At 50.0% G+C, this 115,343-nt stretch carries 101 protein-coding genes and 1 tRNA gene (1 of these 102 running past the window's edge); 75 read left to right on the forward strand and 27 right to left on the reverse strand.

What is annotated here, in order from left to right:
- Nucleotides 1-254: hypothetical protein (locus VIS48_12365; GenBank protein ID HEY9166942.1), on the reverse strand; the 254-nt coding region annotated here is incomplete at its 3' end.
- Between the two features lie 199 nt (nucleotides 255-453).
- Here VIS48_12365 and VIS48_12370 point away from each other — a divergent pair.
- From VIS48_12370 to VIS48_12410, 9 genes are all read left to right on the forward strand, one after another.
- The gene (locus VIS48_12370) at nucleotides 454-1,014 is read left to right on the forward strand and encodes a DUF1697 domain-containing protein (protein ID HEY9166943.1); all 561 of its coding nucleotides are present in this window, start codon (nucleotides 454-456) and stop codon (nucleotides 1,012-1,014) included.
- A gap of 31 nt (nucleotides 1,015-1,045) precedes the next feature.
- Nucleotides 1,046-1,618 (forward strand): J domain-containing protein, encoded by a 573-nt coding sequence (locus VIS48_12375; protein ID HEY9166944.1) that lies wholly within the window; start codon nucleotides 1,046-1,048, stop codon nucleotides 1,616-1,618.
- A 51-nt stretch (nucleotides 1,619-1,669) separates the two neighbouring features.
- Entirely contained in the window at nucleotides 1,670-2,587 is a 918-nt protein-coding gene (locus VIS48_12380) for a hypothetical protein (GenBank protein ID HEY9166945.1), read from the forward strand.
- A 44-nt stretch (nucleotides 2,588-2,631) separates the two neighbouring features.
- Nucleotides 2,632-2,829 carry a YwbE family protein gene (locus VIS48_12385; protein ID HEY9166946.1) on the forward strand — a complete coding sequence of 66 codons (198 nt, stop codon included), beginning with the start codon at nucleotides 2,632-2,634 and terminating at the stop codon, nucleotides 2,827-2,829.
- 224 nt (nucleotides 2,830-3,053) lie between these two features.
- Nucleotides 3,054-4,514, forward strand: coding sequence for an aminoacyl-histidine dipeptidase (locus VIS48_12390; GenBank protein ID HEY9166947.1), 1,461 nt, complete (start codon nucleotides 3,054-3,056; stop codon nucleotides 4,512-4,514).
- A gap of 130 nt (nucleotides 4,515-4,644) precedes the next feature.
- A complete protein-coding gene (locus VIS48_12395) occupies nucleotides 4,645-5,007 on the forward strand; it encodes a hypothetical protein (GenBank protein HEY9166948.1) in 363 nt (120 codons plus the stop codon).
- A gap of 178 nt (nucleotides 5,008-5,185) precedes the next feature.
- Nucleotides 5,186-7,123 (forward strand): peptidase M49, encoded by a 1,938-nt coding sequence (locus VIS48_12400; protein ID HEY9166949.1) that lies wholly within the window; start codon nucleotides 5,186-5,188, stop codon nucleotides 7,121-7,123.
- Between the two features lie 76 nt (nucleotides 7,124-7,199).
- A complete protein-coding gene (locus VIS48_12405) occupies nucleotides 7,200-7,652 on the forward strand; it encodes a hypothetical protein (GenBank protein HEY9166950.1) in 453 nt (150 codons plus the stop codon).
- A gap of 737 nt (nucleotides 7,653-8,389) precedes the next feature.
- Nucleotides 8,390-9,769 carry a dipeptidase gene (locus VIS48_12410; protein HEY9166951.1) on the forward strand — a complete coding sequence of 460 codons (1,380 nt, stop codon included), beginning with the start codon at nucleotides 8,390-8,392 and terminating at the stop codon, nucleotides 9,767-9,769.
- 51 nt (nucleotides 9,770-9,820) lie between these two features.
- Here the strand turns inward: VIS48_12410 and VIS48_12415 are convergent, their stop codons facing one another.
- Nucleotides 9,821-11,998 (reverse strand): S46 family peptidase, encoded by a 2,178-nt coding sequence (locus VIS48_12415; GenBank protein ID HEY9166952.1) that lies wholly within the window; start codon nucleotides 11,996-11,998, stop codon nucleotides 9,821-9,823.
- A gap of 263 nt (nucleotides 11,999-12,261) precedes the next feature.
- On the opposite strand from VIS48_12415, the gene VIS48_12420 reads away from it, so the two are divergent.
- Together VIS48_12420 and VIS48_12425 are read left to right on the forward strand one after the other, a co-directional pair.
- Entirely contained in the window at nucleotides 12,262-13,278 is a 1,017-nt protein-coding gene (locus tag VIS48_12420) for a PsbP-related protein (GenBank protein ID HEY9166953.1), read from the forward strand.
- Nucleotides 13,279-13,367: 89 nt separating this feature from the next.
- A complete protein-coding gene (locus tag VIS48_12425; GenBank protein ID HEY9166954.1) occupies nucleotides 13,368-14,138 on the forward strand; it encodes a glycerophosphodiester phosphodiesterase family protein in 771 nt (256 codons plus the stop codon).
- On the opposite strand, the gene thiL is transcribed toward VIS48_12425, so the two are convergent.
- The gene (gene thiL / locus VIS48_12430; GenBank protein HEY9166955.1) at nucleotides 14,135-15,193 is read right to left on the reverse strand and encodes a thiamine-phosphate kinase; all 1,059 of its coding nucleotides are present in this window, start codon (nucleotides 15,191-15,193) and stop codon (nucleotides 14,135-14,137) included. The genes VIS48_12425 and thiL overlap by 4 nt on opposite strands.
- A 507-nt stretch (nucleotides 15,194-15,700) precedes the next feature.
- On the opposite strand from thiL, the gene VIS48_12435 reads away from it, so the two are divergent.
- The 8 genes from VIS48_12435 to clpX all read left to right on the forward strand — a co-directional run bounded on the left by VIS48_12435 (nucleotide 15,701) and on the right by clpX (nucleotide 24,430).
- Nucleotides 15,701-16,411: a hypothetical protein gene (locus VIS48_12435; GenBank protein ID HEY9166956.1), complete on the forward strand. Its 711-nt coding sequence runs from the start codon at nucleotides 15,701-15,703 to the stop codon at nucleotides 16,409-16,411.
- Nucleotides 16,412-17,071: 660 nt separating this feature from the next.
- The gene (locus VIS48_12440) at nucleotides 17,072-18,022 is read left to right on the forward strand and encodes a hypothetical protein (GenBank protein HEY9166957.1); all 951 of its coding nucleotides are present in this window, start codon (nucleotides 17,072-17,074) and stop codon (nucleotides 18,020-18,022) included.
- Nucleotide 18,023: 1 nt separating this feature from the next.
- Nucleotides 18,024-20,309 (forward strand): TonB-dependent receptor, encoded by a 2,286-nt coding sequence (locus tag VIS48_12445; protein HEY9166958.1) that lies wholly within the window; start codon nucleotides 18,024-18,026, stop codon nucleotides 20,307-20,309.
- A gap of 630 nt (nucleotides 20,310-20,939) precedes the next feature.
- A tRNA-Leu gene (locus VIS48_12450) sits at nucleotides 20,940-21,022 on the forward strand.
- 66 nt (nucleotides 21,023-21,088) lie between these two features.
- Nucleotides 21,089-22,375 carry a trigger factor gene (gene tig, locus VIS48_12455; protein ID HEY9166959.1) on the forward strand — a complete coding sequence of 429 codons (1,287 nt, stop codon included), beginning with the start codon at nucleotides 21,089-21,091 and terminating at the stop codon, nucleotides 22,373-22,375.
- Nucleotides 22,376-22,379: 4 nt separating this feature from the next.
- Nucleotides 22,380-22,991 (forward strand): ATP-dependent Clp endopeptidase proteolytic subunit ClpP, encoded by a 612-nt coding sequence (gene clpP, locus VIS48_12460; protein HEY9166960.1) that lies wholly within the window; start codon nucleotides 22,380-22,382, stop codon nucleotides 22,989-22,991.
- A 27-nt stretch (nucleotides 22,992-23,018) separates the two neighbouring features.
- A complete protein-coding gene (locus VIS48_12465; protein HEY9166961.1) occupies nucleotides 23,019-23,162 on the forward strand; it encodes a hypothetical protein in 144 nt (47 codons plus the stop codon).
- Between the two features lie 2 nt (nucleotides 23,163-23,164).
- On the forward strand, nucleotides 23,165-24,430 hold the full coding sequence (clpX, locus tag VIS48_12470; GenBank protein ID HEY9166962.1) for an ATP-dependent Clp protease ATP-binding subunit ClpX: 1,266 nt from the start codon (nucleotides 23,165-23,167) through the stop codon (nucleotides 24,428-24,430).
- A gap of 10 nt (nucleotides 24,431-24,440) precedes the next feature.
- Here clpX and VIS48_12475 read toward each other — a convergent pair whose 3' ends face one another.
- Both VIS48_12475 and VIS48_12480 read right to left on the reverse strand, forming a co-directional pair.
- On the reverse strand, nucleotides 24,441-25,121 hold the full coding sequence (locus VIS48_12475) for a DUF1573 domain-containing protein (GenBank protein HEY9166963.1): 681 nt from the start codon (nucleotides 25,119-25,121) through the stop codon (nucleotides 24,441-24,443).
- Between the two features lie 3 nt (nucleotides 25,122-25,124).
- A complete protein-coding gene (locus tag VIS48_12480) occupies nucleotides 25,125-25,607 on the reverse strand; it encodes an NYN domain-containing protein (protein ID HEY9166964.1) in 483 nt (160 codons plus the stop codon).
- 533 nt (nucleotides 25,608-26,140) lie between these two features.
- Between VIS48_12480 and VIS48_12485 the strand changes: the two genes are divergently transcribed.
- The 8 genes from VIS48_12485 (at nucleotide 26,141) to VIS48_12520 (ending at nucleotide 35,342) form a co-directional block, all read left to right on the forward strand.
- The gene (locus VIS48_12485; GenBank protein ID HEY9166965.1) at nucleotides 26,141-26,461 is read left to right on the forward strand and encodes a hypothetical protein; all 321 of its coding nucleotides are present in this window, start codon (nucleotides 26,141-26,143) and stop codon (nucleotides 26,459-26,461) included.
- Between the two features lie 205 nt (nucleotides 26,462-26,666).
- Nucleotides 26,667-27,605: a M23 family metallopeptidase gene (locus VIS48_12490; GenBank protein HEY9166966.1), complete on the forward strand. Its 939-nt coding sequence runs from the start codon at nucleotides 26,667-26,669 to the stop codon at nucleotides 27,603-27,605.
- Nucleotides 27,606-27,664: 59 nt separating this feature from the next.
- On the forward strand, nucleotides 27,665-27,889 hold the full coding sequence (locus tag VIS48_12495) for a DUF2795 domain-containing protein (protein ID HEY9166967.1): 225 nt from the start codon (nucleotides 27,665-27,667) through the stop codon (nucleotides 27,887-27,889).
- A gap of 72 nt (nucleotides 27,890-27,961) precedes the next feature.
- A complete protein-coding gene (locus tag VIS48_12500; GenBank protein ID HEY9166968.1) occupies nucleotides 27,962-29,965 on the forward strand; it encodes a BamA/TamA family outer membrane protein in 2,004 nt (667 codons plus the stop codon).
- The gene (locus VIS48_12505; GenBank protein HEY9166969.1) at nucleotides 29,965-31,104 is read left to right on the forward strand and encodes a DNA polymerase III subunit delta' C-terminal domain-containing protein; all 1,140 of its coding nucleotides are present in this window, start codon (nucleotides 29,965-29,967) and stop codon (nucleotides 31,102-31,104) included. The genes VIS48_12500 and VIS48_12505 overlap by 1 nt, the downstream gene beginning before the upstream one ends.
- A complete protein-coding gene (ricT, locus tag VIS48_12510) occupies nucleotides 31,097-32,128 on the forward strand; it encodes a regulatory iron-sulfur-containing complex subunit RicT (protein HEY9166970.1) in 1,032 nt (343 codons plus the stop codon). The genes VIS48_12505 and ricT overlap by 8 nt, the downstream gene beginning before the upstream one ends.
- 10 nt (nucleotides 32,129-32,138) lie before the next feature.
- Complete coding sequence (gene metG / locus VIS48_12515) at nucleotides 32,139-34,208, forward strand: methionine--tRNA ligase (GenBank protein ID HEY9166971.1); 2,070 nt, start codon at nucleotides 32,139-32,141, stop codon at nucleotides 34,206-34,208.
- 147 nt (nucleotides 34,209-34,355) lie between these two features.
- Complete coding sequence (locus tag VIS48_12520) at nucleotides 34,356-35,342, forward strand: D-glycerate dehydrogenase (GenBank protein ID HEY9166972.1); 987 nt, start codon at nucleotides 34,356-34,358, stop codon at nucleotides 35,340-35,342.
- Between the two features lie 107 nt (nucleotides 35,343-35,449).
- Here VIS48_12520 and VIS48_12525 read toward each other — a convergent pair whose 3' ends face one another.
- Genes VIS48_12525 through lexA form a run of 3 tightly spaced genes read right to left on the reverse strand, consistent with a single transcriptional unit; the run spans nucleotide 35,450 to nucleotide 38,377 of the window.
- Nucleotides 35,450-36,370, reverse strand: coding sequence for an NHL repeat-containing protein (locus VIS48_12525; protein HEY9166973.1), 921 nt, complete (start codon nucleotides 36,368-36,370; stop codon nucleotides 35,450-35,452).
- A gap of 35 nt (nucleotides 36,371-36,405) precedes the next feature.
- Nucleotides 36,406-37,734, reverse strand: a complete 1,329-nt coding sequence (locus VIS48_12530; GenBank protein HEY9166974.1) for a DNA polymerase IV — start codon at nucleotides 37,732-37,734, stop codon at nucleotides 36,406-36,408.
- A gap of 13 nt (nucleotides 37,735-37,747) precedes the next feature.
- Nucleotides 37,748-38,377, reverse strand: coding sequence for a transcriptional repressor LexA (gene lexA / locus VIS48_12535; protein ID HEY9166975.1), 630 nt, complete (start codon nucleotides 38,375-38,377; stop codon nucleotides 37,748-37,750).
- Between the two features lie 183 nt (nucleotides 38,378-38,560).
- On the opposite strand from lexA, the gene VIS48_12540 reads away from it, so the two are divergent.
- The 10 genes from VIS48_12540 to VIS48_12585 all read left to right on the forward strand — a co-directional run bounded on the left by VIS48_12540 (nucleotide 38,561) and on the right by VIS48_12585 (nucleotide 49,132).
- The gene (locus tag VIS48_12540) at nucleotides 38,561-39,310 is read left to right on the forward strand and encodes a RodZ domain-containing protein (GenBank protein ID HEY9166976.1); all 750 of its coding nucleotides are present in this window, start codon (nucleotides 38,561-38,563) and stop codon (nucleotides 39,308-39,310) included.
- Nucleotides 39,307-41,703, forward strand: coding sequence for an NAD-dependent DNA ligase LigA (gene ligA / locus VIS48_12545; GenBank protein ID HEY9166977.1), 2,397 nt, complete (start codon nucleotides 39,307-39,309; stop codon nucleotides 41,701-41,703). Before VIS48_12540 ends, ligA begins: the two co-directional genes overlap by 4 nt.
- Complete coding sequence (locus tag VIS48_12550; protein HEY9166978.1) at nucleotides 41,700-42,227, forward strand: hypothetical protein; 528 nt, start codon at nucleotides 41,700-41,702, stop codon at nucleotides 42,225-42,227. The genes ligA and VIS48_12550 overlap by 4 nt, the downstream gene beginning before the upstream one ends.
- Nucleotides 42,224-42,559, forward strand: a complete 336-nt coding sequence (locus VIS48_12555) for an STAS domain-containing protein (GenBank protein ID HEY9166979.1) — start codon at nucleotides 42,224-42,226, stop codon at nucleotides 42,557-42,559. The genes VIS48_12550 and VIS48_12555 overlap by 4 nt, the downstream gene beginning before the upstream one ends.
- 28 nt (nucleotides 42,560-42,587) lie before the next feature.
- Nucleotides 42,588-44,084 (forward strand): sodium:solute symporter, encoded by a 1,497-nt coding sequence (locus VIS48_12560; protein HEY9166980.1) that lies wholly within the window; start codon nucleotides 42,588-42,590, stop codon nucleotides 44,082-44,084.
- A 128-nt stretch (nucleotides 44,085-44,212) separates the two neighbouring features.
- Nucleotides 44,213-45,229, forward strand: coding sequence for a PQQ-binding-like beta-propeller repeat protein (locus VIS48_12565; GenBank protein ID HEY9166981.1), 1,017 nt, complete (start codon nucleotides 44,213-44,215; stop codon nucleotides 45,227-45,229).
- A gap of 32 nt (nucleotides 45,230-45,261) precedes the next feature.
- A complete protein-coding gene (locus tag VIS48_12570) occupies nucleotides 45,262-46,185 on the forward strand; it encodes a lysophospholipid acyltransferase family protein (protein ID HEY9166982.1) in 924 nt (307 codons plus the stop codon).
- Complete coding sequence (locus VIS48_12575) at nucleotides 46,182-47,204, forward strand: glycosyltransferase family 9 protein (GenBank protein ID HEY9166983.1); 1,023 nt, start codon at nucleotides 46,182-46,184, stop codon at nucleotides 47,202-47,204. Before VIS48_12570 ends, VIS48_12575 begins: the two co-directional genes overlap by 4 nt.
- The gene (locus tag VIS48_12580; protein ID HEY9166984.1) at nucleotides 47,197-47,814 is read left to right on the forward strand and encodes an L-threonylcarbamoyladenylate synthase; all 618 of its coding nucleotides are present in this window, start codon (nucleotides 47,197-47,199) and stop codon (nucleotides 47,812-47,814) included. The genes VIS48_12575 and VIS48_12580 overlap by 8 nt, the downstream gene beginning before the upstream one ends.
- 229 nt (nucleotides 47,815-48,043) lie before the next feature.
- Entirely contained in the window at nucleotides 48,044-49,132 is a 1,089-nt protein-coding gene (locus VIS48_12585; GenBank protein HEY9166985.1) for a hypothetical protein, read from the forward strand.
- A 547-nt stretch (nucleotides 49,133-49,679) separates the two neighbouring features.
- Here VIS48_12585 and VIS48_12590 read toward each other — a convergent pair.
- From VIS48_12590 to VIS48_12620, 7 genes are all read right to left on the reverse strand, one after another.
- Entirely contained in the window at nucleotides 49,680-49,985 is a 306-nt protein-coding gene (locus VIS48_12590) for a GIY-YIG nuclease family protein (protein ID HEY9166986.1), read from the reverse strand.
- 202 nt (nucleotides 49,986-50,187) lie between these two features.
- Nucleotides 50,188-51,243 carry a hypothetical protein gene (locus VIS48_12595; GenBank protein ID HEY9166987.1) on the reverse strand — a complete coding sequence of 352 codons (1,056 nt, stop codon included), beginning with the start codon at nucleotides 51,241-51,243 and terminating at the stop codon, nucleotides 50,188-50,190.
- A gap of 112 nt (nucleotides 51,244-51,355) precedes the next feature.
- Nucleotides 51,356-51,754 (reverse strand): cobalamin B12-binding domain-containing protein, encoded by a 399-nt coding sequence (locus VIS48_12600; protein ID HEY9166988.1) that lies wholly within the window; start codon nucleotides 51,752-51,754, stop codon nucleotides 51,356-51,358.
- Nucleotides 51,755-51,844: 90 nt separating this feature from the next.
- The gene (locus tag VIS48_12605) at nucleotides 51,845-52,813 is read right to left on the reverse strand and encodes a lysylphosphatidylglycerol synthase transmembrane domain-containing protein (protein ID HEY9166989.1); all 969 of its coding nucleotides are present in this window, start codon (nucleotides 52,811-52,813) and stop codon (nucleotides 51,845-51,847) included.
- Nucleotides 52,797-53,384, reverse strand: coding sequence for a Maf family protein (locus tag VIS48_12610; GenBank protein HEY9166990.1), 588 nt, complete (start codon nucleotides 53,382-53,384; stop codon nucleotides 52,797-52,799). The genes VIS48_12605 and VIS48_12610 overlap by 17 nt, the downstream gene beginning before the upstream one ends.
- A gap of 55 nt (nucleotides 53,385-53,439) precedes the next feature.
- Nucleotides 53,440-54,750: a SpoIID/LytB domain-containing protein gene (locus VIS48_12615; protein ID HEY9166991.1), complete on the reverse strand. Its 1,311-nt coding sequence runs from the start codon at nucleotides 54,748-54,750 to the stop codon at nucleotides 53,440-53,442.
- Entirely contained in the window at nucleotides 54,747-55,163 is a 417-nt protein-coding gene (locus tag VIS48_12620; GenBank protein ID HEY9166992.1) for a hypothetical protein, read from the reverse strand. Before VIS48_12620 ends, VIS48_12615 begins: the two co-directional genes overlap by 4 nt.
- A 316-nt stretch (nucleotides 55,164-55,479) precedes the next feature.
- On the opposite strand from VIS48_12620, the gene ccsA reads away from it, so the two are divergent.
- The 10 genes from ccsA to hemL all read left to right on the forward strand — a co-directional run bounded on the left by ccsA (nucleotide 55,480) and on the right by hemL (nucleotide 66,525).
- Nucleotides 55,480-56,307, forward strand: a complete 828-nt coding sequence (gene ccsA, locus VIS48_12625; protein HEY9166993.1) for a cytochrome c biogenesis protein CcsA — start codon at nucleotides 55,480-55,482, stop codon at nucleotides 56,305-56,307.
- A gap of 67 nt (nucleotides 56,308-56,374) precedes the next feature.
- Nucleotides 56,375-57,661: a glutamyl-tRNA reductase gene (gene hemA / locus VIS48_12630; protein ID HEY9166994.1), complete on the forward strand. Its 1,287-nt coding sequence runs from the start codon at nucleotides 56,375-56,377 to the stop codon at nucleotides 57,659-57,661.
- Entirely contained in the window at nucleotides 57,648-58,610 is a 963-nt protein-coding gene (gene hemC / locus VIS48_12635; GenBank protein HEY9166995.1) for a hydroxymethylbilane synthase, read from the forward strand. Before hemA ends, hemC begins: the two co-directional genes overlap by 14 nt.
- 12 nt (nucleotides 58,611-58,622) lie before the next feature.
- The gene (locus VIS48_12640; protein ID HEY9166996.1) at nucleotides 58,623-59,387 is read left to right on the forward strand and encodes a uroporphyrinogen-III synthase; all 765 of its coding nucleotides are present in this window, start codon (nucleotides 58,623-58,625) and stop codon (nucleotides 59,385-59,387) included.
- Nucleotides 59,374-60,402 carry a uroporphyrinogen decarboxylase gene (gene hemE / locus VIS48_12645; GenBank protein ID HEY9166997.1) on the forward strand — a complete coding sequence of 343 codons (1,029 nt, stop codon included), beginning with the start codon at nucleotides 59,374-59,376 and terminating at the stop codon, nucleotides 60,400-60,402. The genes VIS48_12640 and hemE overlap by 14 nt, the downstream gene beginning before the upstream one ends.
- Before the next feature lie 72 nt (nucleotides 60,403-60,474).
- On the forward strand, nucleotides 60,475-61,452 hold the full coding sequence (hemH, locus tag VIS48_12650; GenBank protein HEY9166998.1) for a ferrochelatase: 978 nt from the start codon (nucleotides 60,475-60,477) through the stop codon (nucleotides 61,450-61,452).
- A complete protein-coding gene (hemG, locus tag VIS48_12655; GenBank protein ID HEY9166999.1) occupies nucleotides 61,449-62,801 on the forward strand; it encodes a protoporphyrinogen oxidase in 1,353 nt (450 codons plus the stop codon). Before hemH ends, hemG begins: the two co-directional genes overlap by 4 nt.
- A 114-nt stretch (nucleotides 62,802-62,915) precedes the next feature.
- On the forward strand, nucleotides 62,916-63,929 hold the full coding sequence (gene hemB, locus VIS48_12660; GenBank protein HEY9167000.1) for a porphobilinogen synthase: 1,014 nt from the start codon (nucleotides 62,916-62,918) through the stop codon (nucleotides 63,927-63,929).
- Nucleotides 63,930-64,009: 80 nt separating this feature from the next.
- Nucleotides 64,010-65,029 carry an NAD-dependent epimerase/dehydratase family protein gene (locus tag VIS48_12665; GenBank protein ID HEY9167001.1) on the forward strand — a complete coding sequence of 340 codons (1,020 nt, stop codon included), beginning with the start codon at nucleotides 64,010-64,012 and terminating at the stop codon, nucleotides 65,027-65,029.
- A gap of 197 nt (nucleotides 65,030-65,226) precedes the next feature.
- Nucleotides 65,227-66,525 carry a glutamate-1-semialdehyde 2,1-aminomutase gene (gene hemL / locus VIS48_12670; protein ID HEY9167002.1) on the forward strand — a complete coding sequence of 433 codons (1,299 nt, stop codon included), beginning with the start codon at nucleotides 65,227-65,229 and terminating at the stop codon, nucleotides 66,523-66,525.
- Between the two features lie 57 nt (nucleotides 66,526-66,582).
- Here the strand turns inward: hemL and VIS48_12675 are convergent, their stop codons facing one another.
- Nucleotides 66,583-66,888, reverse strand: a complete 306-nt coding sequence (locus tag VIS48_12675) for a hypothetical protein (protein ID HEY9167003.1) — start codon at nucleotides 66,886-66,888, stop codon at nucleotides 66,583-66,585.
- Between the two features lie 421 nt (nucleotides 66,889-67,309).
- Here VIS48_12675 and VIS48_12680 point away from each other — a divergent pair, with 421 nt between their 5' ends.
- From VIS48_12680 to VIS48_12690, 3 genes are read left to right on the forward strand one after another with little or no spacing between them, the layout of a single operon-like run.
- Nucleotides 67,310-69,016 carry an ATP-binding protein gene (locus VIS48_12680; protein HEY9167004.1) on the forward strand — a complete coding sequence of 569 codons (1,707 nt, stop codon included), beginning with the start codon at nucleotides 67,310-67,312 and terminating at the stop codon, nucleotides 69,014-69,016.
- A gap of 6 nt (nucleotides 69,017-69,022) precedes the next feature.
- The gene (locus tag VIS48_12685) at nucleotides 69,023-69,625 is read left to right on the forward strand and encodes an archaemetzincin family Zn-dependent metalloprotease (GenBank protein HEY9167005.1); all 603 of its coding nucleotides are present in this window, start codon (nucleotides 69,023-69,025) and stop codon (nucleotides 69,623-69,625) included.
- Nucleotide 69,626: 1 nt separating this feature from the next.
- Complete coding sequence (locus tag VIS48_12690) at nucleotides 69,627-70,985, forward strand: sigma-54 dependent transcriptional regulator (protein ID HEY9167006.1); 1,359 nt, start codon at nucleotides 69,627-69,629, stop codon at nucleotides 70,983-70,985.
- A gap of 19 nt (nucleotides 70,986-71,004) precedes the next feature.
- Here the strand turns inward: VIS48_12690 and VIS48_12695 are convergent, their stop codons facing one another.
- The 7 genes from VIS48_12695 to VIS48_12725 all read right to left on the reverse strand — a co-directional run bounded on the left by VIS48_12695 (nucleotide 71,005) and on the right by VIS48_12725 (nucleotide 78,164).
- Nucleotides 71,005-71,847: a glycine cleavage system protein H gene (locus VIS48_12695; GenBank protein HEY9167007.1), complete on the reverse strand. Its 843-nt coding sequence runs from the start codon at nucleotides 71,845-71,847 to the stop codon at nucleotides 71,005-71,007.
- A gap of 119 nt (nucleotides 71,848-71,966) precedes the next feature.
- Complete coding sequence (gene nrfD / locus VIS48_12700; GenBank protein HEY9167008.1) at nucleotides 71,967-73,193, reverse strand: NrfD/PsrC family molybdoenzyme membrane anchor subunit; 1,227 nt, start codon at nucleotides 73,191-73,193, stop codon at nucleotides 71,967-71,969.
- Entirely contained in the window at nucleotides 73,186-73,917 is a 732-nt protein-coding gene (locus VIS48_12705) for a 4Fe-4S dicluster domain-containing protein (GenBank protein ID HEY9167009.1), read from the reverse strand. Before VIS48_12705 ends, nrfD begins: the two co-directional genes overlap by 8 nt.
- 59 nt (nucleotides 73,918-73,976) lie before the next feature.
- Complete coding sequence (locus VIS48_12710; GenBank protein HEY9167010.1) at nucleotides 73,977-76,190, reverse strand: hypothetical protein; 2,214 nt, start codon at nucleotides 76,188-76,190, stop codon at nucleotides 73,977-73,979.
- A 9-nt stretch (nucleotides 76,191-76,199) separates the two neighbouring features.
- Entirely contained in the window at nucleotides 76,200-76,844 is a 645-nt protein-coding gene (qrcA, locus tag VIS48_12715; protein ID HEY9167011.1) for a menaquinone reductase multiheme cytochrome c subunit QrcA, read from the reverse strand.
- Nucleotides 76,844-77,818, reverse strand: a complete 975-nt coding sequence (locus VIS48_12720) for a hypothetical protein (protein ID HEY9167012.1) — start codon at nucleotides 77,816-77,818, stop codon at nucleotides 76,844-76,846. The genes qrcA and VIS48_12720 overlap by 1 nt, the downstream gene beginning before the upstream one ends.
- A 49-nt stretch (nucleotides 77,819-77,867) precedes the next feature.
- Nucleotides 77,868-78,164 (reverse strand): hypothetical protein, encoded by a 297-nt coding sequence (locus VIS48_12725; GenBank protein HEY9167013.1) that lies wholly within the window; start codon nucleotides 78,162-78,164, stop codon nucleotides 77,868-77,870.
- 375 nt (nucleotides 78,165-78,539) lie between these two features.
- Between VIS48_12725 and VIS48_12730 the strand changes: the two genes are divergently transcribed.
- From VIS48_12730 to VIS48_12840, 23 genes are all read left to right on the forward strand, one after another.
- Nucleotides 78,540-79,652 carry an aminomethyltransferase family protein gene (locus VIS48_12730; GenBank protein HEY9167014.1) on the forward strand — a complete coding sequence of 371 codons (1,113 nt, stop codon included), beginning with the start codon at nucleotides 78,540-78,542 and terminating at the stop codon, nucleotides 79,650-79,652.
- 125 nt (nucleotides 79,653-79,777) lie between these two features.
- Entirely contained in the window at nucleotides 79,778-80,269 is a 492-nt protein-coding gene (locus VIS48_12735) for a GAF domain-containing protein (protein HEY9167015.1), read from the forward strand.
- Nucleotides 80,259-81,008, forward strand: coding sequence for an SDR family oxidoreductase (locus VIS48_12740; protein HEY9167016.1), 750 nt, complete (start codon nucleotides 80,259-80,261; stop codon nucleotides 81,006-81,008). Before VIS48_12735 ends, VIS48_12740 begins: the two co-directional genes overlap by 11 nt.
- Before the next feature lie 227 nt (nucleotides 81,009-81,235).
- Nucleotides 81,236-81,916 carry a TIGR00730 family Rossman fold protein gene (locus VIS48_12745; GenBank protein ID HEY9167017.1) on the forward strand — a complete coding sequence of 227 codons (681 nt, stop codon included), beginning with the start codon at nucleotides 81,236-81,238 and terminating at the stop codon, nucleotides 81,914-81,916.
- 13 nt (nucleotides 81,917-81,929) lie between these two features.
- Complete coding sequence (locus VIS48_12750) at nucleotides 81,930-82,790, forward strand: transglutaminase-like domain-containing protein (protein HEY9167018.1); 861 nt, start codon at nucleotides 81,930-81,932, stop codon at nucleotides 82,788-82,790.
- The gene (locus VIS48_12755; protein ID HEY9167019.1) at nucleotides 82,787-83,353 is read left to right on the forward strand and encodes a cob(I)yrinic acid a,c-diamide adenosyltransferase; all 567 of its coding nucleotides are present in this window, start codon (nucleotides 82,787-82,789) and stop codon (nucleotides 83,351-83,353) included. The genes VIS48_12750 and VIS48_12755 overlap by 4 nt, the downstream gene beginning before the upstream one ends.
- Entirely contained in the window at nucleotides 83,350-85,425 is a 2,076-nt protein-coding gene (locus VIS48_12760; GenBank protein ID HEY9167020.1) for a BatA domain-containing protein, read from the forward strand. The genes VIS48_12755 and VIS48_12760 overlap by 4 nt, the downstream gene beginning before the upstream one ends.
- Nucleotides 85,426-85,480: 55 nt before the next feature.
- A complete protein-coding gene (gene hflX, locus VIS48_12765) occupies nucleotides 85,481-86,797 on the forward strand; it encodes a GTPase HflX (GenBank protein HEY9167021.1) in 1,317 nt (438 codons plus the stop codon).
- Between the two features lie 3 nt (nucleotides 86,798-86,800).
- A complete protein-coding gene (locus VIS48_12770; GenBank protein ID HEY9167022.1) occupies nucleotides 86,801-87,208 on the forward strand; it encodes a hypothetical protein in 408 nt (135 codons plus the stop codon).
- A gap of 403 nt (nucleotides 87,209-87,611) precedes the next feature.
- Nucleotides 87,612-89,774, forward strand: a complete 2,163-nt coding sequence (locus VIS48_12775) for an alpha-glucuronidase family glycosyl hydrolase (GenBank protein ID HEY9167023.1) — start codon at nucleotides 87,612-87,614, stop codon at nucleotides 89,772-89,774.
- 217 nt (nucleotides 89,775-89,991) lie between these two features.
- Nucleotides 89,992-91,065, forward strand: a complete 1,074-nt coding sequence (locus VIS48_12780) for a beta galactosidase jelly roll domain-containing protein (protein ID HEY9167024.1) — start codon at nucleotides 89,992-89,994, stop codon at nucleotides 91,063-91,065.
- 479 nt (nucleotides 91,066-91,544) lie between these two features.
- Nucleotides 91,545-92,933 (forward strand): aminotransferase class V-fold PLP-dependent enzyme, encoded by a 1,389-nt coding sequence (locus tag VIS48_12785; protein HEY9167025.1) that lies wholly within the window; start codon nucleotides 91,545-91,547, stop codon nucleotides 92,931-92,933.
- Between the two features lie 132 nt (nucleotides 92,934-93,065).
- Complete coding sequence (locus tag VIS48_12790; protein HEY9167026.1) at nucleotides 93,066-93,977, forward strand: carbon-nitrogen hydrolase; 912 nt, start codon at nucleotides 93,066-93,068, stop codon at nucleotides 93,975-93,977.
- Between the two features lie 107 nt (nucleotides 93,978-94,084).
- A complete protein-coding gene (locus VIS48_12795) occupies nucleotides 94,085-95,155 on the forward strand; it encodes an agmatine deiminase family protein (protein HEY9167027.1) in 1,071 nt (356 codons plus the stop codon).
- A gap of 1,001 nt (nucleotides 95,156-96,156) precedes the next feature.
- Nucleotides 96,157-97,416 (forward strand): radical SAM protein, encoded by a 1,260-nt coding sequence (locus VIS48_12800; protein ID HEY9167028.1) that lies wholly within the window; start codon nucleotides 96,157-96,159, stop codon nucleotides 97,414-97,416.
- Nucleotides 97,413-97,817, forward strand: coding sequence for a hypothetical protein (locus VIS48_12805; protein ID HEY9167029.1), 405 nt, complete (start codon nucleotides 97,413-97,415; stop codon nucleotides 97,815-97,817). Before VIS48_12800 ends, VIS48_12805 begins: the two co-directional genes overlap by 4 nt.
- The gene (locus VIS48_12810) at nucleotides 97,814-98,359 is read left to right on the forward strand and encodes a hypothetical protein (GenBank protein ID HEY9167030.1); all 546 of its coding nucleotides are present in this window, start codon (nucleotides 97,814-97,816) and stop codon (nucleotides 98,357-98,359) included. Before VIS48_12805 ends, VIS48_12810 begins: the two co-directional genes overlap by 4 nt.
- Entirely contained in the window at nucleotides 98,356-99,642 is a 1,287-nt protein-coding gene (locus VIS48_12815) for a GMC family oxidoreductase N-terminal domain-containing protein (GenBank protein HEY9167031.1), read from the forward strand. The genes VIS48_12810 and VIS48_12815 overlap by 4 nt, the downstream gene beginning before the upstream one ends.
- A 307-nt stretch (nucleotides 99,643-99,949) precedes the next feature.
- A complete protein-coding gene (locus tag VIS48_12820; protein ID HEY9167032.1) occupies nucleotides 99,950-100,972 on the forward strand; it encodes a hypothetical protein in 1,023 nt (340 codons plus the stop codon).
- Nucleotides 100,973-101,174: 202 nt separating this feature from the next.
- Nucleotides 101,175-102,059 (forward strand): DUF5677 domain-containing protein, encoded by an 885-nt coding sequence (locus tag VIS48_12825; protein HEY9167033.1) that lies wholly within the window; start codon nucleotides 101,175-101,177, stop codon nucleotides 102,057-102,059.
- A 33-nt stretch (nucleotides 102,060-102,092) separates the two neighbouring features.
- On the forward strand, nucleotides 102,093-102,602 hold the full coding sequence (locus VIS48_12830; GenBank protein HEY9167034.1) for a nuclear transport factor 2 family protein: 510 nt from the start codon (nucleotides 102,093-102,095) through the stop codon (nucleotides 102,600-102,602).
- Between the two features lie 26 nt (nucleotides 102,603-102,628).
- Entirely contained in the window at nucleotides 102,629-102,808 is a 180-nt protein-coding gene (locus VIS48_12835) for a hypothetical protein (protein HEY9167035.1), read from the forward strand.
- A gap of 1,274 nt (nucleotides 102,809-104,082) precedes the next feature.
- Nucleotides 104,083-105,618 carry a hypothetical protein gene (locus tag VIS48_12840; GenBank protein ID HEY9167036.1) on the forward strand — a complete coding sequence of 512 codons (1,536 nt, stop codon included), beginning with the start codon at nucleotides 104,083-104,085 and terminating at the stop codon, nucleotides 105,616-105,618.
- Between the two features lie 55 nt (nucleotides 105,619-105,673).
- On the opposite strand, the gene VIS48_12845 is transcribed toward VIS48_12840, so the two are convergent.
- A complete protein-coding gene (locus VIS48_12845) occupies nucleotides 105,674-106,000 on the reverse strand; it encodes a hypothetical protein (protein ID HEY9167037.1) in 327 nt (108 codons plus the stop codon).
- 248 nt (nucleotides 106,001-106,248) lie between these two features.
- The gene (locus tag VIS48_12850; GenBank protein HEY9167038.1) at nucleotides 106,249-107,217 is read right to left on the reverse strand and encodes a phosphatase PAP2 family protein; all 969 of its coding nucleotides are present in this window, start codon (nucleotides 107,215-107,217) and stop codon (nucleotides 106,249-106,251) included.
- Between the two features lie 801 nt (nucleotides 107,218-108,018).
- Here VIS48_12850 and VIS48_12855 point away from each other — a divergent pair.
- Nucleotides 108,019-110,169, forward strand: coding sequence for an alpha-N-acetylglucosaminidase (locus VIS48_12855; GenBank protein ID HEY9167039.1), 2,151 nt, complete (start codon nucleotides 108,019-108,021; stop codon nucleotides 110,167-110,169).
- Nucleotides 110,170-110,314: 145 nt separating this feature from the next.
- On the opposite strand, the gene VIS48_12860 is transcribed toward VIS48_12855, so the two are convergent.
- On the reverse strand, nucleotides 110,315-113,248 hold the full coding sequence (locus VIS48_12860; protein ID HEY9167040.1) for a TonB-dependent receptor: 2,934 nt from the start codon (nucleotides 113,246-113,248) through the stop codon (nucleotides 110,315-110,317).
- 636 nt (nucleotides 113,249-113,884) lie between these two features.
- A complete protein-coding gene (gene queC, locus VIS48_12865; protein HEY9167041.1) occupies nucleotides 113,885-114,571 on the reverse strand; it encodes a 7-cyano-7-deazaguanine synthase QueC in 687 nt (228 codons plus the stop codon).
- 431 nt (nucleotides 114,572-115,002) lie between these two features.
- Between queC and VIS48_12870 the strand changes: the two genes are divergently transcribed.
- Nucleotides 115,003-115,343, forward strand: the 5' portion of a protein-coding gene (locus VIS48_12870) for a hypothetical protein (GenBank protein ID HEY9167042.1). The gene runs 652 nt beyond the window's last position; 341 of the gene's 993 nt are visible here — the first part of the coding sequence; its start codon is at nucleotides 115,003-115,005; its stop codon lies beyond the right edge, outside the window.

The raw sequence follows: 115,343 nt of genomic DNA on the forward strand, positions 1-115,343 counted from the left end.
TCTTTATTGTTCACTTTCTTTTGTCCCGAAGGGATCCCTTCGGGACTCACCCAAAAGTCCCGCTCTTTGGGATCCCGTTCATCGTATGGTTGTTTCTGAACGGGAAAAGTGAACCGAAAGTCCGCCTTCTGCGGATGCGCCACATACAATAATCGAGGCGCAAAAAGGGTGCCCTGCGGAAATGGTCCCGACTTGCGTCGGGATCGTCCCGTACTCAGGTATATGCGATTTTTTGAATAGCTATTCCAATTCATTCACCTAACAAAAAATCGCTATAACCACGTGTTGAGTCTTAAAACGCACTTCCTACCCAACGGGACTCTCCCGAAGGGATCCCTTCGGGACATTTTCGCAAGGGACATATTCGCAGTTGAACTTGAGACACCACCAAAGTTTGCACTTCATTCAGTCACGGAATAAATTCACTGAATCTCACAAACCAACCTGGGTTATATGGCTGTCTACATTTCACTTCTACGCGGAATAAATGTCGGTGGAAACAAGATCGTACCGATGAGCGACCTCGAGGGAATGTTCGGACAACTCGGATTCTCCGACGTTACAACCTATATCCAAAGTGGCAACATTGTTTTCAAAAGCGGCAAGAAGTCCGTTCTTGAGCTTGAAAAGAAAATATCGGCCGCAATCAAAACCCGATTCGGATTTCAAGTAGACGTATTGGTCCTTTCTCTTGACGATTTGAAGAAGATGATGGAGAAGAATCCGTTCACGGATAACAAGTTGAAAACCGGCGAACGTATATATTTTACAATAATGTCGGATAAGGTGAAGAGCGAGACCGTCGCATCATTGAATCATCCGAAAGGAGCTGGTGATGATTTCAAGGTGATAGGCCGGGTCGCTTATCTTTTATGCCGAACCGGGTACTCGAAGACTGTTTTCAACAACAACTATATTGAGAAGATCCTGAAGGTGACTGCGACCACGAGGAATCTTGAAACACTCTCAAAACTGGTCGAGATTGGAAATGACCTTGCCGGTAAGCCCGATTGATAATTAAACATTCAGAATTGAGAATTAATTTATGACATGGCAGGAGGCTTTTGATATTCTTGAGTTGTCGAATCCTAAAACTCTTGAAGAACTTCGAGAAGCTTACAGCATACAGGTGAAGGCCTGGCATCCGGACCGCTTCGAAAGCGACGCCAAAATGCAGCGAATCGGAACCGCGAGGATGAAGCTCATAAACGAGGCGTTCAGATACCTCAGGGAGAATTGGTCGAAGCGTGAGGACTATCTAATAAGACAAAAGGTCCACAAGGCACCCATTCCGGTCGGCGAACGTAGGACGGGTCCCAGGGAAATAGTGACGGTCCTGGAACACGCACGTTCGGTTGCGAGGAAAACGGGAATAACTTTTGCCGCGAAGAGAATACACGAGTACCTTGGCGACGCGACGATCTCAGCGATCTTCTCAGATCACCGCAGTCGCGAACTGAGACTCAAGGTAGGAGAAGCAGTAACGATCGAGTTTGGAAAATCAGCTCGGTACGAAATACGCTTGCTTCAGGTCAGGCAGGTGTACAAGTCGCGTCGTGGGATGCCGTTTCCACTGTTCTATCCAGCCGCCGACCTGGCAGTAACGAGACTCGCTTGAGTCTTTATTATTCAAACCGGAAGCTCATTCAAAGACAACGGTAGTGACAGAATGAGAGACGAAACGCTAGTTGTCTTAAATCAACTTAAGAACCTTGATTTGTCAACTTATCCTTATGAAAGAGCCAAAGAGTTAATTGGCAAACTTGGCTGGTACTATGCCGAGCTTCCACTGCGTTCAGGAGCAACCATCATAAGATCTCGCCTTAACGAGAATAAAAAAGCATTTACTTCCAAAGAGGAGTTGACCTATGTGTCTAAGGAGAAAAATAAGACCTATAGACGGGCAAGTACTCCCCACTCAACGATGTTCTACGCGGCCCTGGAACCTGGGTCGCTAGAACGGGATAGGTTCTATTCAGCACAAGTCACATGTGCCTGCGAACTGTTGAAAGAATGGATGGGGGACAAATATGTAATGGGTAGAAAAGTAATAACCTTAGGTTACTGGCGCGTCACAAAAGATTTGCATTTGTGTGCCGTGGTTCAAAACGAGGATTTTTCTAGTTCAAATCCAACGGTCAAATTGATTATGGACCGTCTTACAAAGTGCATTGCAGATCTCGAAGACAAAAAAGATGATGTTCTATTGGTATCTACGTTCTTCGCGAATGAGTTTGCCAAAAAGGAACGAAACAATTACGATTATTTACTCTCGTCAGTGTTCACAGAGCGAATGGTTAATAAGGGAATGGACGGAGTCTTCTACCCAAGCGTTTGTTTGGATGGCCGTGGATTCAATATTGCCATAAGCCCCCTGGTGGCTGATTCGAAGCTTGAATTGATGGCTGTAAAAGAAGCGTCAGTATACAAATACTACGGTGATTTCCTTATTGATTACGACAAGGTGATTGAGCTTGTATCAAATCAAACCACTTTTGAGTTAGTGCCAAAATTAGAAAACGACCATCACGAACGTGACAAGTGGCTCCGTGATCTTGGACTGAAAAGCATTGACGATCTTAAGTAGAGTCAAACCATTCTGTTCCATCACAGAATGCTGAGGAGAAAAGTGTGATTGGCACAAAACGATCTGACATAGAGCCGGGGCTCAAGGTCTCGATCGTCCTGAAGCAGGATCAACGAACCGGCAAACTTACGGAGGGAATCGTTAAGGATATACTCACGAGTTCTCCAACCCATCCGCATGGTATCAAGGTGCGCTTGGAAACGGGAGAAGTCGGAAGGGTAAAGAAAATTCAGAACTCGTGAACTGATCCGACTGCTGACTCCGATCATTACTGATACGCGGTCTTTTAATAGGGCCGGAGGTCGGCTGGATTTTATTTAACTGTGGTCCGTGTTTTGGCTTTGTTTCTCTCGCCAGTATAGCCTAGATTCACTCTGCATGATGGGACAGGAATCTTCGAGTTCTAAGTCCGCGATTCAAAATTCACGATTAACAAATTAAAATCCTCCAAATGGGAGATGATATCATGAACGAAACAGCTATCCAGGGTCTGAAACCAGAAGCAGTCTGGAAGTACTTCCTCGAAATCAGCGCGATACCACGCGGGTCTAAGAACGAAAAGCAGGTATTGGAGTATATCAAGAAGACGGCGGCGTCGATGGGACTGAAATATAAACAGGACAAGGTCGGGAATGTCCTGATTACAAAACCCGCGAGCCCGGGTAAGGAAAAGTCGCCGGTGGTAATCCTCCAGGCGCATACAGACATGGTCTGTGAAAAGAACCGGGACGTGCAGCACGATTTTCTTAAAGATGGCATTAAGTTTCACAAGGAGGGCAACTACATCAAAGCGGACGGCACGACGCTTGGCTCGGACGACGGAATTGGCGTCGCGTCTCTTCTTGCAGTGCTCGCCGACAAGTCTCTCGTTCACGGCCCGATCGAAGGCCTTTTTACGATAGACGAAGAAACGGGACTGACCGGAGCGAACCACATTGAGAAGGGCTTCCTGTCCGGATTCGTGATGATGAATCTCGATTCTGAAGATGAGGGCATCATCTATATCGGGTGCGCAGGCGGACTTGATACTTCTATTACAGTCCCTGTGAAAAGAAAAGCAGTTACAGGGAAAGTGGAATTTCTTAACGTGATGATTCGCGGCTTGAAGGGCGGACATTCCGGCGTTGACATTCATGTCGGCCGGGCAAACGCACTGAAACTTCTGACCCGCACATTAATGGCCATCGATGCGCGGACAAAAATGAAACTCGTCTCTTTGGAAGGCGGAAGCAAGCATAATGCTATCCCGCGCGAGGCCGAAGCGAGTATCGCGGTGCCGGCTTCGGATGCGGGAAGGGTAAGCAAGCTCGCGGCGGAATGTGAGAAGACGTTTAAGAATGCATTCTCTTCAGTCGATCCCGAAGTGAAGGTGCTTGTGGAAAAAGGAAAGAAGTCGAAACAGGCGTTCGACGACGCTTCGAAGCTCAAAGTTCTCGGGACGCTTGCCGGATTGCCCCACGGGGTCATCAGGATGAGCAACGATATCCCCGATCTCGTTGAAACATCCACCAACGTGGCGGTTATGCGGACCGAAAAAGCCGGCGTAACTATTGTCACGAGCCAAAGAAGTTCGATCGAATCGGAAAAGGATATGATTGCAGCCCAGGTTGCCTCTGTCGGCCAGTTGGCAGGCGCGAAGGTGAAAGTGAGCGACGGATATCCCGGCTGGCAGCCGAATGTCAATTCTCGCGCACTGAATATCGGGAAAGAGACTTACAAGCGCACATTCGGCAAAGACCCCGCCGTGAAAGCTATCCACGCAGGACTTGAATGCGGTATCATAAACGACCGGGCCGGCGGAACGATCGACACCATTTCTTTCGGACCCACGATCATCGGGCCGCATTCGCCAGATGAACGAGTGGAGATCGGGAGCGTCGAAAAATTTTACAGGTTCCTTGTCGAACAGCTTAGAGCAATAGCATAACGGATATTTCCGTCGTCGCGTCCCCCTCTCTTTTTCGGGAGGGGGAACACAATCAGGCGGGTTAGTGTTAACATGATTGATTAAGTTGTCGTAGCACTCATGTAGAGATTAATTGAAGGGAGGAGGAGGGATGAAGTTTGCGGGCTGGTATGCAACCGTGGCAGGTGTTCTGATCTTTATCCACTGGGGGTTCTTTCTATTCACTGCGAACGTGCCGGAATTGGAAACTATGCCGTTTCAAATCTCAGCCCATCTGGCGGCCGAGTTCGCCACGGCCATAGTCCTTATCGGCAGCGGGCTTGCAGTCCTGAAAAACAGAGTATGGGCCCCGAAAGCGTACTTCGTTGCATCGGGGATGCTCATCTATACCGTGATAAACAGCGGCGGTCATTTCGCACAACTTGGCAAGTGGACTTTCGTGGTGGTGTTCGGTGTCCTGCTCATACTCACGGTGATTGGACTCGGCAAGATGGTACGCACTACAAGTGCGTGAATGAATCTCCCGGCGGACATCGAGCTTTAGGCATTTTAGTCCCACCGTCGGCATCTTCGGTGATTCGTCGAGTTGAAGCTAATCATTATTCCACTGGCAAATATCCGGGTAGAGCATTCGCCCCTCGTGGGTCTCTATCTCTCACGCCTTCAGATAAATCAAGCGTAATGTAATGGCAATGCCTCGATCAAGACCAAAAAGAATATACGAGCTCGAGCGGATTGGAAACGCGAGAACAGTCCAGCTGTATGCAGACGGGTTCAGTGCGTTGACAAATCGCGAGAAGATCTTCGCGTACTTCATGGTACAGGCGGCAATCGCCGGCCGCAATATCGCCATCGACCAGGCGAACAAGTACGCCGTCCGGATCATGAAATTATGCGAGCATATCATCTCTAGCCCGAAGGGAATCCCGGTTAAGAACATTGACGCGATCCGGAACTATGTCAAGTTATTCTGGATCAATAACGGGATGTATGACCACGGGACTAACAGGAAATTTGTGCCGGCATGCAGCGAACATGAATTCCGGAAAGCACTTCAAACCGCCTGTAAGAATCATCCCGAAAATAGCGGACCATTCCTGCGAACATTTGCCGATGTAAAAAGGGCGATGTTTGATCCGGACTTCATGCCCGTCGTTACCGATAAGACACCCGGTCATGATTTCATTTCCGAAAGCGCGAACAATTTTTACGAGGGACTAAATACATCCCGGCTGAACGAATGGGTAGGCGGCGGAAATGAAAAGAACCCGCTTAATTCGAAGGTCATCGCGAGGAACGGGATGATTGAAGAGCTCATCTGGAGATGTGGAGGCGACGGGTGTGCACCGGGAATGTACACGCATGAGCTGAACCGCGTGGTGGAGAATCTTGAGAATGCAAAAGGATATGCGGCCAACAGACGTCAGGCTGAATCCGTAGAATTGCTGATAAGATTTTTTCGTTCCGGTGCGATCCCGGATTGGGAGAAATTCAATATAAACTGGGTCAAGGACTCATCGAATGTCGATTTCATATTGGGATTCATCGAAGTCTATATGGACCCGCGGGGACAAAAGGGAAGGTTTGAATCGGCAGTCTACTTCACAGATAAAAAGCAGACCAGGTTAATGCGGAAGCTCGCCGCAAGCGCGCAATATTTCGAGGACGGGGCTCCCTGGACAGACGAGTATAAGAAAAGGGACGTCGTTGCGCCTGTGGCCAATGTTGTGAACGTCATCGTCGAAACGGGCGACGCGGGACCGATCAGCGCCATCGGAATAAATCTTCCGAACGAGCAAGCTATCCGCCAGAAGTACGGTTCAAAAAGTATACTTCTTCACAATGTTGTTGCCGCCTATAAAGCGTCAGAGCCTAAAGGACTACTCGAAGAATTTTGCTTCGACAAGGCTGAAATCAGACGCGCGAAAAAATACGGAGCGATTTCAGATGATCTGCATACCGCGATGCACGAAGTCCTCGGCCACGCCTCGGGCAAAATTAGCGACAGCTTGAAGGGTGATCCCGCCGATTATCTTCCCGGCTATTACTCGACGCTCGAAGAAGCACGCGCGGACCTCGTCGCACTTTGGAACGCGTTCGATCCGATGTTGAAAAAATTAAAACTGGCCGATTCAGATGAAATTGGAAAAGCGATGTACGATGCTTATGTGCGAAATGTTTTTCTTCAACTCAGAAGGATCCCGAGCGGTGACCAGCTCGAGGAAGACCATATGAAGAACAGGCAGCTGGTCGTCAATTACGTAATCAAGAACTCGGAGGCGATAAGAACTGAGCACCGAAAAGGGAAAACATTTTTTCATGTAATCGACTATCCCCTTATGCGCGAAGCCGTGGGGAGACTTCTTGCTGAAGTAATGAGAATAAAAGCCGAAGGCGATTTGACTGCCGGGAAGAATCTTGTCGACGCGTACGGTCTCAAGATTAATACCGCGTGGCGGGACGAAGTCATGAAGCGAGTGAAGAAATTAAACGTTTCATCCTATACCGGTTTCGTCATGCCGGCTCTTCGACCCATAAAAAACAAATCCGGAAAAATCACCGACGTTAAGATTTCATACCCAAAGGATTTGACCAAGCAGATGCTTGAATTTTCAAGCATGGCACATTAGTTTTCTTCATACGCATTCAGAGAAAGCCTTCCGAAGCACCTTAACAGATGATCTTTTGGTAAGGAGGTGTTTCTGTATGAGACGGATTTTAAGCTTCGCTTTGTTGCTTGTATCGGCTGGACTCCTGGTTACGTGCAACGACAAGTCTTCTAATCCGGTAGATCAAACCGTCGTCGGGTCGTTCCACCAGATCGGCGGGTGCGGGTACAGCACTACAGCAAGGGTATTCGCCTACGATTCATGCTTCGCATATGAATTCAAGGACACACTTATAACCGACTTCTGTCTCCCGGGGAATTGTTGTCCTGATTCGAACCGATTCGTTCTGTCGTACGAAGTGCGAAATGATACGATCTTTGTCGCGGCTTCCGACACGGCCGAGAACCTTTGCAGGTGCACCTGCAATTACATTTTCCGCGCGGAGTTCGCCAATCTGCCACTCAACCACTATGTATTTCACTGCATGGCAGGTGAGTATCCGGACCTGGAGTTGCTGTATGAGATGCAGGTTTACAAGCCTGGAACTTGAGATGACAGTCACCTCAAAGGTGTAGTACCTCAAAGGTGACGGTCAAATAACACTTTTCACATGTCAACCAAAACGACATTTCTCAACTCTTCAGACGAGTACTTTCACGTGTACAACCGCGGAGTTAATCGGGATCCGATTTTTCTGGAAGGACGCAACTATACTTATTTTCTCAAAAAGCTCTGGCGATATCTTCCGTCATCGGGCCTGGAATTGTTGGCTTACTGTCTCATGCCAAATCACTTCCATTTCTTGGTGAGGCAGGAACGTCCATATGCCTTGTCAGTAGTAGTCGGAAACTTATGCAACGGGTATGCGAAGGGAATGAATAGGGCCTTGAAACGATCGGGGCACTTGTTCGAGTCTAAGTATAAATTGAAATTGGTTGACGAAACCCGGTATTTGTCCTATCTGACCGGATATATCCATTTGAACCCGGTACGTGCTGGTCTTGTTAGACTTCCAGAAGAGTGGGATTACAGCAGTTGCCAGGATTACCTTGGAATGAGACCGGACAGCCAGGTTAACTCGACGATTGTGCTGGAGTCGTTTCGGGATCGGAAGGATTATTTTGAATTTATGTGTGGACCCGCGAGTGTTCCAAAGGAATTAGAAGTTTATCTTTTTGACGAGCCAAGCTGATAAGATGACCGTCACCTTAAAGGTGACGGTCATCTAGTACCTCAAAGGTGACGGTCAACTTAGTCAAATAATCACCCAAACATAGGAACTGCAATTTGGATCGCGAGAAATTATGGGGCTATGTAGATTCGAATAGAAAGATATTCCTGGATGAACTCGGAGCTCTCCTTAGAATTGAGAGTATATCCGCCGATCCGCTGAAAAAACCTGAGATGCACCGATGCGCGGAGATGGTTTCGCAGGCGATGCAGAATGTCGGCATAGAGAACATCTCCATCATTCAGACGGAGGGAAATCCGCTCGTCTACGGAGAGTACATGCGCCCTTCGAATAACACCACCATTCTTATTTACGGACATTACGATGTCCAGCCTGTCGATCCTGTCAATGAATGGAACACTCCTCCGTTCGAGCCGACCGTAAAAGGCGACGACTTATTCGGACGAGGCACCACCGACGACAAGGGTCAACTTTTCGTTCACCTAAAGGCGTTTGAGGCGTACAGGAAGATCGTCGGCGATCCGCCAGTGAATTTGAAATTCATATTTGAGGGTGAAGAGGAAATAGGAAGCATTCATCTTGAACCGTTCATCAGATCGAACAGTAAGCTTCTCAAATCGGACATCGTACTGATTTCTGATACGGCCATGTACGGACGGGATCTTCCGTCTATCTGCTACGGGCTGAGAGGTATGGCGTATTGCGAAGTCAGCGTCGAAAATTCTGCCATCGACCTACACTCGGGCTCGTTCGGCGGCGCGGTCGAAAATCCCGTACATGTTCTGTCAAGTATCATTTCATCTCTTCATGACGATAACGGGCGGGTCTCAATCCCTCATTTTTACGACGATGTTCTCGAGGTGAGTAAAGAGGAGAGGCGCGAAATTGCCCGGCTTCCTTACTCAGACTCAGAATTCCTGCGACAATCCGGCGCGATGGCTCCGCATGGTGAGAGAGGATTCACCACCAACGAGCGTCTCTGGATAAGGCCCACTCTCGACGTGAACGGGATATTCGGAGGGTTCACAGGCGAAGGCGCGAAGACAATTATCCCTGCGAAGGCCGTCGCGAAGATCAGCATGAGGTTGGTTCCTAATCAGAAATCAGCTGTCGTGCTGAGGTTGCTCGAGGATTACGTCCGGGAAATTTCGCCGTCTACTGTCAGAGTTGCTGTCAGGAAAATGCACAGCGGCGAACCGGCGTTGACACCCATCGATCATCCCGCGGTAAAGGGTGTAGCTGCCGCACTTGAGGAGGTTTTCGGTAAAAAGCCCTACTATATCCGTGAGGGAGGCTCAATACCGGAGGTAATCACATTTCAGGATGTGCTGGGAGCTCCGGTCGTTCTCCTGGGCTTCGGACTTCCTGATGAAAACAGCCACGCTCCGAACGAGCACCTCTACCTGAATCATTTCTTCGGCGGAATCAAAACCGTCGCTATCCTTTATGACAAGCTTGCAGACCTGATGACATAAAGAAGATAATTGACCGTCACCTTCAAGGTGACGGTCAATTTCCAATTAGACTTACGGTTGTATTTTTCCCGATTTGATTTCATTCACAAGCCGGTCGGCGTGGTAAATGTACTTCAACGCCTCAGGAATGGCATCAGAATGTACTGCCACAGAGCGGTTGTAAGTGTCTACATAAATGTACTCACCCGGAAGGCTCTCAATGTTCCCGTCGAATATCAATCCGACAATTTGGAGATCCTTATTCAGCACAGGGCTTCCCGAATTTCCGCCGATGATGTCGTTCGTCGCAACGAAGTCCAGAGGCGTGCTCAGGTTGAAATCAGCCGGAGGATTGGGCCAGTTGCCCGGAAGAGAGAACGGATATCTTTTTCCGAACGAATAGTATCTGTCGTACATTCCATAGTAGGTGGTATTCGTAGGAGCAATCGTCCCGTTATATTCGTATCCCTTCACCACTCCGTCTGCAATTCGCAGTGTGAATGTCGCGTCGGGTGGGATCGAGGTGCCGTATACGTCGAACACTGCTCTGCCGAGCAATTGTCCTTCTGCACCTTCCTGCGCTGCTAGTTTCTCATACTGCGATCTCATGGACGACATTTCCTGTTGCGTTTCGACGACAAATTGTATGAAAGGATCTGTAGAAGTCAGGATGGCATCCGGAGTGCCGTTTAGCAGGTCGGCAACCCTCGCGCTGTCTCCGAGTGAGGTAGAGCCTGTCAAATAATCCGCCGCATCCGCGGGCGTTCTGCCGCCGAGTAGTTTATTGAATGATTCGTTGCTTACTCCGAGTCCAGCCTGCATCTGCATAAGTTGATGGGCCAGAACCAGCTTCTCGAGATCCGCGTTGAAATCCGCGGGGAAGAATTTCGCCTTCATTTTGTCGAGTGCTGCACCCCGATACATCTTAGGACGGCTGGAGTCGGGCATCTTCATGTTGTTGGCGTATTGCACCAGACGATTTGCGATGGAGAAATACGATGACCTGCCGAAGCCGGCCGGGCTGAGCGCGTTAAGCTTTTCAAAAAGTTTTGCTTTCCCGTCCTGAACTGCGGCTATGTTGTCCCAGACCGTTCCGTATTTCTCTTCGAGAGACGGATTTGCGGTTACAGCATCACGGAATTTCTTTTCGAACGCTTTCTTCCTTGCCATGAGATAAGGATCTCTCAACCCGCCCAGATATCCCGTGTAAGCCTTGAAGGAGTTGGAAATTCCAAAGAGTCGCGTCTGGTAGTCCAGCTTCTTTTCCGGATGTTGTTCGATCATCTTTGTGTATGTGTCCATTCCTGCCTGCAACAGGTCGACAATATACGGATACTGGTAATCCCTGTTGAACTCGAGCTGTGAAACAGTCAGGAGTCTGCTGGTCCTTCCGGGATTCCCGATGACGAAGACAGGGTCTCCTTCTTTTGCGCCGTCCTCGCTCCACTTGAAATAATGGTCAGACTTGAATGGCTTGTCGTTATCATAGATTCTAAAGAGTGAGAAATCGACATCGTAGCGCGGATAAGTGAAGTTGTCGTAGTCGCCCCCGAAATACGCAACGATTAGTTGCGGCGCGAATACGAGTCTCACATCTGTATAACGCTTATATCCGTATAGCGAATATTTTCCACCGTTATAGAACGTAACCACCTGGAAGACCATTGAATCCGCAGGCGAATCTTTCTTGTATTGTTCCCAATACTGGTTCTGCAGCTTTTCGATTTCAGCATTTCGGTTTGCAACTTTTTCTTCGTCCGTGGTACCGCTCTCGAACGCCTGCTGGACCTCTGACGTGACATCCTTGATAACGACCAGCTGGTCGGCGTACATCCCGTCGACCTTCCGTTCGTCGGCAAGTGTCGGTGCGTAGAAACCGCTGTCCGGCAAGTCCTCACCTGGCTTGTTTACTTTGTCAAGTGCGCCGCGTGCGCAATGATGGTTTGTCAGGAACAGGCCGTCGTCAGATATAAATGACGCCGAACAGCCGGCGAGTCTCAACGCTCCCAATCGTGCGTCATCGAACCAGCCCTTGTCGGGAGTGAAACCATAGGCTTCCTTGAAATATTGTGTCGGTGGATAATCGAATGTCCACATTTTTCCGTTGTCGTACTGCCCCGCCTTTACAGTGTCGGGGTTAAGAAAATTTTGCGACGTCGGTTTGGTGGCCTGATAACTCGTGCAGCCCCCGAGCGCCAGCAACGCCGTGAATAGAAATGCGGATGCGTACCGTGAGTGGGAATTTCGCATGATTGTCCTCTTTAGAATTTGTTAGACTGTTCGAAATTTAAGACAAACCCGGAGTAATTTCCATTTGAACTGAGATCATCCTACGAAGAACCGGTAATTTGTTTCAACGACAAGTCCACGAAAGGCGGCCACTTATTCCTAAGCTTCACTTTCCATATGATATGACTTTAAATGTTGTTATTTCTGCAGAAGCTTGATATATTTTCGCGTCCGAAGGACCTCTTCGGGATTTGAGTTTGGCATACCAAATAGAGGAGCGCATTATGTATTTAAGAATTACGGAAAGGGTCTTGGTCTTTCTATCGTTATCCATCGCGTTTGTTGCGTGCCAGAAGAGCGGTCCTGTCGCACTGCCACCTCTCACGGATTACAGGGACGGCTCTAATCTCTTCGCCATTAAAATCCCCGCGGCATGGCAGCAATCGAGCGAGCCGGGCAACCTGAACCTCTATAACACACAAGATGCGTGGAATAGATTTGCCGACCCGACCACGAATTCCAAGACGGCCGTTAGGATACACGTGTATGCCGAGCCTGCGGGCGCCAAGAAACTCGATGAAGTTGCAGAAAGCTTTAAGTCAGAACTTCGACAGGAGCAAGCTCAGATTGATCCTGACGTCCCGACCACCATCAGCGGCGTTCCTGCTGTGAAAATTCCGTACCAGCTGAAGCTTGACGACAAGAACACCATCTATTCATATCGCGTGCTCGCGGTGTCGGACAGCAATACGTACGGGTATGAATGCGACGGATTCAACCAGGACTTCAAGAATTACTCCGATGTGTTCGACAGCATCATGCTGACCTACCGGATCATACCGAAGGCCGTGCAGACCCAGCAGCTTCCCGAGGACCTGATCCCCTCGCAGGTATTCTCGACTTATCAGAACGACGTGTTTGCTATCCAATACCCCGATAACTTCAAGGCGGCGTCGCTGCCGGCGTCCGGCGATATACAATCATCGGAGAAATTCTCGGGCTATAGAAGCGACTGCACGATCCAGGTCGACGTCCTTGATGCGAAGAAGCTGACCGTCCAGAAGGTTTTCGACCAGAATAAGGGCAAGTACCCGAATGTTGCGGATACGAAAAAGATCCAGATGGACGGGCTCGACGCGTATCAGATCAGCTATTCTCCAGTCAGAGGAATTCAAAGCCGCGCATACTTCGTTGTCAAGAACAATAAGTGGATCAGGGTCACCTTCAATCTTGCCACCGAAATGGCGAAGGATTTCCTCCCGGCTTTTGAGAAATCAGTGACAAGTCTGAAACTCAAGTAGGAAAGACGTGATTCTTTGTGTGCAGGCTCGAATTTTGTTTGAGCCTGCACAAACTTGTTACCCACCTGCATCTCTTCCGGAGAACTGTCGTGACTAACACGTTGTTTGGAGACGGGGTAGAATTCTACAACGTGGCGCACAGGGGCTTTTCAATGGCGGCGCCTGAAAATACAATGTCGTCTTTCCAAAAGGCAATAGAGGCCGGCGCGAACATGCTCGAAATGGACGTCATGCTCACCGGCGATAACCACGTGATAGTTTTCCATGACTTCAGTGTGGGAAGAACAACAAACGGGACCGGGCTCGTCAAGAAGCTTAATCTCAGCCACATAAGGTCGCTCGATGCCGGGATGTGGTTCTCCCATAAGTACGTGTCGGAACAGGTCCCGCTCCTCGATGAGGTCCTCGAGCTGGCGAGAGGGAAAGTCCGGCTCAATGTCGAAATGAAACACAGGCGGCGAAATGGAGCGGCGGCGCTCGTGGATAGATGTCTGAAAATAGTCGACCGTCATCGAATGAATGACGATGTCCTTTTCTCCTCGTTCAACCTCGAAGCGCTGAGACATCTGCACGACAGGTCACCGCACCTGAGGATTGCTCCTCTCTACAGGCATAATCTGAATCCGACGCGCCGATCATTCCCGCTTCGATACGGTGCGCAAGGTGTAGTACTCAACCATTTATTCCTGAATCGGGCAACCGTGGATCAGTTTCACAGACTCGGCATACATGTTTTCGTGTACACCGTAAATAATCTGCGCAGGATAGAAAAAATGTTCCGGATAGGTGTGGATGGGATAGTTTCCGATAATCCTGCCGCTGTAAATTCTACAACCAGGAAATTCCTAGTTAGATTCTAGTTCGTGCGGGAGAAATGTTGGTAGCCGGGAAAATCCTTATGCTCATCAACCTTGCCGTCGATCCTCTTGATGCGGACGGCCGGCGAACCCTCCGTCACTCTGCCGATAACTCTTATGTTACCCTCGAGTGAGAAAAGTTTCTGAAAGTCACCTTCCGCGATTGTGAAAAGCAGTTCGTAATCTTCACCGCCCGACAGCGCGTAAGATAATGGGTCCTCTTTGAAATCGTCCGCGATTTTTCTCGTGATCGGATCTATCGGAATGAACTCTTCGTCGAGTTCGGCAGATGTACCGCTCTCTTTGCAGATGTGAAGCATATCCGCTGCGAGTCCGTCGCTGATGTCGATCATAGAATGAATTCTGATTTTGTCGCTGATCGATCTGGACAACTCAATTCTCGCTTCGGGCAGGAGATGCTTCTGCAGCGCGTCGTCTACTCCCTCGAAGTCCGGCTTGAAGTCGGACGGCTGGCCCAGCTCGAGGTACCTGTTTTTTTCTCTTTGGAGAATCTTCATACCGGCGTGCGATCTGCCGAGGTCGCCGGTGACGCAGATGACATCGCCCACCTTCGCTCCATTCCTGAGTACCTGCCGATCCGGCTCGACTTCTCCGGTGATCGTCATGCTCACAACGAACCCGACAGGGGATGCCGACGTGTCTCCTCCCGCCACTGCGCAGCCGTACTTGCCGAGCTCATCGACCATTGCCTCGTAAAACTCTTCGATCATCTCGACGCTCAGATTGGAATGGATGCCCAGCGACACCAACGCCGCGACGGGCGTGCCCGACATCGCGGCAATATCGCTGAGATTCGCGGCCGCAGCCTTTCTCCCAAGATGTTTCATCGAAGTATAGGACAGATCGAAGTGTACGCCCTGGATCAGCAAATCTGTCGTGATTATTCCGAGCTTTCCTTCGGAAGGTTTGATCAGAGCAGCATCGTCTCCGATCGACTGCACGATAGCTGGATTTTTAAACTTTGATGCGATGGAAGCGAATTTTTCGACGAGCCCGAACTCGCCCACGTTCGAAACCGGCGTGAATGTAATGTCCACATGTCCTCCGCCAAAAAATACTGAAATGGAAACTGAAATCAAATCTCGGGGTAGCGTCTCCCCGTCTGAGATTAGGAAGGCAGACGTAATTTGCGAGCGTGACACGACCGAGACATTTTGAAATTATGTGAGCGCTTTTTGGACATCTTGTTTGACATTTGATCACATGTTTGTTATCTATTTGCCGGTTAGGTGAGGCGACTTGTATATGGTTAGAGACGAATGAAATTGGCGTCGTATGCACTCCAATGGGAAAAGTCAATTCTGAGTCCTCGTAGAAGAGCGACATTTTGCCGATGCACCAGCCTATCCAGTAGCTCGATCGACTCGCGAGGGGACATTCGCTAGCCATTCAGGTATTTCTGGTGCCAGGTTGTTTCGTGCCAGGAGGTCAGGAAAAGGTGATACATCAAGACCTTAGAATGCAAATCAGGGTAAGACAGGGTCAGATTTGAAAGACCACTTTAAAGTGTCAAGTCTTCGGCGAAGTCGGACCTAGGAGTCGTCATGACAAGTATCCGCATTGGAAGTTTTGTTTTTAGACTGTTGCTGTTTGGATTGGTGCTTCTCGTGTTTGAGTCAATATCTCACTGCGGCAGCAATCCGGTCGATTCGGGAAACAGCAAGAACGAAATTCTCCCCCTCGCGGTGGGTAACAAGTGGGTTTACTTTGCCTTGTCCACGTACGGAGCAATTGACACTGTCACCACGGAAGTATTAAGTAGTACCGTCATTGACACGGGAAAGGGTAGGGTGAAAGCCTATGGCGTGAACTATCGTTTCAACGAAGAACCGATACCCGATTTTCAATGGATTTACTGGAATTGTCCTGACGGACTTGTGGGGGCCGGTGGAATCTCCAGTAGAGATACTTTGATCGTGAAAAGTCTGATGCTGAAATATCCTGGTGTGGTTGGTGATTCGCTGCTTGTGCCTAATGTGAGTTATTCGGACGGACAGTTCTACGTGAAAGACACACTCACTCACTTCCTTGTGTCAACGGACGATTCAATAACTACGCCTTTCGGGACGTTCACGGGATGCTATGTATACAATTACAAAGAGAGCCAGGGTGAGGACGTCGCCGGTTTTGACGATATCTTCGATTACTATGTTCCTGGCATCGGACTGGTCGGTGAAATTGTGCGCACATTAATCTGGAACGTGCCTCGGGATACAACATATCGTCTTCTACTTTCCAGCTACTCAATTAGGTGAAGCGACGGTTGATTCGATTAACATAACGCCAATCGATCATGGAGGAAAAAGACGAAGAAGTAAACTCTCGATTCCGGATGTTATCATGGTACAGGGCTGAAATCTCATCTCTCATCATAATGAATGATTTAACATCTCCACGATCCATCTAGTATTCGAGATAGCAATTTTTGGTTGCTGGATCAAGTGTGACGACCCAGACCAAGTGGGTGGTTTGGTTCTCACTTTCAATTATCATTTATTTGAATACAGCAAGTAATCGAAGAAAACGCGCCGGCGTAATTATTGCGCCTTACTGAATTGAACAAATTGACGCCCGCTAGATTTCTAAGTCGATACCGCATCTCGACACAAGGAGGTGTGGGTGAAAGTTGCATCAGAGTGTTAACATATCCCGAGGGTGTATCCTGATGCATACGAAGCCGCGGAACGAATAAGAAAGAGGTAACTTCAATCGAGCATTGCGTTCTTACTCGCCAGCTTTGTTTGATGTTTTGCGCAATTTAGGTCAATTCAGATTCAATACTATAATTGACCTGAAGATCGCGGTCGTGAGCATGTGCGAAGGTAAGTTGTTTTTCTGGCTCTTGAGACTCACATTAAGGAAGTAGACTTGCTAAGGCGGCTGGCGAGATATCAGGGAGTCTGCGAACGAAGATCATGACAAGGATTTTGTTTGGAGGGGATGAGTTCCACCCGCTCTTCAAAGTAAGCACGACGTCGCTCAAGCTCGCTTTCCTGCTCTTGTTATGCTCCCTTGTGATGCAAAGCTGTAGTTCTCCGTTTCAAGTGAAGGAGGATTATTCACCACGGCTTGTAATTTACGGTATCGCGTTCAGGGGAGATTCGGCGCTGACACTTAGGGTTCAAACAAATAGCAAAAATCCGATTGCTGATCCCAATCATTCGGAGAAGGTAGATTCTTTGACCGGATCAGTAGTAAATGGGGCGACGGGGGAAGAATTTCAGCTACGCGGATCTTATGCCGACACAATGAACTGGCTACAAACGTCAATTCCAATCGTTGCCGGATCGAATCTCTTACTCGCTGCAAGCGCCAGCAGGTATGCTACAATTACATCGAGTCTGACAGTACTTGATAGCGCCACAATTTATGTCGCAGATGCTGAAACGGATGCAAAACTTAGAAATCGATTTTCGGGTTCTGATACGACTGATTTAAAGTTCTTGGTTTACCCATCTCATCTGACAAAAGCAATTCGAGCAACACTAGACGTTGTGTATGATGGCATTGACGGATTTGGAAGTCATGTTTCCGGAGAGATCGTAGTTAATCCAGTGTACCAGCAGGATACGACAACATATCTCATGCGAGTAAATGGTCAGTTAGCTGATATAACATTTAATCTGCGCAATTGTATGGATGCATTGTCACTGGCACTGAATAGCATTCGGAGTGGTACGATTTATGCCGTTGTCAAGGTCACCCAAGTCGATGCGGCACTGTATGATTTCTACAGCATTTCGCATGGTTTTAACCAACCATTTACGTTCAGAACTGAGAGGCCAGTTTACTCGAACATAGTGGGTGGACTTGGTTTCTTCGGAAGTGCTTCGAATGATTCGTTAGCTATAAAAGTCTATCCGTAAAATGAGAGACAGTGTTACTAAGAAAACAAATCTAATAATTTATTCGGTCCTCCTTTTTGGATTGGCATTTGTCGTGTCTCCTGCGGAGAGTCAACCAAGAACATATACTCTACGTGGCACCGTTGTAGACTCGTCGACGGGCGAAAGAATTCCTTACGCTACAGTCAGGGTTGACAGCACCACTATAGGAACAGCGTCTAATGCCGCAGGCTACTTCATTCTTCCTCTGATCCCTTATCATTCGAGACACTTTGTGGTGAGCGCAGTGGGATTCAAACGAAAGAATTTTGAAGTTGAAAGTTCGTTAAGTGTAGTGGAAGTGACTTTCCGCCTCCCCGAAGAGCCGCCTACGATGAATCCTGTTTTGGTAACAGCTGAAGCCGTGAGTCAGATGAAGCCTGCCTCACCTAGCACTTTCGTTTTATCTCCAAGAGAGCTCCAAAAAGCTTCAGGTCTCCTCAACAACGATCTGCTCCAGGCCGTGACACAGCTTCCCGGTGTGGTAACTATCGGCGGGATATCAAGTCAATACTATGTCCGTGGAGGCGCTGCAGATCAGAATCTTGTGACTATAGATGGTATGCGAATTTATAATCTCTTTCATGCATTTGGATTGTTCAGTTTCGTCGATCCCTTGATAGTCAAGGTTGCCGATGTGAGCACTGGTGGTTTCCAGGCAGAATACGGTGGAAGACTCTCATCAGTCCTGAGCATCGAGACTAGGGACGGCGACAAGTATAATTACGGAGCGGCAGGTTCGTTTGACCTCCTTTCGTCGGACATCGCGCTGTACGGTCCGTTACCTTTCAACTTGTTCCAAGGTCACACGAGTTTTATCGGCTTCTTTCGTACATCGCTGAATAGGAATACGCTCAATAACTTCTTCAATCTCAATTTACCATTTCAGTTTTATGACGGCTTTGGGAAATTCACGACCGATTTTTATTCGTCCGGTCACGTTTCTCTGGAATATTTTTCCACGGGTGATCAGATTGTGAGCAGCAACAACATGGACCCGGATTACCACTGGCGCAACAGCGGATATGCGTTAACGGGTAATTACTTCTTCGGGGACGACTACAATATTCAATTTTCCATATCGAAATCAGTTTACAGAGCTGAACAGCTTCCAAAATCCTCGAGCTATCTGTACCATCAATTAAGCCAGATAAGCGATCCGGGGGTTTACGGAAACCTGACCTATTATCCTAGCCCAACTGCCCAACTTGACTTTGGCCTCCTATTCAACTTCCCAACGTATGAATTCACATTCACTAACGCCTTCGGTTTGCCTTTGGCGATCGATCAGACTGAAGCCGAGCCAAATTTCTGGCTAAAATACAAGTGGGAGTTCATAAGGAAGCTTTCGATTGAATTGGGAATGAGGATCGATATGGCGCGGAACTTCAGTTATGTGATGGGAGGGAACCATGGATATCTCGGTGACCCTCGAGCGACGCTTACATACAAATTAGATCCCGCTTCGGAAGTTTATTTAGCAACCGGCTTATACCACCAGCGAGTCATGAATCTTAATAACGAGAACGATATTTACACACCATTCAATCTTATCATCCCGATTTCTGATGCGACTACTCACACAGATGACGAGGAGGCATACCATTTTATACTAGGAGGTAAAGGTTTGCTATTAGATTTTCTGGATGTCGGCACAGAAGTTTACTACAAAGACTTCACTAAACTTGTATTGATCAATCGAAATAAGGTGGACGAAAGTGATCCTGACTTCATTCTTGGGACAGGAGAATCTTACGGGATTGAACTGAGTGCCAAATACGACATAGGAATCTTCTACACGATGGGAAATTATTCGCTTGCTAAGGTCACAAACACTTCGGAAGGATTCACCTTTGCCCCTACTTATGACAGGCGTCATCAGTTTAACTTCTCCTTGGGTTGGGAACCACTGGAAAGACTGTGGCTGCGTACCCACTGGGAATATGGCTCCGGACTTCCTTACACACCACTTGCCGGCTATTATCCAGAGATGCGTATAAATCCTGCGGATTGGGTAGCCTATTTGCTCAGCAACGCTTCAAGTCAAGTAGCCTTTGGAGCGACCAACAGCGAACGAATATCAGCTTACCATAGACTTGATGCAAGCGGGTCTTACGAATTTCACTTGATCGGACTAGACCTCACTTCTGAGCTCATGTTAATAAATATTTACAACCGTAAAAACGTCTTCTATATCAACAACATAAATGGCAGCGTCGAGTATTCACTGCCTTTCATGGTAAATGTTTCGCTAAAGTGGAAAATCTGATGCAAGGTCTGGCCTCTTTCCCGAACGATCAAAAGAATCTAGTTAGCAGCCTAGTGGTTGCGTACTAATGCCGGGTTAGATATTTGGTCAACCATCGGCGAACTGAGAGGACGAGCACCTTCCACTGTCGAGGGTCTTTGTATTAGGGGACTGTGAGGTCTCGCCGCGTTGCATTATACTCTAGCCTTCCTTCCAGAAGCGTACTAAATATTTGTCTATGGAGAGCCTGCATTTGGAGGGGGACGGTGGTGACGGAAACTGTCTGTTGACTCTCAGCGGAACAACCTGGGAATCTCGTCATCATCATGGGTGGCGGGACATTTCTTAATGTGGAGAGAGAGGAATCATATATATAATGCGGGGCCGCATGATTGTGCTCAGTCACCATATCATCACCGAAGCGTATATAAACCGATACAACCAAGCGCAGACAGTAACCAAATGGTAACCATCGGTTGAAGAAAATGGCAAATACCTACTGCCAATGAAAGTAAAATGCTCAAGGCGCAAGCATGTCTTGAGCACCCTTTGGCGTAGAAACCGAGCAGAAAGCTTGTAATTTTCGATGCTTTTGAAGATTTGAAGATCGTGAGTTATATTTATGTTCCTGCGAGAGCAGTGAACCCGGTCGGGTAGATGGCGAAATTGGCAGACGCGCTAGCCTTAGGAGCTAGTCCCGCACAGGGATGGGGGTTCGAGTCCCCCTCTACCCACGAAAATGCGGAAGACGGGGGTCACATTGCCTCTCGCGCGGAAAGTTTTCTTTAATAAGGAGCATGATGGATTACAAGATCACTGAACTCGGCGGCCTGAAGAAGCAGCTCGAAGTGACGGCCGCCGTCGAGGACGAACCAGTCAAGGGAAAGCTGGAAAATGCTTACTCGGAATTCCAGCGGAATGCTGCAGTACCAGGTTTCAGAAAGGGCAAGACTCCCATTGAAATCGTGAAGAAGAGATACGGAGACGAAATAGAATCTGAATCGATTCCCGATATTGTAAACGACATTGTCAAGGACATTTTCGAAAAAGAAAAAACAAAAGTTGCCGGAGTCGTCGATTATAATTTCGACACACGGAAATCCGGTGACCCTCTTCATTTCCGTCTGACTTACGAAGTGGTCCCGGAAATTGAGCCGAAGGACTACAAAGGGATGAAACTGGAACGGGCGATGTATAGGATCGCTCCTGAAAATGTTGACCACGAGCTCTCGCATATACGTGAAGCGAACGCTGAAAAGCAGGAAGTAGACGCCATCGAGGACGAAAACGCTATTGTCACTGTCGATCTTCAGGTCGTCGACGTGAATGGCGTCCCTCTGATCGGCCAGAGGCGCGAAAATTATAAGATCGATCTTCGAAGCAAGGCGCCGGAGCTCGCCGACATGAGAGGAAGACTTCTCAAGAGCAAGATTGGCGACGAGTTCAACATTGAGCTCGATACTTTTGACAAGAGCGGTAAATCGGTCGGCAAGAAACCGTTCAAAGTGCTTGTGAAGAAGATGGAAAAGTTCGTGATGCCGGAGCTCACGGACGATTTCGCAAAGAAAGTCTCCGGCGGTAAGATGGAAACACTCAGCGCACTCAAAGCCGATATCGAAAGGGAGCTCGAACATTATTACGAGGAGAAAGCGGAGGAGGAACTGCGCGACCGGATCGCCGAGGAGCTCCTTAAGGTAAATGAGTTCGAAGTGCCTGACAGCATGGTCGAGGACTATCTCAGCGACCTGTTGGAAGAACTAAAGAAGCAGTCCGGCAATCAGGAAGTGGACGAGAACTTCGTGAAGGAGAAGTACAGGCCGGCGGCCGTGCGCGCCGTGAAGTGGAATATCCTCGCCGCTTCAATCATACAGAAAGAAGCGATCAGCGTGGAGAATTCGGTGCTTGAGCGGACCGCCGATGATGAAGCGGCAAAATACCGGCTCGACAAGGGCAGACTTCTCGACTTTTATAAGAATTCAAACGACGTGAAGAACAAGCTTCTTTTTAACGAAATGTTTAATTTTATAGTCGATAATTCGGACGTGAAAGTTGTCGATAAAACTCCCGGACACGAACACGAGGACTGAGGAAATGGAAATTTATAATCAGCTGACTATCCCATATGTAATCGAGCAGACCGGACGTGGTGAACGCGCATACGACATATTTTCCAGGCTGCTAAAGGAAAGAATCATTTTTATTGGAACGGCAATCGACGACACGGTGGCGAGCCTCGTTATAGCTCAGCTTCTGTTTCTCGAGAGCGAAGATCCGAACAAGGATATCAACCTCTATGTCAACAGCCCGGGCGGAAGCGTCTCTGCGGGACTCGCGGTCTACGATACGATGCAGTATATCAAACCGGATATCGCAACGACATGCGTCGGGCTCGCGGCGAGCATGGGTGCCGTTCTTCTTACCGGAGGCGCGCGAGGAAAGCGGACTGCTCTTCCGAACGCGCGCATAATGATCCATCAGCCGTGGGGCGGATTTCAAGGTTCGGCGGCAGATATCAGTATCCAGGCGGAAGAAGTGCTGAAGACCAAGAAAAGGCTGAACGAGATCATCTCCCACCATACCGGAAAACCGATAGATCAAATTGAAAAAGATACAGACAGAGACTATTTTATGTCGGCCGATGACGCTGTGAAGTATGGACTGATCGACAACGTGCTGGCAAAGAGAGACGGTAAAAAGAAGTGAAACTAATTCGGAGTAGCCAAGATTTTCATGGGCAGTTTGATACTGTTGGTTATAATTGTTTTCGCAATACTTTTTGCGATAGCGGTCCCGACTGTCATCGCAGATGTGTCGAGATGGATCCCTTCTGCAAAAGTACAGAGCGAAGAGGAAGTAAAAGAAGAAGCTGATTAAGTATGAGTAAACAACACCAGGAAGAGATGCGCTGTTCTTTCTGTGGACGCGACGCGAAGGAAGTCAGGAGCCTCGTGGCGGGTCCGGGCGAGGTTTACATCTGTGACGTTTGCGTCGAACATTCCGTAGAGATCCTCAGGAGTAACATCCCTGCATACAGGCAGCACCAGGATGAATCTCCCGAGAAAGGCGCGCTTACTCCTGTCGAGATCAAAGCGGCTCTCGACGAATACGTCATCGGCCAGGATCACGCGAAAAAAACTCTTTCTGTTGCGGTTTACAACCACTACAAGCGAATTTCGATGCCGCACGATCTTGTTGGGGAGGACGACACTGAGATCGAGAAGAGCAATATTCTTCTGGTGGGTCCCACCGGAACCGGCAAGACTCTTCTAGCCCAGACACTTGCGAGGGTGCTTAATGTGCCTTTCGCGATCGCGGACGCGACTACGCTGACGGAAGCGGGCTACGTCGGCGACGATGTCGAGACGATACTCGTCCATCTTCTCCAGAACACGGACTATGACGTAACGCGCGCCGAGCGGGGAATTGTTTATGTTGACGAGATTGACAAGATCGCGAGGAAAAGCGAGACCCCCTCGATAACGAGAGATGTTTCCGGAGAGGGAGTCCAGCAGGCTCTCTTGAAAATTCTCGAAGGGACGACCGCCGGAGTTCCGCCGCGGGGCGGCAGGAAACATCCCGAGCAGCCTCTTATAAATGTTAACACCAGGAATATTCTCTTCATCTGCGGAGGCGCCTTTGAGGGGCTCGAGAAGATCATCGCGCGAAGAGTCAGCCGCAACCCGATCGGGTTCGGTGCCGAAATACACACTGTCCATGACGACCAAGTAAATGAACTTCTCCCGCTGGTTCAGCCCGATGATCTCCTGAAGTTCGGGCTAATCCCCGAATTCATAGGTCGCTTGCCGGTCGTGGCATCGTTGCACACTCTGAGCAGGGAAGCCATGCGCGACATTTTGACTCTCCCGAAAAATGCGCTCGTGAAGCAATACAAGAAACTCTTCAGGCTTGAGGATGTTGATCTTGAATTTGAAAATGAAGCGCTCATTGCGATCGTCGAGAAGGCGATCGAGCGGGGAACCGGCGCGAGAGGCTTGCGGTCGATAATCGAAGACAAGATGCTGGATATCATGTATAACCTTCCATCGATGTCCGACGTCGGAAAATGTATAATCACAAAAGACGTAATTACTTCCGCCGCGGAACCTCTCTTCCTCGCGGCCAGGAAACAAGCTTCCGCTTAGTCCCTGCGACCTAACCTGCACCAAATCCGTGAAACACCCTTATCTGTAGAACAGGCTGGAGTTTGCTTGTGGTCATGACGCGGATGTAGCCGCTCATCTTGCTGCCCCGTTGCAATTGGCGGCGCAAGATGAGAGTCGTAGATTCCCCTTTTCCTAGTTTGTCCTTGCCGAGGGTGATCTTAATGTCACCATATTCTGATACCGCCTTCAGAATACGGACCGGTGCGCTCGTAACATTTGTGAGCAATAACCTGACAGTGTCCGGTGCTCCAAAACTTGAACCCCTGAACGAAATATACGGAGGCGAGGACTGTAGAACAGTTGCAATCGTTCCGGTCAGTCTGATCGTAATCGTTGGGTTTAACGGATCGGTTGTAAAAACGTGAATGAATTTACTGACCTTTCCGAGGTAGCCTTCCGGATTGAATGTGACATGGATGATAGTGTGTCTTCCGCGCGCGAGCAGGCTGTCGGATATCTTCGCCACGGTACAGCCGCAGCTCGTTCGCACACCCTTTATCACGAGCGTTGATTTGCCGGTGTTCTTGAGGATGACAGATTTCGATATGAGCCTAGATGTATTATAGATCGTGCCGAAGTTGATCTCGGTTCCGTCCGAAATTTTTATCTGGCCTGCGGCATATGATGCGAAAAGAAAAATAAGAATTATCTGCGGGCGTGCTAACAACATGACTCAGTTCTTCTTTTTGTTTTCCGTGAACAGCCGGAGGAGTTCCGCGTCGACACTTCCGCTGGGTTCTGGTTTCTCCGATCGCTTCTCAAATGAGACTTTCCGTTTCTTCTCGCTAAGGTAAGACAGAAATTCCCTGCTCCCGAGCACCCCTGCCCCACATTCTCTTGCGAAATTTCTGATCGACCTGTCGTCACTCACTACAACCGTCGAGCGTCTGCTTGAGCTCATTCCTACTTTTTTCTTTATCACATCATCCGCGGTTTCGGGAAGCGAAGAGAATATGATCTCAAGATTTTTTGCGGGCGTTTGTATGGAGCCGGAATGCTTCCCATCGAAGACGATCGTTACGGACTCTCTCGCAATTCCGGAATTTAGTACGGTCCGAATCAACTCATCTCTTGCCGATTCCGGATTCTGCCTCATGAGCTTTGCTAGTTTCTCATTTGAGAGAATGACATTATATCCGTCTATCAACCATCTCATGGAATAATATAATCATGCTCGCGAGCGGTTTAAATCGCCACAAAAATCGATAGTGAGATTCCTCTTTTGCAACTTGCCACTCCATTTCTCAACTTGCGACTCTTCCATCTAGCCGAACAGGTTTTCCGGCGATTCTCGCGGCAAATTTCCGGCACGGAATTAGCTAAATAACAAGAAGAGAGTTTGAGATTGATTGTTCATTATAAAAACTTGATTTGTAATCAGGGAACTGAATGGAGTTTTAGTTTTAAGAGTTGCATACCCGCAAACAGCCCCCTGACATGGGAAGAAGGTCTTGCCGCTCAGTTATCCCACGCTGCCACAAATCGCGAAGCACGACTCGCATGCCCTAATGCAGCCTCCTAATTTAGCGGTCAAACCCCAAGTAAAGATTCTTCTTCCCGCTGCGGAAAACAGGCACTCCTGCCCGGGAGTGCCTCGTTTTTATATACCCTTTGGGAAATCAACGAATAAATGTGGTATTTCATAGAATTGGAAGATTCTCGTCTGGAAAACCAAGGAATTCGTTTCGAGTGACAGCAGTAGAACATTCCAAAAGACTCTTCTCCTCAAGAGAACAACGCGACTTGCTCTTTGGCAGTATGATAGGTGCTACAGTTATCGCAGTGATAGCTACCTCAGCCGCTCATTTCATAAAGGCGGAGCCAATTGGGATTGAAAGATGGATCGTAGGTGCTATTTCCGGAGGATTTGGAGGTGTAGCCGGAATTTTCATTATTAGCGAAATGGCCGGTCAAAAGCTGTTTCCAGCTTTGCTCCTATCTATCGCGGTAGGAATTGTGGATGGGACATTAGTCGGGGTTGCCGTCGCACTTTTCCCATCCATTTTTTGATCAGACTCACATTACGTGATGCCTAAGTACCTCTTTTTCCATTAATTTGTCTTCATCCCAACTTTTTTCTTGACAAAGACTTAAAGCCTTTTTAACTTCCACAGGTCGTTTTTGACTGACAGCTCTGTCAAAAATCGGCCTATTTTTGCCTATTGGCTGTTTTGCTTTTGGGCTTAATTGTGTCTCTAGAAAAGAGGAAGCGCCAATGCGAAAACTGTATTACTACTCTAAGTCCGATCTGAGTTTCAAGTCGGTGGGAGCGGCGAAGCTGGCAATTGTTGTCGCTTCGCTGATGTTCGCATCGTCTGCTCTTACATTGGTGGCCGGATATTTCGGATTGGATGTATTTGGGTTGAAGAGTTTACGCGCAGACAGCATAGCAAGAGAGAATACGGTTTTGAAAGCACAACTTGCCTCGCTCGACAGAAGGCTTGATGCGTTTGAGTCGGTTATGAGCACACTTGGCAAGAGCGATGCACAGTTGAGATCAGCGACTAATTTACCCCAGTTGTCCGAAGACGTGCGAAAAGTTTCCGTAGGTGGCGTTGAAGTGAACCAAGACTACGGAGTTTCTTCGGATGCGAACGAGTTGATCGGTCGTGCGACCGGGACACTCGATGCGCTGGAACGCGAGGCCAGTTTCCAGTCGCAGAGTTATTTGACCATACTCGACAGATACCAGACTAATCAGAAATTGTTTGCGCACATCCCGGCTATTGATCCGATTCGCGGCGGAGTTGAAACAGACGGCTTCGGCTACCGGTTTCATCCTATTCTCAGGATGAGAATCATGCATGAAGGAATCGATCTTGTTGCCGATATCGGGACTCCTGTGCACGTTACGGGAGATGGCGTCGTTTCTTATATCGGCCAGCGCGGCGGATACGGATCCGTTATCGAAATCGATCATGGATTTGGATATTCCACTCTTTACGGTCACCTCTCTAAGCCACTGGTTCGCGACGGACAGAAAGTGAAAAGAGGCCAGGTCATCGCGCTGAGCGGTAACTCCGGGCTGTCGACAGGACCACATCTCCATTACGAGGTTTTGAAGAACGGGGTCCACGTCGATCCGAACTCATACTTTTTCAATGACCGGGATTACAATGTTTCAGGCATTTACAGTGATGCAGCGAAGAATTGAAATAGAAACGATAAGAGATGCTAGCTACCTATGGTAATGAAAGAAAGGAGGTCAGTGATATGATATGGACGCCAGAGCTCGCGACATACCTTGAAGATGCTCCCTGGCCCGCTACGAAGGACGAGCTGATCGACTACGCTGTCAGAACAGGTGCGCCTATCGAGGTGGTTGAAAATCTCCGGGAACTCGAGGATACCGATGAGCCTTACGAGAGTATAGAAGAAATTTGGCCCGATTATCCGAGCGACGAAGATTTCTTTTACGAAGACGAAAGCGAATATTAAAAACTAGATATCCCTAAACGGCCCAGTTGGATTTTCGGATTCAACTGGGCTTTTTTGTATCTTAAATGTTCGATGAAACCCCTTTACACACTTTTCCTCCTAGTCGTCCTTTCCTCCGCCGCGACTGCTCAGAGTAAATTCATGATTCATTCGATTTCTTTTTCGGGAAATGAAGCGTTCTCGGATGCCGATCTTCGAGCGATAATGCTAACCAGAGAGTCCGGATCCGGATTCTCCCGCTTCTTGTACAAGCTGGGTCACATAATTGGGGATAGCGCGAGATACCTTGACCCGATTGTCCTTCGAGCCGATCTGTTCAGGCTCAAATATTTTTATAAGGACAACGGCTTTCCGTTTGTGAGTGTAGATAGCAGTCTCGATTATGACAACGCCGATGACATTGTCGATGTCCACGTAATGATTAATGAAGGACCTGCTTCTTATGTGCATTCGATCGGCCTTCACGGGATAAGGGACAGTTCGGAGAATTTCTCTGAGCTGCTGAATGAAAAACCAGCCTTGAAAATCGGCCTGCGCTATTCTGCTTCCAGCGTGGTCGGTGAAGCTAACCGCATTCTCGGTCTCCTCCAGAACGACGGCTACGCGTACGCAAAGCGAGACAGCCTCGTTGTCTCACCGGTGCGGGTCGATTCAGACAGCGTGCAGGTCAAGGTCGATCTATATTTTAGCGCAGGTAGACGATATCTGTGGGGAGATTTGTCAGTGATATCACTTGACAGCGGAAACGTCTCATACGAGCGTCATGTGGTCCTGCGTGAGATGCTCTTCAAGGGCGGAGACGTTTACAGTTACACGGCAGACAGCTTGAGCGAGCAACGGCTATATGAGCTCAATCTTTTCGAACTGGCGAAGATAGTCATCCCGAACAAACCCCCACCGACCGATACTTTACCCGTGGTTATCTCTCTGAGGTCCCGGCCGACGCACGAAATCACGCCGGAACTCCTGATAAGCGATGAGAATAACGCATTTAACTACGGCGGCGGACTCGGCTATCTTCATCGCAACTTTCTTGGAGACGCCAGGCTGCTCAGTTTGAACGCAAGCATTCAACTCGAGAGTTTCAGTCTTGTGACATTCAGCTCGAAAGCCTTGCAGGACACTGTCACGGTGGGGAGAATCGAGGCGACGGCAGAAATGATACAGCCGTATCTATTCTCTAACGCGACCAGTCTTACCTGGGACGTCTCGTTCCTGGTCGATAAGCAGGAGCCATACGTCCAACTCGTGGCTAGGAATAAGTTCAGGATTAGCGAAAGGTTTGCGCAGTTCACAACCGGATACCTGGACTGGGACATAGAGCGTGCAAAAGTGGATTCCTTGAAAGCGATACCGCTCCCGCTGGGACTTGAGACTCCTCAATTCAATTCGATCATTACATTCGGGATACAGCGCGACAAAACTGATAATAAACTTTTTCCTACAAGAGGTTTCTTCAATTCGGCTACGATCGAGGAAGCCGGAGTAATACCGAAACTGATAAGTTCTGTCTTTCCTCATTCTGATTTCCCCTTTGCTCAGTACTGGAAGTTTACTGTTAATGGACGGTGGTACATCCCGTTGAACGACGCAGCCACAAATATCCTGGCGCTCCGCGCAAATGCGGGCTATGCGCAGGAATACGGAACGTATGAACAAAACCTCAACGGCCCCATTCCTCTTAACCATCGTTTCTTCGCGGGAGGGTCGGGGAGTATACGTGGCTGGAGGACCCGCGAGTTGGGTGACGTGCAGTTCCCTGAATACGGAGGCAACGCACTTATCGAGACAAATGTTGAGGAGAGGTTTCATATTGCAGGAGATATTGGCGGCGTTCTATTCGTCGACGCGGGCAACTTGTGGGATTCCTACAATCAGATAACGCCCAGTTCCGTGGCCGTGGCAGTCGGTTTCGGGTTGAGGTACAATTTATTCTTCGGACCACTAAGGGTCGACCTCGGCTTCAGATTCTATGACCCGAAGGCTCCGGCAGGTCGGCAATTTCTCTTTCAGCAGAGCGGGAGTATGATCGCGCGTCAGTTCGTGCTCAGCTTTGGAATTGAGCAGGCATTCTGATGAGCTGGGATAAAGTCATAGGGCAGGAAAGAGTCAAGGGGCTTCTGAAGCAATTAATCTCATCGGCCAGAATTCCGGGCGCCCTGCTATTCGATGGGCCCGAGGGAATCGGCAAAGATGCCACCGCGATAGAGCTTGCAAAGACTTTGAACTGTGAGCGAGGCGCCAACGAGGCGTGTGAGGAATGTACTTCGTGCAAACAGGCGGCCGCGCTGCAGCATCCGAATATCCATCTGGTATTCCCGCTCCCAAGGGGAGAGGGTGAAACGAAAGACGACGGTCCGCTGGACAAGCTCGACGAGAAGGCAATAAAGAAAATCAGGGAAGAGCTTGCGCAGAAAGCCCGCGATCCGTACCATGCGATGTCTGTTCCGAAGGCACAAATAATAAAGATCAGCAGCATCAGGGAAGTGATACGAGAGGATGCGTTGTCCCTTTTCCAGCGAGGCAGGAGAGTCGTAATCGTAATGCAGGCGCATGAAGTGGGAACGGAATCTGCTAACGCCTTGCTGAAAGTACTGGAAGAGCCAAGCCCGGGGACACTCTTCATACTTACGACGAGCAAGAGAAGTGCCCTCCTCCCGACAATTGTCTCGAGATGTCAGACAATGCGATTCGATCTCCTTTCGGAAAAAGAGATTGCGGAAGCTCTCGTCGAGAGGCACTCAACTGACCGCGCGGATGCGAAGCTTAAGGCAAGACTATCGGGCGGTTCCTACAGTAAAGCGGTAGAGCTCCTCGAGACGGAAACGCTGGAGATAAGGGACGAGGCGCTCGACATCTTGAGGGACATCGCAGTCAGCAACTATTCACTAATGGCCTCACGCGCTCTTAAGGCACTTGAGACCAAAGATGCCGTTCGCACTGAGACTCTCCTCAAGATGGTCCAGATATGGCTGCGCGACGCGGCTGTAATGCACTTCGATCTCCCGGAGGAGATCATTAACCAGGACCGTATCGACGTACTGACGAGAATGTCAAAGAGCTTCGACGACACTCGCTTGGTTGAAGCCGCGAATATCATAGATACGGCAATAGCTCAGATAGACGGGAATGTGAATTTAGGACTCCTTTTTGTAAATTTGATGTTGAACCTTAGCGGGTTGCTGAACAAGAATAGAGAGGCTGAAAATGCCTGATGATCTTGGCGAATTTGAAGGGTTAGAAGGGCTAGAAGATAGAGAGTACGAACTTGGAGTCGAGGAGATCGAAGCTACTGCGCTCTCCGAGTTCGTTGGACCTTGTGGAGGATGCACGGAGTGTGCATCGGGGTCGCCGCCTGTCGGAGCAGACCTGGAAAACAAGGAAGCCGCACTTGATGTGGTTGAGATCCGTTTTAAGTCGAGTCGCAGCTGCTTTTGCGTGAATAACTCGGGCGGCGAGATCAAAGCTGGATCTATGGTCATTCTTGATGCAGAGCGCGGGACCGATATGGGGATGGTCGTTTCTGTCGGCGAAGCCGCGCATGAGAAGCGCCGCTCCAGAGGACTTGTAGGTCAACCAATGAGAAACGTTCTCCGACTTGCCGGAGAAGAGGACGTCAGACAACTGGAGGAGAACCGCCAGACGGAAGAGAAGGCGGTTGCGATTTTCAACGCGAGGAGTCAGAAATATCACCTCGATATGAAACTGGCGCTTGTGGAATACCAGTTCGACCGGTCGCGGATAACTTTCTATTTCACCGCTGAAGGGCGTGTCGACTTCAGGCTGCTGGTGCGCGATCTTGCGAGTGTATACAGGACCAGGATTGAGCTCAGGCAGATCGGCGCGCGTGACGAGGCGCGAAAGATAGGAGCACTCGGAATTTGCGGCAGGGAGATCTGTTGTTTGGGATGGATGTCGCAAATCAAGCGTGTCAATCTCGATCACGCAAGATTCCAGAATCTCTCTCTCAATCCTCAGAGGCTTGCGGGCTCTTGTGGAAGGCTGAAGTGCTGCATTCTTTTTGAACTGGAAAGCTACGCTGATGCCTTGAGAAGATTTCCACCTTTAACGGCGAAGATCGTCACTTCGAAGGGCGAGGGGGTCATAGATAAATTGGACATATTCAGAGACTTCATTTATATACGTTATCAGAACACGGATGTAGTGGAGGCAGTTAACCTGGCCGACGTTAAATCCTTCCAGAACACATACCACGTAAACCAGATTCATAACCATTAACGGTAATTAATTGTCTTCGCAATTCTCACGTACGCTCGTCACTGCTGCGCTTCCCTATGCAAACGGGCCGATTCATCTTGGCCACCTGGCCGGTGCGTATTTACCCGCCGACATTTACGTGCGCTACCTGCGCCTGAAAGGCGAAGACGTGATATTTATCTGCGGTTCGGACGAACACGGCGTTCCTATCACTATCACTGCCGAAAAAGAGCATGTCGGACCTCAGGAAATTGTCGATCGATATCATTCGATGAACAAATCGAGCTTCGAAAAATTCGGAATGAGCTTCGACAACTATTCCAGGACGAGTCTCCCTGTCCATCACCAGACCGGACAGGAATTCTTTCTTGAGTTCTATCGCCAGAAACTTCTGGTCGAAAAGAGTGAGAAGCAGCTTTACTGTGAAACCGATCGGATGTTTCTTGCTGACAGGTATGTCGAAGGCACTTGTCCTGTCTGTGGGAATCCGGAGGCACGAGGAGACCAGTGCGAAAGGTGCGGTACGTGGCTTGAGCAAACACAGCTGATAAATCCGAAATGCAAAATCTGCGGATCAACTCCTGTCGTCCGTGAAACTAAGCACTGGTATTTTCCACTCGGTCGTTTCCAGAAAAGACTGGAGGAATATGTCCGGTCACGGTCCTGGAAGGATAACGTCCGCGCATATATCGACAGTTGGTTGTTGGAGGGTCTGCAGGATCGCGCTGTAACCAGGGATCTTCATTGGGGAATCCCGGTGCCGCTTCATGGCTACGAGAACAAAGTGTTATATGTCTGGTTCGAAGCGGTCCTCGGATATATTTCTTCCACGCGCGAACTCTCTCAGCTGAGGGGAGACCCCGATCTCTGGAAAAGATACTGGCAGGATGAAGGAACCCGGTATATCGCGTTCATAGGAAAAGACAATATCGTATTTCACACATTGATCTTTCCCGCATTCCTCATGGCATGGAACGACGGCGGAAAATCACGATATATACTTCCCGATGCGGTTCCCGCCAACGAGTTCCTGAATTTCGAAGGAAAGAAATTTTCGAAGAGCAGAGGATGGGGCATAGACCTCGGTGATTTTATTTCAGTGTTTCCGCCGGACACATTGAGATACGCGTTGGCATTAAATCTGCCGGAATCACGCGACAGCGATTTCTATTGGAAGGATTTCCAGGCGCGCGTAAACAACGAGCTTGCCGACACACTCGGGAATTTTGTGAACAGGACACTCCAATTTGTCCAAAGGTATTACGTCGGAAAAGTGCCGGCAAGAGGAAAACTAAGCGATCTTGATCGGTGGGCGATAAGCCAGATAGAGGATGCACCTGCCAAAGTGGGGAAATTGTTCGATGAGTTCAAATTCCGTGACGGAGTCGTCGAAGCGATGTCGCTTGCCCGTTCTGCCAACAAGTATTTCAATGACTCGCAGCCATGGAAAACGAGGATCGAAGATCCGGAGCAATGCGGGACGACGATTAACATTTGCGTCCAGATGACGCGTTCGCTTGCCATAATTCTCTCTCCTGTGATCCCATTCGCATCCGAGGAAATCTGGAGAATGTTGCGGCTCGACGGAAAGGCCGCGTCCGCCCGATGGGACTCCACAGGGTCGCTCGAAATTCCGGATGGGAAGGAACTGGGCGAACTCCGTATATTGTTTGCCAAGATTGAGGACTCCGTGATTGATGACGAGATAAGCAAGACGACCGGCAACGATGCGAACATCTCCGTGTCTCCCAAGTCTCCTTTCGCGCCGCTGAAACCGAAGATTACGATCGATGATTTCAGAAAGGTCGACTTGCGTGTTGGAAAAATAACCGCATGCGAAAAGGTTCCTAAGTCGGAAAAGCTCCTTCGGATCGAAGTTGAGGTGGGTCCAGACAAGCGCCAGGTAATTGCCGGAATCGCGAAGCATTATAAACCGGAACAGCTGTTGGGAAGGAACATCATCATTGTCGCGAATCTCGAACCGGCCAAACTGATGGGACTGGAATCGAACGGTATGCTCCTTGCGGCTTCCACTGAAGACGGCAAGCTTGCCATCCTCTCGATTGACGTCGACCTCGAGAGCGGCAGCATCGTTAAATAAAATCCTGTCATAAGAGAGAATTCAGGTTCTCGTGCGAGTTCTGACCACAGGCGGAGCGGACCCGCAGACTTGAGAGAGAAATTGTATACCGACAATCATTGCCTGTTCTTATTCTCTTAACTTAGATCATCAACATTTCCCATTAGCATGAAATCAGTCCAAGCAAATCAAAGAGTTGTAGTTACCCGCCGTATTCCTGAAAACGGAGTATTGCTCCTGAAGAGACACTTTACGGTCGATATGAACATGATTAACAAGGACCTGACTCCCACGGAGCTCCTGAGGAAGCTCGATGGTGCTTTCGGGGTTGTCGCGATGCTGAGTAATAGGTTCGACAAAGATGTCATTTCCAGGCTCTCGAGTATAAAGGTGATATCCGACTTTGCAGTTGGCTACAACAACATTGATGTCCCTGCTGCCACAAGGAAGGGAATTGTCGTAACAAACACGCCCGGCGTTCTTACGGATGCGACTGCCGATATGGCGATAGGGTTGCTCCTTGCGACCGCGAGGCGAATTGCGGAAGGTGATCGGCTGGTGCGTTCGGGAAAATTCACAGGCTGGACGCCGCTACTGATGCTCGGTCATGAGGTGAACGGCAAAACAATAGGAATCATCGGAGCTGGAAGAATCGGGACGGCGGTCGCGCGGAGATCTCTCGGGTTCCGGATGGTAATCAAGTACTTTTCACATAAAAGGAACAGTGAGATAGAATCGATTGGAGGTGAATTCCTCCAACTCGAAGACCTCCTGAGCGTCGCCGATTTCGTAAGTGTGAATGTCCCGCTCACGGACGATACCCGCGGGATGATCGGGCCGCGCGAGTTGAAACTCATGAACCCCGATTCTATCATCATCAATACTGCACGCGGGGAGATAATTGACGAAGACGCTTTGATCAGCTCCTTGAAGAATCGGAAGATTGCCGGCGCGGGACTCGACGTTTATGTCAACGAGCCGAAAATAAACAAGGCCTTGATGCGACTCGACAATGTCGTGCTAGCTCCGCATCTCGGCAGCGCAACTGTGGAGACGCGCGCGAAGATGTCCGAGCTTGCCGCTGCCAACGTCATCGCGGTCTATAAAGGTGAACGTCCCCCCGCGATCGTGAACCCCGAAGTCCTTGCCGTCTGATCTCTTCTTGAGAATTGATGGAAGAAACCGAAGATATGTTCCGCCGTTTTTGAAGTCTTGCTGATGATATATCGGTGTTAGTCTTTCGCGCGCGCATTAAGCAAAAATTAGAAGTTCGATCTTGTGACGACGACCTTTCTGTCTGTCAGGATATAGATCTTATTTGCCTCTATCGACACATCCTCGAAGTGAGCCACATTTTCCCCCACCACATCTGCCGGTGAAAACCTGGCAAGGAGCTCGCCTCCGAGAGCGAAAAAGTACAATGTATCCGAGTCACAAACACCGACCTTGTCATTCCCTACTCCTATGCCGGTGGGATTGTGAAGCAGCCCGGCGCCTATTGACCTGACGAAGTTTCCAAAATTATCGTAGACCGCGATTCGTCCTTTATCGGAAACGTAAATTTCGTCGTGGGATCCGATTGCCACCTGACCAGGCATGGAGAGTGCTCCCGCGCCCTCTCCATAATTTCCGAATGTTCGTTCAACAGTTGAGAAAGTGTTGACCTTCACCATCCTGATATCTTCGTCGTCGCAAATGAACAAATCGCCAAGCCTCGAAACGGCGACTCCGGAAGGATATCCGAATCGGTCAGACTCGTCCGCCGCGTCGTGCGTGTCTAATGTCGCGACGTTCGCAAGAGTCCTGTCAAACCGCTGGATCCTCTGGTTGTTGTAGTCGGCAACGTAGATTTCGACTCCGTTTGTCGCGCAGACATCGTAAGGCTTGTCGAATTGATAATCTCCCCAGCCATAGCCTCCGACTCCTCCCGTGGAATCACCTTTGGTGTCGTATCGCAAAAGCAAGTCCCTCCCTGTGTCAACCACGTAGACGGTCCCCGCCGCATCAATACTTATTCCCCTTGGGTCCCTGAAATTGCCGAACGAGTAATCTGCAACAAGGGAGGGAAGTTCGTGGAATGAAGTCAAAAAAAGAATCAGTGCCGGTGCGAGAAGTAAAGCAAATTGATCCGAAATTGTCGACAGAAATGACCTGATGAGATCCATCTTTAGAAATATTCTCATAGTGCCGGACTCTTTCAAGGTTTTGCGTGGAATAATTATCTGCGGCGTGAATGCGGCACAAATCCGACTACCCGGTGCGCCGCGGCGCGTCTGTTATCGGCAAGTTTAGCTATCCCGAAGTAAACGGAATCGTAACCGAATTTTCCACGGATCTTGTCTATATCAAAAAGCAAGTCTCGTCGCTTGTCGTGATCCGCCCGAAAAATGTCGAGCTGGCTTTTTTCCTCTCTGATATTTGAAACGCGTACACCGACATATCTGACCTTTTTGCCAGGAAGCCAGAGCGATTTGAAGAGTTCGAAAGCAACCGAAGTGATTTCGAATTCTGAATTCGTGGGCTCTCTCACCGTGAAATCCTTCTGGTAAGTTACGAATTGCCGATCAGTGAATCTGCGCTTTTCACTAAAGCCCAAGATCGGAGTACCGTGAGAATAGCGCATCTTAACATTAATAGTTGTTGCCGCCAGACGTCCGTCCCTGAGTTCCGACGCAACACTTTCGGAGAGAGTGAATATCGTGGATAATATGAAGTCTTCATCATCCGAATCTTCGCCGAATGTCGTGCTCCTGGAAATTGACTTCGCGTGCCCGGCTTCCGATGAGATAATCCTATCCCCGAGACCATTGGCTGCTCGGTAGAGGAATTCGCCGACGAGGCCGAAGATTTCGTGAAGTGATTTCTTGTCGTACCCGGCTAGCGCGCCAACGGTTGTAATTCCGATATCGTTCAGCACCTCGGTTGTGCGTCTACCTATTCCAGGAATCGAAGAGACGGGAAGGGGTGCAAGAAAATCTTTTTCACTTCCCAGGTCGACGATATAAAGGCCATCCGGTGGTCCGGACTTTGAAGCAGTGTCACGCGTCTTCTTTGAATAGTCGGAAGCTACCTTCGCGCATAATTTATTGGAAGCGACTCCTATCGAGACGGTTATTTTCAGTTCGTCCGATATCGCCCTCTTGATCTCAGAAGCGAGGAGTCGAGGTTGAAAATCCCAGAAATGAAGACACCCGTTCGCGTCGAGATATGCTTCGTCGAGACTGGCGGCGCGGACGTCGGGAGAAAAATCTTCGAGAATCTTTATGAACCGGCGTGAATAGTTCTCATATGTTCGATAGCTTCCTCTTATGAAAACTGCATCGGGCGCGAGGGAGTACGCCGCGGATATTGGCATCGCAGTTTTCACACCGAGTTTCCTCGCCTCGTAGTTCGGGCAGGCGACCACTCCCCGGTCAGTCGAGAGACCTCCGACGATTACAGCCTTGCCCGCAAGATCAGGATTGAGTGCCACCTCGACGGATGCGAAGAACGCATCGACGTCGATGTGAAATATGGTAGGATACCTGTCTCTCTCTGAGGCAGACACGCAGGTGGTTTCCTTAGGGAAGTTTCTTCACTGTGAGCTGATTATCGAGAAGCCTGAGTACTGCGAGCACCTTCCCAATTATTTTCACCGAGGAAGAGTCTACTACGATGGGAGCAAATTCAGGATTCTCCGGTTCAAGAAAAATCTGGTCGCCATCTTGTCTGAATCTTTTTACGGTTGCTTCCTCGTCGTGCAGCAGCGCGGCAACAATATCGCCGGGTTCCGCAGTCGATTGCTGACGCACCAACACCAGGTCGCCGTCGAGAATACCGGCGTCCTTCATGCTCAACCCTTCTACCATCAGCAGAAAGTTGCTGTCGCCGCGAACGAATGAAGGATCGAGGACAACACGCTCCTCTATATTTTCCACGGCGAGAATGGGCTTGCCGGCGGTGATTCGTCCGACTATCGGCACTTCCGTTCCTGTGGTCTTGTAAGCGAGCTGGATGCCTCTGCTTTTGTCACGCGAGCGCTTTATGTACCCCTTTTTCTCAAGCGCATCAAGATGTCTTTCTATTCCGTGATTCCATTTCACACCTATGTGATGACCGATCTCCCTGATCGTCGGAGGAAAACCGTTCTTCTTGTAGTGCGCCTGAATAAATTTAAAAACCCTCTGTTGCCTGTCAGTCAGCTCTTCCATAACTCCTCCAGCGTATAGTAGATATATTTCTACTAAATATGTGGGAGGGCGATGCGAATGTCAAGCGGCATTGCGACGGACCTTCTGCAAAATCGGTATTTTTGTTATTCATTGGGAGTTTTACTCGTTGTTATAGTTACCTAACTTAATTAGATTCAAAACGTTACAGATTTAAACAATTTCATGGAAAACTTTTCGGAATACCTGAGAAAACAGAGGCAGGAACGGAAGATCCGGCTGTCCGATGTCGCAATTCAGACTCGCATCAGCATGAAGTTTCTGGAAGCGATTGAGGCGGGGAACCTCGAGATTCTTCCGGAGACATACATCCGTGCGTTCATCAGAGATTATGCGAAGGCGGTCGGATTAGATCCCGACGACGCGATAAAGAAGTACGACCTCCACGTCGAATCGCTCAAGGCAGTTACCCAACAGAGAGAAATTCAGCCTCCGAAGCAAAGTGGCGGAAAACAGGTTAGTCTCACCCAAGCCCAGAAGATTGCCGCGGGCGGAATCGGTGTAGTGATACTGGCAATACTCTCTTACCTCGCTTTTTCTCCGAACAAGAAACCTCCCGTCGATCTGAGCACGACGTATGACAACACAGAAGTAATTAATCAAAAGAAATTCGATTCGGCTTATACTGCCGCCACGACGCCGAAGATTGAAAAAGTCGACAGCTCAAGACTTGTGCTCAGTGCCGACGATACCGTCTGGGTGAATCTTGTCGTTGACGAAGGGCGGACATACGATCTCTTAATGAGACCGGGCAACCGTTTCACTTTCTGGGGAAAACGGAAGTTCAACATGACGATCGGGAACGCTGGCGGATTAACAATCGTGCTGAACGGCCATCAATATCCACCGCTGGGTGGATCAGGCGTCGTCATCAGAAACGTAACGATACTAAAAGACGGTACCATTAAGAAGTGAAGAGTACCGCGGGCGATCCAGGGGCGGAAATAGAAAAACTGCGGCGGGAAATCCGCGATCACGATTATAGGTACTATGTGCTCGCAGAGCCTTCAATCAGCGACTATGAATACGATCAGCTGATGAAGAGACTCACAGAGCTCGAGCGGGTGCATCCTGAGCTAATCACCCCCGATTCACCTACACAGCGGGTCGGCGGAGAACCCATCAAGGGTTTCAAGCGAGTCAAACATGTCCAACCGATGCTGTCGCTGGAGAAGATCGACGCATCGGATCTCCCTACCAAGGAGACCGAACCTGATCGCGAGAAGCGGCACAGACTTCAAGACCAGAACACGCTGCCCAAACTGATGGACTTCGACGCGAACATAAAGAAATATCTGAAGACTGCTGTTGTGGAATATGTTCTTGAACCTAAAGTGGACGGAGTCTCAATCGGTGTACACTATCGCAGAGGTAAACTCGCATTAGGTGTAACTCGTGGAGATGGGCAATACGGCGATGACATCACGGTGAATTTGCGGACAGTCCGCGCAATTCCGCTTGAATTAAAAATGAAAGATCCGCCTGCGCTTCTCGAGGTGCGGGGTGAAGCGTACATGTCGACAAAGGATTTCGAAAAACTCAACGAACGGATGGAAGCGTCCGGAGAAAAGAGTTATCCGAATGCGCGCAATGCTACGGCCGGGGCCCTGAAACAGTTAGATCCTCATCTCGTGTCCGAGCGACCCATAAGCGCGGTATTTTACGGAGTCGGCGCTGCTGAAGGGATAAGTTTTGAAACGCACTCTGAAATGCTCGAATCACTGAAACGGTTCGGCCTTTCCACGCAAAGAAAATGGTGGCTCTGCAAAGGTATGGAGGAAGTAATAAGACGGTACAATGAATCTGTGGTTTGCCGTTATGATGAGAAGCATGATCTGAGAGGTGAGCTCCCTTACGAAATCGACGGAATTGTGATTAAAGTGAACCGCATGTCTGCTTGGAAAGCAATACCCTCGAAGACACGGGCGCCGGGCTACGCTATTGTACACAAACCTGTCCCGTGGATCACCCCCGCTGAAACTCTCCTCAAAGGAATCACTGTGCAAGTCGGACGGACAGGAGTTCTCACTCCCGTTGCTGAATTGGAGCCGGTTTTCCTGCAGGGGTCAACAATTTCCCGGGCGACTCTGCACAATGAGGATGAAGTGCGGCGCAAAGACATTCGCATCGGGGACACGGTCGTCATACGTAAGGCTGGGATGGTGATCCCGGAGGTTGTGGAGGTAATTAAGTCGAAGCGTCCAAAGGGCGCCAGGGAATTCGACCTTTACAAATTTGTCGACGGGAAGTGTCCGGCCTGCGGCGGCACGATCGCGAAAGAAAGAATTGCCGCCGGAGACAAGAAAGAAGTAGCGTGGCGGTGTCAGAATGTCGCCGGCTGCCCGGCCCAGAAGACGAGGCGCGTGGAGTATTTCGCACAGCGCAAGGCTCTCGATATCGAATCGCTCGGCGGTATCGTTGCAGAAAAACTTGTGGAAAGAAAACTCGTGGATGAGCCGCTGGACCTGTTCGATCTGAAGGTAAACCAGCTCGCCGGACTCAACTTGGGTAGCGACGAAGAACCCAGAGTTTTCGGCGAGAAGAATGCGATCAAGGTTGTCAACGCCCTCCAGCGTGCGCGGACTCTTCCGCTTGAACGGTGGATACAAGCGCTCGCGATTCCAGATGTAGGAGAGGCAACAGCGAGACAACTCGCGCTAGTCCACGATTCACTTGATGAACTTGCCGGCTCAGAAATATTGAAGGACCTAAGGGATCTCGGATCTAAAAGATCTGAAATTAAGACCGTGTCGCCGAAGTCGCGTGCCAATCCGGCCAGGACCGCATCCGAATTAAATGCAAGGAAAAAAAGGTACGATATTCTATCCCGGGAAATTTCGGAGATCGAAAACCGGTTGGCAAAAGTAAAGAAGAGTCTTGCCGAAGTGGGGCCGGTGGCGGCGGGATCGGTTCTCGACTACTTCAGTTCGCCGGGGGGCAGGAAAATAATCCGCCGGCTTCACGAACTCCGTATCAAACCGTCTGGCGCGGTGAAAGCAGGAACCGGATCTCTTGAAGGGAAAACCTTTGTTCTGACCGGAACACTTTCATCGATGTCGCGCGAGGAGGCTTCCGAGCTCATAAGGAATGCCGGAGGAAATGTCACCGGGTCGGTAAGTAAGAACACCGATTATGTCGTTGCCGGTGAAAACCCGGGTTCGAAGTACGATAGCGCAAAAAGACTTGGTGTTCGTATATTGGATGAGAAGGAGTTTTTGAAGCTCGCCGGTGCTGATACAGGCGCGGCTGCCGGGGACGACCTCTTCGCCGGATCCCGCGAAAGGACTTCTTCAGAGAAAGCAAAATGAGTTTAAAGGAAAGATTTGCCAATACCGTTGTAAGGAGACGCACCAGGCGCAATAAGAAAGCTCTCACTTTCAACGACATGATAAAGTCTTCCAACTCCGCAATATTTTTGATGCCGAGATTAAGTCTGGAATTCTACCTCGCGCGAAGCGTCGTGGAATCATTCATGAAATATTTCCGGCGGGCGGTCCTCCTCGTGAGCGATAACATGCGCGAACTCGCAACTTACCGAAACGAAATCATTGTTTTTTCGCAATCAGATACGACCTGGCTCAAGCTCCCGAAACGCGATCTGATCTCGAGACTCCATCGGGAGAATTTTGATATCGCCTTCGACATGAGTCATTCGGAGGATCTGTTCATGTCCTACCTGTGTTACAAATCGGACGCCAAGATGACGGTGGGGTTCACAAAGAACGACAGCGACAGGTATTATGATTTGCAGATAAGGACGCAGCGCAGTGACGACATGAAGAAAGCTTATGAACTTCTTGCAAACACGATAAAAATGTTTAAGGAAAAATGAAAAAGAAAACTTTCGAAACCGAAACCCACAAAGGGTACACTCTCCTCAGAGTGAATGTTGACAAGCTGGACGCACAGGTCTCTCCTCAATTGAAGGCCGAGTTTCTGGTTATCTGTCAGCCGCCGTTGAAGAAGTTCATCGTGGACATGAGCTCCGTAAAATCCTGCGACTCAACAGGCTTGAGCGCGCTCCTGGTTGCTGAAAGACAGATGAGAGAGCTGAAAGGTGAAATCCATCTGGTCGTGCCGAATCAGGATGTTCGTAACCTTTTCAGGATAACGCAGCTCGAGAGCATTTTTACTATCCATCAGTCGGTCGAATCGTTGGACTAATCAAGGCAGGCGGCTCTGCAGGGGAAACATGGGATTTACTTCAATCGATTATGTCATTGTCATAGCGTATCTGGTTGGCGTCGCAGCGTTCGGAGTCATCACCGGAGGGAAACAGAAAAGCACGAAAGACTATTTCGTCGGGGGAAGAAATATACCATGGCTGGCGGTCTCATTTGCGGTTGTCGCCACCGAGACCAGCGCGATAACTTTTATTTCGATACCCGGCCTGGCGTACCTGACGAATTTAAACTTCCTCCAAATTGCTATCGGCTATATCATCGGAAGAATAGCGATTGCGTTTCTCTTCCTCCCGTCCTACTATCGCGGCGAACTGGTCACCGCATATGAATTATTGCGCACCCGTTTTGGCGAGAAGACGAGGAACTACGCCTCGGTAGTGTTCCTCGTTACCAGGACCCTTGCTACCGGCGTGAGGCTCTTCACCACCGCCATACCCCTTGCCATAGTTTTCAAGGGATATAAGATTCTCGGCGGCCTCCCCGATACATACGTGTACGGAGTTGCGATAATAGTCATTACGATTTTCACTTTCATCTACACTTACACCGGCGGCATAAAAGCTGTTATCTGGACCGATATTATCCAGATGGCAGTCTACATCGGAGGCGCTGCGTTCGCGCTCGACCTGATGCTCTCGCATATCCCTAACGGCTGGAGCGGCGTCGTCACCATGGCCGCTTCACAGCACAAACTCGATTTCTTCAACTGGGGATTCGGTGGAGGCATTGCCAAATTCTTCACTGTCAAGTACAGTCTGATCGCCAGTGTCCTCGGGGGCGCGTTCCTTTCCATGGCTTCCCACGGCACGGACCAGCTTATCGTACAGCGTCTCCTTGCAACAAACTCACTGCGGAATAGCCAGAAAGCCGTCATAGCCAGCGGTTTTTTTGTCGGCTTGCAGTTTCTATTCTTCCTTATTATCGGGTTGTCGCTGTACGCTTTTTATAATGCGTTCCCGTTCAAAGACGGCGATCAAATATTTCCAAAGTTTATCGTGGAACAACTTCCGAGCGGTCTGAGCGGCCTGATAGTGGCAGGACTTCTCGCAAGCGCGATGGGATCGCTCAGCGGATCGATCAACTCTCTTGCGTCGTCTACTCTTATCGACCTCTACAAACCGTACTTCGGAAGGGATAACACTGACGCCAAGGACCTAATGATGTCAAAAAGGTTCAGCTTGATGTGGACAATCGTCCTCATCGGCACGGCGTTCATCTTTGTCGGTTCCAACGAAGCTGTAATTGAGATCGCGCTCTCGATCGCATCGGTTACTTACGGCGGGCTGCTCGGCACTTTTTTGCTCGGCGTGCTCTTCAAGAGTCCCGCCGAAAAAGACGCGATGATTGGATTCACCGCGGGTTTGCTTATTTTGATTTATGTCTTCTTCTTCACGCCGATTGCCTGGACATGGTATACCATGATCGGATCCATAACAACTATTATTGTCGGACTTCTGTCGTCGTACCTTTCCCGCCCGCGAAGTTCAACCGCTTCAGCTGAATAGTCAGGCTGAAAATGCCCCGCATTTGGTTTCAAGGCCTGTTGGTTCTTCTTCTTGCAGTCGGGGTCGTTTCATGCGGATCCCTTCGACTCTCTCGTGAAGCATCGAAGACGTCAGTCGGTGATTGGCCGATGTTCGGGCAGAATTCGGAGCACGCATCGTCAAGCGACATGGTATCCACGGGCCTCGATAGCATCTGGGAATTTGACGCAGACGCAGGGTTCGGAAACTTTTCACCGACCATCGCGGGTGGTGCGGTCTATGTCGGAACGCTTAAAGGTGATGTATACATTCTTGATTTGGAATCGGGAAAAAGCCTTGGCTCGAATTCATTTGGAGGCGCACTGTTCGCATCGCCTGCCATTGCGGACAGTCTCATGATCGTAGCTTCTTCAACAGGCAAGTACAACCTGCTCGCATACAATATCTATTCAGGCAAGACTGTTTGGTCGCACCAGTTGAGCGATATCGAGTCGTCGCCGACGATCGCCGGAGATTTTCTATACGTGACGACACTCGCGGGTGATGTCTATAAATACGATGCTGTGGGCGGGAAGGAGTCCTTTCACCGGCATTTCGCATCAGCGATAAGAGTATCTCCCTTAGTCACGCGCAACCTTTGTGTGTTCGGTTCGGAGGATGGAAAGATCATTTGTATCGATGCTGAAAAAGGAAATGATCTTTGGAGCTACGACGCGGGATCGCCTGTGTGGTGCACTTCATCTGCGCATGATTCACTGATTTTCACAGGGACCAATTCAGGAGAGCTGATCGCGCTCGACATGAAAGGGGCGAAGCTGTTTGATTTCAAGGCGGGTGGAAAAATCTTATCGATGCCGATTTCCGATGGCAGTGGAGTTTACTTCGGCTCGAATGATGGGACCTTGTATGCAATCAGCGCGACTGACGGCCGCCTCCTTTGGAGAATAAACACAGACGCACCGATTATTGCGGCCGCTGCACAGGATAAGTCTGAATTGTTCGTCGGCGGGTTCGATAGGTTTTTTTACGTGATAAATAAGTCGGACGGAATGGTGGAGGGGCGATTCGACCTTGGCGGACGGGTGCGCACGGCTCCGGCAATTTGCAATGGCTATCTCGTGGTGTGCGCTGAAAATACAAATGTGTTTGGATTCAGAATCAGGTGACTGATGAGATCTTTCTCAGGATCTAAATCGAAATGAAGATTACAGACAATTTGCAGGCGTATCTTCTTAGAAGCATCGGATTCTGCCTCAGGCGCTTTTCGATCAAACGAGTCCAGCGGATGGCAGAATTCCTCGGGCGATTTTTTTATCGCTATCTTCCAGTGCGCAAAGACGTCGCTCTCGCGAATCTGAAACTTTGCTTTCCGGAAAAGAGCCAGGACGAACTGGAATATATTATTGCAAGATGCTACATCAACGTCGCGACCGTTTTTTTTGAGTTCCTCTATTTCCCCAGGTTCACTGAGAAATCACTTGGTGAGCTGGTCGAATTCCGGGATGAGTCCAGGGAGTTGATAGAGTCTGCTCTCGCCAAAGGAAAGGGTCTCGTCATGATAAGCGGGCATTTCTGCAACTGGGAGCTCATTGCGTTTTCCGTCGGCAGATTTTATCCCAAAAGATTTCTCGTCATCGTTCATCCGCTCTCGAATAGGGCGGCGGACGTATTGACGGACAAATACAGACGCCTTCTGGGTAATTCGACCGTGCCGATGGGAAATTCCATCAGGGCAGCATTGACTGAATTACATTCGAACGGGATAGTCGCCCTTCTCGCCGACCAAAGCGCGGCCAAAGAAAGCGCGCCCGCAAAGTTTTGCGGAATAGAAGTTCCGACATTCCAGGGACCGGCTTCGTTCGCGTTGAAGACCGGCGCGGCAGTCCATGTTGGATTCCTGATCCGGAAGGAAGACGGGAGATACAGTGTGGAGCTGAAGGAAATTGATTGCAGCGATCTGAAAGATGACTCTGAAGAGAGTGTAAAGGAATTGACACAACGCCATGTGACGGTCCTCGAAGAATATGTCCGTCGCTACCCGGAATGGTGGCTCTGGTTTCACAGGCGGTTCAAACACGTTCCGGCTTACCAGGAACTCTTCGCGAAAATGAAGAAGAAATGAATCGCGCGCTCATAATCCAGACTGCGTTTCTCGGCGACGTAATTCTCACCACGCCGCTGGTTCAGGTCTTGAAGAGAGAGCATCCTGAAATGGCTGTCGACATCGTGGTCATTCCTTCTACGCGTGAGGTGGTCGAGAATCACCCGGCCGTCTCGAAGGTGATAACCTATGATAAGCACGGCGCTCAGAAATCTCCCTGGTCTTTCATCTCGCTCGGAAGAGAATTACGGAAAATGAAATACGACGTGATAATCTGTCCGCATCGATCTTTGAGGAGCGCCCTCCTTTCCCGTATGACGAACGCGCCCGTCAGGATCGGGTTCAGGAACTCGGCTCTCCCGGGGTCATTTACCAGCACACTAGCATGGAAATTCGGCGTACATGAAGTGGATCGAAATCTATCACTACTCGAACCTCTGGGAATAGCGACACATCGTGAGGTGCCGAGATTGTTTCCGACTCAAGGTAACCGCGAGGAGGTAGATCTGTTCATCGGCGAAAACAGGATAGAGAAGCCGTTTGCCGCGATTGCGCCTGGGACTGTCTGGAGAACGAAGCAGTATCCGGTCGCGAAAATGGTCGAGGTCGCGAAGCAACTCCTGGAGAGATTTGCACGGATCGTGATTGTTGGCGGGCCCGCCGATGCGGAGACCGCGGCATCTTTCGACGGGATTGATTCGAGGATCGTTTCCGCCGTCGGGAAATTGTCCGTAATGAGTTCTGCCGAATTGATAAGCAGGGCATCCCTTCTGGTATCGAACGATTCCGCCCCGGTACACATTGCCGCGTCGTTCGAAGTGCCGACAGTCGCGATCTTCGGCCCGACGGCCGGCAATTTCGGATTTTATCCTTACGGTGACAATTCGGCCGTCGTGGAAACTACCGGTTTAGGTTGCAGGCCCTGCACGATCCATGGAGGAGCAAGATGTCCGATCGGGACATTTGATTGCATGGAAATGATTACGCCGTACTACGTTGCCGCCACCGCATTGAGAATCTCCGGGACGCGCAATGGTTAAGAAAGTTATCGCGTCCCGGAAGCGGAGTCTCGTGGTCGCAGCCCAGACGATTCTCAACGGCGGCGTGATTGTTTATCCGACGGAGACTATCTACGGGTTGGGTGCAAACGCGCTGGACCCGAAAGTTGTGGAGAGAGTTTTCGAGATAAAAGAGAGGCGAAAATCAAATCCGATCCTGATTTTGATTCCGGATATTCAGTCGTTGGAGGAACTTGCCCTCGAGGTACCGGACTCCGCTCAGGATCTGATGAAAAAATTCTGGCCGGGACCGTTGACAATAGTTTTCAGGAGTACCCCGATGGTCTCGAAGATATTGACGGCCGGGTCGGGAAAGATCGGCATTCGTTTGTCGAGTGACAAGTTCTGCAGAGATCTCCTGAGCATCTGCAAGATCCCGATCACATCCACAAGTGCAAATCTATCGGGTGAGTCCAATCCGAACTCGATCGAGATGATCAACAAAAGAGTGTTGGACTCTGTAGATACTATCGTCGATGCGGGAACCTTGACTTCACAAACACCATCGACAGTTGTGGACGTGACGAAAGGGAAGGTGGAACTGGTGAGAGAAGGGGCGATCGCGTTCAAGGAGATTCTTAAAGAACGATAGAAGGCGGAAACACGACAATCGAGTTGGCAAATCTCTCGATTGTTAAGCTGAAGTGCCGTCGGCAGACTCGCTGATGTGATTGTTCACTTGACAGTATTCGCCTGATCTTTTAAGATTACATCAGTAATGTGTGGGCCGGTTCAGGGCTGAGAATATTTTCCGAAAATAGATTTGGTTAGAGGCCGTTCCAATTATCATTGTCATGGGGATGTTGGAGAATGGATGGCGAATGAAACACGCTCGTAAATACATTCTGGCGGCCGCGTGCTGCGGGCTGATCACTCTTTGCTTCAACTGCGACTTGTTTACAGGTCCGCATAATGGAGGAGGATCGGACACCACGAGCCATGCCTGGACATTCGAAGTTGACACATTGGGCGACGGTGCGAGCCAATTGTACGACGTAGCAATTGTCAGCATAAATCCGCCACTGGTGTACGCTGTAGGGTCTATTTTTCTGAAGGATTCAACAGGGCAGTGGAGTTCTCCCCCTTATTGTGTTGCTATATGGGATGGACAATCTTGGAGTCTGAGGCATCTATACTACAAGGGAACTGATTACCAAGGCAACCCATACATTTTGCCTCTGATAGAAATTAAGGGGATCTGGGTAACAGGGAGCAGTGACATTTGGTTAACTCCGGGAAGCATCTTCCGCTGGAACGGAAAGGACTCACTGACCAACCTTTCGTTCTCCCGCTTGTCGTTACCCGATCCAACCGCAACCATCAACACCCTATGGGGCTCATCCACCACATCTCTATATGGGGTCGGTACCGGCGGCTCAATCGTCCATTTTGATGGCAATGAGTGGCAGGGAATAGCAAGCGGGACCACTCTAGATATTCGGGACATCTGGGGATCGCCCGATGGAAATCAGATACTTGCCGTTGCATCGAACGATGAAGGATCTAAGCTTCTCAGTATTCAGAGAACAACTGTAACAACTGTTTCTGACAGTGGTTTGGGAAGCAGTCTTTACGGAGTCTGGTTTGTACCGAATCAAAAGTATTACGCAGTGGGTGCAGGGATCTTCTGGAAGAATCGACTCACTGATCCTGTCTGGAACACATATGCCCCAGGAGTTGTGACGAGTTATGTCTCAAATGGAATAAGAGGAAACGACACGAGCGATGTGTTCGTATCAGGCGACGCATTTGAGATAGTTCATTACAATGGAAGAAGCTGGCACAACTACAGTGACGTAATTCCGCCTTCATACGGTGCTGTAGGACGAACTGCTGTCAAAGGAAACCTCATGATCACTGTGGGGCTTGCGGACCAAAAGGCCATAGCAATAGTCGGTAAAAGAAATTGAAGCAGGAAAACGTGAGAAGAATGGATTCCCGCTAAAAGCATGTCCCGACCGAAATATTCTATATGCCGGGATCCCGCTGACGCGGGATGAACTCCAGCGGGAATTCACTCTTCAGGTGTGGAGAATTTGTTGCGTCATACCTCTCTGGAAATAGCCAAGTAGCCATTCTGTCATTCCCGTCCCGCTTACGCGGGATAAACTGCAGCGGGAATCTGCCGTTCAGTTACACGGCATCTATTGATCGGAGCGATGCGCTGATCCGAGCGAGATGGATTCCCACTTGCGTGGGAATGACATTGACAGAGTTTTTTAGATGACATCTCTCTTGGAGTAACCCGCTTCTGTTCTGTCATTTCCAGCCCGCTTACGCGGGATGAACTCCAGCGGGAATCCACCTTCTCCTCTGTCATTCCCGTCCCGCTTACGCGGGATGAACTGCAGCGGGAATCTGCCGTTCAGTTACAGGGCATCTATTGATCGGAGCGATGCGCTGATCCGAGCGAGATGGATTCCCACTTGCGTGGGAATGACAAAACGAGAAATACGGTCAATCCTCAGAGACAAGCTCATCGTATAGGTCCTTCCATTCTGGATTCATCGACTCGATAAGTTCTATCTTCCATTTCCTATACCATTTCTTAATCTGCTTTTCTCTTCTTATCGCGACCGTTACATCATCCGTTGATTCGAAATAGACAAGCTTGTCTACACCGTACTTCTTTGTGAAGCCATTCATCATCTTATCTTTGTGTTGGCGAACTCTCCTGATCAGATCGTTGGTCACCCCTGTGTAGAGTGTGCCATTTCGCTTGCTCGCAAGTATGTAAACATAGTAGTTCTTATCGCGTGGCATACAATATCAGAGTTGACTTCGGAAGATCAGGGATGTAACTCCAGGGAAAGCGGAGATCCAGCCTTTGACATTACCCGCCAGACGCCAGCATGACCCTCTTCCCTGGATTCCCGATTAGATCGGGAATGACATTTCCGGGCTCCCCGTAATCCACGCCCCGCTGGCGTGGAATAAACTCCAGCGGGAATTCCCCGCGGACTTCTTACACTTCCGACTGCTTCTGGAATGTCAGGAGCTCGGTCATTTCCGGTATCAGCGGCTTTCGCTCGTAGTAGTTGTATCTTCTTGCGGATCTCTCGGGTAGAAAGACCCTCCCCACAGTCTTGTAGTTCGCGTCAGCGTACATCCGTTCCACTTCGTACGGAAAATCGGCCACGCCTGCCTCTCCGATCCTCGAGCCGACCATGACGGAAACCCTCCCACCGATTTTCAAAATGCGGTGGCTCTCCCTGAAAACAGTTTTAAATTTCATCTTGAAGTTTGATAACGCTACCGTCAGGTCCTCGGGGTTCGAGTAAAATTCTGCAGGCAAGTTGAGAAAAACATAATCGGCTGAATTCGATTCTCGCGGAATGCCGGTCAGGAAAACATTGTTTTGTTTTATCCGTTCATCCGACGAAATCGTTTCATATAATGAATATTTTCGGTCATTGAAGCAGGAGAGATTGTCTACCACGTCGCCGAGAGTACCGTCTGTGGCGAAGGGATCGACAATATTAGCGCCTGGATCAGTATAATAGTAAAGCGCGTTCGCGACTACCTGCCCCGCCACTCGCCCCTTTTGCCCCGGTTTGCCGAACCGCGGATCGGGAACGTCGAACGTCCACACGTTCGTGTTCCTTAAATCGAATCCGAATTTTGTCCGCTCAGATTCACGTTCCGTCAGAACATCTTCGCGGATTCTTTTCCGCAGCTCTCCTATCGTCCACTTGTTTTGATATGCCGCCTTTTCGTACTCCTTGCGCTTATCATCTGTGCTGACTTTAGTCGCGAGCTCGAAGTAAAAGCTCTCGGGGAGTTTCCGCTTTTTCAGATCAGGATAGTAAGTGAAGTACATCTGGCATTGCTTGAGGAGACCCGGTTGAAATTTGAATCCGGGAGTAGTGGTCAGAAGTTTGTACAATTCTTCTTCCGAAAGCTTATTCGACTTAGCATACGGAAGAATTTTTTCGACGATGAACTTTCCCACGTCCCAGAAACTGTCGACTGAGAGGGAATTCAGTCTCTCTGCCAGTTTTTGAAGCGGATCGGTTTTCATAGCGACTCCGGTAGTAAGTGGAGATGGGTAATCAGCAATCAGCTTTCAGTAATCAGCAATCAGTACTCGGTAATCAGCTGTCAGCTGAAAGCTGATGCCTGAATGCTGATAGCTACTTTCCCTTTTCCCAATTGCGGACATAATCGATAATGTCGGAAGTCAGCGTGCCGGGTGTAAACAGCTCGCCGACGCCGAGATCTTTCAGGGCTTTGACATCTTTATCGGGAATAATCCCGCCGCCGAAAAGAAGAACGTCTGTCAGTCCCTTCTCTTTCATGAGCGCAATGACTTTTGGAAATATCGTCATGTGCGCGCCGCTCAGGAGGCTGATTCCGATTACGTCGACATCCTCCTGTATGGCAGCGTCTACAATCATCTCGGGCGTTTGCCTGAGCCCGGTATAGATGACCTCCATGCCGCCGTCCCTAAGCGCCGCGGCGACTACTTTTGCTCCACGGTCGTGCCCATCGAGGCCTGCCTTCGCTACCAAAACGCGGATTTTTCTTTCCATTACTTCCTTCTTGGGCTGTTCCAGTATACAAGGATGGGTGAATTCGCAGCAAAGTTGCCGCGCGAATCCCTCGACAGATTCACTTCTCTTTTAAGATCCACTATGCTCGAGCTTGTCATTGGCGGCAATTTCATAGTGCCTCTGCATGTAAGATAGCACGCCCGCGCCAATTATAACAGCGAACCACAATGTCAGCGCCCTTACGATTAATGTGGCTGCGACTGCCGCACTCTTGGGAATTTTCGCAAGTATCAACAGACCTGCGAGAGAAGTCTCCGTCGCGCCGATTCCGCCCGGCAGAAAAGAAACAGCCCCGACAATTATAGAAAATGAATAAATGAAACTCGCCGAGAGAAGCTTGAGGTGGATTCCGAGCGCGCCGAGCACGAAAAGAAAACCGATGCATTCCGAATACCAGGCGAGGAGACCGAGGAGAGTCGAAATGATGAGCGACTTCCCGCTGAGAATCGTCCGCGAACTTTCATAAGCAATTTCGATCTCCTTGATCCACTTCGATACGAGCGGGATCCTCTTTGAAAAGTTTATTATCCCTAATGACAGGGATCTGTTCGCGATGACGTATAATCCCACGAGGAAAAAGAAAGCGCACAGGAATATGAATTCCTTATCCTGCCCGATGCCATACGCTCCGAAGGTTGCGATGATCAGGAGCGCCAGGAAATCCGTTATGCGTTCGGCGAATATGATCGGGGCGGACCTGCTTATCGGAACTGCGTTGAGCGACTTAAGAAAATATGATTTTACAACTTCTCCCATTTTTCCGGGAGTGACGGACATGGAAAGCGAAGAGAAGAAGACGCCGAAACTTTCCGACCGCGGAATGTCTATCCCCAGAGCCTTCAGGTAGAATTCCCATCGCACGAACCGGATGAGGTAGTTCAGGATAGGAAAGAGGAGGATGATCGGGAGCATTTTGTAATCGAAGAGCGACAAGGCTTCCTTCAGCGCCGAGGTGTTTGCGTAAAGCGAAAACGCGACGCCTATCAACGCGGCGATCGCGAGAGAAATGAAAATCTTCTTTCTAAACTGTTTCAGCATCTGCGAATTGTTTGAGGGCAAGATAAAATTTTGGAAGGGGCAGTCCAACCACATTATAGAAACAGCCGTCAATTCTTTCCACGAAGAGTGCGCTTAGATCGTCCTGGATGCCGTATGCTCCAGCCTTGTCAAACGGCGCACCCGATTCCACATACTCGTCGATTTCCTCGTCGCTCAAGTTTCTGAAAGTCACGTCTGTAATTTCACAATGCTGAACGATTTTCCTTTCCGGGACCCGGAGTAATGTGAACCCCGTGTAAACCTGGTGCGTCCTTCCACTCAGCGACCTGAGCATCTTTCGAGCATCGTCGGCGTCTATCGGCTTATTCAGCACTTTTCCATCCAGGTACACTATCGTGTCGGCCGTCGCAATTATTCCTGACGTCACTTTCTTCGCGGCCTCATCCGCTTTCTTACCCGAAAGGCTTATCACGTATTCCTCGGGATTATTCGCGAAGTGGTTCGTCTCGTCGACCTCCACATCAAGAAGTGTGAACTTAATTCCCACCATTTCGAGTATCTGGCGTCTTCTCGGCGACCTGGACGCAAGAAAAATATGAGGAAGATTCATGGTCGGTGATTATCAATTTCCGATTGAGAATTTAAGATTTGCATTTCACAATTCATCAATAGACCTTTTTCACTTCTGTCCCGGGATAATAGTGGGAGAGAATTTGTTGATAGGTATATCCAAGTCTTGACATGCCGAGTGCTCCCCACTGGCACATGCCCACACCGTGTCCGCTTCCCTGGCCCTTTATCACCGCGCTTCTTATAACTCCGTCAGCGTCTCTGGTTAGAGTAATCCTGAAGAGACTGCTTCTGAGTAAGGTCCCGCCGGGGGATTTAAAGAAATATCTCGTGCGGTCACCGCGGACAAAGTACGCCGTGCCGTCAGCGGTCTTGATTTGAAGTGTGTCTGCGCGGAAAGAGGTGAACCGATCAACCACCTTCAACGATGAGATTCTGCTTCTTAGAGCAATCCCTGTATACATGGGGTTAGCTGCGCTGAGATTTCTTCTAAGCATGGTATTTAATTCGGCGGCGCTCAGCGTCACTGTCCAGAAAAACTGTGGCGAGTAAATACAGAATGGCTGCCCATTCGCCGAGTCTATATCTGAAACTCCCTGCAGGTAAGGTTGGGGAGGCTGCCCTTGCCAAACATGCTGGACGTCCTCGGTGTGACCCCCGCAGGTGGAATGGAAGAAGCATCTTGCCGGCTCGCCGTTGTATTCGACTATCATTCCCGACGTAAACTCGATTGCGCTGTCTGCGAGCGAGTTATAACGCTGTATGCCAGAATAAACCTGGTCACGGGTATCGGCATAGACATCGAACCCGTTCCTCATGATGAATTTGTCCGAAGAGTCCACTCCGCTCATTCTGAAGAAAGCGTAATTTCGGGCGGCGATTGCCTGTGCCATGCACGCTTGAAGTTCGGCAGTGGTCAGATGATTTACGAGCTCGTTGGGAACCACACCTCGAAGATAGGTCTCGAGCGGGACCATGTCGATCAGCCTGTACGTTCCGTTGCTCGAGGGCACAATCTCCATTTCCCCCGGGTATGTCTGGGATTTAAATGTGATCCGGTCGGAATTCGCAGCCGATTCCGGATTCAATGCTGTATCCGGCACAATCCTGATGGGCGAAAGAAACTGAAGTTCCTGATTGGGGAGAAAGGCCTTTGGCGAGCCGTCTCGAGAAAATTCAAACTTCAGTGTCGAGTTCGTCGCCTTTGATATCGAAACTCCCTGATAACTCAGGTGATAATTTCCTTCGACACGAAGAGAGATGCTGCCAACTCCTTCCGCGAGGCAGACGCGAATGGTCGGCTCACTACTGTAAACAAAGATCGGATGTGAGAATGAAACGGAAAAGGAAAAGACAGCGACGGCGACGATGATAATGAAGAGGGAGGTTCCCTTGCGGGGAATCATCTAAACATTGCTTTGATGCTGCCCCATGTTCGTTTTGCAACATCCGAAATGCTGGACTGGTATGTGAATGCCACAGTGATCTGGGCCGAGTAAGTTGAGCTGCCGTCAAAGCCGTCCGCACGTACCATGTAGATAAAATATGATGGAGAGGTAGTCTTATAGATTCCCTTGTCGGTGAATTGGTAAATGCTTCCGGCTCCGGTGGGATTCACGGTCCCAATCGGATAAAACTGGTTGTCCACTTGTGAGCTCTTCTCGACCACGAAGTCTTTCACTCCGTCTTCCTGTGAGGTCGACCACTGGATCACAATATTATCACCCTCAGCAGAACCTCGCACGTCCGAATAAGTGACCGACGACGTGGGCGAAAGCGCTAAGGAAATGATCGCGAAGAGACCGGCAACGTATCGCATTGGTATGGAAATTTATCCTGAAGCCATTTTTAAGTCAAGACTCTTTGGCACGAATGTGATTTGCCTTGGGATGGATCGATCCGGATGGAGAATGCAGTCGGAAACCACCGCTTCAGGTCGATTTAACGCGACTTTCTTGATTTTGGAATCATTCTTCCTCGTTTTCTTGTTAGAATCATATGATGTTATTTTTAAAAATGGGTGGAAAACGCCTGAAATCTCTCTCTCCATCATGGTGTACGCCTTTTCACGTCACTCAATCGATACCTTTAAACGGTATTGAAGATACGCCCGCCTGACGATAAATTATACGTCTATGCTGCAATACTTCGTCGACCTGCTGAAGATTTCGCTCCCCATTCTATATTTGTTCACGCTATTCCTTTATGGGCTCGCGTTCTTCCTGGATGAACAGTTTGGGATCAGGAATAGAACACGATTTCTGCTGGCGACAATCGCAATCCATTTCGTCTATCTGCTCAGCAGGACACTGTTGACAGGTCATCCGCCGGTTACTTCGGTGTTTGAAATCATGAGCGTGGTGTCATTCACGGTGGCGCTGGCTTACGTGTACATTGAGATGCGGTCTAAAGTGAAAGAGACCGGGCTGTTCATAATCAGTCTCGCTTTTCTTTTTGAAATGGTCTCGGCGGCATTTATAAAGGACGAGATTCATCTTAACCCGGTATTGAAATCGAGTGTGCTCGGAATCCACGTTGGTAGCGCCATGCTGGGTTACAGCGCACTTGCAATATCTGCGGTCTATGGCGGATTATATTTGATGATGTACCATGAAATAAGATCGAACAAATTCGGAATTGTATACAGAAAACTTCCCGACCTTCAAACACTCGAGAAGTTGAGTTACCGGTCGATCATCCTCGGATTCGCGCTCCTCAGCGTGGTAATACTGGTGGGATACGCGTGGCTTCCGAAGACAATCGATAATTTTTCGTACTCCGATCCGAAACTGATAATAACCGATGTCGTCTGGGCCGTGTACTTCTTCGAGTTAATGACAAAAAGGGCGATGAGGTGGACCGGCCGGACAATGGTGATAATTTCAATCGTCGGATTCTGTCTGACGTTGGTATCCATGGTGGTTGTGAATGTCTTCTTACAAAGTTTTCATAATTTCAAATAGAAAGATGGCAGTCCCGGGCGATTACCCTCTGCCTGCCGATTGGCTGGCCGGGGAGGACTGAACGGATATGTTGAAGCTGACAGCGGTGTCCATAAATCATAGGACCGCGAATGTCGAAGCGCGGGAGAAAATTTTCTACAGCCCGGAAGAGATCCGGAAGATCTCGGAAGAATTGAGATCTATTGGTCGCGAGTCTCTCCTGGTCTCTACCTGCAACAGGACTGAATTGTATCTTATCCCGTCCACAACTCCGAGGATGCACGCCGACCTTTATGGTCTCATCCGAAGGGGGAAGAATCTCTCCGAGAACGAGTTCCAGGTTGATTTCGAAACCTTCGAGGGCTTTGACGCGGTCAGCCACCTTTTCTCGGTGGCCTCCGGGATTGACTCGCTCATGCTGGGCGACATTCAGATTCTCGGCCAGGTCAAGGAAGCTTACAATACGGGTGTTGAGCTTGGAATGGTAGGATCAATTCTTCATCACGCTTGCCAGGTTGCGCTGAAGGCGGGCAAGCGGGCGAAGACCGAGACAAAAATCTCGGAAGGGGCTGTGTCGGTGAGTTATGCGGCGGTCGAGCTTGCCGAGAAGATTTTCGGAAACCTGCGTGGGAAGACGGTGATGCTGATCGGAGCGGGAGAGACTGCAGAGCTTGCCGCGAAGGATCTCAAGCCGAAAGATATAAGTCATCTATATATTGCGAACCGCACTCTGGAACGCGCGCAGAATCTTGTGCGTGAAATCGGGTTCGGCGAGGCAATCCCGCTGGAGGGCATGGGAGAACGGCTTCCCCGGGTAGACATGGTCATATCGAGTGTCGGAGGATCTGATTTCGTATTGACCCGCGAGATTGTGGCGAACGCGATGAAAGGACGTGAGAACAGCCCGCTTCTCATTGTCGATATCGGCGTGCCTCGAAACGTCGATCCTGCGGTAAGAAAGATATCAAATGTGTTTCTGAACGACATCGACTCGTTGAATCTCATAGTGCAGAAGAATCTTGAGATGCGCCGCGCTGAAATTGTTGCAGTCAGGCGCGTACTGAACGAAGAGCTGAATGATTTCATTAAATGGTACAATTTGCTGGAGGTCGGACCGACGATAAAGCTGCTGCGCGAGAAAATCGAGCGAATCAGGTCCGAGGAGGTCAGGCGGAACAAGAACAGACTCAACGAGAGCGACACTGAACTCGTGGATGAAGTCACAAAATCCATTGTGAACAAGATCCTGCACGAGCCGCTTACCAATTTGAAGAATGCAGAGAATGGAATTTCGCTCGTCGACCGGGTAAAGCTGATCAAGTATCTGTTCGGACTTTCCGAAGATGCTGCCAGAGACGAAGATGAAAAAAGTTAGGATCGGAACGAGGGGCAGCCAGCTCGCACTCTACCAGTCACAGATCGTTGCTGGATATCTGGAAAAATCTTTAGGTGCGGGTTCGGTCGAGATAATAACAATTAAAACCACCGGCGACAAGATTCTTGACGCTCCCCTTTCGAAGATAGGTGACAAAGGACTCTTTACTAAAGAGATAGAGAAAGCCCTCCTTGGTTCCGAGATTGACTGCGCCGTGCACAGTCTCAAGGATTTACCGACTGTTCTTCCGGACGGGTTGGAGATCACTGCGTTCAGCGAACGGGAAGATGTGCGCGACGCGCTTGTTGCCCGGGACGGGATGAAATTCCTCGAGCTCCCCAAAGGGTCCACTCTTGCGACTGGTAGTCTGCGGCGACGATCTCAGATACTTCATTTGAGAAGCGATCTTAACCTTGTGGACATGCGAGGGAATCTCAACACTCGGTTAAAGAAACTTGAGGAGGAGGGATACGCGGGTATGATGCTCGCATACGCGGGAATAAAACGTCTCGGGATGGCTAACAGGGTCACAGAAATATTGGAACCATCCGTCATCCTCCCGGCGGTCGGGCAGGGCGTCATCGCTGTCGAGTCGCGGGCGTCGGACGATAGAATGAAAGAACTGATGAGAGGCTACAATGATCACGATTCTAAAATCGCCGCCCTCGCCGAACGCGCGTTCCTCAGGCGCCTCGAAGGCGGATGCCAGGTACCGATTGGTGTATACACATCACTTGGAGAGAATAAGGTGACCGGGATGGTTGCCTCCCTCGACGGCGAAACGATCGTCAGAGAAGCGGTGGCGTTTGATAAGAAGGATCCGGAGAAAACCGGCACTCTTCTCGCTGAAAAACTTTTGACGATGGGAGCCGGCACGATACTCGAAGAAATAAGACGTGAATTTGAAAACGGGAATTTGAAAGCAGGCTCCCGGGATCGCGCGGACTGAAGGAGTTCCTAGTTGCATACTGACTTGCCTTTGTCGCGCAAGCGCATTGTCGTTACACGTACCGAAGATCAATCTGAAAGTGTTGCTGCCACACTCAAGGCGCTGGGAGCGGCGGTCCTCGTGGTCCCGACGATCAGGATCGAACCCGTGGAGCTGACCCGGGAAGAGGTAAAACGTATTTCTGCGTACTGCGAATATGATATAGTGATCTTCACTTCGTACAATTGCGTGAAGAATTTCTTTCGCCATGCTCCGGCGCGTGACCCGGGCGGCAAGCGTCCGGTGATCGTTGCGATCGGAAAGAAAACCGCTGAAGCGCTCTCTGACATCAAACTTGAACCGGACATCGTTCCCTCAAAATTCAGTTCGGACGAACTTATTAAAGGAATTACAAATCTCGATTGGCGGGGCAAAAGAGTCCTGATCCCCAGGGGAAGTATCTCGGGAAATGAAATCAAAGAATTCGTCGAGTCAAGCGGCGGTATCGCGGATGACGTCATCGTCTATAGGACGGTGATAAACCGTCTCCTCGACCCCGAGCTCAAGGACGAAATCGCTTCGGGGAAATTCGATACGGTTGCATTCTTCAGTCCTTCCCAGGCGAGGAACTTTGTAAGTATTTTTGGTCCGGATGTCCTCGTAGGAAAAGAGATAGCCGCCATCGGCCCGACGACACGAAATGCGATCGAGGAAATGGGACTTCATGTCGATGTGATACCGGGAAACGCGACAACGGAAGAATTAATTGCGAGTCTAATTGAGCATGAAAAAGCTTAGTAACGATCTGCTACTGCAAGTGATCAGCGGCAAAAGCGCTGAACGGACACCTGTATGGATCATGCGCCAGGCGGGAAGGTACCTGCCGGAGTATATGGCGGTCCGTGCCAGGCATGATTTTCTTACGATGTGTAAGACTCCGGAACTTTCATCCGAAGTCACCGTTCAACCTGTCGACATTGTCGGTGTGGATGCGGCGATTATCTTCTCCGACATCCTGGTCCTGCCGGAGGCGATGGGGATGAACCTCGTCGTCGAGGAAGGTAAGGGCGGTCCGCGATTCACTAACCCGATTAAGAGCAGGACTTCCCTCGGGCAAGTTCACGACGCGGATTGCCGGAGGGACCTGAAATATGTTTCGGATGCACTGAGACTAACGGTGGAGAGACTGCAAGGGCGAGTCCCGCTTATCGGATTTTGCGGCTCCCCGTGGACACTGCTGGCGTATATGGTGGATGGAAAGGGCGGCGAGTTTGTACGTGCACGAGCCATGCTCTACGACGATCCTTCCTCGGCCCACCAGCTTCTCGAGAAGCTCGCCGTGAACTGCGTGTCGTACCTCAGGATGCAGCATGAGGCGGGCGCGGACTTAGTGCAGATATTCGACACATGGGGAGGTGCCCTCGCTCCTGATCTCTTCGAGGAATTTTCATTGAGGTATATCAGGTTCATGGTCGATTCCGTCAGGGAAGAATTTCCGGTAATTGTATTCTCGAAGGGGGCGAATCATTCCATCGAGAAGATCGCCGCAACTGCCGCCTCGTGTGTGGGAGTTGATTGGACAATTCAGATCGGCGAAGCCGCGAAGAGGACCGGCGCGGTTCTCCAGGGAAATCTCGATCCAGCGGTCCTCTTTGCGAGACCTGAAATCATAAAGGCACGCGCGAAAAAAATACTCGAAGAAGCGCCTGCGGGTAAACATATTTTCAACCTGGGACACGGCATTCTCCCAAATACGCCGGTGGAAAACGTCCGCGTTCTCGTTGACTTCGTAAAAAACTGGAAAAGAGATTGATGTGAATTCACTTTCGTTTTCGCGAGATGTCGAGGCCGGTTCGACCCCATCCCGTCGAGCGAGGAATGCCCCGTGAGCAAAATTGGCGTGGTATTATTCAACTTAGGGGGTCCACTTTCAAGGGACGACATAGAGGAATTCCTGTTCAACCTTTTCATGGATCCATACATCATCGAGATACCGCTTCGCGGGTTCTTAAGGAGATGGCTGGCCAGAATGATAGCGAGACGCCGGGCTGTCAAGACGGCTTACTATTACGACATCATGGGCGGAAAATCACCGCAGTACGAACTGACGATGAGGCAGGCGCACGCTCTTGAAAGGTCGCTTCGTGAAGTCATAGACGTTAATGTTTATGTCGGCATGAGGTACTTCAAACCTTCGATCGAAGAGGCCTACGACTCACTTGTGAAGGACAATATCGAGGATGTCATTCTCCTTCCGCTTTATCCTCACTATTCGAGAACAACGACGTTGTCGAGCTTTGAAGAATGGAACCGAGTCACTCGACATCCGGCAAGAAGGATGAAAGTCTTGCAGATCGACAGTTATCACGACAATCCCGGCTACATAGAGGCAGTGGTCGAAAGAATTGAAGAGGCGCTCAGAAAATTTCCCGCGACTTTAAAAGGTGATGTACATATACTTTTCAGCGCTCATGGTGTCCCTGAGAGCATAATTACCCGCGGCGATCCGTACCAGAATCAGATTGTGGAGACAGTTGAACTTGTCTCAGACCGGTTCACGAATCCTCATTCACTTGCTTACCAGAGCCGTGTCGGCCCTGTGAAGTGGCTTGGCCCGCCGACTCTTGACGAGATCAAGCGTCTCGCTTCCGCGGGGGTTAAGGATCTTCTCGTCGTCCCGATAAGTTTTGTCAGCGAGCATTCGGAAACCCTTTATGAGGTGAATCATCTTTTCAGGAGTGAAGCGATGAAGGCAGGGATCGAACAATTTGAGATGATGCCGGCACTCAACGATTCTCCGAAGTTCATCGAGGCGTTGAAAGGGCTGGTCCTTGCCAGGGCGGCGGAGTTTGAAAAGGCATGAGGGTCGCGGTTGTAGGGGGAGGAATATCTGGGCTCTCCGTCGCGCACTTCTTGAAGCGCGCGGGTGCCGAAGTGATGGTCTTCGAGAAGAACGGTACTCCCGGCGGCACCATAGGGACCAGAATGACAGAAGGGTTTCTTGTCGAGAGTGGCCCGAGCAGCACCTCGGAAACGAACTTCGTCATCGACGAGATGCTTGCGGACCTCGGAATGAAAGACGAGAAGGTTTACGCGAACGATGGATCGAAGTATCGCTACATAGTCCGTGGCGGAGAACTGCATGCGCTTCCGGGCGGACCGGGATCTTTCATCTCGACACGGTTGTGGTCGGCGCGCGCTAAGTTCAGGCTACTCGGTGAACCGTTCATCGGTCGCGCGACGCGCGAAGAATCGATCGCAGAATTTGTGAAGCGCAGGCTCGGAAGAGAATTTCTTGACTACGCCATCAATCCGTTCGTAGCGGGGGTCTATGCGGGAAATCCGTCCGACCTCAGCGTCAGAGCCGCATTTCCGAAACTTTACGCGCTCGAGGAAAAGTACGGCGGCTTGCTGAAAGGCACTTTACAGGGAGCGCGGGAGAGAAGAAAACGCGCCGACAAAGCCAAAGTGTCTGCGAAACTTGTTTCTTTCAAAAGCGGGATGGGCGTACTTCCCTCGACTATCGCGAAATCACTTGACGATGCGGTGTTATTCAACACGCCGGTCATCAGCGTAAAGCTCGAGTCAGCCTGCTACAGACTCGGTTTCGTGGAGAAGGGGAAAACATCCGGCGAAGTTTTCGACAGCGTAGTTCTCTCCACGCCGGCATACTCCGCCGCCCAAATCATCCGTTCGTGGCTGCCGGAGCTTTCTGAACAGCTCTCTTCAATAAAGTATCCGCCTGTCGCGGTAGCAATTCTCGGATATAAGCTTTCCCAGGTGGAAATGGATCTTAACGGTTTCGGCTTTCTCGTACCCGAAGTTGAGAAGCGGAAAATTCTCGGGACGATCTGGAGCTCCAGTATTTTTCCAAACCGTGCTCCCGAAGGCTCGGTTGAGTTGACCACTTTCGTCGGCGGGTCGCGGCAGCCGGGGCTTGCAAGCCTTCCGGCTGACGAGATCGCCGGCATTGCTCACGGCGAAAATTCTTCACTGATGATGATTAGCGGAGAACCTACATTCAATTCCGTCACCCGATGGGAAAAGGCCATCCCGCAATATAACATCGGTCATCTCTCTATAGTTGAATCCGTGAAACACGTTGAAAGCGTTTATAAGGGATTTTATATTTGCAGCAACTACCGGGATGGTATCTCGGTTGCCGATTGTATTGCTAACGGCAAGAGAACTGCGGAGAAAATTCTGGAATAGAAAATGCGAATGATGTGACGAGAACTATCTCCTGGTTCCCGCGGCTATTTGATAAACGAGCGAGGCTTTCGCGACTAACTCTCACGAAGATTGGAGCTGGATAAAATGATCACGATGACAGAGTATCAGAAGAAAACCGGATTCCCTACAGTCCGTATGCGCCGTCTCAGGATGACCGAGTCGATTCGCGAGATGGTACGCGAGACGGTCCTTCAACCGTCCGATTTCATTTACCCGATGTTCGTTGTTCCGGGGAAGAAAGTGCGTCACGAAATTTCGTCCATGCCGAATGTTTACCAGCTCTCAGTCGACGAACTCGTCCGCGAGTGTGACCAGGTTGTAAAGTCGGGCGTCAAATCTGTTATTCTTTTCGGTATCCCCTCGCACAAAGACGAATTCGGCTCAGAAGCTTACGATGAAAACGGGATTGTGCAACAGGCGATAAGAGAGCTGAAGAAGCAGCTACCGGAGCTGTTTATTATCACCGACGTTTGTCTCTGCGAGTACACTTCGCATGGTCATTGCGGCGTATTGAAAGAGATCGCGCCGGGTCAGGTTGAGATAATGAATGACGAGACGCTCGAGCTCCTTGCAAAGGAATCGTTAACTCATGTCCAGGCAGGAGCGGATATGGTGGCGCCGAGTGACATGATGGACGGAAGAGTGGAAGCAATACGAACCCTTCTCGACGAAAACGGATTTCTCTCGACACCCATCATGAGTTATGCCGCCAAGTATGCCTCGGGCTTTTACGGACCGTTCCGCGAGGCCGCGGAATCGACTCCGAAGTTCGGGGACAGGAAAAGTCACCAGATGGATCCGGCCAACTCCAACGAGGCGGTACGCGAAGTCGCGCTCGACATCGACGAGGGTGCCGATATCGTCATGGTGAAACCTGCACTCGCGTATCTCGACGTGATCTACCGGGTCAAGAACGAATTCAGGATGCCCACCGCCGCTTACCAGGTCAGCGGAGAGTACTCGATGATCAAAGCCGCGGCGAAAAATGGCTGGCTCGATGAACAGCGCATCATGTTGGAGACATTAACCGCGATAAAGAGGGCTGGCGCAGATCTGATCCTGACTTATTACGCCGTCGACGCGGCAAGACTCTTAAAGAAACAATAACGGATGCTGTCGGCGGAATCGTTCGCTGATAGGGCGATTGCTCTTCGGATCGTGTCGTTGTCGCTGTACCATGAAGTATCTTGCAGTTCCAAATCATTATTTCGCGTGACCTGATGGAGACCGCATTCGTCACGGGGGCTAACGGGCTTGTCGGGTCAAATCTATGTCACAAACTCTCAGAGCTCGGCTATACCGTCGTTGCGATGGTGCGCGGAAACTCTGACATCGTCGGGCTGAACGGTTTCAGAGGAAAGAAGGTTCGAGGTGACATCATGGATTCCGACTCGCTCGTGAAATTAATTGAAGGTTCGGATTACGTCTTCCATACAGCCGGGTTGGTCAGCTTCGACAACAGGAGACGTAAAGAGTTGCTTCGTATCAACGTTGAAGGGACGCGGAACGTTATGCAGGCCGCAAGAAAAGCAAACGTCAAGAAGGTGGTACACACAAGTTCCGTGGCGGCCATAGGGATTCCACGCTCCGGTGTCGAGATGGCGGATGAATCGACCGAATACAATAAGTTTCGGTACAGAATCGCTTATGCCGACAGCAGGCATCTTGGCGAAATGGAAGTAAGGAAGGCGGTTGACTCGGGCTTGGATGCAGTTATAATAAACCCCGCCTCGATCGTAGGCCCGCGCGACGTGTATTCTCATTTTGGGGTTCTGCTCAAATTATTCAAGGATAAGAAGATTGTGCCGTACGTGCCGGGAGGAATGTGCGTCGTCGATGTCGATGACGTTGTCTCAGGTGAAATATCCGCGCTGAAATCGGGACGAAGCGGTGAAAGATATATTATCGGGGGAGAAAATCTCTCGTTCAAAGAGCTGTTCGCGAAGATCGCGGGAATCGTGAATGCATCTCCGCCGAATTTGCGGATTCCGATATGGGCAGCGAGATGTGCTGCATCGATTTTCGAAATACTATCCGCGATAACCGGAAAGCCTCCCGTTCTAACAAAAGCCCATGTTGCGAGCGCGACTCTTCCGCATTATTATTCATTCGCGAAAGCGAAACGGGAACTCGGAATTGAACCGCATCCAATCGATCGTGCGATTCAGAAAGCATATGAATGGTACGAGGACAATGGACTCATGTGATCGCGAAATCGGAATGTCTTTGTCGATGAGTGGCGGACGATCCATGAAGGGAAGAGCGGTCGCTTTATCGTATCGGATTAATACGGACCCTCTCTCTTGCTTTTCATCAGAGACAGTCGGCGAGCATTATCTGAACGTGCGGCGTGCGGTTAGACAAACTCAATATTACAAAGAATGCATTATGGATTGGAAGAAGGATGAAGAAACTTAACACCAGACAGAGCAGTAAGTTATTCGCGGAAGCAAAAAAATATCTTCCTGGCGGTGTAAACTCACCGGTGAGAGCTTTCAAATCCGTGAAGCGCGATCCGGTTTTCATCAGTAAGGCACGTGGACAATATTTGTTCGATGTTGACGGGAATAAATACATAGACTATGTCGGCTCGTGGGGACCCATGATTCTCGGGCACGCGCACCCCGACGTAGTCTCCGCTATCAGGAAGGCTGCGGCGGACGGCACGAGTTTCGGCGCGCCGACGAAGCTTGAGGTCGAGATGGCAAAGCTTGTCCGCAGGATGATGCCTTCGGTGGAAGTAGTAAGGATGGTCAACAGCGGGACAGAGGCGACCATGAGCGCTGTGAGGCTTGCACGCGCATTCACAAACCGCGAGAAGATCGTGAAGTTTGCCGGATGTTATCACGGCCACTTTGACAGCTTCCTCATAAAAGCCGGCTCGGGTGCGACCACTTTCGGAACGCCCGATTCACCCGGCGTTCCGAGAGAGCTTGCTGCCATGACGCTCGTCGCCGAATTCAACGATATCGAGTCTGTCGAGAGAGTTTTTGGAAACAACAAAGATCAAATTGCCGCCGTTATAGTTGAGCCGGTCGTCGGGAATATGGGTGTAGTCGTTCCGAGAGAAAATTTTCTAAATAGACTCCAGGAAATCGCGCATCAAAGCGGAGCCTTGCTGATCTTCGACGAGGTGATGACCGGATTCAGGCTTGCACCGGGTGGAGCCCAACAAGTCTTCGGCATAAAACCCGACTTGACCACATTCGGAAAAATAATAGGCGCGGGACTCCCCGTCGGCGCTTACGGCGGGAGGGAGGACATCATGAGAATGATCTCGCCGGACGGACCTGTTTACCAGGCGGGAACATTGTCGGGAAATCCCCTCGCGATGGCTGCGGGCATCGCGCAGCTGAAGATCCTCGAGAGACAAAAGGGTCTCTATAAGCGGCTCGAGAGATCTGGAAAGCTCCTGGAAGATGGCGTGCGTGAAAATTTGAAAAAGCTTGGCTTGAACTACCGCTTCAATCGATTCGCCTCAATGTTTACGTTGTTCTTCACGAGTGAAGAGGTAAAGGATTTCCGTTCGGCACTGACAAGCGACACGGAAAAATACGCCGTATATTTCGGGGAGATGCTTAATAGAGGAATTTACCTGCCGCCGTCACAATTCGAGGCCGCGTTCATCTCGACGGCACATACCGAATCTGACATTAAGAGGACAGTGAGCGCGAACTTCGAGTCGCTGAAAAGCCTACGATGAGATTTCGCAGCTGGGGGTAGCTGAACTGAATGATCCTCGTTGAGGGGACCATAAAAGTCATTTTGCCGCGGGAGGAATCTGATTCTGCGCGGGCCCGGTTGTAACAGTCGGCTTTTTTCTTCCCCTGTACATGATTCCGAATGGTACCACCACAATGTAACCGATGAAAAGAAGTATCGGAACCAGGTTCAGAGGAATGAATCCGTAGACCGTATTATTCGTGGCAAGGATGACGTAGCTTGCGATTATCAGGAGAGCACCACCGATGATTATCTTGTAGTTGATAGGTTTCAGAGGCATCTCACCCGACACCTTCGACTTTTTCTGCTTTTCTACGCGTCTCGTTTTGATTGCTCTTGCCATTTCTGTTTTTCCTTTTCATTAATATACAGTCCAACCGGGATTTATTTCAACAGAGAATCTCACGGGCTTTGTCAGCAATCGAGATCTCGGGTCATCGGGATATTTGGGAGTGTCTGAGCTTAACTTCTAATGCAATCTTGGGCTGCGAAGCGGTGGCATTACTTCAGAATTAGTCTACTAGTAACGAAAATAATCCCGACTTGATAAAATCATTATTCCACTTATCAGGACCTAGATGATTACTTCAAATATTTTCTGGAATAATTGAATCCATTCTGAATTAGCTGGACAGCGTCCGGGAATTTCTCTGGATTGAAAGTCTGAGCAAGCTTCCATAGTTTGTGTCGGTCAGCGGACTGCTATTTGCCCTCATCGAATGGAATTGCGAAGGGCCATGAATTAGGTTTCTCTTGAAACCAGAGTGAGGCGGGCCGTTAAGTTCCTGAAACTGATTCAGCTGGACGGAGCGCCGGTCAAACTTAGGTATGCAAATATGCCCAGACATCTTTCTCTCCAGATAATCCTGTCGCTCACGGTAATTGTCGTCGTCGTCGAGGGTGTCTCCGGTTACATAAGTCTGAAGAACCAGGAAAGGCAGATCCTCCAGGCTATGATAAACGGGGCGGATCAGCTGTCGCGTGGGATAACGAGTGCGACATGGCACGCGATGCTTGCTGATGACAGGAGCTCGTCGTACCAGGTCATGCAGACAATCGCCTCAAATCCGGGGATCATCAGGATACGTATCTTCAACCGGGAAGGCCGGGTCATGTTCTCGACCAAACCCGAAGATTCGAAGCAGGTTGATAAAGGTGCTGAGGCATGCGCCATGTGTCATTCGTCGACCGAGCCGCTCGTAAACATCGATGCTTCCTCAAGGGCTCGAGTCATGCCCTCAACCGGGAACGGGAGGCAGCTCGCACTGGTAACCCCCATTTATAACGAGCCTGCGTGCAGCAACGCCGTTTGTCACGCTCATCCGGCCTCAACTAGTGTGCTCGGTGTCCTCGACGTCGCCTTCGACCTGAAACCGCTCGACAGCGAGATGGATGCGGCACGGGCGGGAGTACTTGTCGTAGCGGCCATCCAGATTCTCTTCATTGGATTATTTATCGTGTTCTTCACGAAACGTTTTCTCGATAGGCCGATTCACAAACTGATCGCAGGAACGCATGCCGTAAGCGAGATGCAGCTCGATCAGAAGATAGAGATCAATTCAAGTGTGGAGCTGGGTGAACTTGCGCGCTCGTTCAATCTGATGAGCTCTCGGCTGGGCAAGGCGATGGGCGACCTTAACGATGCCGCCGAGATTCTGGAGAAGAAAGTGGACGAACGTACCCGCCAGCTCGAGATCGCCCACAAGAAACTTCTCCAGAGCGATCGGCTGGCGTCTCTCGGCCAGCTGTCCGCGACTGTCGCTCACGAAATTAACAATCCGATTTCCGGTGTGCTCAATCTTGCGATGCTGCTCGAGAGGATACTTAAGGATGACGGCGTACCGAAGGAACGCATCGACGAGTTCAGGAAATATCTGGGGGAGATTGTAAGAGAAACGGCGAGGGTGGGGCGCATAGTAACCGATCTCCTGGCGTTCTCTCGAAGATCGAAACCGCAAAGCGCAAATGTTGATCTGAACGGCGTCATTAGAAACACAATGCGACTTCTCAGTCACCGCCTCGAGATGGGGAACATCAAGCTGACACTTTGTCTTGCGGATAACCTTCCGAAAATTGAATGCGACGTTTCCCAAATGCAGCAGGTAATAATCAATCTGATAATGAACGCCGCGGAAGCCTGCGCCGCTACAGGCGTCGGCGAAGTAAACGTGGCGACGAGGGAGGAAGCAGACTCGGTAGTGCTAGAGGTTTCCGACAACGGTGAAGGAATACCGAAGGAAATACTTCCGAAAATCTACGATCCATTCTTTACCACGAAAGGCGAGGGAAAAGGCGTCGGGTTGGGACTATCGGTGGTATACGGTATCGTCGATGCTCACAACGGAGACATCGAGGTGAAAAGCGATGTCGGAAAGGGGGCCGTCTTCAAGGTCACATTGCCTGTACGTCGAGCTGCTGTGGAGAGCGGAAATAGTTCTGATGCAAACGGCGGCAATGGGACCTCCGCTTAGCTATCCATGGGTTCGATCTATTGTGTGCCGGTAGGGAATGTGAATAAAGATATGATCACAATGGCAGAGCGATACCTGAACGGCATGTTCGGAATGCACGTAGAGTCTTGCAGCCCAATGCCTGATCCTTTATTTGCTCTCGACGAAAAGAGGAAGCAATATAGCTCGACTCTGATACTCCGTAAACTCGCCGAACGCCGCGATGACCGTGCCGTTAGGTACCTTGGCCTGACCGAACTGGATCTTTACATACCCATGCTTACTTTTGTGTATGGTCAGGCGCAGCTTTCCTTACCGACCGATCCTGTGTTCGCCCACGGGAGAGTCGCCGTCGTATCGCTTGCTAGACTCGCGCCGGAATTTTATGAGCTACCACCGGATAGAGATCTGACGGCGAGAAGGGCAAGGAAGGAAATTGCGCACGAGATCGGACACACGCTCGGTCTGGTACACTGTGGAAATCGGTCCTGCCTCATGTCGCTTGCCACTGAAATACTCGAGCTTGATATGAAATCTCAGGATTTTTGCCGGGACTGCTGGAACAAGTTGCAGGAAAATTTGACGTTACTTGGAGCGGAAACAAATCACCGTGAGAATTTGGAGTCTTGATATGAAAACGCAATGGGAAATACTGGTTGTGGATGACGAAGAAGTAATGAGAGAGTCTCTGGTCGCATGGCTCCGCGAAGACGGTTACGGTGTCGACTCCGCAGCGTCAGGTAAGGCAGCTATCGATAAGTCTAATGAAAAAGATTATGCCATCTATTTCGTAGATCTCAAAATGCCGGGCGGTATCGATGGTATCGAGACCATGATGGAGATCAGGAAGATGCATCCCGACGCTTCGATCATAATCATAACGGCGTATGCCACGGTAGATACTGCAATACTCGCCATGAAAGAAGGTGCCCAGGAATATATTGTCAAGCCGTGTAACCCCAAAGAGATTTCCATCCTGGTCGAACGGATAATAAAAGTCAAGAATCTTCAGCGAGAGAATTTGATTCTCCGCAAAAGACTCACGGGTCAATACAGTTTCCACGACATAATAAGTAAAAATTCAAGGATGAGAGAAATTTTCCAGCTCGTTCAGGAAATCGCGAGTCTGAGAAGTACCGTCTTAATCCAGGGAGAAAGCGGAACGGGGAAGGAGCTCGTTGCGCGTGCGATCCATTATTCCGGTGAGCGGGCCTCGAAGCCATTCGTTGGCGTTTCATGTGCAGCACTCGCCGAGACGCTTCTTGAATCGGAGCTGTTCGGGCACGAGAGGGGTTCGTTTACAGGCGCATTGTCACAGAAGAAAGGAAAATTCGAGCTCGCTGACGGCGGCACAATTTTCCTCGACGAGATTGGAGACGTCTCGCCGAAACTGCAGCTCGATCTCCTTCGCGTGCTCCAGGAAAAGTGCTTTTATCGCGTCGGAGGGACTGAAGAACTCAACGTGGACGTAAGAGTGATCGCTGCGACAAATCTTGACCTCGATGAGGCGGTCAGGTCGGGGAATTTCCGCGACGATCTGTACTATCGTCTCAATGTCATCAACATTCAAATCCCGCCTCTCAGATCCAGACGTGAAGACATACCCCTCCTCGCCCGGAGTTTCGCGGAGAGGATATCGCACGAACTAGGGAAGGAAATCGATGACATCTCTGAATCCGGTCTGAAAGTTCTAATGGATTACAACTGGCCCGGAAATGTCAGGGAACTTGAGAACTCGATCGAGCGCGCGATCGTCACCAGCAGGAACCGGCTTTTGACCGAAGAAGATTTCGAGTTCATGAAGGAAAACGGATCAAGAAATCATTCGTGGATGGCGCCGGATAATATCTCTCTCGAAGAAATGGAGAAACAGGTTATCGAGGCGACGATCAGGCGAACCGGAGGCAACATAAAAGAGGCGGCATCCATTCTCTGCATCGATAGATCAACTCTCTACGAAAAGATCAAGAGATATGCGATAGAGAGGTAGTTCCGCCCGCCGATCTGGTCTACGGTTCGAGAAACATTTCCCCGAGCACCGAGTCCCAGTTTATGCCGGGGTATTCGCGAGGCAGATCGTTCATAAGTTCACCTCCGTCTGCAAGGCTTGATCCCACCTTCTCATTTGCGAAAGCCGCCTCGAGTCTCTCGATTTCTCTTAAGATCCAGGGCCTGATCTCACATCCCTTGAGAAGATGACGAAGATCGGCGATGCCGTCGGGCTTCACTTTAAGGTAGTAGCTATCTTCGTCCCCGCCCGTCGCCACGACTTTTCCATCCACCGGTGAAAGGATTCGTATCCTTGCCCCGGCTTTCTCTAAATGCCAGCCCGTTCCGTTCACTTCCAGCTCGGTGCCTATTTCGGGAAGCTCTACACTGTCGGGATTACCGAGAATCTTCTTTCCAAAGTCGTCGAGACCGACAGATAGCATACCGTCAGATTCACATTTCACCCACGCATGCCCCCGGTGATACATCCTGTCTTGAGGCATATTCAACCCGAATATTTTGGACTCGCCCGGACCGACCCCGGTTATCGACGCGTGACTGACAGCTCTTTCAGCGGCGAGCGACGGATGCAGATCGCAAACGCGACAGTCGAAACCGTTTGGGCATTTCCTGTTTGTTATTTCTCCCGTCAACACGTGCCTGCAGATCCTGGCGCGATCTGAAAGGTCATTGAATTCGTCGTGCCACTTCAGCTCGTCGACCTGTCTGGCGGTCATTTTGCGCGATGCGCATATGCTTGCCGTGGCGAGAGCGGTGAGAATTACTATTACCACCGAAAAGAATATTGAAAGGAAAATTATGTTGCCTGCGTCCCACGTAAATCCGTAAACCCACGGAAACATTTTACCCTCGATGTGATTTGTTATTAGGAAATGACATCTTCTATCTTGCGTTCACTCCGTAAACACCTTTGCTTTTGACCTGTATCTCTGACTTCTGTTTTTTGAATTTTGAGATCTCATCAGTTCAGTTTCGTCTCCTCCGGAAATAATCTCAGGTACCTGAATGAAAATGAATAGACGAGGACACCGTACGCAACAACGAATAGAAATGTGGCCACTTCCTGCCAGCTGGGGGAATAAAGCATGAACTTGTCGAAAGGAAGTGTCGGGACTGCTAGAGTCTGTATCGTCATGACAAACCTGTTCACCAGAATTCCGCAGCAGACGAGAATCGATCCGAATACGAGCCACCTTACATCAAGTCGCTTGTTGCCGGTGAGGAAGAGAATCGACGGAACGAAACCGAATGCGATTATCTCCGTGAACAATATCCAGATGCTGAACGGCTTCCGTTCAAAGAAACCGATCGCGGACAATCCGAGCGCGGGCGCGGTGCCGTTTATCCAGAAAAGGGTGTCCATAGATTTCAGGAGAACATAGAAAAGAAGTATTCCTCCTGATATCCTGGCGAGCAGGCGGAACACTTCCTCTGTGACAAGCCGTTTCCCGCTGAGCTTTGACACGATCCATGTTGTCAGGAGAATGAAGCTTGGTCCGGCTGCTGCCGCTGAAATGATAAACAGAAAAAACGTCGTGGGCCAGATCGCAATGCTCTCTCTGAACGCAAAGGGGCGACCTTGCAAAACGCCGTACAGTCCACCGAGCGAACCCTGGTGGAAGAAAGATAGAAATGTACCGACGCCTGCAAACACAGGCATGACCTTATGAAGCTCGAATTCAAAAACCAGGAACGAAGGGATCTCTTTCAGTTTCCTGTTCTTGAAAACGAGAGGCGCATATTCGATCACGAGCACCGTAAGATAGCAGGTTATGCAGAATGTCACTTCGGTAAGCATCGAATGGACATTTGGATGCCAGAACGTGAACCATGCTCGCAGAGGTTGGCCGACATCGACACCGAGAATGAGCACGGCGCCGCTATAGCAGATGAGTCCAAGGACCACCGCGCTGTTTATGACCGCCCTCAGCTGATGTTTCCTCAGGATGTACAAAAGAAAACCGGTGAAGAACGCGCCGGCGCCGAGAGCGATTACCGAAAGATCGAGAAAGATCCAGAGACCGAACGCAAATCGATTGTCCATGTTCGTTTGGTTGAGTCCCTTCGCGAGGCATAAGTATATTGCGTACATCCCGAGGGCAAGCAGCATTGTCCATGGGATTATCCAGTAAACAAATTTCCGGAAGGGAGCGCGATCGAGACCGCGAGCGACAAGTGAGCTATCCATTTTCGCTGTCCTTCCTCACAAGTCCGCTTTTGCCGAACTTTCGAACCCATTCTCTCTCTGAGTGAAAATAAACCTTTGGGCCGGTTCCCAGGTTTTCCAGAAGCCTGAAACTATTCCGATCCTGTGATATCTTCGCCGCCTCAGAACTTTCGTCCAGGAGATCGCCGAACGTTATTGCGCCCACCGGACATGCTTCGACACAAGCCGGCACATAGTCCCGCGGATCTATTTCCGATTTTCCCTCAACTGCCGCCTTCTCCCGCGCTGCTTGCAAACGATGGAAACAGAAGTTGCATTTCTCCACGACGCCTCTCATTCGCGGGGAAACATCTGGATTCAACGTCTTCACCGTTTCTCCAGGCCATGTCGGATCCCACCAGTTGAAAAACCGCGCATGATATGGACATGCCGTCATGCAGTAACGGCAGCCCAGGCATCTCACCGGAATCTGTCCGACGATCCCTGTCGCCTCGTCGACCTCAACCGCTTTCTGCGGGCAGACCGACACGCATGGTGTGTGGTGTTCGCATTGCTGGCACGATATCGGGAAGAAAACGGATTGTGTGTCAGGATATGGCAAACCGTTGTTCGCCCTGTAAACCCTGATCGGAGTTATGCCGGTACGCTCGTTCGAGCTGATGGGACCAGGTGCGACGTTGTTCTCCACTGAGCACGCGACCATGCACGCACCGCAGCCAGTGCACAGGTCCACGTCGATGACCATCCCGTATCGGGATTTTCTATTTGTGAAGACTTTACCTCGTGCTTTTTGATTTTCATATGTTACGACGGGGTTATTTCCGCTCTTGTCGTTTTCCATGTCGAATCACTTTCTATTTTGCAGATGTCAAGGATTCCTTGTTCCGGTTGTCCTTCGATGCGCGTGAAGCTGCCCGGGCCAGGTCCCACCGCGGCCTGAATTATCCCTGGCATGATGGATTCGTCGAACAAAACTATTACATCGATCTTTCCGGTTTGAGTCGTGATTGTAGCATTCCCGCCTTCGGCCAAGCTTTTCTCTATGCCGGTCCGAGGGTTTACCGAGGCGACTCTGTTAATCATTCTCAGGTCCGATTCTTTGAATATCTTACTCATGAGAGGATGAGATTGACCGAATGAACCGGCTCCTTTCGAGCCGCAAGGCAGGAGTATTAATGATCGGTCAGACTTAGTGTCATTCATCTCATCGACGAGCCTCTTCAACTCTGCCTCCGGATCCTTCATGGTACTGCCCGGATTGCCCTGGTGCAGCTGAGAGTATTTAGGCTGCTCTTCATTTATCCAACAGCCCCCATTTGCTAGAACACTCATGAACTTTTCAGAAGAAGCAAAAGCGCCGAGCTCGATGTTCTTACCTGAGGAGGCGTCGAACACGTTGCCGGCTTTCAGCTTAAAAATATTATCGGCGCGTTCTTTCAGCAGTACAGCCATCGAGCTATTTACCATCAGTTCGTCCGTTATTGGAATGGTGACTCCGGCTATACGCTTCAAGAATTCGAGAGGGTGAATCGCCTTTTCAGGCGGCGTCAAGATCGGGATAGACAAGCTGTACGATGAATAAGGAAATCCTGCCGGAGTCGGCGAATCGGAATGCGTTTCCATGTTTGCCGGCGATGGAATTAGGTAATCCGCGTGAATCGCTGCTCCGGCAAGATGGGGGGAAAGACTGACCACGACCGGTCCGGTCGTCTGGAGTTTCTGTCGGATCAGTGGCCAGGGTATAGCGTACCCCGACTCGGAGCCGTCCATAACTAGAATCTTTATAGAATGATCTGGAATCTTGGAGAGTAAAGTCTCCGCTGCCAGTTCCTTTTTCCACATGGCGGGGACGGGAACATTATTTCTTGGGATGATCGGTTTATTGTCTCCGACAGAGCCGAGGAGCAAATTCAAACTCATGAAAACCAATTCCTCTGCTTCTCCAAACGGTCCTCCTCCAGGATCGCCGCTGAAAAGGACGAGAGACGGCTTGTTCTTCGCAAGTTCTCTCGCGACTTCAATAATCTTCCCGCCGGAGACACCCGTCGCGCCGGCAACCTCATCAGGTGTATATCGATCAATCGTGTCTACAAATGGCGACCCCGATGTGGTGCGACGATCTCGACTCACACTTCCCAGTGGTTTAAAGTCGCAAAGTTTCTCTTCCTTCATTATGTGCATCAAACCGATCGCGAAGATGGCTTCCATCCCGGGCTTGACTGCTACCCATTCGTCTGCGAGCTCAGCACTCCGTGACCTGGTCGACTCGACCTGTATCACTCTCAACGGATTCTTACTTCCCGCCGCATGTCTTCGAGTTAATTCTGAAGATTGTCCGGCCGTCCCCCAGCCATCGAGCACCGGCGTGCGGAAGCTGATGATCGTTCTCACGTTTCTCGTATCAATTCCGTACTCGTGACGACCGTGGCCAAGGATGCTATCGACAACACGCACAGGAACACCTTCATGCTGGTCGGGGACGACATACACACCGTTCGAGAATTTCGAAAGAAAATTCCTGTAGGCGTATGAAATTGTCCTTTGCGGCCGCATGTCGAGAATTGCGATCGAACCGCCGGTTCTCCTGGAACTAAGAATCGCATTTGAGATCTCTGAAACAGATTCGTCGATAGTCAACGGAGCCGTTCTTGCTTCACCGTTCTCCATGATTCGTCTGAACGGCTGACGGAGTCTCGACGGGTGGAACGGAAGGAGGTGGCCTCCGAGCCCTATCGGGCACAGCGAGCCGCGGCTTAGAGGGTGCCGCGGAATCCCGGACAGACTGACAGGTTGATCTTCGACGCAGCGCGCGCGCAATCCACACGCTGCGGGACATAGTGTGCATGTGGTAAACCTGAAGTTTATTCTTCCGTTAGGCGGTGTGGGAGTCCATGACCAGTTCTGGGTCCACTTCGCGGAATCGTCAAGCACTTTCCAGGGAATCGGAGTGAACATCAATCCGACTGCCGAACCGCCGATAAGCTTCAGCCAATCTCTTCGCGTAAATCCATTGCTCATCTGTGTCTCCTACTTATGGCAGTCGATGCAGCTGTCTTTGACGCCGCGCGCTTTATGACAGTTCGAACAGTCGTCCATCCTCATTCCGTGTGAAGGAGTATATGGTGCGTTAAGAAAATTCTGCCCGAAGACATCCAGGCTGTAGCCGCTGAGCCGGCTGAATCGCGCCGGTCTCAATTCATTCGTGCTCGAATGACCGAAGTGACAGGTCTGACATTTTATACCCGCCAGCTTTGTATGTGTCGCGTGGGAGAAATGCACGTTTTCGGGCTGGCGCGAATAAATCACCCAAGGGATCGCGCGACCTTTCCAGATGTATATATCGTCCAGCTTTCGGTCCTCGGGCGACACGCCCTGAGGGTGAGAATGACACTTCAGGCATTTATCCGTCGCAGGTATGCCGGCGAATCTTCCGTCAGCGTCGTAGGCATGACAATCCTCGCATTTCAGTGCTACGTTATCGCCCGTGTGGACTCGATGGCTGAACTGAAGCGGTTGTTTAACTTCCCTGTAAATCAAATATGGGAAAGTTACCCAGCCGAAGGACAAGGCGCAGGCGACACCGACCATGAAAAGAATTTTGCCGCGGCTTCCGGACTCCGGGTTTAATCCGCCTTTCCCGGGAGAAGAAACCAAAGGGATGTTCTTCGACATTATCTATTTTCCCATTTAATGTTCGGTGAAAAAAATTCGCTATAAAGAAGGAGAGCTTGCGCTTCGTCCAGATGTTTCATCGTGTCCCCGCCGAAGACTCCGCCGTCTGTCATCAACGAACTGTTGTTGTCGCTTCCCAGACTGCTTCTCTTTCTGGCGAATTCTGCAATGCGCAGGGAATCAGCACGCATCCACTCACGCGCTAATTTCCCGTGTATAAGGCCGGCCCTGGTGGGAGATTCTTCCTGTCCTTTGTCCCGGGCGAGCTCGGTTCCTTCGAACAGCCATCCGAAGGTGTAAGGATCGGTCACCACGCGCGACGGTTCAGCACGAAGATATGAATTCGTGGTGACGATATTCATCCTGTTGGGAAATACCATCGGGAAGTCGATTCCATTCGAAGTAACAACCGCACCGGGATAATGGTCGCCCGGCTCAGTCGTGAAGGACAGCCGCTCTATGCTCCCTAATACTTTCGCGAGGAAGGCGTCTACACCGACGTGACAAGTTCCCTCTTCGTTTATGTCGGCCCACATATGGTTCGGTGAGTAGTAATGCCAACCTGTGGTCTGGATGCCGTCCACCAGCCACACGCTGTTTTCTGCATCGTCCGGGTCGAGCGATGGAAGCGCGGCGTCGTGCGATAGAATACGATTCGGATTGGAAATTGTCAGGAAAAGCTCGCAATAGTTGTGGCTTGACGTGCCGCATCGGGAAACGGCCGGATCCGAATATGGAACGAACTTCACGACGGACGCAGCCGAGCAGTATTGAGCGAGCGATTCCTGGAGAAATGGGCAGCGTGATCCAGGCGGCTTTTCTTCCTGATGTTGTTTAGAAGCCGGGCATGTGATGAACGCGGGCGAGGAACATCTTTCGTTCCCCGGATCGGTTTGGCCGCGCACAATCATCTTCCTGTATTCGGATGCGCAGCAGAACTTCACCTGAGCTTCCCTCAGGAATGGACACCTCATGCCGCCTCCTCGGGGAACTCATGTGGTCTCTTCTTCTTCATGACGTTCTTCAATCTGCCGGATGCTTCTCGTGTGCCGCCTTACCTCTAGCGGTATTGACTTCGCTGTCATCAATTACCGTAATCATCTCGTCGGCTTTGAACTTTCTCCCTCCGTCCGCCATTGTGACTCCGAGTCCGTCTGCGGAGAAGGCGTGGTCATCCGATTCGGCAGTTGCCTTGCTGCTTGCCCGCTGTCGTAATTCCCTGATCGCCGCATATCCGATTATTAACACGCACGCCAGTGTAATCAACCCGAGGACAAGATTGGTTACGTTTAACCAGAACACTTGATCGTAGCTGGACACGTTGAACCTCCTTTGATTTGAAAGACTCTGCCGGTGAAGCATTGCTGCGAGAATCTTCCGGGCTTGACTCGCTTGTTTTGCCTGCGTTATTTCACGCCGGCCTGATATTCTAGCTCAATTGATGTGCCGTAAGGTGTGGCATCTGATAAATTCACGCGCAAGTCTCGATGGATAGGGAGAATAAAAGATTCATGCCTCACCGTCTTTTGTCTGGATGAATGGTGTTCATGTGGGATAATCGGACGGGCGAGTTGGAAAACGCCACACAATGAGGTCGACGGATCCGGCAAGGATACCGCAAAGGTAGGCCATCGCGTCTTCATTGATTCGAAATTCAGGTGATAATATATTTATCCGTGATTATTGGAGTTATGGATGGGTCAAAACACACTGTCTGATATACATGCATCTCTGGGAGCTCGTCTGGTACAGGCCGACGGAGTAACTCTTCCCGAGAAATACACAAGCGTAGAGCAGGAATACGAAACCGCGCATCATCACGCGGCATTCTTCGGCATTTCCCATTTCGGAAAACTGCGGCTTACGGGAAAGGATTCACTCGATCTCCTGAACAGGATCTCGACGAACGACCTGATGGGTCTCCGCCCGGGAATGGGCAAACCAACTTTTCTTGCGACAGAGAAGGGGCGCATCGTGGATCTCTGCACTGTCTATGCTCAGCAGGGGAGCCTTCTTCTTCTCACAAGTCCTTCGAATTCGGAGAACGTCAGGAAGTGGATCGAGAAATTCATCATCTCGGAAGACGTGAAGGTCGAGGATGTCACGCATTATTTCCCGATGCTGTTCGTGGGTGGAGTTGAAGCGGCGAATTTTCTTACGCATCTCGCGCATTCCAGCTACAAACAGTTTCTCGATGTGAGCAAGATGCCGCGCCACAATTTCATCAGAACTTTTCTCGGCACGCATGAAGTCCTGCTTTCGAGGACCAACCTCGCGATGGGAAACGGCTACATCATTCTTGTGAATCCGGATGACATCGGCAAAGTGTGGACTTCGTTCGTGGAGAACTCGAAATCGTTCGGCGCCGCTCCTGCAGGACTGGAAACATTTGAGATTCTGAGGATCGAAAACGGAACCCCGTTCTATCCGTATGAGCTCAACGAGGAACATAATCCACTTGAAGTGAACCTGCTCGACGCTGTGAGTGACAACAAAGGATGTTATGTCGGACAGGAAGTCATCGCTCGACTCCAGACATACGATAAAGTCAGGAAGAGGCTGGTCGGTCTCGTCTCGACGTCGAATATGCCGCGCGGCTCGAAGGTCTACGAACCGCACGTCAATACTTCGGGCATGGAATCAGAGATCGGAATTATTACCAGCTCAGCCAGATCTCCGGGAACCGGTAAGGAAATTGCCCTGGCTTATGTCTCAATGCAACAGGTGATTCCCGGTTCACGGTACTCGGTGAAAATCGGCGGGAAGGATGTTGAAGCCGTCTTGTCGACACTCCCGTTTGCAATTTGATGTCCAGATTAATCGAAACTTCGTCCAAAGCCGGTTTTCGGAAATTGAAAATTTACGTCCGGAACAGCTCAAGAAGATTTGATATTGTTTCCAATCCGCGGTCAGGGAGAGATTTCAAATAGAAGATGGAACAGCTGAAAGTATCGTCCGGGCTCGACAAAGCAGCGATGTATCATGAACTCCTTCCCCAGTTGAAATCGCTCGTCGAAGGCGAGGCAGACTCGACGGCGAATCTTGCCAACCTATCGGCCGCGCTTAAACAGTCGCTCCCCTACGCCTCGTGGGTCGGCTTCTATATTCTACGAGACGGTGAATTGGTAGTCGGACCGTTCCAGGGAAAAGTCGCATGTACAAGAATAAAACTGGGTCACGGTGTGTGCGGGACATCCGCCTCGCGCGGGGAAACTCTGATCGTCCCGAACGTAAATGATTTTCCGGGGCACATTTTCTGTGACCCGGATTCGAAGAGCGAGATAGTCGTTCCGATCTTGAAGGACGGGAAAACAATCGGCGTTCTCGACATAGATAGTTCGACTTATGATTCGTTCGACCCGGTAGATGCTGAAAATCTGGAAACAATAGCGGAGCTTGTGGCAAAGGTAATTGATGGCAGTTAAGCGTAAGGTGCCCGGGGGGCGTAGGGTCGCTCTCATCACGGGTAGCGGGAGAAGATTGGGACGACAGTCCGCATTAGCCCTTGCGAGGGACGGATGGGACATAGTTGTCAATTACGCGCATTCCAGGAAGGAAGCCATGCAGTGCGCGCGTGACATCGAGTCGCTCGGGGCTGAGGCGGTCCCGATAAAGGCGGATATTTCAGACTCGAAAGAAGTTGACGCGATGTTCGAGCAGTCGTACGAGCGGTTCGGGCGACTCGACCTCCTTGTCAACAACGCTGCCGTGTTCGCGCCTCCCAAAAAATTTCTTGAGATCACGGATGATCTCTGGGACTTCGTAATAACGACGAATCTGACCGGACAGTTTTACTGCGCGCGCGCCGCCGCAAGATATATGGAAGAACGCGGCGGAAAGATAATCAACTTCGCATCACTGGGTGGATTCCAGGCCTGGCCAGAGCATATCCCGTATAACGTAGCGAAAGCCGGAGTTGTGATGTTGACAAAGGCGCTCTCGAAAGCTCTCGCTCCTAAGATTACGGTAAACGCGATTGCCCCTGGCACTATTATAATTCCCGGCGAAGAGTCCAAAGAAATCCGACACATCGAAGAAAGCAAGATTCCGCTCAAGAGATATGGCACGGTCAAGGATATAACTTCTGTCCTCGTTTATCTGGCGAATGCCGACTACGTTACAGGGCAGGTAATCTCCATTGATGGCGGGAGAGCCGTGCTGTGAAAAAGCAATTCCTTATGAAAATTAACAAGAGGTAACTTCTGGCGAAAAAGGCTACTGCTTCCAAGGTTCACATTCCCGAGAAGGCATACAAGAACATCTCGTTCCTGAACAGTCCCGACGCGAGGATAATAAGAATTCTTTCCGAGTATCTCGAACCACTCTCACGGTTCAGGAGGCTGAGGATCTGGGACACCATAGTATTTTTCGGTTCCGCGCGAAATGTTCCGATGGCGAAGGCAAAGCGCACTCTGAGAGATGCCAGGGCAGCGCTGGCGCGAGCGGAACGAAGAAAGGCGAACCGCACTAAGCTGAAGCGGCTTCGAGAAAGTCTGCAAATGGCGGAAACAGGAGTAGAGATGGCCCGCTACTACGAAGACGCCGTGAAGCTGAGCGCTCTACTTACGCGGTGGTCGAAGAAACTCGGCAAGAAGGGCGAAAAGAGATTTGTTATTTGCTCAGGCGGTGGGCCCGGCATCATGCAGGCAGCAAACAAAGGAGCAATCTCGGCGGGTGGACTCTCGATAGGACTCAACATCAGCCTGCCCCACGAGCAATTTCCTAATCCATATTTATCATCCAATCTTGATTTCGAGTTCCACTATTTCTTCATGCGAAAATTCTGGTTCGCTTATCTTGCGAAGGCGCTGGTCGTCTTTCCTGGCGGATTCGGTACGCTCGACGAGCTTATGGAGGTGCTGACACTTCTCCAGACAGATAAAATCAGGAAGAAAATGACCGTCCTGATCTACGGTTCGCGCTACTGGAAAAAAATCCTGAATTTCGAAGAGCTCGTGAAAGCCGGCGCGATCCAGCAGTCCGACCTGAAATTATTTTCGTTCGCCGACGACCCTGAGTCGGCGTTCAAGTTCCTAACGCGGGAACTCAAAAAGAATTATGACTTGTCCTGAAAGGATCTGAGAGATGAGACTTGAAACAGACTCCAAGTTCCGCGCTTTGATGAGGCTGCTCGACGATGAAGACCCGCAGGTCTCGGCGGCCGTTGAAAAGGAGCTTCTTGATGGCGGTGACGAGATTGTCCATCTCCTGGAAAGTGAGAAGGACAATGCCGAGGAACATATCAGGAAGAGGATTGACAGACTCATCTCGAAAATTTACATCGAGAAACTCCAGAAGGATTACGACTCGCTTCTCGATTTTGCATCGCATCCGGATTTCTCTCTCGAGCGGGCGCTTTTCCTACTCGCGAGACCTCTTTATCCAAAAGTCGATTTCGCCGACTCTCAAGCGCAACTGAACGAGCTTGCAAACGTGCTCAGGAAAAGGATCGCGGGCAAGGAAGATCCGTACGACATTGTTCAACTTGTCAACGACTTTTTCCTGAACGAAATGGGGTTTGCGGGAAATTCCAAAGATTATTACAATCCTGACAACAGCATTCTGCACAGAGTGCTTGAGACGCGGCGGGGAATTCCGATTTCCCTCGGTATTGTCTACCTGCTCGTCAGCAAAAGGCTGAATCTTCCCGTGTATGGTGTCGGCGCTCCCGCGCATTTTCTTGTGAAATTTGTCCTTGAAGGGAAAGAAATTTATGTCGATGTTTTCAACGGCGGCAGGATCATGTCCCGTAAGGACGCGGAGGAATTCATAAGCGATATGGGATTTTCATTTGAGCCGCGGTTCTTGAAGAACTCTTCGGATATTGAGATGCTCGCGCGCATGTGCCGCAACATGGCGCGTGCGTTCACGGCTGCAGATGAACAGCCGAAGGCGAATGTGCTGATGGAGTTGTCGATCGAACTCGAGAGACTTATAGCGCTTTGAAGATCTACACCAGGACGGGTGACGAAGGGGAGACGAGCTTGTTCGGAGGCAAGCGTGTGGGAAAGGATGTCCCCCGGATAGAGGCATACGGCACAGTCGACGAACTCAATTCAGTGATCGGAATCGCCCGTTCTTTCAACAAAAACCGAAAGATCGATAAGCTGCTCGGGATGATTCAGAATCAACTCTTCGTGCTTGGAGCAGACCTCGCTACTCCGTCGGATGTGACGAGCACTGCGGTACATAGGATCGGGGAAAACGAAGTACGGTTGCTCGAAGAGACCATAGACGAACTCGACGTGAAACTTGAGCCGCTCAAGACCTTCATCCTGCCGGGCGGATCGAAGACTTCAGCCATTCTTCACTTTTCACGGACAGTTTGCCGGAGAGCCGAGCGAAAAGTAGCTCCATTGAAAGGCAATGGAGAAGTCTCCCGAGAGACGCTTGTATATCTCAACCGCCTTTCGGATCTCCTCTTCGTTCTTGCACGATTTGCAAATAAGAGCGACGAGGTCAAAGAAATTCCCTGGAATCCGCGGCGTGACTCCGGCCGCAATAAATGACATTCCTTAATCCACTCGTCCTCGCCGGACTTGTAGCAGCCGGCATCCCGATACTCATTCACCTACTGCAGCTCAAGAAGCTTCGCAAGGTAGAGTTCTCTTCTGTGAGATTCCTGAAAGAGATTCAGCATGCTTCTGCAAGGCGTGTCAAACTCAGAGATTATCTCCTCTTGATCCTCAGGTCTCTCGCGGTTGCGTCGCTAGTACTTGCTTTTGCCAGGCCGGCGTTGAAGGGCTTCACAGCGGGGAACGGAAAAACTTCGGCCGAAATAATAGTTGATGATTCACCATCCACCTCCGCACGAAACGAATACGGAGAAATATCATCTCAGATCAGGAGCACGGCGGTAAATCTCGCATCAAGTTTCCACTCCGGCGACGATGTCGGCCTCATGTTTACCTCCGGCGCGATGGACTCCGTTCCACTTCAGTCCGTCGAAAGTTCGCGAGCGTTAGTGGCTCAAATTTCCAGGTCGGTTCCGTCGAACGTGAGCAACAGTTATACATCGGCGATCATTGCAGCCTTGTCGAAGCTCTCCGCATCGAATTCGCTTAATAAGGAGATTTACCTGGTTGGCGATCTTCAAAGAACTGAATTTGCGAAACTGGCCGGTGGGATCAACGCACCTCTGACAAGAATATTTTTCCTGAAGACTGAAGAAAGTCCGAATGACAATTTATCGGTGCGCGACGTCAAACTTGTTGATCCTGTAGTCGAGGTAAATGCTCCGTCTGTCGTTCAGGCGACAGTAACGAATAATGATGGCACGGACAAGAGCGCAGTGCTCGTAAGTCTGTATCTGGACGGAAGGAAAGTGTCTCAGTCCGTCGTCGACTTGCCGGCGGGCGCCTCGCGTGGAGTCAACCTTGCGTACACGCTGACTTCAAGCGGATATCATTCAGGATACGTCGCGGTAGACGATAATTCTATCCAGACCGACAATACATATTACTTCTCAATATTCGCAATAAGGAAATTAAATGTGCTGATCGTTAGTGCCGATTCGTCGGCAGGTGACGATTTCGTGTCGACGGCAGCAAGGGCTCTCGTGGACAGTTCAACCTCCGTCGAGCTGAAAACAGTGAAGCCCGGTCAGTTCATTTACACCGACCTTTCAGGGATCGATGCCATCGTTGTCGAGTCATACGCCCCGGGCCAGGATTTTCAGTCAAAGTTGATTCATTATGTCCGGGCAGGAGGAGGGCTTGCCCTGTTCGGGCCGTCCGCGCCGCAGCTGAGTTTTTTCAGGGACCTGCTCTCACAGCTGAACACCGGCAGTGTGTCGGGGGTCTTCTCGAGCCCCGTCGGAAATTTTAGGAGCGTCGATAAGATAGACGTTGCGGACCAGTTCTTCGCCGGAATATTTAGTTCTGCCGGGAATGTCGACGAGATAAAAGCTCATCTCGTTACAAAGATCTTCAGCGGCGTCAACATCCAGCCGAATCCTTTCGCTCACGTTCTCATGAGCGCATCGGAAATGCCATTCCTGATTAGCCGCGACGTCGGGAGCGGTTTCGTTTTCGTCATTGCATCAGAGGCTGATACTTCGGCTTCTAACCTTCCACTCTCTCCCTTCTTCCCCGTGATTATGCAGCGCGCACTATTCTTTTCGTCCGCAATCAGCCATAATCCCCTGCGTGCTTTCGCGGGCGGAAGGGAGTCTTATACTTACACGGTCGGCGGGATCAAAAGTGCGTCGCTCATTTCACCCGTAGGGGAAAGGACCGACATGGTCCCGCAATACTTGGGTGGAGCCGCCCGGTTCACATTTCCCAGACTTGAACGACTGGGTACTTATCTCCTCGCAGGCAATGATACGCTTACGGAGCTTTCAGTCAACGTGGATCCGAGGGAATCCGATCTCGTGCAGGCATCCTCCGAACAGATTCTTGATTTCGCGAAGGCGCTCGGCTTTTCAGAGAAGAATGTGTTCGTTGTGGACGCCGACAAGAACGCTGTTCAAAGTATAGAAAGACTTCGGCGCGGGATGGATCTTTCTTCCTTCTTCGCCGGTGCCGCGCTGTTGTTTCTGGTTCTCGAAATTGTGGTTTCAAGAATGAAGACTTTTTGAAGGAACTGATTAAATTAATGCGTGTTTGGGAAAAAGGAAGGTGCGATAAATTAGTTTGATTGAGACGAACGGAAAGAATGAGCGAGCGCTTGTCGTCGGGGTGGCATTCAAGAACTCGGAGCGCGGTCAGGTCGACGAGTATCTCGACGAACTGATTCTTCTTGCGGACACAGCGGGTGCCAAGGTCGTCCGGAAGGTTGTCCAGGAGCGCCAATCGCCCGACCCAGCACATTTCATCGGTAAGGGAAAAGCTGAAGAGATCAGACAAATGTGCGGGTCTGAAAACATCGATCTTGTCATATTCGATGAGGATCTCACCGGAGTTCAAATAAGAAATCTCGAGAACACGATCGACCGCCGAGTCCTCGACCGCAGCGGCTTGATACTCGATATATTCGGCCTGCGTGCAAGAACAAGGGAAGCCAAACTGCAGGTTGAGATGGCACAGCTTAAATACAACATGTCGAGACTGGCGGGCCAGTGGCTTCACTTTTCGAAACAATATGGAGTCATCGGCACGAGGGGGCCGGGCGAGAAACAGATCGAAGTCGACAGGCGAATCATCAAGAAACGCATCTCGACACTCAAGCAAAAACTGGATGCTATCTCGGATCAACGCGATCTCCGCCGCGCGAGGAGAAACGAGTTGCCGAAATTTGCACTTGTCGGTTACACCAACGCGGGGAAATCGACGCTGATGACAGCGCTCAGCGGCGCTGAGACTTTCGTGGAAAACAGGCTCTTTGCAACTCTGGACACTTTCACGAGGAAGACTTTTCTCACGAACTCAATCCGGTGTCTGCTTGTGGATACCGTCGGATTCATCAGAAAACTTCCGCCCGATCTGGTAGCGTCGTTCAAGTCGACTCTCGAAGAGGTCGCGTTCGCCGATTATGTAATTCACGTCGTTGATGTATCGGCGCCCTCTTTTCGTGAGCAGATAGAGGTGGTTATCGATACACTGCGCCAGCTTGGATGCGGCGACAAACCGTCCATCCTGGTTTTTAACAAGATAGACCGGGTACCGAATTTTGGAGTCGTCAGAAGCGTGCTGAACGAATACAAAGAGAACTCTGTAGCGATTTCCGCCGAGCGACGTATCAACATCAATGAACTCAAAGAAGAAATGCTTCACATCATGGGCTCCGACGTCGTCGAGAAATCCTTCAGGATAAGGCCCACGCAATCCGACAAGCTCGCGAAAATTCTTTCTGTTGCCGAGCTTGTGGAGTCATCCGATACTCCCGGCGAGAGCGCCGAAAGTCTTCATCTTAAAGTAAGGATGCGCAAGAAAGACTGGGAGAAATTGAAGCGAGATATCCATACCAACGGGACCCGGGCAAAGCATGCGACCGGCTCCTCGGGGAGTTAGAAAATGAACGTATTTGACAAGACCCTTTATCACCAGATCCATCCGTTCAAAATGGTAAGCGATGTCGTGACGGCATTCACCGCGGTGTATTTGTTCTGGCTCCACCTGATTGTTGCGGGACTCATCGTCGCATTCGTCCCCTCTCTCACAATTTCATTCTTCATGATCAGGACAATGGATTTTGAAAAGCAGAAGGATTCCTCGTTCGGCCGTTACGTCAAGCGATACATGGGGCGCGGTAGCGACACCGCTCGCTCGATAGGATTTCTCATAATGCTCGCCGGAGGATGGTTCCAGATGTTCTGGATTATTGTTCTGGGGTTCCTCGTAATAATCTCCGCGTGGGTAAACGGGTTAGTGTACAAAAGGGAAATGGCCTCAGGTGTCCAGGTCCGAAAGGAGAGGCACTAGCCGGCCAATAGATCCCATCACTAGATCTGTCTCGATGTCCTTAACCTAGATTTCCCGTCATCTTAAAGTCAGCTTCACAGAACCTTAATACATCAGCCCTATCTTGATTTATCGGGGTAAGGAAAGGCGCTGCTGCAAAAAAGGCCTCCACAAGACCAAACCATCCAAGCCACAGTTCAAAGTGAGCGGCGCCTTTTTTTCCCTCTCTGGACGCCCTCCCGGAAATACAGAATACGCTTGTTTCCCACGCAACTGGTTTTCCAACTGAGATGGTTACAGGTTCAGAACCCGAAGGACGATGAATGCCGATCGCCCGACTGCTCATGTCTACTTCCGTGCCGCTAATCGTTGGGGAATTTGTCACAAAGCATTTAAGTTAAATCGAAAAGTGGATGGATGTGGAATGAAAAATGTTTTCTTTTTTTTGATCGTCCTACTTGCTCTTGCCATTTCCAGCAGACCCTCGGATGCGCGAGAGGGGTACAGACTTTGGCTGAGATACGATCTGGTTTCAAATCCGAAAATGTTGCATCAATACAGAGCGACGATAAAGTCGTGGATGGTGGAAGGCAATTCGCCGACAATGGATGTTGCTAATGACGAATTGAAGTCCGCCCTCGAAGGTTTACTTGGTCAAGAAATCCCGACGACAAAAGGACCGATCACAAACGGCGAATTGATCGTCGGAAAGTACAAAGTCTCAACCCTCATTTCTGATGTTCGCATAGCAGACAAGATAGCGAAGATCGGACCTGAAGGTTTCATAATTCTCTCATCGAAGATCAGCGGAAAAAGTGTAACCGTAATTACGGCGAACAGCGACATCGGTGTGCTCTACGGTACTTTCCACTTTTTGAGATTGCTTCAGACTGAACAGGATATCTCCAATCTCGACATTATCTCGCAACCGAAAATCAAATTGAGAATCCTGGACCATTGGGATAACCTGAACGGAACCGTTGAAAGAGGTTATGCCGGGTTTTCGATCTGGGACTGGCACACACTTCCGATCTTTATAAAGCAGCGATACATCGATTACGCGAGAGCCGACGCTTCTATAGGAATAAACGGCGCGGTCTTGAACAACGTGAACGCCGACCCGCTCATTCTCACGAAACAATATCTCGTGAAAGTTGCTGCACTGGCAGATGTCTTCCGTCCGTACGGCATCAAGGTATATCTGTGTGCTAACTTTGACGCGCCGATACTTCTTGGGAAACTCAAGAGTGCGGACCCGAGCGACTCCTTGGTGCAAAGATGGTGGAACGATAAGGCGAAAGAAATATATTCGTTCATTCCCGATTTCGGCGGGTTTCTGGTAAAGGCGAATTCCGAAGGCCAGCCGGGACCGGAAGATTACGGGCGGACGCAGGCGGACGGTGCGAACCTCCTCGCGTCGGCAGTGAAGCCTTATGGCGGAATCGTGATGTGGAGGGCGTTCGTTTATTCTTACGACGCAAAGGATCGCGCCCGGCAGGCATATGAGATATTTAAACCGCTTGACGGCAAATTTGCGGACAACGTTCTTCTCCAGATAAAGAACGGCCCGCTCGACTTTCAGCCTCGTGAACCGTTCAGCCCGTTGTTCGGCGCAATGCCCGCGACAAATCTTATGATGGAGTTCCAAATCACGATGGAATACCTCGGCCAGGGCACGAGCACCGTTTATCTCGCGCCGCTTTTCAAGGAAACGTTAATGTCGGACACTTATGCGAGAGGAAAGGGATCGACTGTGGCAAGCGTCGTCGACGGGTCTATGGACGGACATTCGCTGACAGGCATCGCAGGAGTCTCAAATATTGGAGCCGACAGAAATTGGACCGGCAACATTTTCGGGCAGTCAAGCTGGTACGCGTTCGGACGTCTCGCCTGGGACCATGACCTGACATCCCAACAAATCGCTGAAGAATGGATCAGGATGACGTTCTCAAATGAAAGCGAGCTCGTTAACTCGATCGAAGGTATCATGATGCAATCCAGGGAAGACGTTGTAAATTACATGGACCCGCTGGGGCTCAACATGATCTTCGGATACGATAATCACTACGGACCGGGACCGTGGATAGATTATTCTCCTCATCCGGATTGGAATTCGACATACTATCACAGGGCTGACAGCATGGGCGTCGGATTCGACCGCACTCTATCGGGGAGCAATGAGGTGTCGCAATACAATATTCTGCTGAGAGATGAATTCGGTTCTCCTGACAAATGCCCGCTCCAATTTCTACTCTGGTTTAATCATGTCGCGTGGAATTACAGGATGAAATCCGGAAACACTCTGTGGAATGAGATCTGTAGATATTATTACGCAGGGGTCGACAGTACGCGGTCGATTTTAAATACCTGGAATTCACTGAAGGGAAGGATCGATTACGAGGAGTGGCACGATGAGCAGATGCTCCTCGAGATACAGGTTAACGATGCCCTCTGGTGGAGGAATGCGTGTGTTCTTTACTTCCAGACATTTTCCCATCTCCCCTTACTTGACGATCTCGAAAAACCCGACAAGACTCTCGGGTACTATGAGAGCCTTAAGTTTCCATACGCGCCCGGAACCTGGTAGAGAAAACCAAAAGCGACCACATTTCGGTTCTTGATCGACCGAATACCGGAACAAATCTTTTTTGCACGCGTAATTTGAATATGTGGGCTGTCGAGATTCTAAGAGATCATCCATAAAGAACCCATTAGGCGCATTTTTCTTACTTGTTCGAATGGAAACGTCGCCGGTGTTTGCTTCAATACTTGTCAGGGCTGAACTAAGTTAAAGGGAGGTTGCAATGAAATCGGGATTTCTAACCGCTTTTCTGGCCGGGCTGCTTTATTTGTCTCTTGTGGGATCCTCCGGGAATGCCATGGCAGATGACACTCACCGCCTTTACAACCTGTGCAGAGATTGGAAATTCGAGTTAGGCGACAACCAACGCTGGGCTGATCCGAAATTTGATGACAGCCGGTGGTCGGAGATTGAAGTCCCATCAAGCTGGGAAGAAGAAGGATATCCGGGGTACGATGGGTACGCGTGGTACCGTATACATTTTACGGCCTTAAGTGATTGGGAATCGAACGACTTATTTCTCGACCTCGGCGCGGTCGACGACGTTGATGAAACATATTTGAACGGACAGTTGATAGGTACAATGGGGGGCTTTCCTCCCAATTATTCAACCGCTTATAATTTTTCCCGTCATTACCCAATTCCTTATGACTTGCTCAGACCGAACGGCGACAACGTTATTGCTGTTCGCGTTTATGACAATCAGGGATCGGGCGGCATCATAAGCGGACGCATCGGCATATATGAAAATCGTTATTCTGTCGATTCAGACCTCAGGTTACCTGCTGTTTGGAAATTCAAAACCGGAGACGAAGCTGAGTGGAAGGAAGAGTCTTATGACGACAAAGACTGGAAGAATGTCCGCGTCCCTGCATATTGGGAAACGCAGGGCTTCAGGGACTACGATGGCTATGCATGGTACCGCGTTAAGTTCAAGGTCCCATCGAGTTTCTCCGAGCAGGATTTAATCGCGCTCGTCGGAAAAATTGATGACTTTGATGAAACGTATCTCAATGGCGTGCGGATTGGTCATACAGGGTACATGCCCACGACACCGGTTCGGCGAACTGACTCCGACGAGTACACGCAGCTGCGGGCTTACATGATCCCATCGGGAGTGGTGCACTTCGATAAGGACAATGTACTTGCGGTTCGGGTATATGATTGCTGGCAGGGCGGAGGTTTATATGAGGGACCAATCGGACTGGTCACAAGGCAGCACTACGCGAAGTACCATAGAGCAGTGAGAAATTTCGGCAGGTGGTTCGAGGACTTGATCGATAGAATTTTCAATTAAGGTTTTTGAGCGGTGTCCTTCGGCTTGAGCACGCCAAAAAGCGTGTTCGTGCCGGAGGGCTTCTGCGTTTTTCGCCCTTGTGCTGCAACTCCCTTCCCGGTTTTTGGGTGATGGACTATTTTGACGCTACTGAAATGTCCCATCGTTGAGTATTCTACGGCGTTCAAAAAAAAAGACAAATGTCATTCCCGAACGCTCCTATCGGGAATCCATGGTGAAGAACGGAGATAGATTCCCGCTGAGAGCACGTCCCTACGATCCGGCCGCCGATCCTGCGGTCGGACGGGAATGACAGTGAGAGAATTTGTCAATGTCACTTCCCTTTGAAAGTAGCCCACTACCGGTTTATTGTAGATTCCATTTCATCCATGAATTAAATTGCATCGTGATCAAGAATTTCATTTTCGACCTTAATCCGCGAGAGCACTAACAGAATGGCTGGAACGGGCAGGAAAATTATTACCCCTAGGAAGAAGAAGGTGGGACAAAAACCTTCGGATGGAAATCTATTCGAGAAGGAGTCGCTGAAGATAGTTGAGGAAGCTCTCGACTCAATCGAAAAAGGGTTCTCGGGCCTCCCGGTTGTTGCCACGCGGTCCGGAAAAGCCAAACGATTTCGGTCGACACTGATGCAAATCGCAGAGAGGATGAGAGACAACTATCCTTATTTCCATCCCTTATATGCCGGGCAAATGCTCAAGCCGCCGCATCCGATCGCAAGAGCTGCGTACATGCTTTCAATGTGGATCAACCCGAATAATCATGCTCTTGATGGCGGCCGCGCGAGTTCCCAAATGGAAAAAGAGGCGGTTGCTGAATTGGCGAACATGTTCGGCTGGAGTTCTCACGTCGGGCATCTGACCGGCGGTGGAACTATGGCCAATCTAGAAGCTCTCTGGGTCGCGGGACGGATAAACCCAGGCAAGAAGATCGTCGCTTCAGATCAGGCACACTATACACATTCAAGGATAAGCGGAGTTCTCGGGCTAAATTTTGAAACCATTCCGGCCGACAGCAAGGGGAGAATGGATATCGGGGCATTGAAGAAAGTCCTTGAAGGCGGAGATGTCGGGACTGTAGTCGCGACGATCGGCACAACTGCAGTCGGATCGGTCGATCCTCTTCCCGGAATTCTTGAATTGAAAGATCGATACGGATTCAGACTTCACGCCGACGCCGCGTACGGCGGCTATTTCATTCTTACAAGTAATCTCGAGCAAGATGCTGTCAATGCTTTTACGCGACTTCATGATGTCGACTCGATCGTCATCGACCCGCATAAGCACGGACTTCAGCCTTATGGGTGCGGCTGCGTCATTTTCAGGGACCCGACCGTGGCCCGGTTCTACAAGCACAATTCGCCTTATACTTATTTCACGTCAGCCGACCTCCATCTCGGAGAGATCAGCCTTGAATGCTCGAGAGCCGGCGCAAGTGCCGTCGCTTTGTGGGCGACCCAGAAATTTCTCCCGTTGAAACGAGGAGGAGAGTTCTCGAAGTCGCTCGAAGCGGGCCGAAGTGCCGCGCTGAATTTGTTTCAGAAACTTGACTCCGACAAAAGATTTATTACAGCGTTCCCGCCGGAACTTGACATAGTTGTCTGGGCACCTTTCGCGGAAAACACAGAGAAAATATCCGGACTCTCTCGTTCCGTGTTCAATGAAGCTGCGAAAAAAAGTCTACACATTGCCCTGGTGGATCTTCCAGCGAGTTTCTTCGATCTAGACGCGCTTGGTGTCAGGAAGGATGCGAATACTCTAACTTGCTTACGTTCGGTCCTTATGAAACCGGAACACGAGCAATGGATCGAAAGGATATGGAAGATCCTTGACAAGTCTATGGATATTGCTCTTTCCGGAAAATCGTGAAAGTTCGTGCGGAAGAAGCTCATCGGAATTATTTCGCGGAAATTATTACTTTCGGCTGTCATGAGCTTACTGACATTAGGACCACATTTCGTATTTTTATCCTGAGTTTTCTTACTCGGAGCGAGACCGGAAATGAATAGGAATAAATCTAAAGAAATTCAGAAGAAGTTTGCGGTCGGGTTATTGCAGATGTCGATAGACAAAAACCCTGATCAAAACCTGAGGAAAGCCGTTTCGTGGATTGGAAAAGCATCGAAGATGGGCGCCCAGGTAATTTGTCTTCCTGAACTCTTCAGGACAAGATATTTCTGCCAGTCAGAAGACATCACGAATTTCAAATTTGCGGAAGAGATTCCCGGTCCGTCGACCGCAGCGATATCGCGCGCGGCAAAGAAGGACAAGGTTGCCGTGATCGTCCCGCTGTTTGAAAAGCGTGCGATCGGTGTTTATCACAATTCTGCGGTTGTGATTGACGCGGACGGAAAAATCGCGGGACGTTACAGGAAGATGCATATTCCAGACGATCCGGCGTTCTATGAAAAGTTTTATTTTGCTCCGGGCGATCTCGGGTTTCAATCTTTTAAGACCAAATATGGAAACATCGGCACGCTCATTTGTTGGGACCAATGGTATCCCGAAGGGGCCCGCATCACGGCGCTTAAGGGCGCGAGCATACTATTCTATCCTACTGCGATCGGATGGCATCCTCGGGAAAAGGCGGAACACGGTAAGGCCCAATTCGAATCGTGGCAGATTATTCAGCGAGGTCACGCGGTCGCTAATGGTGTTTATGTCGCTGCGGTTAATCGTGTCGGACTCGAGAAGCCGGACGAAAAAAGTCCGGGCATAGAATTTTGGGGCCAATCGTTCGTGGCAGATCCACAAGGCGTTGTGATAGCTCAGGCGTCCGTCGATAAAGAGGAAATACTTATCGCGGAAATCAATCCGGATAGGATCGAATACATAAGGCAGAACTGGCCTTTCTTACGAGACAGGCGAACAGATGCGTACGATGGAATTAATGAGAGGTTTCTGGAGAAATGATGGTTCGCAAATTCGAATCTCAAAAGTCAAATATCAATATCGGAATTCAGAATTTTATGAACGTGGGGGAAGTTTTGACCATTGACTTTTGATAATTGACTCATCTCATGCACCGACACGTCTCTAAAATTTATCCCTTCGATCTTGGCTTCAGGCTCCCTGCAGAGTGGGAACCTCATGAGGCAACGTGGCTGGGATGGCCGCATAACAAAAGCGACTGGCCTGGAAAATTTGCACCGATACCATGGGTGTATGCGGAGATTGTGCGGCGGATTTCAGTCGGCGAGAAAGCGAGAATCGTTGTCGAGTCGAAGGAGCATGAGAAGCAGGCGGTCGCTGTTCTGAAATCTGCGAATGTCGATGCAGATAACCTCGAGTTCTTTGTCTGCAAGACCGACAGGGGATGGACGCGCGACTCGGGGCCGCAGTTTGTCAGAAGCTCGCACGAGCTGGCGCAGGTAAACCTCGGCTTCAACGGCTGGGCAAAGTATTCCAACTACAAAAAGGACCGGCGGCTTCCCGAATTTATCGCGAAGAAAACGAGACTGCGGTCGTTCACGCCTGAGCACAATGCAAGTCGCGTCATCCTTGAAGGCGGATCCATTGACTACAACGGCAAAGGAACACTGATTACAACGGAGGAATGTCTTCTCGATGGAAAAGTCCAGGTGAGGAATCCTGGATTCACCAGGATGGATTACATAAAAGTTTTTGAAAAATATCTTGGAGCGACAGATGTTCTCTGGCTCGGGAAGGGCATAGCCGGCGACGACACCCACGGCCATGTTGACGATCTGTGCAGGTTCGTGAACGCACGAACGCTTCTTCTTATGCAGGAATCCAATCCTAAGGACGAGAACTACAGGACGCTTCAAGAAAACCGGGAGCGCCTCCAGGGGTTTAAGCTCGAGGACGGATCGAAAGCCGACGTTGCATATCTTCCTATGCCGGAACCGGTAGTTTTCAAAAAGCAGCGACTCCCCGCCAGCTACGCCAACTTCTATTTCTGTAATTCGGCGGTGCTCGTTCCGACATTCGACGATCCAAACGACAAGAGAGCGATCGGGATTATTTCTGAAATTGTAACTGACCGTCCTGTCATAGGGATCCACGCGCTCGATCTCGTTTGGGGATTGGGGACTCTTCATTGTCTCACTCATGAGCAGCCGGGTACGTAACAAGATCGTCTGCACTTGTCCGATGACGATTGAGCCGGCTTAGCCATCAGGGCTGTGCGTGAATCTTGAACCCGGTTGATTCTTTTGGGTTGCGAGACTAGCTTTTCACTAAGGCATGCTGGAAAAAATGAGTCGTAACATTCACCCTGAGTTGATTGCGCCTTGCGGAATGAACTGCGCAATTTGCGGTGCGTATCTCGCATGGCTGAACAAAACACCCAAGAAAAAGGGGATTATTTACTGCGAGGGTTGCCGACCGAGAAACAGGCAATGTGCTCTCATCAAGAAGAAATGCAGAAACAGCCGCAGGATGATCAAAGGCAAGATAGAATTCTGCTACGATTGCGACTTTTTTCCTTGCGAAAAACTTGTGCATCTCGACACCCGGTATCGTAAGAATTACTCAATGAGCATGATAGAAAATTTAAATGAAATAAGAGACGAAGGCCTGGTGGAGTTCATTGAGAATCAATATGAGAAGTATCGGTGCTCTAAGTGTGAAGGATTGAAATCCGTCCATAACGGCAAGTGCTATCATTGCGACAAAATAAAAAGTTGGAAAGATTAGCGGCCGGCGAATTCTACCGATGAATCACGGGCGGATTTTCAGTGCGCGGGGAATAATTTGATCTAGGGCTCCTGACTTCTCGAAACTCTTCTTTCTCCTAGTCGTAGTAGATTTTGTATGTGGTTTTCTGGAGGCCCTTCGTGCTGACCTCCGCTTCGGGCACTCGCGATTTGTGAAAAGGAAAAATGATGTCGAAAACTGTCCTTGCGGCGTTTTTCGTGCTTCTACCGGGCTTAACCGACGTTTCTTCTCAAACCGGAACAATTACAGGGAAAATTGCTGACTCGAAGACAGGCGAGCCGCTTATGATTATGAACTCGCGAAAGTTCGGACGGTACGCAACAGAACGTGTACCAGTTCACCATCCTACCGGTTATCGGAATCGAAGCCGAATTCTGATGAAGTTTGAGTTTGAGGAGATTTCATCTTGAGAATGCAATCTGTCTTGAGAAATCTGCTGGTTATGGGAAGGGTGTTCATTTCAAATCCCGCCATGATTCGCGTGAGACCGTCCATCACCAAATTCATGTGCGATTACATGAACAAGTTTCGCGTCAGGACAGTAGGGAAGAATCTGATTCTGCATTCACATCTTCCGCCGTTGAACAGCGCCGCGTATTCCCGGTTTGTCCGCTCGCATCTAATCGAAAAGACGACCGGACCGTCTCACGCGCAAATTGCCATTACAAATTCATGTCCTCAAAATTGCGACTACTGTTATAACAAAGACAGAAGCGGCAGGGTGATGGATAAGAGCACTATCCGCCGTGTTGCGCGAGAGCTCAAGGATATGGGCGTGGTATGGATAGGTCTGACCGGAGGTGAGCCGCTTCTGAATCCGCATATAGTTGAGATCGTTAATGACATCGCGGGCGACTGCGCAGTAAAATTATTCACAACCGGCTGCGGCCTGACCGACGGATTGGCGGAGAGACTGCGTGACGCGGGCCTGTTCTCAGTGTCGGTAAGTCTCGATCACTGGAGTGAGGAAGTTCACGACGCGAGAAGAAGATATCCGGGTGCGTTCAAGCAGGCTATAAAAGCCATAGAGACATTCAGAAACCTGGGGGACATGGATGTGGGCGTGTCTGCGGTACTTTCTCCCGAGATGATCAATACGGACGGCGCATTGGAATTCATCAGGTTCCTCGAGACACTTAATATTCACGAGGCATGGCTGAGCGAAGCCAAACCGACAACCGAAACTTTCTGGCGCGAAGACATGGTAATAAATGACGAAGACCGGCTGCGACTCGTGGCGATGCAGGATGAATACAACAAGTCGGGAGGGATGACGATCAACTATCTCGGCCACTTTGAAGGGAGAGAATGCTTCGGCTGTAATGCCGGGCATAAAATGGTTTATGTCGACGCGTTCGGAGAAGTGAGCCCGTGCGTATTCACACCGATGAGTTTCGGGAACATCCATCAGGAAAGCGTTCGTGACATTTTCAGAAGGATGAAATCTTACTTCCCATCCGATAATTCGTGTTTCATAAACAGGAACTATAAACTCCTTGCGAAATATTCCGATGGGAGCAAAATCCTGTCCGCGGAAAAGAGCTCGAAGCTGATGAATGAGGTCGTCTTCGAAAATTATTCGGCGTTCTTCAAGTTGTATTACGGCGGCCGCACACGAAAGGAGAGCATGAACAAAAGGGTGTCTCGACGCCTGGAGGGAATCGGGGGATGAAGTTATACAAACTATTCGGCATCATTTTGGCGATCGTCTTCGCCATTGTCGGACTACTATTTGCCTTCGTCCCTGACGGCGTCATCTCCATTTTCAATTTCTTCTCGCCTCCCCTCGGCTTACCTCAGGCCCCTCTCGTGGATCATAATTTCTTTCTGATCCTGTGTGTGGGCTATATGTATCTGGTCAGCGTCGTTGCGTTCATGATGTTTCGACAACCGGCCAATTCAACGCTCCCGCTCCTTCTCGCGCACGCGAAGTCAGCGTCCTCGGTGATATCGATTTTGTTTTTCATATTACACGCTCACTATCTAATCTATATTGTCAATTTCGTAATCGATGGTTCGATTGGAATGATTGCCGTGATTCTGTACCTCAAGTTGAGAGGTAAGTCGAATTGAAATTGAAACTGAAGATCGCCGGCTTCTATCTCCCACGATTTGTCAAGAAAAGGCGGCTGAGGGAGCTGACCGAAGTTACAGCAGAAGCATTTGACACCCAGCCTCCCGAAATGAACGGCTTGAGTCTCGGAGAAAGTCTTTCGAGATATGCCATTTTCACGAGGGATTGTGCTCAAGCTGCCCTCCGAAATGGAAAAGGTGTCGAAGCAAAGCTCCGGCTATTTAATAATGCGCACCGGCTGGGCGAGGACTTGAGGAGCGAATTTCATGTCAAAACAATGAAGGACGTCATGGAGTTAAGCAGGATCGTATATATGATCCTCGGTATCGATTTTGACGGAGGCCAGGATGGACGTGTGTTGGTTCGCAGCTGTTTCTTCAGTTCATTTTATTCCCCTGCAGTTTGCGGTATAATCTCATCTCTGGACGACGGGCTCCTGGCAGGACTTTCAGGCGGCGGAAGACTCGAATTCTCGAGGAGGATCACCGACGGTTGCGAGAGGTGTGAAGCATGTTTGTCGAAAGAGGTTGAGCAGGTATGAAACGCGCGGTCGTCATCGGCAGCGGCGCTGGCGGAGCGACAGCGGCGAAAGAACTTCAGGGAAAATTCGATGTGACGGTTCTCGAAGAGGGAAAGCCATTTGTTCCGATGTCCGTTAACCTCCAGTCGATTTACAAACTGAAGAAAAGCGGCCTGATGCTGGATGAAAGAATGGCGGGACTGATTTTTCCACCGATGAGAATACGGAAGACCGCGGAGGACATGGTCCTCGTAAACGGAAGGGGCCTTGGAGGCACCACGACGATATGCACCGGCAACGCGCTCAGAGAGGACGAAGCACTGAAGGCGATCGGGATAAACCTGGATGAGGAGTTCGACGAGCTGGCAAATGAGGTTCCGATTTCGACCGATCATCAGAAACGATGGCACCCCAACACGAGAAAGGTTTATGACATCTGCGAGAAAATGGGACTTCAGCCGGAACCGACACCCAAGATGGCTTTTCGGGAAAAGTGTGCGGCATGTGGGAGATGTATATTCGGATGTCTTCGAGGAGCGAAATGGGACAGCAGATATTTTCTGGATGATGCTCTCGCGAGAGGCGCGCGGCTCGTGTCGAACTGCAAAGTCGAAAGACTGGTGGTTCGAAATGGACAGGCGTCGGGAGTTGAGGCGAGCAACGGGTGGCACCGGAGATTCATACCCGCCGACCTGGTCGTCGTCGCCGCCGGCGGATTGGGCACCCCGGGAATATTGAGGAATTCCGGATTGGAATGCGTGGACAGGCTCTTCGTCGATCCGGTCCTTTGTGTCGCGGCAAGATGGGACGACTCGCGCCAGGATACGGAGATACCTATGCCGTTCGTCGTTCAACGCGAGAATTTTATAATATCACCTTACTTCGATTTCCTGAGTTACTTCTTCAACGGAAGATGGAAATACCCGGCGAAGAATATTTACAGTATCATGATAAAAATAGCCGACACGAATTGTGGCGGGGTTCAGGGCAGGAGAGTCGACAAAACCCTTTCGGCTGAAGACTGGCGGGTTCTTGATGAAGGCACGGAGCTTTGCACGGAAATCTTGCATCGCGTTGGGATAAATGACGATGAGATTTTTCTCGGAACACTGAACGCGGGACACCCGGGGGGAATGCTTCCTCTGACCGAAAATGAATCGCGGAGTTTCCATCACGGAGCTCTTCCGGGGAATGTTTATGTTTGCGATTCAAGTTTGTTTCCAGAGTCGCTCGGCAATCCGCCTATCCTTACTATCATGGCGATGGCAAAAAGGATCGGGAAGATTTGCAGGGCTTTGGCGTGAGCTGCTGGCCTCAGCAAATCGCTCCAATCCATCCAACTGAGATTTGACTCACCTCCACGTTCTCTCGATTGACACTAACCTCGAGACAGCTTAAGTTTCTCTGGGTCGTGCTTTGGGCTGAAGGTATTTTCCGAAAATAGATCGAGCGAGAATGCGATCATCGTCAAATGAGGAAGGATTGCTGGTGCGAATAATCTACTCTCTGATTCCATTCATAATGTTCAATTGGTCCTGTGCAAATAGTCCGGTTACTCCTCCTATCAAGGACGGGGAATGGATGTATTTGGGTTTCGCGGGGAGGCCGATCATGAATATAAGGACTTCTTCGAGCTATGTATATGTGTGTGCTTCTAACGATGGGCTGTATCGGCAGCTTAAGAGCTCGCTCACAGACAATTGGGAGTATGTGGGTCTGAGAGATTCCAGTTTGAATACCGAAGGTGTGTTTGACGTCCTTGTACACAATGAAAACGAAATACTTGCAGCGATTGTCAACCTCAAGACTAACTTGCCGGGTATTGTGAGATCGACAAACTTGGGGAGGACTTGGATGAAGTCTGACAGTGGGTTTGGATTCAGCATGCCGTACGTGATCCCAGCCGACAGCGGCAAGTACAGCAGTTGCGAAACCCTCTTTGGGCTGAGTGATCAGCCCGAGACTGTGTTCGCGGCAGGCACTGAAGATGATGGAATATACAGATCGACCAACTTTGGCTTGGTCTGGCAAGTCATGTCACTTCCAACTCTAAACGACTACGCACATATGATTTGTTATGCGCAGGACCCTCTCGATCTCAATGTAATCTACGCCGGAGGAAATAGCAGCGCGAGTGGCGCCTCCGTGATTGTGCCCGCCATGTTGCTCAAATCTACAGATCGAGGATCACCTCTTTGGATACCCATGCTTGACATTTCGCACGTTTACTATGACAATGCAGTCTACACGATCGCATTGACGGCACAACCCGAGCGTATCTATCTTGGAATGCGCGGCTTCGTGCTTAGCAGTAACGATGCAGGTACTACATGGAACAAGTTGGCATATTCTGAGGATGTCGACAATCTGCTAACTGTGGTAGCTGACCCCGTTCATGGTACCCATCTCCTATACTCATCTGTGAACACCTTTTACGAATCTTTGGACACAGGTAGGACATGGACTAAACTAACTCACCCTGGATCTGGCATGGTAGAAATCGTCACCTGGGACAAACAGACCGATAACCTTTATGTCTCCGTGAAGAATAAGGGCGGCGTATTTGTGCTCCCGAAAGCTTCATCTGTTCCTCTGCAAAAGTTGGAAAAAGAATTTCAGTCCAAACGAAAGTGATCCGAGACTCATCAGTGAAATGCCAATCCCGACAAAAGTTGTGTTGCCGCGAACCGAGTTGATTTTCCGAACCGCGCGGATTAGCTTTTTCAAGAGGCGTGTTTTTGCGTTGAACGTTTAAGATCGATGAGAGAGACGGGACATTATCTGTTTCTTGTACTCTCGTCGTTCCCTAGAATTCTAAGTCGGAGGCAATAGCTTCATGGTCGCGAGTCGCAGCAATGCCGGCAATCAGGCGTTATCGAAAAACGGCGGAGATATCGAGTCTTATATCAGGTTCTCCGAGAAAGCCCATAGAATTTATCTGGCGAACTTCCGGAAGAATCGAAAAGTCTTAGGGTCGGGGCACAACTGGGTCTTCCATCTCCTCCTCGCGAATTCAATGAATCTCAGCTCTGCAATCAGTACTCTCGCCGCTCTGGGCAAACCAAACGAAGCAATGATCCTTCTGAGAACACGGCTCGAGCAGCTAATCATCTGTTCATACCTGATTCATGAAGATGAAGAAGCCGGGTTGAAGAGGTTCGTTGCATTCCTTCCCAAAGTGGATCCCGGTTTTGGACGGACGCTTAAGAAGATCGACATGATCAGAGAAGGAATCGAACTTCTTTTCCCCGAGATGGGAACCCGTCTTCCGAAATTGTTGGAGAAGATGGACGCGACCGCCGAAAAATCTTTCGGGTTCGGCAGCAACGGCTTTATCAGGAAGTGGTCCGAGATGAACACGGGAGAGATTGTAGCGCGCCGTGATAAGCTGGCAGATAAGAACGACCTCATCAGCTCGTACCGGTTGAGCTACTACTACGACACGATATACAAGTTCGGAAGCGTTCTCGTTCACGCCGATGTCGCATCGATCTCTCCGGCGTTTGTGGTGCTCGGTAATGAAGGGACCGTCAGGCCGCATGAGATCTATACAATGAGCGCAACATTGATCAATGCCCATCTCGACATCATCCAGTGTCATGAAGTGTCGAAAAAACTGGATTTGCTTAACGAGAAAAAGTTTTTCGGACTCTATGAAAAATACATAGGACAAATCAAATCTGATTTCGGAATTCGAGACAAAGAACTATTGACAATTTGACAGGTGGTTCTGCTGCCTCCATGGTGGTATGATATGAGAAACTATTTTCTGACTTCTCCTTCCAGCGATAGACTGGTTGCCGTAACGGTGACTGTAATGACGATACTCTTCACCACGCTCGTCCCACACGCAATGTGTCAGGATTCAAAGAGACCGGTGGAATGCGCGGGTGACTCAGATTTCAAGAACTTACTGATCGGCCTCGAGAAGCACTCATGGCAAATGGAGAAGGAGAAGAACGGAGACTACTTCGACAGCGCGATGACGGACGATTTCATTGCGGTAGAGGCCGATGGCAGGACATACACTAAGGCGGAGGTTGTGCCGCTGATACCGCAGGGTGAGTCATTCGATTATGAATTGACCGAGTTCAAGATAATTATGATTAGTGAGGCTGCAGCGATCGTATCGTACAACGCAAGTGTGGTATTCGAATCGGACTCAACGAAAGGGAAGGCGATTTTTCTGGCGAGCTCTGTGTGGACAAAGGTAAGAAATAAATGGCTTCTAAAATTTCATCAGAAGACGGCAATAAGTTCGTAGTGTTACATCATTAACAAGGAGTCGATATGAATAAAAAGACGGCCGGATGGTCATTTCTCGGAGTGTGCCTTGTATTGGCCGCACTCTTGATGACAAAGGTAATTTCCATTCCCATAAGTGGGGCGATATTCGCGATAGCGCTCGTGGTTTTCGGATTAATGTCGGGAGGATTGAAGCGGGAAGACAGCCACAACAAAACGTCGTAGTTGATTTCGGCGGATGTGGGCAGAAGAATTTTCAAGGAGAAGAAACTCATTCCCAGAGTCACCGGGGCGGCTCTGATAATCGCGGCTGGGTTTTTGATCCTCCGAAATGTTTCGTGACAGGTATCGATAAGAGACAATCCTGATTCAGGATCTAATTCGAGCTCGCATTACTCATTCAGATCGAGATCTCCCTCTTTTCTGTAAAATCATCACACTGCATTCAAGGCTTTTCGGTTAACCGGATGGTTCTTGTCTTGACATTTGCTAATCTACCTAGCGGAATAATTGATTACGACAGTGCTTCAATTCGAACTCCGTGAACTGATTAGGCACCAACGATCCTTTTGGGAAGATGATCTCAACAAGTTCTCCCAGGATAACTTCTCGCACCAGTAAGACGAATCCTCCAAGAGGCCTTCGGAAAAAATGGGGATTAGTCCCGATCCCGGCCCGCGGGATCGAGGATGCCGCATCGTAAATAAAACCATAATGTAGAAGCGGCAGAAATTTCCGGAGTGGGTTTAAGTCCCGCCATGCGGGATGCCGCATCATTATTGACGCCTATAATGACGAAGCGACAAAACAAATACTGTCCGACGGCGCCGTAAGGCGCCTAGTTTATCCCGCTCATTAATATTAATTGCAGATAATGCGGGATGCCGCAAGGTGGCATTTGTTTCTTCAGAGCGGAAATTTCCAGCTCAACGAGTTGAGTTGTCAACTGTTTTTTCCGACAGCTACACTTCACGAAACGTTTCGTGTAGTGAACGATTGATTTTTCTCCGCCGGAGGACGGATCCGCCTTCGGCGGACTTTGGCACTTTCCGGCGCCTGTCCCGATTTTGATCGGGATATCAAGACAAAGGAAAGTACATAAGAGCCATTAAGACTCATCAACTCGTAGTTGTTCACTTTCTTTTGCTCACCCAAAAGAAAGTGAACGGAAAGAAAAGGGTGCCCCGCAAAAACGGCAACGACTGCGTCGATACCGCTTTTGCAGGGGATTATACAGATTCGTGGTTGATCAAAGTTTGAAGTGAAGTATTATGCCACCTGTTTATATAGTTGTTACGATTGCGTGTGCAATGGGTCTGACGCACTGCGCGAATATTTGCAATCGACGAGGAAACAAGAGCAGCCGGGAACAATTCCCAACTTGGTCGAGCGGCCTATTATTACAAGATGAAACACCACGTTCTTTACAGGGCTTCCATTAAACCTGCATGCGTTCTTGTGTGTCGATTTGGTATGTGAATTTTGCATATTTTATCTAAATGAAATATCGTCTCTTCAGATACCTGTCTGCGCTCGTTCTCCTTTTGTCAACATCGTGTCGTACAGAGGCTCAGGACAAGTCGCACGCTAATAGTCCGGCCTTTCGGGATTATAATCCGCCTGGTGCGGACGAGCTGATTCGTCCGTCCGATGTCGAGTATCAACTTTGGGAAGACTTCATGCTCGTCAGGAAGGCGAACGCGGGAGATCCGGCGGCGCAGCATGAGCTTGGTCTTCGGTATCTTCTCGGAAAGGGGTTTTCGGCGGACACCGCGCGCGCAGCTTACTGGATAAAAAAAGCTGCAGACCAGAATATGCCGGTAGCCGAATACAACTACAGTGTCTTTCTCAACAACGGATGGGGAGTAAGTTGGGACCCGTTCGAAGCGTTTCGCCGATGCGAAGCCGCCGCGAAGAGCGATATGCCTGAAGCCGAGTTCGCACTCGGTCTGTTCTACGCGGACAATCTTGTCGTCGCTCGCAACTGGCAGGAAGCGTACCGCTGGGTCAAGGCTGCCGCAGATGCGAAGTTCGACCCGGCTCGAAAGGTACTTCCTGAAATTGCGCGCCGTGTAAATTCCTCCGACACATTGCAGTCTGTTTCATCATCGCACGATTCATCGTCTGCCGGAGCTGTCCAGGCATTTGAACCGGTGTACCTCGACTTCGGGCAGGACTCGACCGCTCACGTCGACGATCTGACACTTCTGAACGAAGCATTCCGCGAGGGGAGCGGACAGCTGCGCAAAGCACTTGGAGCCTCGGAGATTTTTGAAAAGGGAGGATCGGACACGACTGCATTGAGCCTGATCGTGCGAGCGGCAAACGCGGGAAGCCCGGAAGCGCTCACCGTACTCGGAAGATGTTTCGAAGAAGGGGTGGGCGTCCCCCGCGACAGAATACTTGCAGCGGAGCAATACATGCGAGCATCCAGAATGGATTCGCGCCGTGCGCCTGTCCTCCTCTGGAATCTCTTCAGAGAAAAAGGATTCCCGGAAGAGGTTTCATCGCGTTCACTGAAGGGCGACGACGACGCAGCGTTCGTCTGGGCAGGGCTGACAGAGCTTGGCCTCGACCGGCGCCTCCTTGACGACCAGGCGTTCCACCTTCTCGTTGTGGGTGGAGAGCACAATAATATCCCGTCACTTATCGAGCTTGGCCGCTGCTACTACACTGGTCAGTGGACCGCACGGAATCCGCAGCTTGGTGCTTCCGCGTGGCGACGGGCGGTTCTTGATGGAAGCAGGGACGCCGAAATCAGACTTGCTGCAGCGGCAGTACTCGAAGACAGCAGTAAGGCATCGCTCACCGATACCATTCAGACGCTCTTCGCAGGATCGGATGAGGGATCGTTAATCGGTCAACTGGCGCTCGCATATTGCTTCGAAAAGGGAATCGGGATCGGCCAGGATATCGGTAGAGCGGTGAGGCTGTACCGTGACTGCACTCAGCGGGGAAGCCAGGCAGCTTATGACGCGCTCAAGCGAATATACGACAGCATGAGACCGACGGATAAAGTGTATGACGTTGAGTAGAACCTCAGCCGGCAGGAGTCCGACATTAGCGAGCTCCGTAAATCAAATAAAAACTTTATCCTGCCTCGACTGTGTCGTGTCTTGTCCGAATGCGGTTCCTTATCCAGCTGATCAGAAAAAGAATCGCAATGAGATACAGCGAACCTGATATCAGAATGTAAGTTCCGATCACGAACATTCCCCGGGTCTTCAAAATATAGACTGTCGCAAGAAGCGCAAAGATCACCGTCCCCACCCATTCCCATCTCCATGCGAGTGCCAGCACAACAAGGATTGTAATTGCCGGAACCAGGTGTACCACGAAAGCAACAATGGTCAACCAGAATCCGTTTTGTTCCTGAAACACGTCCAGCGCGAACAGGCTCAGAAGAAATGCGAACATGAGAGTAAGCATCCGCGGAGCCCAAAAGAAGAAGCCATCCTTCTTACGTGCACCCGTCTTGGATTCACCTGAATTTAGAAGATCTTTTTCTGCCCCCTGGCTCATACTCTTTCGTGTTTAATCTAACACGAACGGCGCTCATATGCCTGCCACTCTTGAGGGGATCGAAAGCGAAGTTGGCAATCCGTAATTACCGACGAGTGTTTCACAATAAGAGGTCTGCGAAATCCGCGATCTGAATCAGCGGTTCAGAACGCCACTGACAGATTCACTCCCGCAGGATAGATGCTCGGTGATAATTGAAATGAAGCTGAGCTCGGGCGTGACACTGCGCCAGTATAAGCACTCCTGAAATAACTGCCGACGGTAGAACCAATAGTGTAAGACATTAGTGCGCCTGCGACGGCATCGGAGAACCAGTGCATCCCGCCTCTGTTATTTGCGGTTACCGCCGCCATTGTATAAGCGACCACACTGTACCCCGCGATCTTCAGCCATGTTTTGTCGGGATAGTAATTTGTGAGCGCCGATACTACCGCCATGCTGGCTACGGTGTGCCCTGAAGGCCAGCCCCAGTAAATTCCTCCGCGAAAAAATCCGAACCTGAATGTCTCACTCAGGTCTTCCATGTTAGAATTCTGTTTCCAATTTGGACCCGGTCTCCCCGTCACAGCCTTCAGGATCGAGTTGTAAGTGACTGCTATGAGGCTCGCCTGGATGACCGCGAAGGAGGCGCCCAGTACTTCATTGTCGCTTTGTAATTCGGCATATGCGAGCAATCCGCCGCCGACAATAAACGGAAGGTCCTGTCCCGTGATGCCTACTCCGTGCGCCCAGCCGGTATACTGGGGATGAGTGTTGAAGTAATGCTCGAGTTTGTAATCGAGATCTGTTGGAACAATTAGCGCTGTTCCTGCCACTGCACCGAGATGATAATACAAATTGTCGCCGCCGAAACTATTCAGAATATTGTTGCCCAAGCCGCCAAAGAGAGTCAGGTTGGGATGGCTCTGAGAAAGAGAATCGTCGGTGCTGGACACGCCTTCATTAAACCGGACGACTTCGGGCGCGACGACTCCCTGTTTGAGTGGTTGGAGAACTGACAGTTGTCCGCGGTTGACGGGATCTTCGCTGATTCCCTGTGCCATGCAGCCTGTTGCGAGAAGAAGAGATATAGGAATAGAGTACTTCGCGGAATGAAGATACTTTTGTTTCATGACCAACTCCATCTAAGCCAATTGTCATAAACAAAACCGACCTCTTTTAGTTCCTGAGTGTGATTCTCCGACTTCTCGTGTCACCTGTTGACCATGGGCTCGAAGTTTGGTAGTGACTCGGTTTGAGTTTTGATTGGACATCTTCACAAATGGCCTTCGGAAAAAATGGCGATTAGGAAATTTCCTTAAGTGTCCCAACCGAGCCTGAGCAAACAAATTGCCGACGCCGTCAGGCGGAGGCTTGATTTGTTTCCAACTTAAGCGGAAATTTCCAGCCATTTTTTCCGAAGGCTACACTCCACGAAGCGTTTCGCGTAGTGAACGCTTGATTTTTCTCCGCCGAAGGGCGGATCAGCCTACGGCCGACTTTGGTACCTTCCGGCGCCTGTCCCGATTTTGATCGGGATATCAAGACAAAGGAAAGTACATAAACAATCATTGTGTCTAGTACACTGTTCCTTGTCCACTTTCTTTTGCTCGTCCAAAAGAAAGTGGACAGAAAGAAAAGGACGCCCCGCGAAAATGGTCCCGACTGCCGTCGGGAACGTCCCGCCCTCTGTTGTGCGCGATTTTTTGAACAGCTCTGTTAATTCTCTGTTGAACAAAAAATCGCCATAACCATTCTGTCGAGACATGAATAAACTGTTCATCTTCAGCGGGACTCTCCCGAAGGGATCCCTTTCCCAAAGGGACTCCTTCGGAGCGGGACATTTTCGCAAGGGGGAGAACAGTTGCTTATTGAAATTGAGTCACCACCCGAATTTTAATCTTCGCCATCGGGGTTTTATATTAAAGACGCCCATGAAACGATTGGTACTTCTAATTCTGGTTTTCGTATCGCATAGAATTGCCTTCGCAGTGGTTCAATATCACGGCGCCTTCCCTGGTGTAGAAAAACTCATCGAAAGAATTATTCCGCAGCAGGCGGGCGAAATCCGAATCGATTCGATCTCATCACAATCAGGAAAAGAGATGTTCGAGGTCGGCTCGGAGCAAGGGGAGGTAGTCATACGCGGTTCGTCGCCCTCCGCAGCCGCGTTTGCGCTGAATTATTACCTGAAGTATGTGTGTCATTGCTCCATTTCCAGGATGGGAATGAATCTGAAATTGCCCGCCAAACTTCCACTGCCGGCAAAGGATATAAGGGAAGAGACGCCTTTCGAGTACAGATACTTCTTCAACTACTGCACATTTAATTACAGCATGTCATGGTACAGATGGAAAGACTGGGAGAAAGAACTCGACTGGATGGCGCTGAACGGGGTCAACCTTGCGCTCGCGGTGACGGGCACGGAGAAGGTCTGGCAGAATGTGTTGAAGCAGTACGGTTTCAGCCAAAAGGAGATTCTGGAATTCATCCCCGGTCCGGCATACACAGCATGGTGGCTGATGGGAAACCTCGAGAAGTGGCGCGGTCCGGTTTCTCAGAAATATATAGATGAAAGGTCGGGTCTTCAGAAGCGAATACTCGAACGGATGAAAGAGCTCGGCATTAGCCCCGTGTACCAGGGATTTTACGGAATGGTGCCCACACTTCTGAAACAGAAATTCCCGAACCACCATATCGTCGACCAGGGTCTTTGGGGGAATTTTCAGAGACCTGATATCCTGGATCCGTCAGATTCTTTGTTCGCGCCGATGGCCCGGACTTATTATAGGGAGCTCACTCGCCTGTACGGCAAATCGGATTTCTACGGAGGCGATCCATTCCATGAAGGTGGAAAGACAGACGACATCGATGTGGAGAAAGCGGCGAGTCTCATTCAGGGTGAAATGCTCAAGGAAAATCAGTCCGCGGTGTGGGTCCTACAGGGATGGCAGCAGAATCCCAAAGAGGAGCTGCTCGCGGGAATCGACAGGAGTCACGCACTCGTATTGGATCTCAATGCCGAGAGTGAGGCAACATGGGAAACCAGAAATGCGTATGAAGGAACTCCATGGCTGTGGTGCAACATACTCTACTACGGCGACAATACGTTTATGTACGGGAAACTCGATTCTGCCGCCGGCGCGCCAACTCGCGCATTGAAAACGCCCGAGGGAAAATATCTGAAGGGTATCGGATTTTTGATGGAGGGCTTCGACAACGACCCTGTCAACTACGATCTGTTTTTCGAAGCGGCGTGGGATGTCGGGAAGATTAACGTCCCCGAATGGATAAAAGGATTCACGTACTATCGTTACGGAAAGATTGTTCCGGCAGCCGAAGAGGCCTGGGAAATTCTGTATAAAACTATTTACTCTGAACCCGCACCGACAGATCCGATAGTGTGCGCGCGGCCCGCGAGCAATGCGGACCGGGTCGTGACCTGGTCGAGTTCAAAAATCTGGATCGACAATTCACTTCTGGAAAAGGCTGCACAGGACCTTCTGGACTGCTCAAATCAATTGAGAGGAGTCGATTCGTACCAGTATGACCTCGTGAGCGTGACGAGACAATACATCTCGAACCTGGCGCACGGCTATTACGCGAAATGCATGAAGGCTTACGAATCGAAAGATGTTGCGAACTTCACGAAATATTCGAAAATGTTTCTCGATGTTATTTCCGATCTTGACACGCTTCTCGGTACGAGAAAGGAATACCTTCTTGGATCATGGATCGAAAGCGCCAGGGAACTGGGCAGAAATGTGGGCGAGGAAGATCTGTTTGAGCTCAACGCGCGAACACTAATTACTGTGTGGGGAGACAGTGCCGCCGCGCAAACTCTTCACGATTACTCGTTCCGCGAATGGTCGGGGATGCTTCGCGGATTTTACGGTCCGCGGTGGAAGTTGTTCTTCGAAAGCTTACAGTCGGGTCTCGAGGGGCAGCCGGTCCACCCGATCAATTACTACTCCTGGGAAGACAAATGGTGTCACGGAACGGAAAAGTATGATTCCAAACCAGCGGGAGATCCGGTGGAAGTCTCGGCGAGGATGCTCGCGAAGTATCCGATCACGGAGAGGTAGCCACCATGATCAGTAAATAGGATTCACGCGTCATAGATTTAAAAGAAACGCCGTCCCGAGCTGCAGGGGACGGCGTTCTGATTATTGAAGCGACATCAAATATTGTAAAGATCTTCTCTCGATCCGCGAATGGATCGGACCGATCTCACAGGGTATATCGGATACCTACATCAGCAGTGAAGCCGTAGAAGTTTTCGTACTGGATGTAGCCCTTGGATACCTGATTCCCCTGGTCGGGTCTGGCGGTGAGGTTGTTCAGGTTCACATAGACCTGCAGCCCCGGCATGAATGAATCCTGCTGCAGCTGGTAACGGACCGAAGCGTCGAGCCGGAAATAATCCTGGTTCATATTATCGTTCTGAACCACACCTCCAATATAGGTCAGCACTGATCCATAGTACTCGAAGGACACACGTGCCGAGAAGCCTCCCAGATCGTATCCCAGCGAGCCGTTGAAAATGTCCGAAGGTTGCTGTACAAGCCGGTCGGATCGACTCGAATCGGGAAGGATGATTACAGTCTTTCCTACGGACTTCGACGATATGATCGGATAGAATGTGTTTGACCAGATATGTGAGTAGTTGGTGCTCAACACAATTCCGCTAAATGGAAAAGGTAGATACCAGAATCGGTGCTCAAGATCGACTTCCACTCCTCTCAAGAATGCGGGATAAGGATTATTTATCCAGTCATTTATATTACCTGAACCTGTGGCGCCGATGCCCAGGGCCCTAAGGGTGTACCCGCCCACAGTGGATGTCAGAGAATCGAAGTGAGACGGTGGATGTGCAAGTAAAGGATAGTATCTCTGATATGCAAAACCGTCTATCTCTTTGTAGAAGCCGTCGACGGTGAAGAGGCCGACGACATTGCTGTACAGTGAAAGTATCAGGTCATGGTTATACGCCCTTGCCGATTTTAAGAATGGATTCCCGAGGTACGCATAATTACCCGGGCTGTTTATTTGCACCTTTGGAACAAGCGCGTTGAAATCCGGACGCGCGAGGGTTTGCGTATAGGCATATCGTATATCGGCCCAATCTGTGACCTTGTAGCGCGCCTGTACCATAGGGAGCCAGTAATGGTTGGATGTTTTCGCATTTATCGTATCCTGATTGTAGGCCGGTTGCATGACACTTTGCTGTTTGACCGCGTACGCCGTGATGTTGTTGGCGTCGTTCTCAAATCGTGCGCCACCCACAATCATGAAGTGCTGTCCCCCATTAACCTGTGCCATTCCGTATCCAGCCGAGAGGATTTCGATATAGCTGTAATCGTTCCAGTACAAACCCTCAGCTCCGTTGATGGGTATGAGCGCGTTTTGAACTGTAAGATCAGAATTGGTCTTGTCGTTAAAGAATGCCATGCTCACCTGATTTGGATAACCCAGCGTCGGCGCCCAGTTAAGATCGCCCACACGCTGGTTCGGAAGGAAATTTTGCCAGAGAGTGGGGTCCGGATTTGTGAAATTGAGTGCCCAGACGTTCCCTCCGCTCGCCCCTCCAAGGAACGCCTTTTTCAAATTTGGAAAGAGACGGAATATGTCGTTAATGATTGCCTGATCTCCGCCATAGTAAGTTCCTACACTGTATTCGGTCTCATCATAATGGCGGTCCGTGTATGAGTATTTTCCTCCGAACTTCAGGAATCCACTCAAGTCTTCGCTCGGAGCAAAAGGTATCTTGAGGTCCAACTTACCAGCCTGACTGACGTTCTTGAACATATAAACATTCGTTCCGATTTGACTCAGAGCTATGTTTGAGTCGTTCGGTACTGCATAGGTGACCAGTGTCTGTGGAGACATGCCGGCGCCGACCACCGAGTTTAACGATGGCACCCATCCGTTTGTCTGGAGAAACTGGATCTGCGGCGAAGAAGGGGTGTTGTTCAGGACATAGTTGTTTGACACACCATACTCCACCTGCATGAATCCTAAATCATTTTTCCCTTCTAATGAGTTTGTCATTATGTCGTTGTTGCTGACTCCGCCCGTGATATTGTATAATTGCTGGCCGGCTCCGTTCCATGGAGGATCATAAGTCGTGGTAAAGTCGGTCGTCCTTGGCTGCAGTCTTGAAAAAGAGTTTGTAAGTTGGATGCTCCCGTTCGGAATCCTGTAGTCGAGCATAAGACTGCCGCCGTATCGATTTCTGAATTCAATATGTCTGTTTAGTGCTATCGTTTCCACAAAGACCACGTTTTGAGCGCCGATCACGTTGTAAGTGGCGTTTATATTGTCGGCGCTCCTGTCGACTTCCTCGGCCGTCAGTAATAGGTAAGCGCCGAGCTGATCGTCAAAGAACCTGTCGCTTACGGATGCGACGGCCTTATAGTTCCCGTAGAAGTTTCTGAATTTGTTATAACCCGATTGCCAGAGGAGGTCCGTGTGGAACCCGTGCGGGGCGTCGTTCAAGAGGATATTTACGAAGCCGCCGATCGCGTCTGCATCCATGTCGGGAGTAAGCTCTTTGTATACTTCGATCGACTTAATCATGTTCGGCGATATCTGATTGAGGTCGACGCTCCGTGTGGAGTTGTCCGTTGCGCCCTGGGTCACGCCGTTTATCGCCACCAGGTTATATTCCGGTGCCAGACCTCTTATGACGATTCTGTCCGCTTCGCCTCCGCTTCGAGTCACGGAAATTCCCGGGAGCCGGCCCAGTGCCTCGGCGGCGTTGAAATCCGGGAGCTCCTGAATTTTCTTTGCCGAGACAACGTTTACTATGTTAGACGAGGAGAGTTGTTGGTTTACAGCTTGTACCTGTCCCTGCGCCTGGGCCGTCACAAGGACCGGTTTGCCCTGAATCGCGACTGCGTTCAGATAGTAGTCTTGACTAACCTCTCCATTTTGTTCAAGAGTCACAGTCGCGTTGACCGAGTCGTAGCCGATGCAACGTATCACAATCACAGAGTTTCCTGCAGGCACGTTGCGAACTATGAAGTAGCCGTTCAGATCGGTAGCCGCACCGATGCTGGTATTCTTCACCACGATTGTTGCGCCGATCAAAGGATCCTTTGTGGCGCGGTCGAAAACCCTGCCTTTCAGTGTGCCTGAGCCACTTGCCCGCGCGGAACTCATTGAGAAGAGCATCAGCAACACTGGGACCAAGAATGACCTAACTAGAGACGTAGAACTCATGTGAGACATGATTTACTCCTTCTCGTCAGTTAGAATGAATTATTCGCTCACCTCCCGATGCGGATGAAAAACCACACACCTTCACTTCGGTCAAAAGTTAAAGGAAATGAATTCCTTAGTCAAGCTGACCGGCAAAAGGTGTACAAGCCGGATGTATCGACTCACCGGCTGACATGTCTCATTCTCTATTTGAAAATCAAAGAAATTGTTTACATAACATGAATACACATGAGCTCCGGATCTTCTTCGGAGAATAGATGCCGAAACATTCCCGAACAGAAGCAGTTCGGACAGGGTTCGGCAGGACGATGTTTGGTTTGAATTTGGTAATGCCTCATTCTTCTCCCCCTTGTAGGGGGAGAATTAAAGAGGGAGTTTGACTTCGTGCCCATCTGATGTACTCAATGCTCCGATGAGATTATGGCGGCTCACAATCTGAAATTGAACTCCTTCACGAATCAAGTTCGACATAACGATGCCGGCCCTGGATCTGACAATGCCTACTTCTTCTCCCCCTTGTAGGGGGATAATTAAAGAGGGAGTTTAGCAGGGCATTTAACTCTCACACTCAACGCCTTACTCCGATTCGTACGTCGTCGGGTCAGGTACGCCGGCGAGCACGAAGGCTTCCTTTCGTTCAACGCATGCCCCGCACTTTCCGCAGTGTTTGGGTCTTCCATTGTAACAGGAGTAAGTTGATCCGAATGGGACTTGAAGATCGGTTCCGAGAGTTACGATATCCCCTTTCGACATCCCGATAAAAGGATCTTTTATTTCCACTCCGGCGTAAGTGCCCAGTCTTCCAGCTTCCGACATCGCGTTTAAGAACTCAGGCCGACAATCCGGGTAGATTGCATGATCGCCGGAGTGTGCGGCATAGAGAACAGTCGTGGCGCCTATCGACTCAGCATACCCGACGGCTATCGACAACATTATCCCGTTGCGGAACGGGACCACGGTTCTTCTCATTGAATTGTCTTCATAATGTCCTTCGGGAATTGTTCCACCGCTTGCAAGAAGGTCTGAGTTGAACAGCTCATTTATAAATGGAAGGTGTATGATTTTGTGCGCGACACCAAATTTCGCGGTGATGCTTTCTGCGGCTTTAATTTCCTGTCGGGCGTGCTTGGAGCCGTAGTGGAAAGTGAGGGCGTTCACTTCATACCTGCGCAGTGCCCAGCACAGAAGTGTTGTCGAATCAAGACCGCCAGAAAATGATACGACCACTCTTTCCACGTTTCCCGGAGTTTCATTGGCTTTCATCAAGTTTGTCCGATTCTGGTCTTAAAACGTTTCCCGTGCATTTGTCCGGCTTGAAGATAAGTGTGTCACGGCAAATTAGGGAAGCGAAGGAAGATAGACAACAAGGGAATGGAGAGCACAAAGTGATCCTGGCTTTCTGTTTATGGTTTGTATTGGGGGAGGGAATAACCATTAGTGTGGTTATCTAAATTTGAGAACATGGAGAGAGCGCTTTCGGATGCCGAGCATGAGGGCGCCATAACATAATCAAGTGCGGGACCGTGGGAAAACGCGGGAGTCGATATCTTCTGGCGCCGTAGGTGCACTACCCGAATTACATCCGGGTTGATTCTTCTCGCCCAACATCCAATATTTCCTGCATGTCAGTGGGCAAACTGCGGCGGTTGATCTTTGCGACAATTCTTTTTGGCGTATCAAGCTGTAACCTATTCATGGGTCCGCACAATGGAGGAGGAGCAGACACGACGAGCCACAACTGGACTTTCACTATCGATACCCTGGGAGATGGAGCGAGCGATTTGTACGACGTTGCGATCGTGAGCACAAATCCGCCGGTGGCTTATGCGGTGGGAGAGATTAACGTTCTCGATTCGGTAGGAAACTGGGAGAACCCCTTCTATAATCTGGCAGGATGGGACGGAGGAAATTGGAGTCTCCAAAGGGTTCCATACTATTACCAGGGGCAACCCTATTATCATCCCATTCAATCGGTTTTCTCTTTTGGACCAAGAGAAATATGGCTCTGCGGGAACGGTGTAATCTATTGGGATGG

It is taken from the genome of Candidatus Kryptoniota bacterium (assembly GCA_036567965.1).
Classification (GTDB): domain Bacteria; phylum Bacteroidota; class Ignavibacteria; order Kryptoniales; family JAKASW01; genus JAKASW01.

What these genes read in the sequence shown, in the direction of transcription:
- VIS48_12370 (HEY9166943.1), top strand. Translation starts at nt 454, where the DNA reads ATGGCTGTCTACATTTCACTTCTACGCGGAATAAATGTCGGTGGAAAC.
- VIS48_12375 (HEY9166944.1), top strand. Translation starts at nt 1,046, where the DNA reads ATGACATGGCAGGAGGCTTTTGATATTCTTGAGTTGTCGAATCCTAAA.
- VIS48_12380 (HEY9166945.1), top strand. Translation starts at nt 1,670, where the DNA reads ATGAGAGACGAAACGCTAGTTGTCTTAAATCAACTTAAGAACCTTGAT.
- VIS48_12390 (HEY9166947.1), top strand. Translation starts at nt 3,054, where the DNA reads ATGAACGAAACAGCTATCCAGGGTCTGAAACCAGAAGCAGTCTGGAAG.
- VIS48_12395 (HEY9166948.1), top strand. Translation starts at nt 4,645, where the DNA reads ATGAAGTTTGCGGGCTGGTATGCAACCGTGGCAGGTGTTCTGATCTTT.
- VIS48_12400 (HEY9166949.1), top strand. Translation starts at nt 5,186, where the DNA reads ATGCCTCGATCAAGACCAAAAAGAATATACGAGCTCGAGCGGATTGGA.
- VIS48_12405 (HEY9166950.1), top strand. Translation starts at nt 7,200, where the DNA reads ATGAGACGGATTTTAAGCTTCGCTTTGTTGCTTGTATCGGCTGGACTC.
- VIS48_12415 (HEY9166952.1), bottom strand. Translation starts at nt 11,998, where the DNA reads ATGCGAAATTCCCACTCACGGTACGCATCCGCATTTCTATTCACGGCG.
- VIS48_12420 (HEY9166953.1), top strand. Translation starts at nt 12,262, where the DNA reads ATGTATTTAAGAATTACGGAAAGGGTCTTGGTCTTTCTATCGTTATCC.
- VIS48_12435 (HEY9166956.1), top strand. Translation starts at nt 15,701, where the DNA reads ATGACAAGTATCCGCATTGGAAGTTTTGTTTTTAGACTGTTGCTGTTT.
- VIS48_12440 (HEY9166957.1), top strand. Translation starts at nt 17,072, where the DNA reads ATGACAAGGATTTTGTTTGGAGGGGATGAGTTCCACCCGCTCTTCAAA.
- VIS48_12445 (HEY9166958.1), top strand. Translation starts at nt 18,024, where the DNA reads ATGAGAGACAGTGTTACTAAGAAAACAAATCTAATAATTTATTCGGTC.
- tig (HEY9166959.1), top strand. Translation starts at nt 21,089, where the DNA reads ATGGATTACAAGATCACTGAACTCGGCGGCCTGAAGAAGCAGCTCGAA.
- clpP (HEY9166960.1), top strand. Translation starts at nt 22,380, where the DNA reads ATGGAAATTTATAATCAGCTGACTATCCCATATGTAATCGAGCAGACC.
- VIS48_12465 (HEY9166961.1), top strand. Translation starts at nt 23,019, where the DNA reads ATGGGCAGTTTGATACTGTTGGTTATAATTGTTTTCGCAATACTTTTT.
- clpX (HEY9166962.1), top strand. Translation starts at nt 23,165, where the DNA reads ATGAGTAAACAACACCAGGAAGAGATGCGCTGTTCTTTCTGTGGACGC.
- VIS48_12475 (HEY9166963.1), bottom strand. Translation starts at nt 25,121, where the DNA reads ATGTTGTTAGCACGCCCGCAGATAATTCTTATTTTTCTTTTCGCATCA.
- VIS48_12480 (HEY9166964.1), bottom strand. Translation starts at nt 25,607, where the DNA reads ATGAGATGGTTGATAGACGGATATAATGTCATTCTCTCAAATGAGAAA.
- VIS48_12490 (HEY9166966.1), top strand. Translation starts at nt 26,667, where the DNA reads ATGCGAAAACTGTATTACTACTCTAAGTCCGATCTGAGTTTCAAGTCG.
- VIS48_12495 (HEY9166967.1), top strand. Translation starts at nt 27,665, where the DNA reads ATGATATGGACGCCAGAGCTCGCGACATACCTTGAAGATGCTCCCTGG.
- VIS48_12500 (HEY9166968.1), top strand. Translation starts at nt 27,962, where the DNA reads ATGAAACCCCTTTACACACTTTTCCTCCTAGTCGTCCTTTCCTCCGCC.
- VIS48_12505 (HEY9166969.1), top strand. Translation starts at nt 29,965, where the DNA reads ATGAGCTGGGATAAAGTCATAGGGCAGGAAAGAGTCAAGGGGCTTCTG.
- ricT (HEY9166970.1), top strand. Translation starts at nt 31,097, where the DNA reads ATGCCTGATGATCTTGGCGAATTTGAAGGGTTAGAAGGGCTAGAAGAT.
- VIS48_12520 (HEY9166972.1), top strand. Translation starts at nt 34,356, where the DNA reads ATGAAATCAGTCCAAGCAAATCAAAGAGTTGTAGTTACCCGCCGTATT.
- VIS48_12525 (HEY9166973.1), bottom strand. Translation starts at nt 36,370, where the DNA reads ATGAGAATATTTCTAAAGATGGATCTCATCAGGTCATTTCTGTCGACA.
- lexA (HEY9166975.1), bottom strand. Translation starts at nt 38,377, where the DNA reads ATGGAAGAGCTGACTGACAGGCAACAGAGGGTTTTTAAATTTATTCAG.
- VIS48_12540 (HEY9166976.1), top strand. Translation starts at nt 38,561, where the DNA reads ATGGAAAACTTTTCGGAATACCTGAGAAAACAGAGGCAGGAACGGAAG.
- VIS48_12550 (HEY9166978.1), top strand. Translation starts at nt 41,700, where the DNA reads ATGAGTTTAAAGGAAAGATTTGCCAATACCGTTGTAAGGAGACGCACC.
- VIS48_12555 (HEY9166979.1), top strand. Translation starts at nt 42,224, where the DNA reads ATGAAAAAGAAAACTTTCGAAACCGAAACCCACAAAGGGTACACTCTC.
- VIS48_12560 (HEY9166980.1), top strand. Translation starts at nt 42,588, where the DNA reads ATGGGATTTACTTCAATCGATTATGTCATTGTCATAGCGTATCTGGTT.
- VIS48_12565 (HEY9166981.1), top strand. Translation starts at nt 44,213, where the DNA reads ATGTTCGGGCAGAATTCGGAGCACGCATCGTCAAGCGACATGGTATCC.
- VIS48_12570 (HEY9166982.1), top strand. Translation starts at nt 45,262, where the DNA reads ATGAAGATTACAGACAATTTGCAGGCGTATCTTCTTAGAAGCATCGGA.
- VIS48_12575 (HEY9166983.1), top strand. Translation starts at nt 46,182, where the DNA reads ATGAATCGCGCGCTCATAATCCAGACTGCGTTTCTCGGCGACGTAATT.
- VIS48_12580 (HEY9166984.1), top strand. Translation starts at nt 47,197, where the DNA reads ATGGTTAAGAAAGTTATCGCGTCCCGGAAGCGGAGTCTCGTGGTCGCA.
- VIS48_12585 (HEY9166985.1), top strand. Translation starts at nt 48,044, where the DNA reads ATGAAACACGCTCGTAAATACATTCTGGCGGCCGCGTGCTGCGGGCTG.
- VIS48_12590 (HEY9166986.1), bottom strand. Translation starts at nt 49,985, where the DNA reads ATGCCACGCGATAAGAACTACTATGTTTACATACTTGCGAGCAAGCGA.
- VIS48_12595 (HEY9166987.1), bottom strand. Translation starts at nt 51,243, where the DNA reads ATGAAAACCGATCCGCTTCAAAAACTGGCAGAGAGACTGAATTCCCTC.
- VIS48_12600 (HEY9166988.1), bottom strand. Translation starts at nt 51,754, where the DNA reads ATGGAAAGAAAAATCCGCGTTTTGGTAGCGAAGGCAGGCCTCGATGGG.
- VIS48_12605 (HEY9166989.1), bottom strand. Translation starts at nt 52,813, where the DNA reads ATGCTGAAACAGTTTAGAAAGAAGATTTTCATTTCTCTCGCGATCGCC.
- VIS48_12610 (HEY9166990.1), bottom strand. Translation starts at nt 53,384, where the DNA reads ATGAATCTTCCTCATATTTTTCTTGCGTCCAGGTCGCCGAGAAGACGC.
- VIS48_12615 (HEY9166991.1), bottom strand. Translation starts at nt 54,750, where the DNA reads ATGATTCCCCGCAAGGGAACCTCCCTCTTCATTATCATCGTCGCCGTC.
- VIS48_12620 (HEY9166992.1), bottom strand. Translation starts at nt 55,163, where the DNA reads ATGCGATACGTTGCCGGTCTCTTCGCGATCATTTCCTTAGCGCTTTCG.
- ccsA (HEY9166993.1), top strand. Translation starts at nt 55,480, where the DNA reads ATGCTGCAATACTTCGTCGACCTGCTGAAGATTTCGCTCCCCATTCTA.
- hemA (HEY9166994.1), top strand. Translation starts at nt 56,375, where the DNA reads ATGTTGAAGCTGACAGCGGTGTCCATAAATCATAGGACCGCGAATGTC.
- hemC (HEY9166995.1), top strand. Translation starts at nt 57,648, where the DNA reads ATGAAAAAAGTTAGGATCGGAACGAGGGGCAGCCAGCTCGCACTCTAC.
- hemE (HEY9166997.1), top strand. Translation starts at nt 59,374, where the DNA reads ATGAAAAAGCTTAGTAACGATCTGCTACTGCAAGTGATCAGCGGCAAA.
- hemG (HEY9166999.1), top strand. Translation starts at nt 61,449, where the DNA reads ATGAGGGTCGCGGTTGTAGGGGGAGGAATATCTGGGCTCTCCGTCGCG.
- hemB (HEY9167000.1), top strand. Translation starts at nt 62,916, where the DNA reads ATGACAGAGTATCAGAAGAAAACCGGATTCCCTACAGTCCGTATGCGC.
- hemL (HEY9167002.1), top strand. Translation starts at nt 65,227, where the DNA reads ATGAAGAAACTTAACACCAGACAGAGCAGTAAGTTATTCGCGGAAGCA.
- VIS48_12675 (HEY9167003.1), bottom strand. Translation starts at nt 66,888, where the DNA reads ATGGCAAGAGCAATCAAAACGAGACGCGTAGAAAAGCAGAAAAAGTCG.
- VIS48_12685 (HEY9167005.1), top strand. Translation starts at nt 69,023, where the DNA reads ATGGGTTCGATCTATTGTGTGCCGGTAGGGAATGTGAATAAAGATATG.
- VIS48_12690 (HEY9167006.1), top strand. Translation starts at nt 69,627, where the DNA reads ATGAAAACGCAATGGGAAATACTGGTTGTGGATGACGAAGAAGTAATG.
- VIS48_12695 (HEY9167007.1), bottom strand. Translation starts at nt 71,847, where the DNA reads ATGTTTCCGTGGGTTTACGGATTTACGTGGGACGCAGGCAACATAATT.
- nrfD (HEY9167008.1), bottom strand. Translation starts at nt 73,193, where the DNA reads ATGGATAGCTCACTTGTCGCTCGCGGTCTCGATCGCGCTCCCTTCCGG.
- VIS48_12705 (HEY9167009.1), bottom strand. Translation starts at nt 73,917, where the DNA reads ATGGTCATCGACGTGGACCTGTGCACTGGCTGCGGTGCGTGCATGGTC.
- VIS48_12710 (HEY9167010.1), bottom strand. Translation starts at nt 76,190, where the DNA reads ATGAGCAATGGATTTACGCGAAGAGATTGGCTGAAGCTTATCGGCGGT.
- qrcA (HEY9167011.1), bottom strand. Translation starts at nt 76,844, where the DNA reads ATGTCGAAGAACATCCCTTTGGTTTCTTCTCCCGGGAAAGGCGGATTA.
- VIS48_12720 (HEY9167012.1), bottom strand. Translation starts at nt 77,818, where the DNA reads ATGAGGTGTCCATTCCTGAGGGAAGCTCAGGTGAAGTTCTGCTGCGCA.
- VIS48_12730 (HEY9167014.1), top strand. Translation starts at nt 78,540, where the DNA reads ATGGGTCAAAACACACTGTCTGATATACATGCATCTCTGGGAGCTCGT.
- VIS48_12735 (HEY9167015.1), top strand. Translation starts at nt 79,778, where the DNA reads ATGGAACAGCTGAAAGTATCGTCCGGGCTCGACAAAGCAGCGATGTAT.
- VIS48_12740 (HEY9167016.1), top strand. Translation starts at nt 80,259, where the DNA reads ATGGCAGTTAAGCGTAAGGTGCCCGGGGGGCGTAGGGTCGCTCTCATC.
- VIS48_12745 (HEY9167017.1), top strand. Translation starts at nt 81,236, where the DNA reads ATGGCGAAGGCAAAGCGCACTCTGAGAGATGCCAGGGCAGCGCTGGCG.
- VIS48_12750 (HEY9167018.1), top strand. Translation starts at nt 81,930, where the DNA reads ATGAGACTTGAAACAGACTCCAAGTTCCGCGCTTTGATGAGGCTGCTC.
- VIS48_12760 (HEY9167020.1), top strand. Translation starts at nt 83,350, where the DNA reads ATGACATTCCTTAATCCACTCGTCCTCGCCGGACTTGTAGCAGCCGGC.
- VIS48_12770 (HEY9167022.1), top strand. Translation starts at nt 86,801, where the DNA reads ATGAACGTATTTGACAAGACCCTTTATCACCAGATCCATCCGTTCAAA.
- VIS48_12775 (HEY9167023.1), top strand. Translation starts at nt 87,612, where the DNA reads ATGAAAAATGTTTTCTTTTTTTTGATCGTCCTACTTGCTCTTGCCATT.
- VIS48_12780 (HEY9167024.1), top strand. Translation starts at nt 89,992, where the DNA reads ATGAAATCGGGATTTCTAACCGCTTTTCTGGCCGGGCTGCTTTATTTG.
- VIS48_12790 (HEY9167026.1), top strand. Translation starts at nt 93,066, where the DNA reads ATGAATAGGAATAAATCTAAAGAAATTCAGAAGAAGTTTGCGGTCGGG.
- VIS48_12795 (HEY9167027.1), top strand. Translation starts at nt 94,085, where the DNA reads ATGCACCGACACGTCTCTAAAATTTATCCCTTCGATCTTGGCTTCAGG.
- VIS48_12800 (HEY9167028.1), top strand. Translation starts at nt 96,157, where the DNA reads ATGCAATCTGTCTTGAGAAATCTGCTGGTTATGGGAAGGGTGTTCATT.
- VIS48_12805 (HEY9167029.1), top strand. Translation starts at nt 97,413, where the DNA reads ATGAAGTTATACAAACTATTCGGCATCATTTTGGCGATCGTCTTCGCC.
- VIS48_12815 (HEY9167031.1), top strand. Translation starts at nt 98,356, where the DNA reads ATGAAACGCGCGGTCGTCATCGGCAGCGGCGCTGGCGGAGCGACAGCG.
- VIS48_12820 (HEY9167032.1), top strand. Translation starts at nt 99,950, where the DNA reads ATGAATATAAGGACTTCTTCGAGCTATGTATATGTGTGTGCTTCTAAC.
- VIS48_12825 (HEY9167033.1), top strand. Translation starts at nt 101,175, where the DNA reads ATGGTCGCGAGTCGCAGCAATGCCGGCAATCAGGCGTTATCGAAAAAC.
- VIS48_12830 (HEY9167034.1), top strand. Translation starts at nt 102,093, where the DNA reads ATGAGAAACTATTTTCTGACTTCTCCTTCCAGCGATAGACTGGTTGCC.
- VIS48_12835 (HEY9167035.1), top strand. Translation starts at nt 102,629, where the DNA reads ATGAATAAAAAGACGGCCGGATGGTCATTTCTCGGAGTGTGCCTTGTA.
- VIS48_12840 (HEY9167036.1), top strand. Translation starts at nt 104,083, where the DNA reads ATGAAATATCGTCTCTTCAGATACCTGTCTGCGCTCGTTCTCCTTTTG.
- VIS48_12845 (HEY9167037.1), bottom strand. Translation starts at nt 106,000, where the DNA reads ATGTTCGCATTTCTTCTGAGCCTGTTCGCGCTGGACGTGTTTCAGGAA.
- VIS48_12850 (HEY9167038.1), bottom strand. Translation starts at nt 107,217, where the DNA reads ATGAAACAAAAGTATCTTCATTCCGCGAAGTACTCTATTCCTATATCT.
- VIS48_12855 (HEY9167039.1), top strand. Translation starts at nt 108,019, where the DNA reads ATGAAACGATTGGTACTTCTAATTCTGGTTTTCGTATCGCATAGAATT.
- VIS48_12860 (HEY9167040.1), bottom strand. Translation starts at nt 113,248, where the DNA reads ATGAGTTCCGCGCGGGCAAGTGGCTCAGGCACACTGAAAGGCAGGGTT.
- queC (HEY9167041.1), bottom strand. Translation starts at nt 114,571, where the DNA reads ATGAAAGCCAATGAAACTCCGGGAAACGTGGAAAGAGTGGTCGTATCA.